This is a genomic window from Frankia sp. ACN1ag (assembly GCF_001414035.1).
GTDB lineage: Bacteria > Actinomycetota > Actinomycetes > Frankiales > Frankiaceae > Frankia > Frankia torreyi.
The window spans coordinates 1-115,343 of record NZ_LJPA01000001.1 but is presented as its reverse complement, the minus strand read 5'-3'; the positions used below and the strand labels follow the sequence as shown (position 1 = coordinate 115,343).

Annotated in this window: 93 protein-coding genes, 1 tRNA gene and 28 pseudogenes (1 of these 122 running past the window's edge); 60 read left to right on the top strand and 62 right to left on the bottom strand. The window is 73.2% G+C overall.

Translation table 11 applies throughout. The features are described 5' to 3' along the window. The 17 genes and pseudogenes from UK82_RS34700 to UK82_RS00435 all read left to right on the top strand — a co-directional run. Positions 1-66: pseudogene (locus tag UK82_RS34700) on the top strand (nitrogenase component 1); its annotated part reaches 484 nt to the left of the window's first position; the annotation flags it as partial. A gap of 1 nt (position 67) precedes the next feature. Continuing rightward, positions 68-977 (top strand): nitrogenase component 1 (locus tag UK82_RS34695; protein ID WP_304438024.1); only part of this gene is annotated, 910 nt, incomplete at its 5' end. 269 nt (positions 978-1,246) lie between these two features. After that, positions 1,247-2,809, top strand: coding sequence for a nitrogenase molybdenum-iron protein subunit beta (nifK, locus tag UK82_RS00500; protein WP_044885611.1), 1,563 nt, complete (start codon positions 1,247-1,249; stop codon positions 2,807-2,809). Between the two features lie 211 nt (positions 2,810-3,020). After that, positions 3,021-4,391: a nitrogenase iron-molybdenum cofactor biosynthesis protein NifE gene (gene nifE / locus UK82_RS00495; RefSeq protein WP_044885610.1), complete on the top strand. Its 1,371-nt coding sequence runs from the start codon at positions 3,021-3,023 to the stop codon at positions 4,389-4,391. After that, positions 4,391-6,070: a nitrogenase component 1 gene (locus UK82_RS00490; RefSeq protein ID WP_055405994.1), complete on the top strand. Its 1,680-nt coding sequence runs from the start codon at positions 4,391-4,393 to the stop codon at positions 6,068-6,070. The genes nifE and UK82_RS00490 overlap by 1 nt, the downstream gene beginning before the upstream one ends. Then, entirely contained in the window at positions 6,064-6,495 is a 432-nt protein-coding gene (gene nifX / locus UK82_RS00485; RefSeq protein WP_044885608.1) for a nitrogen fixation protein NifX, read from the top strand. The genes UK82_RS00490 and nifX overlap by 7 nt, the downstream gene beginning before the upstream one ends. Continuing rightward, positions 6,492-6,935 (top strand): NifX-associated nitrogen fixation protein, encoded by a 444-nt coding sequence (locus UK82_RS00480; RefSeq protein WP_044885607.1) that lies wholly within the window; start codon positions 6,492-6,494, stop codon positions 6,933-6,935. Before nifX ends, UK82_RS00480 begins: the two co-directional genes overlap by 4 nt. Next, entirely contained in the window at positions 6,925-7,173 is a 249-nt protein-coding gene (locus tag UK82_RS00475) for a CCE_0567 family metalloprotein (protein WP_044885606.1), read from the top strand. Before UK82_RS00480 ends, UK82_RS00475 begins: the two co-directional genes overlap by 11 nt. Continuing rightward, positions 7,170-7,568 carry a nitrogenase-stabilizing/protective protein NifW gene (nifW, locus tag UK82_RS00470; protein WP_044885605.1) on the top strand — a complete coding sequence of 133 codons (399 nt, stop codon included), beginning with the start codon at positions 7,170-7,172 and terminating at the stop codon, positions 7,566-7,568. Before UK82_RS00475 ends, nifW begins: the two co-directional genes overlap by 4 nt. Then, on the top strand, positions 7,565-8,143 hold the full coding sequence (locus UK82_RS00465) for a nitrogen fixation protein NifZ (protein ID WP_044885604.1): 579 nt from the start codon (positions 7,565-7,567) through the stop codon (positions 8,141-8,143). Before nifW ends, UK82_RS00465 begins: the two co-directional genes overlap by 4 nt. Further along, positions 8,140-9,672, top strand: coding sequence for a nitrogenase cofactor biosynthesis protein NifB (gene nifB / locus UK82_RS00460; protein WP_044885603.1), 1,533 nt, complete (start codon positions 8,140-8,142; stop codon positions 9,670-9,672). Before UK82_RS00465 ends, nifB begins: the two co-directional genes overlap by 4 nt. Continuing rightward, complete coding sequence (locus tag UK82_RS00455) at positions 9,669-10,289, top strand: iron-sulfur cluster assembly accessory protein (RefSeq protein WP_055405993.1); 621 nt, start codon at positions 9,669-9,671, stop codon at positions 10,287-10,289. The genes nifB and UK82_RS00455 overlap by 4 nt, the downstream gene beginning before the upstream one ends. A 260-nt stretch (positions 10,290-10,549) precedes the next feature. Then, positions 10,550-11,383 (top strand): HesA/MoeB/ThiF family protein, encoded by an 834-nt coding sequence (locus UK82_RS00450; RefSeq protein WP_044885601.1) that lies wholly within the window; start codon positions 10,550-10,552, stop codon positions 11,381-11,383. Next, a complete protein-coding gene (locus tag UK82_RS00445) occupies positions 11,380-12,807 on the top strand; it encodes a cysteine desulfurase family protein (RefSeq protein ID WP_055406065.1) in 1,428 nt (475 codons plus the stop codon). The genes UK82_RS00450 and UK82_RS00445 overlap by 4 nt, the downstream gene beginning before the upstream one ends. Before the next feature lie 84 nt (positions 12,808-12,891). Beyond that, complete coding sequence (locus UK82_RS00440) at positions 12,892-14,943, top strand: 2-oxoacid:acceptor oxidoreductase subunit alpha (RefSeq protein WP_044885600.1); 2,052 nt, start codon at positions 12,892-12,894, stop codon at positions 14,941-14,943. Further along, positions 14,940-15,289 (top strand): annotated as a pseudogene (locus UK82_RS34690) (thiamine pyrophosphate-dependent enzyme); the annotation flags it as partial. The gene UK82_RS00440 and the pseudogene UK82_RS34690, both read left to right, overlap by 4 nt. Position 15,290: 1 nt before the next feature. After that, the coding region (locus tag UK82_RS00435) for a thiamine pyrophosphate-dependent enzyme (protein ID WP_236705308.1) at positions 15,291-16,022 on the top strand (732 nt) is incomplete at its 5' end. 628 nt (positions 16,023-16,650) lie between these two features. On the opposite strand, the gene fdxA is transcribed toward UK82_RS00435, so the two are convergent. After that, a complete protein-coding gene (gene fdxA, locus UK82_RS00430; protein WP_044886035.1) occupies positions 16,651-16,986 on the bottom strand; it encodes a ferredoxin in 336 nt (111 codons plus the stop codon). A 452-nt stretch (positions 16,987-17,438) separates the two neighbouring features. Further along, positions 17,439-18,296 (bottom strand): SDR family oxidoreductase, encoded by an 858-nt coding sequence (locus UK82_RS00425; protein ID WP_044886036.1) that lies wholly within the window; start codon positions 18,294-18,296, stop codon positions 17,439-17,441. An 89-nt stretch (positions 18,297-18,385) separates the two neighbouring features. Between UK82_RS00425 and UK82_RS00420 the strand changes: the two genes are divergently transcribed. Next, entirely contained in the window at positions 18,386-18,814 is a 429-nt protein-coding gene (locus UK82_RS00420; protein WP_082121988.1) for a helix-turn-helix domain-containing protein, read from the top strand. On the opposite strand, the gene UK82_RS00415 is transcribed toward UK82_RS00420, so the two are convergent. After that, entirely contained in the window at positions 18,771-19,487 is a 717-nt protein-coding gene (locus tag UK82_RS00415) for a group III truncated hemoglobin (protein WP_236705307.1), read from the bottom strand. The two genes, UK82_RS00420 and UK82_RS00415, sit on opposite strands and share 44 nt — an antisense overlap. A 428-nt stretch (positions 19,488-19,915) precedes the next feature. Between UK82_RS00415 and UK82_RS00410 the strand changes: the two genes are divergently transcribed. Beyond that, entirely contained in the window at positions 19,916-20,362 is a 447-nt protein-coding gene (locus UK82_RS00410; protein WP_044886037.1) for a response regulator, read from the top strand. A gap of 88 nt (positions 20,363-20,450) precedes the next feature. Here UK82_RS00410 and UK82_RS42150 read toward each other — a convergent pair. The 4 genes and pseudogenes from UK82_RS42150 to UK82_RS00395 form a co-directional block, all read right to left on the bottom strand. Further along, positions 20,451-20,724: pseudogene (locus tag UK82_RS42150) on the bottom strand (SAM-dependent methyltransferase); the annotation flags it as partial. Between the two features lies 1 nt (position 20,725). Then, positions 20,726-21,155, bottom strand: a 430-nt coding sequence (locus tag UK82_RS34685; RefSeq protein ID WP_396230424.1) for a class I SAM-dependent DNA methyltransferase, incomplete at its 3' end; no start/stop codon positions are given. A gap of 103 nt (positions 21,156-21,258) precedes the next feature. After that, the gene (locus tag UK82_RS00400; RefSeq protein ID WP_009741546.1) at positions 21,259-21,462 is read right to left on the bottom strand and encodes a cold-shock protein; all 204 of its coding nucleotides are present in this window, start codon (positions 21,460-21,462) and stop codon (positions 21,259-21,261) included. Positions 21,463-21,663: 201 nt separating this feature from the next. After that, positions 21,664-22,677: a LysR family transcriptional regulator gene (locus tag UK82_RS00395; RefSeq protein ID WP_044886039.1), complete on the bottom strand. Its 1,014-nt coding sequence runs from the start codon at positions 22,675-22,677 to the stop codon at positions 21,664-21,666. Between the two features lie 237 nt (positions 22,678-22,914). Here UK82_RS00395 and UK82_RS00390 point away from each other — a divergent pair, with 237 nt between their 5' ends. The 4 genes from UK82_RS00390 (at position 22,915) to UK82_RS00375 (ending at position 27,008) form a co-directional block, all read left to right on the top strand. Then, entirely contained in the window at positions 22,915-23,670 is a 756-nt protein-coding gene (locus UK82_RS00390; RefSeq protein ID WP_055867719.1) for a CTP synthase, read from the top strand. Between the two features lie 196 nt (positions 23,671-23,866). Then, a partial coding sequence (locus UK82_RS00385; protein ID WP_255354219.1) for an SRPBCC family protein occupies positions 23,867-24,564 on the top strand: 698 nt, incomplete at its 5' end. Between the two features lie 276 nt (positions 24,565-24,840). After that, the gene (add, locus tag UK82_RS00380; protein ID WP_044886042.1) at positions 24,841-25,851 is read left to right on the top strand and encodes an adenosine deaminase; all 1,011 of its coding nucleotides are present in this window, start codon (positions 24,841-24,843) and stop codon (positions 25,849-25,851) included. A gap of 23 nt (positions 25,852-25,874) precedes the next feature. After that, complete coding sequence (locus UK82_RS00375; protein ID WP_044886043.1) at positions 25,875-27,008, top strand: glycerate kinase; 1,134 nt, start codon at positions 25,875-25,877, stop codon at positions 27,006-27,008. Between the two features lie 52 nt (positions 27,009-27,060). Here the strand turns inward: UK82_RS00375 and UK82_RS00370 are convergent, their stop codons facing one another. Beyond that, complete coding sequence (locus UK82_RS00370; RefSeq protein WP_044886044.1) at positions 27,061-27,861, bottom strand: N-acetylmuramoyl-L-alanine amidase; 801 nt, start codon at positions 27,859-27,861, stop codon at positions 27,061-27,063. Between the two features lie 386 nt (positions 27,862-28,247). Between UK82_RS00370 and UK82_RS00365 the strand changes: the two genes are divergently transcribed. Beyond that, positions 28,248-29,285, top strand: coding sequence for a GNAT family N-acetyltransferase (locus UK82_RS00365; protein WP_236705306.1), 1,038 nt, complete (start codon positions 28,248-28,250; stop codon positions 29,283-29,285). A 120-nt stretch (positions 29,286-29,405) separates the two neighbouring features. Next, the gene (locus tag UK82_RS00360) at positions 29,406-30,029 is read left to right on the top strand and encodes a hypothetical protein (RefSeq protein ID WP_044886045.1); all 624 of its coding nucleotides are present in this window, start codon (positions 29,406-29,408) and stop codon (positions 30,027-30,029) included. Positions 30,030-30,100: 71 nt separating this feature from the next. Here UK82_RS00360 and UK82_RS34680 read toward each other — a convergent pair. The 6 genes and pseudogenes from UK82_RS34680 to UK82_RS00345 all read right to left on the bottom strand — a co-directional run. After that, a pseudogene (locus UK82_RS34680) lies at positions 30,101-30,401 on the bottom strand (adenosylhomocysteinase); the annotation flags it as partial. A gap of 1 nt (position 30,402) precedes the next feature. Then, positions 30,403-30,643, bottom strand: a pseudogene (locus UK82_RS34675) (adenosylhomocysteinase); the annotation flags it as partial. Between the two features lies 1 nt (position 30,644). Continuing rightward, positions 30,645-31,071, bottom strand: a pseudogene (locus UK82_RS34670) (adenosylhomocysteinase); the annotation flags it as partial. A gap of 1 nt (position 31,072) precedes the next feature. Continuing rightward, positions 31,073-31,537: adenosylhomocysteinase (locus tag UK82_RS34665; RefSeq protein WP_236705305.1), on the bottom strand; the 465-nt coding region annotated here is incomplete at its 3' end. Between the two features lie 220 nt (positions 31,538-31,757). Beyond that, positions 31,758-34,517 (bottom strand): annotated as a pseudogene (locus UK82_RS00350) (RND family transporter); the annotation flags it as partial. A 381-nt stretch (positions 34,518-34,898) separates the two neighbouring features. Further along, positions 34,899-35,105, bottom strand: coding sequence for a DUF1918 domain-containing protein (locus UK82_RS00345; protein WP_044886099.1), 207 nt, complete (start codon positions 35,103-35,105; stop codon positions 34,899-34,901). A 695-nt stretch (positions 35,106-35,800) separates the two neighbouring features. On the opposite strand from UK82_RS00345, the pseudogene UK82_RS34660 reads away from it, so the two are divergent. Together UK82_RS34660 and UK82_RS00340 are read left to right on the top strand one after the other, a co-directional pair. Further along, positions 35,801-35,989: pseudogene (locus UK82_RS34660) on the top strand (inositol phosphorylceramide synthase); the annotation flags it as partial. 1 nt (position 35,990) lies between these two features. Next, positions 35,991-36,874: phosphatase PAP2 family protein (locus UK82_RS00340; protein WP_236705303.1), on the top strand; the 884-nt coding region annotated here is incomplete at its 5' end. A gap of 20 nt (positions 36,875-36,894) precedes the next feature. Here the strand turns inward: UK82_RS00340 and UK82_RS00335 are convergent. Both UK82_RS00335 and UK82_RS41290 read right to left on the bottom strand, forming a co-directional pair. Further along, positions 36,895-38,053: pseudogene (locus UK82_RS00335) on the bottom strand (acetyl-CoA C-acetyltransferase); the annotation flags it as partial. Position 38,054: 1 nt separating this feature from the next. Then, positions 38,055-38,115, bottom strand: a 61-nt coding sequence (locus tag UK82_RS41290; RefSeq protein ID WP_255354227.1) for a hypothetical protein, incomplete at its 3' end; no start/stop codon positions are given. A 213-nt stretch (positions 38,116-38,328) separates the two neighbouring features. Here UK82_RS41290 and UK82_RS00330 point away from each other — a divergent pair. After that, positions 38,329-40,149, top strand: coding sequence for a C2 family cysteine protease (locus tag UK82_RS00330; protein ID WP_236705301.1), 1,821 nt, complete (start codon positions 38,329-38,331; stop codon positions 40,147-40,149). Between the two features lie 7 nt (positions 40,150-40,156). On the opposite strand, the gene UK82_RS00325 is transcribed toward UK82_RS00330, so the two are convergent. Further along, entirely contained in the window at positions 40,157-41,014 is an 858-nt protein-coding gene (locus UK82_RS00325) for a universal stress protein (protein ID WP_044886051.1), read from the bottom strand. Between the two features lie 1,742 nt (positions 41,015-42,756). Here UK82_RS00325 and UK82_RS00320 point away from each other — a divergent pair. Together UK82_RS00320 and UK82_RS00315 are read left to right on the top strand one after the other, a co-directional pair. Beyond that, positions 42,757-44,169 (top strand): hypothetical protein, encoded by a 1,413-nt coding sequence (locus UK82_RS00320; RefSeq protein ID WP_236705300.1) that lies wholly within the window; start codon positions 42,757-42,759, stop codon positions 44,167-44,169. A gap of 78 nt (positions 44,170-44,247) precedes the next feature. Next, the gene (locus UK82_RS00315) at positions 44,248-45,984 is read left to right on the top strand and encodes an FAD-dependent oxidoreductase (RefSeq protein ID WP_044886053.1); all 1,737 of its coding nucleotides are present in this window, start codon (positions 44,248-44,250) and stop codon (positions 45,982-45,984) included. A gap of 144 nt (positions 45,985-46,128) precedes the next feature. Here UK82_RS00315 and UK82_RS00310 read toward each other — a convergent pair whose 3' ends face one another. Then, positions 46,129-46,902, bottom strand: a complete 774-nt coding sequence (locus UK82_RS00310; RefSeq protein ID WP_044886054.1) for a hypothetical protein — start codon at positions 46,900-46,902, stop codon at positions 46,129-46,131. 280 nt (positions 46,903-47,182) lie between these two features. On the opposite strand from UK82_RS00310, the gene UK82_RS00305 reads away from it, so the two are divergent. Both UK82_RS00305 and UK82_RS00300 read left to right on the top strand, forming a co-directional pair. Beyond that, positions 47,183-47,710 (top strand): peptidylprolyl isomerase, encoded by a 528-nt coding sequence (locus tag UK82_RS00305; RefSeq protein ID WP_044886055.1) that lies wholly within the window; start codon positions 47,183-47,185, stop codon positions 47,708-47,710. 123 nt (positions 47,711-47,833) lie between these two features. Further along, positions 47,834-48,901 (top strand): rhomboid family intramembrane serine protease, encoded by a 1,068-nt coding sequence (locus UK82_RS00300; protein WP_236705299.1) that lies wholly within the window; start codon positions 47,834-47,836, stop codon positions 48,899-48,901. Positions 48,902-48,935: 34 nt separating this feature from the next. Here UK82_RS00300 and UK82_RS00295 read toward each other — a convergent pair whose 3' ends face one another. Continuing rightward, the gene (locus tag UK82_RS00295; protein WP_236705298.1) at positions 48,936-49,523 is read right to left on the bottom strand and encodes a PH domain-containing protein; all 588 of its coding nucleotides are present in this window, start codon (positions 49,521-49,523) and stop codon (positions 48,936-48,938) included. Between the two features lie 109 nt (positions 49,524-49,632). Between UK82_RS00295 and UK82_RS00290 the strand changes: the two genes are divergently transcribed. Together UK82_RS00290 and UK82_RS00285 are read left to right on the top strand one after the other, a co-directional pair. Further along, positions 49,633-51,537 (top strand): glycoside hydrolase family 15 protein, encoded by a 1,905-nt coding sequence (locus UK82_RS00290; protein WP_055405985.1) that lies wholly within the window; start codon positions 49,633-49,635, stop codon positions 51,535-51,537. Positions 51,538-51,604: 67 nt separating this feature from the next. Beyond that, positions 51,605-51,973 carry a hypothetical protein gene (locus UK82_RS00285; RefSeq protein WP_044886059.1) on the top strand — a complete coding sequence of 123 codons (369 nt, stop codon included), beginning with the start codon at positions 51,605-51,607 and terminating at the stop codon, positions 51,971-51,973. Between the two features lie 13 nt (positions 51,974-51,986). On the opposite strand, the gene UK82_RS00280 is transcribed toward UK82_RS00285, so the two are convergent. Together UK82_RS00280 and UK82_RS00275 are read right to left on the bottom strand one after the other, a co-directional pair. Continuing rightward, the gene (locus UK82_RS00280; protein WP_055405984.1) at positions 51,987-52,379 is read right to left on the bottom strand and encodes a RidA family protein; all 393 of its coding nucleotides are present in this window, start codon (positions 52,377-52,379) and stop codon (positions 51,987-51,989) included. A gap of 142 nt (positions 52,380-52,521) precedes the next feature. Then, the gene (locus UK82_RS00275) at positions 52,522-52,782 is read right to left on the bottom strand and encodes a cell division protein CrgA (protein WP_044886061.1); all 261 of its coding nucleotides are present in this window, start codon (positions 52,780-52,782) and stop codon (positions 52,522-52,524) included. Between the two features lie 435 nt (positions 52,783-53,217). Here UK82_RS00275 and UK82_RS00270 point away from each other — a divergent pair, with 435 nt between their 5' ends. Beyond that, positions 53,218-54,108 (top strand): DUF881 domain-containing protein, encoded by an 891-nt coding sequence (locus tag UK82_RS00270; RefSeq protein WP_236705297.1) that lies wholly within the window; start codon positions 53,218-53,220, stop codon positions 54,106-54,108. Between the two features lie 98 nt (positions 54,109-54,206). Here the strand turns inward: UK82_RS00270 and UK82_RS00265 are convergent, their stop codons facing one another. From UK82_RS00265 to UK82_RS00225, 13 genes and pseudogenes are all read right to left on the bottom strand, one after another. Continuing rightward, a complete protein-coding gene (locus UK82_RS00265; protein ID WP_370657200.1) occupies positions 54,207-55,646 on the bottom strand; it encodes a DUF222 domain-containing protein in 1,440 nt (479 codons plus the stop codon). 428 nt (positions 55,647-56,074) lie between these two features. Further along, positions 56,075-56,725 (bottom strand): aminodeoxychorismate/anthranilate synthase component II, encoded by a 651-nt coding sequence (locus tag UK82_RS00260; RefSeq protein ID WP_044886101.1) that lies wholly within the window; start codon positions 56,723-56,725, stop codon positions 56,075-56,077. Positions 56,726-56,771: 46 nt separating this feature from the next. Further along, positions 56,772-58,865: a Stk1 family PASTA domain-containing Ser/Thr kinase gene (gene pknB, locus UK82_RS00255; protein ID WP_052681182.1), complete on the bottom strand. Its 2,094-nt coding sequence runs from the start codon at positions 58,863-58,865 to the stop codon at positions 56,772-56,774. A gap of 158 nt (positions 58,866-59,023) precedes the next feature. Next, a partial coding sequence (locus UK82_RS00250; RefSeq protein WP_236705296.1) for a serine/threonine-protein kinase occupies positions 59,024-60,517 on the bottom strand: 1,494 nt, incomplete at its 3' end. Then, a pseudogene (locus tag UK82_RS34655) lies at positions 60,514-60,649 on the bottom strand (hypothetical protein); the annotation flags it as partial. The gene UK82_RS00250 and the pseudogene UK82_RS34655, both read right to left, overlap by 4 nt. A gap of 1 nt (position 60,650) precedes the next feature. Further along, a pseudogene (locus UK82_RS34650) lies at positions 60,651-61,417 on the bottom strand (penicillin-binding transpeptidase domain-containing protein); the annotation flags it as partial. Position 61,418: 1 nt separating this feature from the next. Beyond that, a pseudogene (locus tag UK82_RS41285) lies at positions 61,419-61,959 on the bottom strand (penicillin-binding protein 2); the annotation flags it as partial. Then, positions 61,956-62,382 (bottom strand): annotated as a pseudogene (locus tag UK82_RS34640) (FtsW/RodA/SpoVE family cell cycle protein); the annotation flags it as partial. The pseudogenes UK82_RS41285 and UK82_RS34640, both read right to left, overlap by 4 nt. Before the next feature lies 1 nt (position 62,383). After that, a pseudogene (locus UK82_RS34635) lies at positions 62,384-63,419 on the bottom strand (FtsW/RodA/SpoVE family cell cycle protein); the annotation flags it as partial. Between the two features lie 46 nt (positions 63,420-63,465). Further along, a pseudogene (locus UK82_RS00235) lies at positions 63,466-64,427 on the bottom strand (PP2C family protein-serine/threonine phosphatase); the annotation flags it as partial. Between the two features lies 1 nt (position 64,428). Beyond that, positions 64,429-64,893, bottom strand: a 465-nt coding sequence (locus UK82_RS34630) for a protein phosphatase 2C domain-containing protein (protein WP_236705295.1), incomplete at its 3' end; no start/stop codon positions are given. Next, complete coding sequence (locus tag UK82_RS00230; protein ID WP_011607786.1) at positions 64,890-65,387, bottom strand: FHA domain-containing protein; 498 nt, start codon at positions 65,385-65,387, stop codon at positions 64,890-64,892. The genes UK82_RS00230 and UK82_RS34630, both read right to left, overlap by 4 nt. A 6-nt stretch (positions 65,388-65,393) precedes the next feature. After that, entirely contained in the window at positions 65,394-66,716 is a 1,323-nt protein-coding gene (locus UK82_RS00225) for a DUF3662 and FHA domain-containing protein (RefSeq protein WP_055405979.1), read from the bottom strand. A gap of 160 nt (positions 66,717-66,876) precedes the next feature. Here UK82_RS00225 and UK82_RS00220 point away from each other — a divergent pair. Then, positions 66,877-66,959 (top strand) — tRNA-Leu (locus UK82_RS00220). Positions 66,960-67,281: 322 nt separating this feature from the next. Here UK82_RS00220 and UK82_RS00215 read toward each other — a convergent pair. Next, positions 67,282-68,121, bottom strand: a complete 840-nt coding sequence (locus tag UK82_RS00215) for an HNH endonuclease family protein (protein WP_044886068.1) — start codon at positions 68,119-68,121, stop codon at positions 67,282-67,284. Between the two features lie 289 nt (positions 68,122-68,410). Here UK82_RS00215 and UK82_RS00210 point away from each other — a divergent pair, with 289 nt between their 5' ends. Beyond that, a complete protein-coding gene (locus tag UK82_RS00210; protein ID WP_082121982.1) occupies positions 68,411-69,046 on the top strand; it encodes a TetR/AcrR family transcriptional regulator in 636 nt (211 codons plus the stop codon). A gap of 16 nt (positions 69,047-69,062) precedes the next feature. On the opposite strand, the gene UK82_RS00205 is transcribed toward UK82_RS00210, so the two are convergent. After that, the gene (locus UK82_RS00205) at positions 69,063-71,207 is read right to left on the bottom strand and encodes a protein kinase domain-containing protein (RefSeq protein ID WP_236705294.1); all 2,145 of its coding nucleotides are present in this window, start codon (positions 71,205-71,207) and stop codon (positions 69,063-69,065) included. Positions 71,208-71,556: 349 nt separating this feature from the next. On the opposite strand from UK82_RS00205, the gene UK82_RS33925 reads away from it, so the two are divergent. After that, positions 71,557-71,730 (top strand): hypothetical protein, encoded by a 174-nt coding sequence (locus tag UK82_RS33925; RefSeq protein ID WP_173402717.1) that lies wholly within the window; start codon positions 71,557-71,559, stop codon positions 71,728-71,730. A gap of 21 nt (positions 71,731-71,751) precedes the next feature. On the opposite strand, the gene UK82_RS00200 is transcribed toward UK82_RS33925, so the two are convergent. Beyond that, positions 71,752-72,147: a cold-shock protein gene (locus tag UK82_RS00200; protein WP_044886070.1), complete on the bottom strand. Its 396-nt coding sequence runs from the start codon at positions 72,145-72,147 to the stop codon at positions 71,752-71,754. A gap of 237 nt (positions 72,148-72,384) precedes the next feature. Between UK82_RS00200 and UK82_RS00195 the strand changes: the two genes are divergently transcribed. Both UK82_RS00195 and UK82_RS00190 read left to right on the top strand, forming a co-directional pair. Beyond that, positions 72,385-72,612 (top strand): hypothetical protein, encoded by a 228-nt coding sequence (locus UK82_RS00195; protein WP_044886071.1) that lies wholly within the window; start codon positions 72,385-72,387, stop codon positions 72,610-72,612. A 114-nt stretch (positions 72,613-72,726) separates the two neighbouring features. Continuing rightward, positions 72,727-73,038, top strand: coding sequence for a hypothetical protein (locus tag UK82_RS00190; protein WP_044886104.1), 312 nt, complete (start codon positions 72,727-72,729; stop codon positions 73,036-73,038). A 15-nt stretch (positions 73,039-73,053) separates the two neighbouring features. Here UK82_RS00190 and UK82_RS00185 read toward each other — a convergent pair whose 3' ends face one another. Further along, a complete protein-coding gene (locus UK82_RS00185; RefSeq protein ID WP_044886072.1) occupies positions 73,054-73,686 on the bottom strand; it encodes an HAD family hydrolase in 633 nt (210 codons plus the stop codon). 151 nt (positions 73,687-73,837) lie between these two features. Between UK82_RS00185 and purS the strand changes: the two genes are divergently transcribed. Then, positions 73,838-74,122, top strand: coding sequence for a phosphoribosylformylglycinamidine synthase subunit PurS (gene purS / locus UK82_RS00180; protein WP_044886105.1), 285 nt, complete (start codon positions 73,838-73,840; stop codon positions 74,120-74,122). A gap of 66 nt (positions 74,123-74,188) precedes the next feature. Here the strand turns inward: purS and UK82_RS00175 are convergent, their stop codons facing one another. From UK82_RS00175 to UK82_RS34620, 8 genes and pseudogenes are all read right to left on the bottom strand, one after another. Next, entirely contained in the window at positions 74,189-74,539 is a 351-nt protein-coding gene (locus UK82_RS00175; RefSeq protein WP_044886073.1) for a rhodanese-like domain-containing protein, read from the bottom strand. Between the two features lie 16 nt (positions 74,540-74,555). After that, positions 74,556-75,029: pseudogene (locus tag UK82_RS00170) on the bottom strand (zinc finger domain-containing protein); the annotation flags it as partial. 36 nt (positions 75,030-75,065) lie between these two features. Beyond that, positions 75,066-75,794 (bottom strand): annotated as a pseudogene (locus tag UK82_RS00165) (MqnA/MqnD/SBP family protein); the annotation flags it as partial. 1 nt (position 75,795) lies between these two features. Continuing rightward, a pseudogene (locus UK82_RS34625) lies at positions 75,796-75,914 on the bottom strand (MqnA/MqnD/SBP family protein); the annotation flags it as partial. A 100-nt stretch (positions 75,915-76,014) separates the two neighbouring features. Beyond that, positions 76,015-77,040 carry a futalosine hydrolase gene (mqnB, locus tag UK82_RS00160; RefSeq protein WP_236705292.1) on the bottom strand — a complete coding sequence of 342 codons (1,026 nt, stop codon included), beginning with the start codon at positions 77,038-77,040 and terminating at the stop codon, positions 76,015-76,017. Positions 77,041-77,320: 280 nt separating this feature from the next. Further along, positions 77,321-77,770 (bottom strand): hypothetical protein, encoded by a 450-nt coding sequence (locus UK82_RS00155; RefSeq protein WP_044886075.1) that lies wholly within the window; start codon positions 77,768-77,770, stop codon positions 77,321-77,323. Between the two features lie 155 nt (positions 77,771-77,925). Further along, positions 77,926-79,087, bottom strand: a pseudogene (locus UK82_RS00150) (MFS transporter); the annotation flags it as partial. Between the two features lies 1 nt (position 79,088). Next, positions 79,089-79,596: pseudogene (locus UK82_RS34620) on the bottom strand (MFS transporter); the annotation flags it as partial. Positions 79,597-79,825: 229 nt separating this feature from the next. On the opposite strand from UK82_RS34620, the gene UK82_RS00145 reads away from it, so the two are divergent. Further along, positions 79,826-80,842 carry a DUF3027 domain-containing protein gene (locus UK82_RS00145; protein WP_236705291.1) on the top strand — a complete coding sequence of 339 codons (1,017 nt, stop codon included), beginning with the start codon at positions 79,826-79,828 and terminating at the stop codon, positions 80,840-80,842. A gap of 45 nt (positions 80,843-80,887) precedes the next feature. On the opposite strand, the gene purL is transcribed toward UK82_RS00145, so the two are convergent. The 3 genes and pseudogenes from purL to UK82_RS34610 all read right to left on the bottom strand — a co-directional run. Continuing rightward, a complete protein-coding gene (gene purL, locus UK82_RS00140; RefSeq protein WP_044886078.1) occupies positions 80,888-83,200 on the bottom strand; it encodes a phosphoribosylformylglycinamidine synthase subunit PurL in 2,313 nt (770 codons plus the stop codon). A gap of 106 nt (positions 83,201-83,306) precedes the next feature. Next, positions 83,307-83,857, bottom strand: a pseudogene (locus UK82_RS34615) (ABC transporter substrate-binding protein); the annotation flags it as partial. A 1-nt stretch (position 83,858) separates the two neighbouring features. Further along, positions 83,859-84,290 (bottom strand): glycine betaine ABC transporter substrate-binding protein (locus tag UK82_RS34610; RefSeq protein ID WP_304438022.1); only part of this gene is annotated, 432 nt, incomplete at its 3' end. Between the two features lie 457 nt (positions 84,291-84,747). On the opposite strand from UK82_RS34610, the gene UK82_RS41280 reads away from it, so the two are divergent. From UK82_RS41280 to UK82_RS00115, 5 genes and pseudogenes are all read left to right on the top strand, one after another. Continuing rightward, positions 84,748-84,876 carry a hypothetical protein gene (locus UK82_RS41280; protein WP_255354218.1) on the top strand — a complete coding sequence of 43 codons (129 nt, stop codon included), beginning with the start codon at positions 84,748-84,750 and terminating at the stop codon, positions 84,874-84,876. A gap of 85 nt (positions 84,877-84,961) precedes the next feature. Then, a complete protein-coding gene (locus UK82_RS00130) occupies positions 84,962-86,032 on the top strand; it encodes a DUF4037 domain-containing protein (protein WP_055405974.1) in 1,071 nt (356 codons plus the stop codon). Between the two features lie 193 nt (positions 86,033-86,225). Beyond that, a pseudogene (locus UK82_RS42145) lies at positions 86,226-86,324 on the top strand (type II toxin-antitoxin system prevent-host-death family antitoxin); the annotation flags it as partial. 63 nt (positions 86,325-86,387) lie between these two features. After that, a complete protein-coding gene (locus tag UK82_RS00120; RefSeq protein ID WP_044886081.1) occupies positions 86,388-86,618 on the top strand; it encodes a FitA-like ribbon-helix-helix domain-containing protein in 231 nt (76 codons plus the stop codon). 14 nt (positions 86,619-86,632) lie between these two features. After that, positions 86,633-87,022 carry a type II toxin-antitoxin system VapC family toxin gene (locus UK82_RS00115; RefSeq protein ID WP_044886108.1) on the top strand — a complete coding sequence of 130 codons (390 nt, stop codon included), beginning with the start codon at positions 86,633-86,635 and terminating at the stop codon, positions 87,020-87,022. A 63-nt stretch (positions 87,023-87,085) separates the two neighbouring features. Here the strand turns inward: UK82_RS00115 and UK82_RS00110 are convergent, their stop codons facing one another. After that, positions 87,086-87,784 (bottom strand): ABC transporter permease, encoded by a 699-nt coding sequence (locus UK82_RS00110; RefSeq protein ID WP_055405973.1) that lies wholly within the window; start codon positions 87,782-87,784, stop codon positions 87,086-87,088. Then, a complete protein-coding gene (locus tag UK82_RS00105) occupies positions 87,781-88,557 on the bottom strand; it encodes an ABC transporter permease (RefSeq protein ID WP_063897412.1) in 777 nt (258 codons plus the stop codon). The genes UK82_RS00110 and UK82_RS00105 overlap by 4 nt, the downstream gene beginning before the upstream one ends. 87 nt (positions 88,558-88,644) lie before the next feature. Here UK82_RS00105 and UK82_RS00100 point away from each other — a divergent pair, with 87 nt between their 5' ends. Further along, positions 88,645-89,760: an ATP-binding cassette domain-containing protein gene (locus UK82_RS00100; RefSeq protein WP_083507000.1), complete on the top strand. Its 1,116-nt coding sequence runs from the start codon at positions 88,645-88,647 to the stop codon at positions 89,758-89,760. A gap of 12 nt (positions 89,761-89,772) precedes the next feature. Here UK82_RS00100 and purQ read toward each other — a convergent pair whose 3' ends face one another. From purQ to UK82_RS00085, 4 genes and pseudogenes are all read right to left on the bottom strand, one after another. After that, complete coding sequence (gene purQ, locus UK82_RS00095; RefSeq protein WP_044886083.1) at positions 89,773-90,495, bottom strand: phosphoribosylformylglycinamidine synthase subunit PurQ; 723 nt, start codon at positions 90,493-90,495, stop codon at positions 89,773-89,775. A gap of 119 nt (positions 90,496-90,614) precedes the next feature. Continuing rightward, positions 90,615-90,914 (bottom strand): annotated as a pseudogene (locus UK82_RS34605) (ATP-binding protein); the annotation flags it as partial. A gap of 1 nt (position 90,915) precedes the next feature. Continuing rightward, positions 90,916-91,157, bottom strand: a 242-nt coding sequence (locus UK82_RS34600; protein WP_236705347.1) for an ATP-binding protein, incomplete at its 3' end; no start/stop codon positions are given. 82 nt (positions 91,158-91,239) lie between these two features. After that, complete coding sequence (locus tag UK82_RS00085; RefSeq protein ID WP_044886085.1) at positions 91,240-92,199, bottom strand: NAD(P)/FAD-dependent oxidoreductase; 960 nt, start codon at positions 92,197-92,199, stop codon at positions 91,240-91,242. 395 nt (positions 92,200-92,594) lie between these two features. Between UK82_RS00085 and UK82_RS00080 the strand changes: the two genes are divergently transcribed. Both UK82_RS00080 and UK82_RS00075 read left to right on the top strand, forming a co-directional pair. Further along, positions 92,595-93,770, top strand: a complete 1,176-nt coding sequence (locus UK82_RS00080; protein ID WP_044886086.1) for a DUF5926 family protein — start codon at positions 92,595-92,597, stop codon at positions 93,768-93,770. Positions 93,771-93,802: 32 nt separating this feature from the next. Continuing rightward, positions 93,803-95,032: a geranylgeranyl reductase family protein gene (locus UK82_RS00075; protein WP_052681184.1), complete on the top strand. Its 1,230-nt coding sequence runs from the start codon at positions 93,803-93,805 to the stop codon at positions 95,030-95,032. 16 nt (positions 95,033-95,048) lie between these two features. Here UK82_RS00075 and UK82_RS34595 read toward each other — a convergent pair whose 3' ends face one another. Further along, entirely contained in the window at positions 95,049-95,270 is a 222-nt protein-coding gene (locus UK82_RS34595) for a hypothetical protein (protein WP_236705346.1), read from the bottom strand. A 390-nt stretch (positions 95,271-95,660) separates the two neighbouring features. Continuing rightward, a partial coding sequence (locus UK82_RS00070) for an AAA family ATPase (protein ID WP_236705290.1) occupies positions 95,661-98,078 on the bottom strand: 2,418 nt, incomplete at its 3' end. A 221-nt stretch (positions 98,079-98,299) separates the two neighbouring features. On the opposite strand from UK82_RS00070, the pseudogene UK82_RS42140 reads away from it, so the two are divergent. Then, positions 98,300-99,079: pseudogene (locus UK82_RS42140) on the top strand (phosphatase PAP2 family protein); the annotation flags it as partial. Positions 99,080-99,168: 89 nt separating this feature from the next. On the opposite strand, the gene UK82_RS00065 reads toward UK82_RS42140, so the two are convergent. The 3 genes and pseudogenes from UK82_RS00065 to UK82_RS00060 form a co-directional block, all read right to left on the bottom strand. Beyond that, positions 99,169-100,122 carry a phosphotransferase family protein gene (locus UK82_RS00065; protein ID WP_044886087.1) on the bottom strand — a complete coding sequence of 318 codons (954 nt, stop codon included), beginning with the start codon at positions 100,120-100,122 and terminating at the stop codon, positions 99,169-99,171. A 102-nt stretch (positions 100,123-100,224) separates the two neighbouring features. Next, positions 100,225-100,434: pseudogene (locus tag UK82_RS34585) on the bottom strand (hypothetical protein); the annotation flags it as partial. 1 nt (position 100,435) lies between these two features. Continuing rightward, on the bottom strand, positions 100,436-101,793 hold a 1,358-nt coding region (locus UK82_RS00060), incomplete at its 3' end, for a hypothetical protein (protein WP_236705289.1). A gap of 787 nt (positions 101,794-102,580) precedes the next feature. Between UK82_RS00060 and UK82_RS00055 the strand changes: the two genes are divergently transcribed. The 9 genes and pseudogenes from UK82_RS00055 to UK82_RS34570 all read left to right on the top strand — a co-directional run. Next, positions 102,581-103,471 carry a GNAT family N-acetyltransferase gene (locus UK82_RS00055; RefSeq protein ID WP_044886113.1) on the top strand — a complete coding sequence of 297 codons (891 nt, stop codon included), beginning with the start codon at positions 102,581-102,583 and terminating at the stop codon, positions 103,469-103,471. Further along, positions 103,468-104,541 carry a dihydropteroate synthase gene (folP, locus tag UK82_RS00050; protein WP_044886089.1) on the top strand — a complete coding sequence of 358 codons (1,074 nt, stop codon included), beginning with the start codon at positions 103,468-103,470 and terminating at the stop codon, positions 104,539-104,541. Before UK82_RS00055 ends, folP begins: the two co-directional genes overlap by 4 nt. Beyond that, positions 104,502-104,666 (top strand): annotated as a pseudogene (locus tag UK82_RS34580) (dihydroneopterin aldolase); the annotation flags it as partial. The gene folP and the pseudogene UK82_RS34580, both read left to right, overlap by 40 nt. A 1-nt stretch (position 104,667) precedes the next feature. Continuing rightward, a partial coding sequence (gene folB / locus UK82_RS00045) for a dihydroneopterin aldolase (RefSeq protein ID WP_236705288.1) occupies positions 104,668-104,972 on the top strand: 305 nt, incomplete at its 5' end. Positions 104,973-104,976: 4 nt separating this feature from the next. Continuing rightward, entirely contained in the window at positions 104,977-105,516 is a 540-nt protein-coding gene (gene folK / locus UK82_RS00040; protein ID WP_044886090.1) for a 2-amino-4-hydroxy-6-hydroxymethyldihydropteridine diphosphokinase, read from the top strand. Then, positions 105,513-105,950 carry a DUF3180 domain-containing protein gene (locus UK82_RS00035; RefSeq protein WP_044886091.1) on the top strand — a complete coding sequence of 146 codons (438 nt, stop codon included), beginning with the start codon at positions 105,513-105,515 and terminating at the stop codon, positions 105,948-105,950. Before folK ends, UK82_RS00035 begins: the two co-directional genes overlap by 4 nt. Positions 105,951-108,797: 2,847 nt before the next feature. Then, positions 108,798-111,359 carry a helicase-associated domain-containing protein gene (locus tag UK82_RS00020; RefSeq protein WP_055405970.1) on the top strand — a complete coding sequence of 854 codons (2,562 nt, stop codon included), beginning with the start codon at positions 108,798-108,800 and terminating at the stop codon, positions 111,357-111,359. Between the two features lie 143 nt (positions 111,360-111,502). Then, positions 111,503-112,145, top strand: a pseudogene (locus UK82_RS34575) (helicase-associated domain-containing protein); the annotation flags it as partial. A gap of 1 nt (position 112,146) precedes the next feature. Next, a pseudogene (locus UK82_RS34570) lies at positions 112,147-113,143 on the top strand (DEAD/DEAH box helicase); the annotation flags it as partial. Between the two features lie 262 nt (positions 113,144-113,405). On the opposite strand, the gene UK82_RS00010 reads toward UK82_RS34570, so the two are convergent. Both UK82_RS00010 and UK82_RS00005 read right to left on the bottom strand, forming a co-directional pair. Next, on the bottom strand, positions 113,406-114,005 hold the full coding sequence (locus UK82_RS00010) for a Uma2 family endonuclease (RefSeq protein WP_044886095.1): 600 nt from the start codon (positions 114,003-114,005) through the stop codon (positions 113,406-113,408). A gap of 906 nt (positions 114,006-114,911) precedes the next feature. Next, a partial coding sequence (locus UK82_RS00005) for a TCP-1/cpn60 chaperonin family protein (RefSeq protein WP_304438021.1) occupies positions 114,912-115,343 on the bottom strand: 432 nt, incomplete at its 5' end.

Here is a 115,343-nt window from a genome sequence, read left to right as displayed (position 1 = left end):
GTGACGACATCGAGGCCGTGGCCAAGAAGTCCTCCAAGAAGCTCGACATCCCGGTCATCCCGGTCCNCTGCGAGGGCTTCCGTGGCGTCAGTCAGTCGCTGGGTCACCACATCGCGAACGACGCTGTTCGCGACCACGTGCTTGGCACCGGTGGCGACTCCTTCGAGCAGACCGACTACGACGTCGCGCTGATCGGTGACTACAACATCGGCGGTGACGCCTGGGCCTCCCGGCGCATCCTCGAGGAGATGGGCCTGCGGGTCATCGCCCAGTGGTCCGGCGACGGCACGATCAACGAGATGGCCTCGACGCACCTGTCGAAGCTCAACCTGATCCACTGCTACCGCTCGATGAACTACATCTGCACCACCATGGAGGAGCGCTTCGGCACCCCGTGGACCGAGTTCAACTTCTTCGGCCCCACGAAGATCATCTCCTCCATGCGCAAGATCGCCGAGTTCTTCGACGATGAGATCAAGGCGAAGACCGAGGCGGCGATCGCCCGGTACCAGGTGCGCTTCGACGAGATCACCAAGGCGTTCCGGCCGCGGCTCGAGGGCAAGCGCGTCATGCTCGCCGTCGGTGGCCTGCGCCCCCGGCACACCATCGGCGCGTACGAGGACCTCGGCATGGAGGTCGTCGGCACCGGCTACGAGTTCGCCCACAAGGACGACTACACCCGGACCTACAGCATGCTCAAGGAAGGCACCGTCCTCTACGACGACCCGACCGCGTTCGAGCTCGAGGAGTTCGCCAAGTTCCTCAAGCCGGACCTGATGGGTGCGGGCGTCAAGGAGAAGTACGTCTTCCACAAGATGGGCATCCCCTTCCGGCAGATGCACTCCTGGGACTACTCCGGGCCCTACCACGGCGTCGACGGCTTCGCGGTCTTCGCCCGGGACATGGACATCGCCATCAACAGCCCGGCCTGGGACCTCCTCGAGGCCCCCTGGTCGAAGGCCGGCGAGGTCGCCTGATCCACCGCCCTCCGGGCACCCGGGCGCGAGGCGCCCAGCAGTAGACGGCCACTTGCCGTAGACGGCCACTCGCAGTAGACGGCCACTCGCAGTAGACGGCCACTCGCAGTAGACGGCCACTTGCAGTAGCTGACCAGTAGTTCATCCAGGCCTGGCCGAACGCAGCCGCCAGCGACCCCGTGACCGGAGAAACGGTCGCTGGCGGCTGCCGCGGCAGGCCTCAAGCCCCACCTGGGGACAAGCCCCACAGGGGAGAGGAGGGACGTCCGGTGACGACGACCCCCGAGCACACCAGCGCGGTCCCGCTGCGGGTCCTTGACCACAACGACATCTTCCGCGACGAGGTCTACCAGAAGCAGTTCGAGGGCAAGCGCGAGTTCGAGAACGCGGCCCCGAAGGAAGAGGTCCAGCGGGTCCTCGACTGGACCCGCGGGTGGGAGTACCGGGAGAAGAACTTCGCCCGGGAGGCCCTGACCGTCAACCCGGCCAAGGCCTGCCAGCCGCTCGGCGCGGTGCTCGCCGCGCTCGGGTTCGAGGGCACCATGCCGCTGGTGCACGGGTCGCAGGGCTGCGTGGCGTACTTCCGCAGCCACTTCGCCCGGCACTTCAAGGAGCCGGTGCCCGCCGCCTCCACCTCGATGACCGAGGACGCCGCCGTGTTCGGCGGGATCAACAACCTCGTCGAGGCGATGGAGAACATCACCGCCCTCTACAAGCCGAAGCACATCGCGGTCAGCACCACGTGCATGGCCGAGGTCATCGGTGAGGACCTGTTCGCCTACATCGGCGCGGCGCGCGAGCAGGAAGCGATCACCCAGGACTTCCCGGTGTCGTACGCCCACACCCCGTCCTTCGTGGGCTCGCACATCACCGGCTACGACGTGATGCTCAAGGGCATCCTCGAGATGCTGGCGAAGTCGCCCGACGCGGACGCGTCGAAGGTGGCGAAGTCCGACAAGGTCCGGCTGAACGTCATCCCCGGGTTCGACACGTACATCGGCAACCACCGTGAGTACAAGCGCATCCTCGAGCTGATGGGCGTCGACCCGCTGATCCTGGGCGACCACTCCAGCTCGCTGGACTCCCCGGCGGACGGCGAGTACGACCTCTACCCGGGCGGCACCCCGCTCGCGGAGGGGGCGCTGGCGAAGTTCAGCCGCGCGAGCCTGGTGCTGCAGGAATCCACGCTGCGCAGGACGGCCGAGTACATCGAGAAGGACTGGAAGCAGGAGACGGTCCTGCTCGAGACCCCGCTCGGGGTCAAGGGCACGGACGCCTTCCTGACCGCGGTCGCCAAGGTCGCGGAGGTCGAGGTCCCGGCGGAGCTGACCGCCGAGCGTGGCCGCCTGGTCGACGCGATCACCGACTCGCACGCCTACGTGCACGGCAAGCGGGTGGCCATCGCCGGCGACCCCGACCTCGTCATCGCGCTGACCCGCTTCGTGCTCGAGCTCGGGATGATCCCGGTGCACATCGTGAGCACGAACGCCGACACCACCTTCAAGGCCCGCATGGAGAAGGTGCTCTCCGCCAGCAAGTTCGGTGAAGAGGCGACCGTGTGGCCGGAGAAGGACCTCTGGCACCTGCGGTCGCTGGTCTTCACCGAGCCGGTCGACCTGCTCATCGGCAGCATGCAGCTCAAGTACATCTCCCGCGAGGCGAACGTGCCGCTGGTCCGGGTCGGATTCCCGATCTTCGACCGGCACCACCTGCACCGGTTCCCGATCATCGGGTACACGGGTGGTCTGCACCTGCTCACCCAGCTCGTCAACACGATCCTCGACGAGATGGACCGCAACGCCCCCGACCACAGCTTCGACGCCGTTCGCTGATCGGCGCCGCGCTGTAGCCGGTCCGGCCCCCAGCCGGGTCCGAACGTGGTCGGCCGGCCGCGCCCACCGCGCTCCCTGCGGCCGGTCGACCACCTCTCGCGGGTCGACCGATGGCGACATCTTCCCCGCGCCGGGTCGATCGGCTCCCTCCCGGGCCGATCGACCCCCTGTCCAGCCTCTCCCGAGGACCGCCCCCTCCCGAGGATGGCCCATGGCTGCTACTGAACGTGCCGCATTGTTCACCGAGACGGCCTGCGACCACAACAACGCCAAGAGCGCCAAGGCTCGCAAGGCGGGCTGCCCCAAGCCCAAGCCGGGTGGTACCTCCGGCGGCTGCACCTTCGACGGGGCGATGATCACCCTCGTCCCGATCACCGACAGCGCCCACCTCGTGCACGGCCCGATCTCCTGCGCCGGCAACTCCTGGGACGGCCGGGGCAGCCTGTCGTCCGGGCCGACGCTGTTCCGCCACGGTTTCACCACCGACATGTCCGAGAACGACGTGGTGCTCGGGGGCGAGCAGCGCCTGTTCGACTCGATCTGTGAGGTCGTCGAGCGGTACGCGCCGCCCGCGGTCTTCGTCTACTCGACCTGCGTCACCGCGATGATCGGCGACGATCTCGGCGCGGTCTGCGCGGCCGCCGCGGAGCAGACCGGGGTGCCGGTGATCCCGGTCGAGGCCCCGGGCTTCGTCGGGAACAAGAACCTCGGCAACAAGATCGCCGGTCAGACCCTGCTGGACCACGTGATCGGCACCGTCGAGCCGGGTGACGTCACCGACCTCGACGTCAACCTCATCGGCGAGTACAACATCGCCGGCGAGCTGTGGGACGTCGTGCCGCTGCTGACCCGGCTGGGGATCCGGGTCCGGTCCTGCATCAGCGGGGACGCCCGCTACCGCGACATCGCCGCCGCCCACCGGGCGAAGGCGACCATGGTCGTCTGCTCCCGGGCGCTGCTGGGCCTCGCCCGCGGCCTGGAGGAGCGCTACGGCATCCCGTGGTTCGAGGGCAGCTTCTACGGCGTCAGCGCGATGGGCGACACCTTGCGGGGCTTCGCCCGTCTGCTCGATGACGACGAGCTCTCCCGCCGCACGGAGGAACTCATCGCCGTCGAGGAGGCGGCCGTCGAGGCCGCGATCGCGCCGTACCGCGCCCGACTGACCGGCCGCAAGGCCGTGCTCTACACCGGCGGCGTCAAGAGCTGGTCGATCGTCTCCGCGTTGCAGGACCTCGGCATCGAGGTCGTCGGCAGCGGCATCACCAAAAGCTCCGACGGCGACGTCGACAAGATCCGCGAGCTGCTCGGCGACGCCAAGATGATCTCCGAGGGGAGCCCGCGGGAACTGCTGCGGGTGGCCGAGGAGACCGGCGCCGACATCCTCGTCGCCGGCGGCCGCAACCAGTACACCGCGCTCAAGGGCCGGTTGCCGTTCCTCGACATCAACCAGGAGCGGCACATCCCCTACGCGGGCTACACCGGCATGGTCGAGTTCGCCCGCCGCCTGGACATGGCGATCGCGAGCCCGGTCTGGGAGCAGGTCCGCCGGCCCGCCCCCTGGGACCTGGTCGGGGCCCACTGATGGCCGAGATCATCACCGGGGAGCGGCGCGCCGCGATCGACCCGCTCAAGTTCAGCCAGCCGCTCGGTGCCGCACTCGTCTTCCTCGGCCTCGCCGACTCGCTGCCGATCATGCATGGGTCGCAGGGCTGCGCGTCGTTCGCCAAGGCCCTGTTGACGCGGCACTTCAACGAGCCGATCCCGCTGCAGACCACGGCGATCAGCGAGGTGACCGCGGTCATGGGCAGCGGGGAGGCCATGGTGGCCACCCTCGACGCCATCCGCAAGAAGCAGCGTCCGGCGATCATCGGCCTGCTCACCACGGGCGTCACCGAGGTCTCCGGGGAGGACATCGGCGGCCAGTTGCGCACCTACCTGGCCACCTGGGCCGACGCCGACGCCGACACCGCGCCGCTGATCATCGGGGTGTCCACCCCGGACTTCCTCGGCGGGCTGTCCGACGGCTGGTCGGCCGCGCTGGAGGCGCTGATCCGGGCGGTGGTGCCCGCGCCGATGACGGCCGAGGCCGGCTCGGACGCGCCGACCGCGCTCATCGCGGCCTCCGCCCCGCCGGCCGCCACCCTCCCCGCCGCCCCGCCGGCCGCCGCCTCGTCGGCCGCTGCCTCGTCGGCCGCCACCATGCTGGCCGGCGCCGCCCGCGCGATCCCCGCCGCGGCGCCGGTCACCACCACCGTCCCGGCCTCGCCCCTGTCCCGGCGGGCCGGTACGACCGACGAGGACGTCGCCGACCGGAATCTGGTCGCCGTCCTCGCCGGTCCCGCCCTCACCGCGGCCGACCTCGACGAGGTCGCCGGGCTGGTCCGGGCGTTCGGGCTCGACCCCGTGCTGGTGCCGGACCTGTCGGCCTCGGTCGACGGCCACCTCGCCCCGGCCTGGCAGCCGACGACGACCGGCGGCGCGGGCCTCGCCGAGCTGCGCTCGCTGCGCCGCGCCGGTGCCGTGCTTGTCGCGGGCGCCACCGCCGCCCCCGCGGGCGAGCTGCTCGCCGCCCGCACCGGCGCCCGACTGCTGCACCACCGGCACCTGTCCGGCCTGACCGAGACGGACGCCCTGGTCGCGGAGCTGATGGCGCACACCGGCCGGACGGCCCCGGAGCAGGTCCGCCGGGCCCGCGCGCGCCTTGCCGACGGCCTGCTCGACGCGCACTTCGTTCTCGGCGGCGTCCGGGTGGCGATCGCCGGCGAGCCCGAGACCCTGCTGGCCGCCGGTTCGCTGCTGCGCGACGTTGGCGCCGAGATCGTGACCGCGGTGTCGCCGACTCCGGCGCCGGCCCTGGCCGACGCGCCGTGGGCCGAGGTCGTCATCGGCGACCTGACCGAATTCGCCGAACGGGCGCAGGCGGCCGGTGCCGAGCTCGTCCTCGGTTCCAGCCACGCCCGGGGAATCGCGGAGCGGATCGGCGCCGCTTTCCTGCCGATCGGATTTCCGATCTTCGACCGGCTTGGGACGGCGTTGGCCGGCACCGCCGGCTACGCCGGCAGCCTGCGGCTGCTGCTCGACGCGGCGAACCGGGTCCTCGACCACGGGCACGCACACGCCCGGCCGGGTCGGCCGCCGCTGCCCGCCTCGCCGGGATCCGCCGCGGCCGGCCACCGGGCCGCCACCGAGATTCCCCAGCAGGGGCGCGCGACGGCAGAACCCGACGAACTCGACAACCTGTTCCAGGAGTCCCCGTGTTGAAGATCGCCTTCGCGACCGGCGACGGCACCGCCGTGGACCAGCACTTCGGCTGGTGCCGACGGTTCGACGTGTACGAGGTCGGCCCCGAGGGGTCACACCTGTTCGAGACCCGGCTGCTCGAGGCGGCGTCGGACGACGAGCAGGACAAGATCGAATCCAGGCTCGCCGCGGTCACGGACTGCGTGATCCTCAACATCGCCGACATCGGCGGGACCGCCGCGGCGAAGGTTGTCAAGGCCAAGATCCACCCGGTGAAGGTGGCCAAGGGCACCAGCGTGGAGGACCTGCTCACCCGCTACGTCGCGACGCTGGCCGGGACCCCGCCGCCCTGGCTGCGCAAGGTCCTCAAGGCCCGCGAGCCGCAGCCGGCCGCGCAGAGCTGGACCCGCAGCGTCGCCGCGGTGCTGAAGGGAGACGCGGCATGAGCGAGGCGAAGGACTTCCTGCGTGACCTGCTCGATCAGGTCCGGGCCGGCGACTCCTACGGCCAGCTCGATCGGTTCTCCGACTCCCAGCTGCTCGCCCCGTTCGTGGTGACCAAGGAGCAGCGCCGCACGATCGCGACCAACTGCGACCTCGATATCGCCACCGCGGCCCGGCTGCGGTCGTTCTACCAGGCCGTCGCCGCCGCCACCGAGAAGGCGACCGGCGCGTTCACCACGACGATTCTCGACCTCAACAGCGAGGGCTTCGGCCGGGTGATCATTTTTGCGGGTCGACTCGTCGTGCTCGACAACGCGCTGCGCGACGTGCAGCGGTTCGGCTTCAACTCGTCCGAGGAGCTCGCCGCCCGTGGCGAGGCCCTGGTGCTCGGCGCGAGCAAGCTGATCGAGCGCTGGAGCGAGGTCGCCCGCGATGACTCCTGAGCCGCCAGCCCCGGACACCGCGAGCCGCGACGCCGAGAACCTCGACGCCGCCGCCGCCCAGCAGCGGCTGCGCAAGCTCCACAGCAAGGCCACCCGACTCAAGCTTGATCTTCACGACCTCGCCGAGGACCTCCCGATCGGCTGGGAGGGCCTGCTCGACGTCGCCCGCCGGACCTATGACGCCTATGCCGAGATCGCCCTGTTGGAGGGCCTGGCCGAGAAGGAGACGTCGCGATGAGCGCGACCACCGACGCCGGCCAACTGGCCGAGTTCAACCGCTGCTCCACCGCGGAGCAGTACTTCGACCTGCTGGAGGTCGACTACGACCCGCGGGTCGTGGCGGTCAACCGGCTGCACATCCTCAAGCACTTCGCCGGCGAACTGGCCAAGCTGCAGGACGCCGGCGCCGACACGGAGAACCCGCGGCATCTCCTGCGTGACTACCGCGACGCGCTCGTCCGCTCCTACGAGGCGTTCACCAACGCCGGCGCGCTGGACCACCGCCTGTTCAAGGTGCTGAAGGATCGCGCGCCGCAGGCGGCGGACTTCGTGCCGACATCCGAGATCACTGTGCAGCGGCCGGGCTCGACCCAGCCATCGGAAACGTCCGAGCGGACGGAGGAGGCCCGATGACCACCAACACCTACGACGTCGGCGACGTCGTCATGGCCGCCAAGGCGCTGCGCAACGACGGCACCTACCCGGACCCGGCGATCTCCATCGGCGAGATCCTGGTCGAGGCCGGCACCCGCGGTCAGGTCATCAACGTCGGCCTGTACCTGCAGGAGCACATCGTCTACGCGATCGCGTTCGAAAACGGCCGCATCGTCGGCGCGCTGGAGCGCGAGCTTGAGGCCGCCGAGGACGCCGAGGACGCGACGCAGGCGGAGCCCGCGGCCACGCCCACCGCCGCCGCGGCGGCGGAGGGCTCGGCCCCGGCCGCCGTCCTGGTGGCCGAGAAGGTGCCGGCCGAGCCCGCGGCGCACGGTGCCGGCGGGCACGCGGCGAAGACCTGCAAGCACGGGTCCGCGAACTGCAAGTCCGCCGCAGCGGACGCCGAGCCCGCGGTACCGAGCACGCCCGCCGAGCCCGCCAAGGCCGCCACCCCGGCCAAGCCCGCCACCCCGGCCAAGCCCGCGCCGCCGGCCAAGCCCGCGGGCAAGACCGTCGGCGCCGGCACGCCCGGCGCGAAGGACGGTCGACGGTGACGGGGGAGCCGGCGTTCGCCGCCGCCCCCGCCGGCGGGCTCCCCCGGCGCAGTGCGCAGGCGCCCGCCTCCGCCGGCGGCTGCAAGACCACGACGAGCTGCGGCACCAGCGCTCCCGTGCAGGACCCGGAGATCGCCGAGAAGATCGCCAACCACCCGTGCTACAGCGCCGAGGCGCACCAGTACTACGCCCGCATGCACGTCGCGGTCGCGCCCGGCTGCAACATCCAGTGCAACTTCTGCAACCGGAAGTTCGACTGCGCCAACGAGAGCCGGCCGGGCGTCACGAGCACCCTGCTGACTCCCGAGGACGCGCTCGCCAAGGTCAAGCTGGTCGCCAGCGAGATCAAGCAGATGAGCGTGCTGGGGATCGCCGGGCCCGGTGACCCGCTGGCGAACCCGAAGCCGACGTTCCGCACGATGGAGCTGGTGGCCCGGGACTGCCCGGACATCAAGCTGTGCCTGTCGACCAACGGCCTGCGCCTGCCGGAGTTCGTCGACCGGATCGCCGACCTCAACGTCGACCACGTGACGATCACGATCAACATGATCGACCCTGAGGTCGGCGAGCGGATCTACCCGTGGGTCGCCTGGCGGGGCAAGCGGTACACCGGCCGGGAGGCCTCGAAGATCCTCTCCGAGCAGCAGCTCGCGGGGCTCGCGGCGCTGACCGAGCGGAAGATCCTCTGCAAGGTCAACTCGGTGATGATCCCCGGGATCAACGACGAGCATCTCGTCGAGGTCTCCCGGACCGTCAAGGGGCTCGGGGCCTTCCTGCACAACGTGATGCCGCTGGTCTCGGCGCCCGAACACGGCACCGTCTTCGGCCTGACCGGCCAGCGCGGCCCGACCCCGCAGGAGCTCAAGGCCCTGCAGGACCGGTGCGAGCAGGACGACGGCGCCGAGATGAACATGATGCGCCACTGCCGGCAGTGCCGCGCCGACGCGGTCGGCCTGCTCGGCGAGGACCGCGGCGACGAGTTCCTGCCCGAGACGTTCCAGGGCCGCGAGATCGTCTACGACCTCGCCGGCCGCCAGCAGGCGCACGAGGAGATCGAGCGCTGGCGCACCGAGGTCGCCGCGACCCGGCAGACCCTCAACATCGCCACCGGCGCGCGCACCCCCGACGTGCCGGCGGCCGAGCCCGTGCGGCCGGCCGAGGTCGTCCTCGTCGCGGTCGCCACCAAGGGCAGCGGCGTCGTCAACCAGCACTTCGGCCACGCCGGCGAGTTCTGGATCTACGAGGCCGGCCCCGGCTGGGCCCGTCTCGTGCAGACCCGCGACGTCGACCGCTACTGCAACGGCCCGTCGGACTGCGACGAGGACGCCTCCAAGCTCGACCGCACCATCGAGATGTTGTCCGACTGCGCCGCTGTGCTGTGCAGCAAGATCGGCCTCGGGCCGCGCGAGGCGCTCGAGGAGGCCGGCATCGAACCGGTCGAGATCTATGACCTGATCGACAAGGCGGTGGCCGAAATCGGCGCCCGCCTCGTCACGGACCGCGCCCCAGCGGAGGTAGGCACCCCATGACCGCGACCGCCACCGTCATCGAACTGACCGACAAGGCCGTGGCGCAGGTGCGTCACCTGCTCGGCTCGACCCCGGGCACCGAGGGCTTCGCCCTGCGCATCGGCGTCGACCCGGGCGGCTGCTCCGGCTACACCTACAAGCTGGCGCTCGTGCCCGGCGCCGAGACCGGCGACGTCGTGCTGCCGCAGGACGGCTTCGACGTCGTCGTGCACACGACGAGCGTCGACCTGCTGCGCGGGATGCGGGTCGACTACACCGAGACGCTGACCTCCTCCGGCTTCACCTTCGCCAACCCGAACGCGAAGAGCTCCTGCGGCTGTGGGTCGTCGTTCGGCTCGTCCGACGATCCCGAGCGCACCGCGGCCGACGCGAAGCTGCGCGAACAGGTCGAGGAGATCATGGAGGAGATCCGCCCGATGCTGCGCGGGGACGGCGGGGACGCCGAGGTCGTCGCCGTCCTCGCCGGGGGCGGTCAGCCCGGCTCCGCCGAGGTGCACCTGCGCCTGACCGGCGCCTGCGGCGGCTGCTCCAGCGCGAACGCGACGCTGACCGGCGTGATCGAGGCCCGACTCAGGCAGCAGCTGCCGGAGATCGGCCGGGTCGCGCTGGTCGCCTGACCGCCCCGCCCGGACGGGGGTGACGGCATCGGATGGCCGCGGGTCCGCGGACCTGCCGGCCATCCGGAGCCGCCCCCCCCGGCGGACACCCCGCCCGACCGGGCCGCCCTGGCCCTGATCCCGCCCCTGGCTCTGGCCCTGACCACGGCCCTGACCCCGCCGATGGTCCTGTTCCACCTCTGACCCTGTTCCGCCCCTGGCCCTGACCCGCCTGACCAGTGCGCCTTTCCACCCGTCCTGCCGAATCCGCGGAGAGCTCGATGGTCACTGCTCGGTCTCACTCTCACCCGCGCCTGCGGTCGATGTGCCCCGGCCCGCCCGCGCGGATCCTGCCCGTCCAGGCGGCCCCGCCCGCGGCCGAGACGTCCCGGCGCTTCGACCGGCAGTTGACCATCCCCGGCTTCGGGGTGGCGGCCCAGCGGCGGTTGAGTCGGGCGACGGTGCTGGTGGCCGGCGTCGGCGGCGTCGGCGGGGCGGCCGCGACCTACCTGGCCGCCGCGGGGGTCGGACGCCTCATCCTGATCCACCCGGGCGACCTGGAGGAGCCCGACCTGAACCGGCAGACGCTCATGCGGCCGGAGCGGGTCGGCGAGCCTCGGGTCTTCTGCGCGGCGGACACCCTGCGCGCCCACCACCCGGGCGTCGAGATCGTGGCGGTGGACCGCGACCTCGCGGACCCGGCCGTGCCCGGCCTGATCGCCGAGGCGGACGTCGTCGTCGACGCCCGGCACAACTTCCCCGAGCGGTATCTGATCAACCGGCTGTGCGTGCGGGCGGAGGTGCCGCTGGTCGTCGCCGCGATGAACGCCACCGAGGCGTACCTGATGGTGGTCCGGCCGGGGGAGCCGTGCCTGCGCTGCGTGTTCGGCGAGGGCGACCCGGCCTGGGAACCGCTCGGCTTCCCGGTGCTCGGCGCCGTCGCGGGCACGGTGGGCTGCCTGGCCGCGACGGAGGCGCTCAAGGTCGCCGGCGGATTCGCCGAGCCGGCGGTCGGCCGCCTCGTCCATCTCGACCTGTGGGACGTCGACCTGCGCACCCCGCGGACCCGGCGCGACCCGGCCTGCCCGGACTGCGGCCCGGGGGGCACGCCGTGATCTACCTCGACCACAACGCGACGACGCCGGTCGACCCCGAGGTCCTCAACGCCATGCTGCCGCTGCTGCGGGAGCATTTCGCCAACCCGGCGAGCCCGCACTCGGCCGGTCAGGCCGTCGCCCGGCTCGTCGAACGGGCCCGTCGCGACGTCGCCATCCTGGCCGGCGCGCGCCCGCGCGACGTGGTGTTCACCAGCGGTGCGACCGAGGCGGCCAACCTGGCGATCGCCGGGGTGCTCGCCACGGCGCCGGCGAACCGGCGGCGCGTCCTGGTCGGGGCCACCGAGCACCCGGCCGTCCTCGCCGCGGCGCACGCCGCCGCCGACCTGCACGGGGGCAGCGTGCAGACCGTCCGGGTGCATCCGAGCGGCGCCATCGACCTGGCCCATCTGCGCGCGCTGCTGCACCCCGTGCCGCCGCCCACTGCCGGGCCGCCGCCCACTGCCGGGCCGGCCGCGGATCCCGAGGGCTCAGGGGGCTCCCGGGGCCGCGGCGAGGCCGGCGAGGCCGACGAGGTCGCGCTGGTCGCGGTCATGGCGGCCAACAACGAGACGGGGACGCTCAACGATCCCCGACCGGTCGCCGCCCTCGCCCACGAGGCCGGAGCCCTGTTCCTGTGCGACGTCACCCAGGCGTTCGGCCGCATCCCGGTCTCGGTGACAGAGACGGGGATCGACTTCGCCACCGCGTCCGCGCACAAGATCTACGGTCCCAAGGGCACCGGCGCGCTGATCGCCGGCCGGTCGGCGCGGGCACGCCTCGTGCCGCTGATCCACGGCGGCGGGCAGGAACGCGGCCTGCGCGCGGGCACCCTCAACACTCCCGGCATTGTCGGCTTCGGCGCCGCGGCCCGCATCGCCGCGGCGATGATGGACGACGAGGCCACCCGGCACCGGGCCCAGACGGAGTTGCTGTTCGACCTGCTCGTCGGCTGGCTCGGCCTGAGTGCCCTGGAGGTCAACGGGCCGGTCGAGGACGGCACCGGCCGGCCTGGCCCGATCCGGCTGCCGAACACGCTGAACCTGCGCTTCGTCGACGCCGATGCCGACGCCGTCCAGTCCTGCCTGCCGGACGTGGCGGTGTCCGCGGGCTCCGCCTGCCACGGCGGCGGGAACGAACCGTCCCCGGTGCTGCTGGCGATGGGCCGCTCGGCGACCGCCGCGCGGGAGAGCCTGCGGTTCAGCGTGGGCCGGTTCACCACCGTCGACCAGATCCACGCCGCCGCCGCGACGGTGGCCCGCGCCGTGCTGCGCGTGCAGTCCCTGCGGGCGGTCGGGTCCGGCGAGGTCCCCCAGCCCGCCGAGCCCGCCGGGTCCGAGCGGCCGGGTGCGAGCGGCCGGCCCCCCGCCGGCTGGTCCGACCCGGTCACCCCGCCCCCGGGGCGGACCCCGGAACTACCCGTTCCCCGATCTGCCCTGCCCTGAATGACCGGCCCGCGCTGCCAGTCTCGCCACGTCGTGGTCCTGGCACTCCCGGCGCGGGATCGCGACGTTGAGATGAGGTCCCTCATGCCCACCGAGCAGTTGTCCGAACGGCCCGAAGGGGCCAGACGGCTGGAGAACGTGGTGATCCGCTTCGCCGGCGACTCCGGCGACGGGATGCAGCTCACCGGTGACCGGTTCGGCGCCCAGGCGGCCGCGATCGGTAACGACGTGGCGACGCTGCCGAACTACCCGGCGGAGATCCGCGCCCCAGCGGGCACCGTGGCCGGCGTGTCGAGCTACCAGCTCCACATCGCCGACCACGACATCCGGACCCCCGGTGACCAGCCTGACGTCCTCGTCGCCATGAACCCCGCGGCGCTCAAGGCCAACGTCGCCGAGCTGCGCCCCGGCGGCGTCATCATCCTGGACACCGACGCGTTCACGGTGCTGGGCCTCGAAAAGGCCGGCTACGACGTCGACCCGCTGACCGACGGCTCGCTGGACGCCTTCCAGGTGCACGCCGTCAACCTGACCGGGTTCGCCGCGGCCGCCGTCGCCGATCACAACCTCAAGCGCAAGGACGCCGCGCGGACGAAGAATATGTTCGCCCTCGGCCTGGTGTCCTGGATGTTCAGCCAGCCGATCGAGGACACGATCGCCTACCTGCACAAGCGCTTCGCCTCGAAGCCCGATGTGCAGGCCGCGAACGTCTCCGCGCTGCGCGCCGGCTGGATCTACGGCGAGTCGACCGAGGCCTTCGCGAACGTCTACGAGGTGAAGCCGGCCCCGCTCCCGGCTGGCACCTACCGGCACATGAAGGGCAACAAGGCCGTCGCGTACGGCCTGGTGGCTGCGGCGCATCAGGCCGCGATGCCGCTGTTCCTCGGCGCCTACCCGATCACCCCGGCGTCGGAGATCCTGCACGAGCTGTCCGCGCTGGCCTCGTTCGACGTGCGGTCCTTCCAGGCCGAGGACGAGATCGCGGCCATCGGCGCGGCGATCGGCGCGTCCTTCGCCGGCATGCTCGGCGTGACCGTCACCTCCGGGCCCGGGATGGCGCTCAAGGCCGAGGCGCTCGGCCTCGCGGTGATCATGGAGCTCCCGCTCGTCATCGTCAACGTGCAGCGCGGTGGGCCGTCCACCGGCCTGCCGACCAAGACCGAGCAGTCCGACCTGCTGCAGGCGCTCTACGGCCGGCACGGCGAGGCGCCGATGCCGGTGATCGCCGTGCGCTCGGCGGCGGACGGCTTCGACGCCGCGATGGAAGCCGCGCGGATCGCGCTGGCCTACCGCACGCCGGTCATCCTGCTCTCCGACGCCTACATCGCCAACGGCAGCGAGCCCTGGCGGGTCCCCGAGGTCGAGGAGCTGCCGTTCATCGGGATCGACCTGGCGACCGAGCCGAACGCGGTCGACGCGGAGGGCAACCCGGTCTTCCTGCCCTACGCGCGTGACCCGATCACCCTCGCCCGGCCGCTGGCGATCCCGGGCACCCCGGGGCTGACCCACCGGATCGGCGGCCTGGAGAAGGCCGACCTCACCGGCGCGGTGTCCTACGACCCGGACAACCACGACCTCATGATCCGGACTCGGCAGTCGAAGATCGACAACATCGACGTGCCGCCGCTGGAGGTCGACGACCCGAGCGGTCCGCCCGGATCCGGTGCGGACGTGCTCGTGATCGGCTGGGGTTCCACGTGGGGCCCGATCGGGGAGGCCTGCCGGGAGGTGCGGGCGCAGGGCATGAAGGTCGCCCAGGCGCACCTGCGCCACATCGCGCCGCTGCCGGCGAACGTCGCCTCGGTGCTCTCCGAGTACCACACCGTGCTCGTGCCCGAGATGAACCTCGGGCAGCTCGCCGGCCACCTGCGCCGCGAAACCCTGATCGACACCGTCGGTTACAACCAGACCCGCGGGATGCCGTTCCGGACGGCGGAGCTCGCCTCCGTCATCACCCGGGTCATCCAGGGAATCGACGCCGACTCCGACACCGCGCCGGACGCGGCCACGAAGCCGGTCGGCGACGTCGGCGCGCGCCTCGCGGCCCGGTCGGAGGCGGCGTCGACGAAGTCCGCGGCCCACACCGGCACCCCCACTGGTACCCAGCACGACGCAACCCGGGAGGCGGGACGATGAGCACGGTCAACGGAAAGGCCGAGGAGCCGGCCGGCGCGAGCGGCCGGCGGGCGCCCACGGTGGCGGACTTCACCACCGGCCAGGAGGTCCGTTGGTGCCCCGGCTGCGGGGACCACGCGATCCTGTCGACGATGCGCGGGCTGCTGCCGGCCCTCGGCGTCCCGCCCGAGAACACCGTGGTGGTGTCGGGCATCGGCTGCTCCTCGCGGCTGCCGTACTACCTCGACACCTACGGCATCCACTCCATCCACGGTCGGGCGCCGTCGTTCGCAACCGGCATCTCGATCAACCGCCCGGACCTGTCGGTCTGGGTCGTCACCGGTGACGGCGACGCGCTGGCCATCGGNGGCAACCACCTGATCCACGCGCTGCGGCGCAACGTGAACCTCAAGATCCTGTTGCTCAACAACGAGATCTACGGCCTCACCAAGGGGCAGGCCTCGCCGACGTCCAAGGTCGGCACGATCGGCCCGTCGAGCCCGTTCGGCTCGCTCGACAACCCGTTCAACCCGGTCGCGCTCGCGCTCGGCGCCGGGGCGACGTTCGTGGCCCGCACGCTCGACTCCGACCGTCGCCACCTCACGGCGACGCTGACCGCCGCCGCGGCGCACAAGGGCGCGGCGCTGGTGGAGATCCGCCAGGGCTGCCCGACGTTCAGCGCGATTCCCCGCCAGGGCGGCCGGGGCGCCGCCCAGGCGGCCCCCGCGGAGCCGGACAACCCGGGTGCGCCCGAGCACGGCCCGATCCGGCTCTCGCCCGGCCTGCCGATCGTCTTCGGCACCAACGAGCAGTGGGGCGTGATCCGCGACCCGAGCACCGGTGAGCTGGGCATCGGTCACGGCGGCGACTCCCGCGTCGTCGTCCACGACCCGGGCACCCAGAACTCGACCTACGCCTACGCGTTGGCCCGCCTGGCGGAGACGTCGCTCGCCGAGCCGCCGATCGGGGTGTACCGGTCGGTCTCCCAGCCGAGCTTCGACCAGCTCTACCAGGAGCGGCTGGCGACGGCTCGCCCCGGCGGCCGTGGTGATCTGCGGACGCTGCTCAAGGGCACCGACTCCTGGACGCACGCCGGCTAGCACCCAGATCGCCGGCCGGGGAGCTGCGCCCCCGGTCGGGGCGGACGGGCGGCCGGGCGGACCGCCCGTCCCGCGATGTGAGGGGACCAGGCCGACTCCGGTCGGCCTGGTCCCCTCGTGTGCGTGCCCGCCCTCTGGTGTGCGCTGGCTCCAGGTGTGCCCTAGCCTTTGGTGTGGCCTAGCCTTTGGTGTGGCCTAGCCTTTGGTGTGGCCCAGTCTTTGGTGTGGCCCAGTCTTTGGTGTGGCCCAGCCTTTTGTGTGCCCTCGGCGGTCTCCAGCCCGGTGCGTGCGGGGCCCGATGGTGGCACGACCGGATCGACCGTCCCAGAACGCCGCGCGGGAATACCGCGTCGGCCGACCCCGCATGGGGGAACCGGTCTGGGCGGGCAGCCGCGGGAAAGGCTGGAGTGGGAAAGGCTGGAGTGGGAAATCGGCGCCGTTCACGGCATTGTCTGCCGGCGGCGTCTCATGAAAATACCGCCGGTCGGCCGCTTCGCTGCGGCCGACCGGCGGCATGATGTGACGTTGAAAGGCCGGTGCCCGGACGGGGGTGGTCCTGAGCACCGGCCGTGGCCGGCGGTCCCGCTGACGCCGTGGCCGCGTCAGCCTTCGCCGGCGGCTTGTGCCGTCAGCGTCCGTACCCCGCGACGAAGGGGGTGTCGACCCTGATCGGGCCGATCCTTCCCGCGCCGCCCGGATCGCCGACGGGTGCATCCCGCCCAGGCAGGATGGTGGTGAAGAAGCGGGCCTCGTCCACCACGAACTCGGCTTCCGCCTGCGGTACCAGCCTGACACTCATGATCGCATCGACCGGACAGGCCGACTCGCACGCTCCGCAGTCGATGCACTCGTTCGGATTGATGTACAGCTTCCGCGCGCCCTCGTAGATGCAGTCGACAGGACATTCGCCCAGGCAGGCGGTATCCTTCACATCAATGCAGGCGGACGTGACGACAAACGTCATGAGTGCCTTCTTTGCCGGTCGCCGGGACGGGTCGAGTGTTGAAGGCGGGCCAGGCCTGCGGTGACCCGCGGATCGATGGTGGGCTCCGTCGTCGACCACGGAATCCGTACCACCGGAACCGGCCCGATTCTACGGTTCGGCCTTACTTGCGGCTTCCAGGAAAGCGTAACAGGAGGCCGGGCCGATTGGCGAGGACGGCTGTAAAGGGAGAGTAAACAAGTCGACTCGTACTCGGCGGTCGTCGATAGGAAGATCCCAGGACCCGGGAAAAACTTAAGGATAGGTTTTTCCTGGCCGCCTGGCCGCCTGGCCGCCTGGCCGCCTGGCCGCCTGGCCGCCTGGCCGCCTGGCCGCCTGGCCGGGCTCCCTGCCTATCCAGAGGGTTCCGCGCCCGATTCATCCCTCTGGACAAGCAGTCGGACCCCCGGCAGCGCCGGCGGGTCGCGGCGGAGTCAGACCTTGGCGGCGCGCACGGAGTCGGCCAGGCTGGTGGTCGGCCGGCCCAGCAGCCGCTGCAGGTCATCCGCGTCGACGTCGAGCGCACCGCCGCGGATCGACCCGTCGATGCCGGCGAACAGGGCCGCCGTCGCCTCGTCGAGCCCGACCTGGCCCAGCGTGGCGGCGAGCTCCTCCACCGTGACGTCGCGGTAGGTGACGGTGATGCCGGTGACCTCGGTGACCGTCGCGGCCAGCTCGGCGAGGGTGAACGGCGTGCCGCCGAACTCGTAGATCGCGTTCTCGTGCCCCGAGCTCGTCAGGACCTTCGCGATGCCCGCGGCGAAGTCGGCCCGGGAGGCGCCCCTGATCCGGCCGTCGCCCGCGGCACCCAGGATGAATCCCTGGCCCAGGTACTGGCCGAGCTGGGCGGTGTAGTTCTCGTGGTACCAGTTGATGCGCAGCACCGTGAACGGCACGCCCGCGGCCGCGAGCACCTCCTCGGTGGCCTTGTGCTCGGCGGCCAGGGACAGATCGGTGACGTCGGCCCGCGGCGCGCTGGTGTAGACGATCCACCCGACGCCGGCCGCCTTCGCCGCCTCGATCACGGCGGTGTGCTGGGCGACGCGCTGACCGAGCTCGCTGCCCGAGACGAGCAGCAGGGTGTCGACCCCCGCCAGGGCGGCAGGCAGGCTCGCCGGGTCCGAGTAGTCGCCCGCCCGGACCTGTACACCCCGTTCGGCGAGATCGGCGGCGCGGGCGGGCGTCCGTACGACCGCGACGATCGTGGACGGCTCGATCCCGGACTCGAGGAGCTCCTCGACGACGAGCCGGCCGAGGTGTCCCGTCGCGCCGGTGACGGCGATGGTGGTCATGGCTGTTCTCCCTGTCGGTTGCGGTTTCCTTTGGTAAGTACTAACTATCAGACAGCGCTAGTCCTCAGGCGGATCGTAGGCTTGTGACCATGTCTTCCGAGCGTGATATGGCGGTGGGCGAGCCGTGTCCCGGGGAGATCGGGCCCAGCGACGAGCTCATCAGCGACGTCTTCGCCCGGGGATGCAGCTCGCGGGCGGCGCTGGAGGACGTGGGGTCCAAATGGGGGATGCTCGCCATGCTCGCGCTGGGCGAGGGTAGCTACCGGTTCAATGCGCTGCGTCGCCGCGTCGAGGGCGTCAGCGAGAAGATGCTCTCCAGGACGCTGCAGGTCCTGGAGCGCGACGGACTGGTGATCCGCGAGGTGGTCAGCACGATCCCGGCGCGGGTCGAGTACTCGCTGACCCCACTGGGCGGCCGGGTCGCGGGGCAGTTGCGCGCCCTCGCGGACCTGTTCGAGGCGTCGGCGGTCGAGATCAGCCGGGCTCGGACGGCCTACGACGACGACCGGAGGCCGTGACGGAGGCCGTGACGGCGGGGGAGCCGGCGGTGGCGGCCGTCCCGGACGCAGTCGGGACGTCGGCGAGGCGGCGGCCCATCGAATCGGCGATCCGGCTGGCCTGGAGCTTGGCGCGGTCCGCGTGGGGACCGCTGTGCAGATCGTCGACGGTGGCCGTCCACAGCTCCAGCCAGCGGGCGAACAGCTCCGGCGTGAGCGGGACGCGGGCGTGCAGCTCGGCGTGCACCCCGAAGGCGTTGCGCCGGTAGGTGCCGGCCCGGAAGATCACCGCCTGCCAGAAGTCGCAGATCACCGGCAGGTGCGCGGGCAGGTCGAGCCGCGCGACATCGACGAAGACGGGGCCGAGCTGCGGATCGGCGAACGCCCGCCGGTAGAACTCCGTCACCAGCACCGCGATGTCCGCCCGCCCGCCGATGTCCGCCCGACTGGCGATGTCCGCCCGACTGGCGGTGTCCGCCCGACTGGTGGTGTTCTGCTGGTTGGTGCCGTTCTGCTGGTCGGCTCCGGCGGGGTCGCCCAGCGCGGAGCCGGCCGTGGCGTCCGTGCTGACCTCCAGGGGCTGCGAGCCGTCCGCGGGACCAACTGGTGCTCGGCGGGGTTCCGCGCCGGGCCGGGCGTCGGCTTCGTCTGCGGGTTCTGGTCGGGGCCGCTCGGGAACGAGTCGTGCCCGCATACCGAGGCTACGTCTCGTCGGGCGGCAGAGCCGCTACCCTCCACCGGGAGTGCCGGAGCCATGCCCCGACCGGGGTGGTCGGTCATGATATTCATCACATCGCCGGTGGCGACCGCCTTCGATGGGCGCACAGCGACGGGGTTGTCGCTGACATGGTGGGCGACAGGTCATCTCAATGGGCGTACCGTCAGACAACCCGCAATTCGGAGCCCGTGTTCGGGCTTCCGGTCGACGGCTCTCCTTCGGTTGCTCTCGACGAGGTTGCCGACCGACGCCCCATCCCGCGGTGCGCGCATCGACCGCGGCTGTCGCTCCTGCCCGTGACCCGCCCGCCCGACGGCAGCCCGATCCCTCGGGACCGCCGTACGCCCCCGCCTTCACCGCCGGCTGACCGCGTCGCGGGTCGGCCACACATCCTGAGGTGCAAGATGACGACGAGTCTGCCCGTCAACTCGTTCGACGTGCTGCTGGTCGAGGACGACCCGGGGGACGTCCTCATGACCCGCGAGGCGTTCGCCGACGATCGGATCAACGGCCGGTTGCACGTCGTGAACGATGGCATCGAGGCTATGGCCTTCCTGCGGCGCGAGGCGCCGTTCACCGACGTCCCCACCGCGGACCTGGTCCTGCTCGACCTCAACCTGCCCCGCCGCAACGGCATCGAGGTGCTGGCGGAGATCAAGGCCGATGCGGAACTGCGCCGCATCCCCGTCGTGGTGCTCACGACGTCGGACGCGGCCGAGGACATCCTGCGCAGCTACAACCTGTACGCCAACGCTTACGTCACGAAGTCGGTCGACTTCGATCGGTTCGTCGACGACGTGCGCTTCATCGACGACTTCTTCATCACGGTCGTCCGCCTGCCTCGCCGCTGAGCGCTGAGCCCCGGCGCCACCCCAGGTCCCGGCACTACTCCAGGCCCCGGCACTACCCCAGGTCCCGGCACTACTCCAGGTCCCGGCACTACTCCGGGTCCCGGTGCCACACCAGGGCGAGGGCGAACGGGTGCCCGCGGAAACGTCCCCACTTGGGCTTGGCGGCGAGCCAGGAGTCGTCGACGACGTTCTCCCGCATCTCCGCCAGCGCCCAGCCCGTGCCCAGACCCGCCTCGATCTGGTCGCTGACCAGGTGGACATGGGTGATGATCGCCCGCTGCGCGCCGCTGCCATCGGCGTAGTGGGTCGGCATGCCGGAGGTCATGATGAAGTGCGGGTGGAAGGCGACGAGGACGAACAGGNCGCCGGGCCGGGCCAGTCGGGCCGCCTCGGCGTAGAGCGGGACAAGCCCGGGCAGGTGCTCATCCATCAGGCAGGCCACGATGAGGTCGTAGCTGGCCGAGGGCAGGCCGGTCGCGGTCGCGTCCGCCTCGATCAGCCGGTCGTGCGCGCCTCGCTGCGCGGCGAGCGCCAGCATTCCCGGCGTCAGGTCCACGCCGTCGACGGCCGCGACCCCGCGGGCGCGCAGCCAGGCGCCGGTGCGGCCGGTGCCGCAGCCCAGGTCCGCCGCCCGCGCGGCCTGTGCCCACGCCGGCTGGCGAAGTCGGTCCAGCAGCGCGAGGTCCATGAAGTCCTCGACCGTCCGCTCATAGCTGGCTGACCACTGTTCGTAGCCGGTCCGGACGTCCACGGTCGGGTATCCGCGCAGGTCGAACTGCGAGAAGGAGGACATCGGCGAAGTATCACCGGATGAGACCCGGCCCACAACGCAGTTTCGGCGCGTGGCTCCTGGGGTGGAGCCACGCGCCGAACGCAAAGCTGGGGGTGGTGCGACCTTAGGCGGGAGTCACGTTGTCCGCCTGCGGTCCCTTCTGGCCCTGCACGATCTCGAACTGGACGCTCTGGCCCTCATCCAGGGACTTGTAGCCGTCCGCCACGATCGAGGAGTAGTGGACGAACACGTCCGGGCCGCCACCGTCGACGGAGATGAATCCGAAGCCCTTCTCCGCGTTGAACCACTTGACGGTACCCTGCGCCACGATACTTTCTCCTTGCCGCGCTCCCGGTAGGCGTCCTTCGCGTACCGGCCTCGCACCAGACCCCGATCGGTTCCGTGGTCCGGTCGTGCCGTTCTCCCGCGTAGGTCACGCACCGAGAAACAAGCAACACCTCCAGCCTACCCCCCGCTCGGCTCGGCGCGCTGGACCAGCGCCGGACTTGCTGCGGTCCGAGCCCGGCCGTCACCCGTCGAGCGCCCGGGACAGCGCCAGAACCGCAGGTCCGGGTTGCCCGGTCCAGAGCTGCTCAGTGCGGAACTCCGGGGCGGGCCCGAGCAGCGGCACGCCGATCGGGTCCGCCCGGACGGTACCCGAGCCGTCGTCACCGCCGTGCGTGTCGCAGTCGTCCGTGTCGGGGGCGTCCGTGTCGGGGACGTGCGTGTCGGGGACGTCGCCGCCGGCCGGACCGGGCAGCCGGCCGGGGGAGAGCAGGCGGCCGGGGGAGAGCAGGCGGTGGGGAAGCATCCCGAGGCCGTGGCCGGCGGCGACCAGCGCCAGCAGGCCCGCGACGTCCGCGCCGTCATAGCGCAGGTGTGCCCGGAACCGCAGCTCCCCGGTCACGACCCGAAGATCGGCCACCGCGTTCGCCACCTCGGGTGCGTCGATCCACCGGGCGTCGACGAGGTCGGCCAACCGCAGCCCGGTGCGCCGGGCGAACGGGTGCCTGCGGGGGAGGACCACGGCGGCCGGATCCGCGGCGATCCCGACCGCCCGAACGGGCCCCACATCGGGTAGCCGCAACGGGTCGCCGGAGGTGGCCAGCCCGACGGCGAGGCCGAGATCGAACTCGCCCCGGGCCACGCCGTTCGCCACCGTCGCGGTGCCGGCGACGACAATGCGGACGTCCAGCCGGGGCCGGCTGGCCAGGACGTCGGCGAGGACCGGTGCGAGCCGGTCGGCGGCCAGCGCATGGGTGGCGACCGTCAGCCGTTCGCTTGGCGCGCCGGCGGTGCGCATGACGTCGGTGCGCGCGGCGGCCAGGCGCAGCAGCAGGGGGCCGGCATGCTCCAGCAGGCGGGCGCCGGCCTCCGTGACGCCGACGGGCCGGCGGTGCAGCAGCGCGACGCCGAGGTCGGCCTCCAGCGCCGCGATCTGCTGCGAGACGGCGGACTGCGTGTAGCCCAGCTCGCGGGCGGCGGCCGAGAACGACCCCGCCGTGGCGACGCCGACGAACGTGCGGAGCTGTTGAGGATCCACGGCATCAGTCTTGCTTATGCCCGATACACCGATAATCGTTGGACCTGAACTTGGGGGCACACCGACGATCGACGCATGACCTCCAGCGCCGCCGTGACGCCGTCCGCCCCCGTCGCATCGGCCGTACCCGTCGCGCCCTCAGTACCCGTCGCGCCCTCAGTACCCGTCGCGCCCTCAGCACCCGTGACGCCCTCAGCACCCGTGACGCCCTCAGCACCCGTGACGCCCTCAGCACCCGTGACGCCCTCAGCACCTCACGCGCGCGTAGCGCTGGTCGGCGACCGCAGCGCCGAGATCGCTGCGCATGGCCGCATCCCCGACCTGCTCGACGCGCTGCGCCGGCGAGACGGCCTGCCGGTGGACGCCTACTGGATCCCGACCGACGAGGTGATGGCCGCGGGGCCGCTCGACGGATTCGACGGTATCTGGCTCGTGCCCGGCAGCCCGTATGCCAGCGAGGCGGGCGCGCTCGCGGCGGTCCGCACGGCCCGGGAGCGGGGCATTCCCTTCCTCGGGACCTGCGGCGGCCTCCAGCACGTCGTGCTGGAGTTCGCCCGCTCGGTGTGCGGCTTCGCCGACGCCGCGCACGCCGAGGTCGACCCCGACGCGCCCCACCCGCTGATCGTGCCGATCGCCTGCGCCCTGAACGGTCACGAGGGCGCCGTCCGGATCACCCGCGACTCCCTCGCCGAACGGGTCATCGGCGCTGACCGCACGGTCGAGCGGTACTACTGCTCATACGGGATCAACCCGGACCACGTCGGCCTGCTGCTCGCCCACGGCCTGCGGTTCAGCGGGGTGGACGAGTCCGGCGACGTCCGCGTTCTCGAGCTGCCCGGCCATCCCTTCTTCCTGGCGACGCTGTTCCAGCCCGAGCTCGGCTCGGATGCCAGCCGCCCGCACCCGGTCATCCGCGGCTTCGCGGAGGCCGCGGTCGCGATGGCCGCGGCCCGGCGAGCGTCGACGCGGGCCGCGCTTCGATCGCTCGGCTGAGCCGGCGGCGCCGCCTCACCGGCCCAGCGTGCTCATGTCCCGCGCAGTCGCGGTGCTCCGTCCCCACTGTCCTGCGCGCAGGTGTGTTAGGGGCTGGCGGCTGGGGATGAGCGTTGCATCCGACACCGAAGTCAGCCGGGAGGAAACATGGCGAGCACGGTACAGGAATCGATCGAGGTCCACNTCCCGATTCGCNCCGCCTACAACCAGTGGACGCAGTTCGAGTCCTTCCCGAACTTCATGGACGGTGTCGAGTCCATCGCGCAGCTCGACAACACCCACACCCACTGGAAGGTGAAGGTCGGCGGGCAGGAGCGAGAGTTCGACGCCACGATCACCGAGCAGCTACCCGACGAGCGGGTGGCGTGGAAGAGCACCGAGGGCGCCTCGCACGCCGGCGTGGTGACCTTCCACCGGCTCGCGGACGACGAGACCCGGGTGACGGTCCAGATGGACTGGCAGCCCGAGGGGTTCGCAGAGAAGGCGGGCGCCGCCATCGGGGCGGACGACCGGCGGGTCAAGGCCGACCTCAAGCGGTTCAAGTCGTTCATCGAGCACAACCAGAGCGAGACCGGCGGCTGGCGCGGCGAGGTGCCCCGGCCCGACGCCGCCGGGCCCGCCGGCAACGCGGGTGACCCCCGTGTGGGCCGGACGCCGGGTGACACGTCCTTCGGCGCTCCGGGCACCCCCGGCTCGGCCGGTTCGTCGGGCTTCCCCGGCTCGGGCGGTTCGACGGGCGCTCCCGGCTCGGGTGGTGCTCCCGGCTCGGGTGGTGCTTCGGGCGCTCCCGGCACCGGTGGCGCGCCGTACACCCCCGGTTCGGGCGGCGCGGCCGGTGGCCCGGCCTCCGGCGCCCAGAACCGGACCCCGGGGAGCCCCGCCGGCGGCTGGTAAGCGCGGCTGAACGGAGCACGACGAGCGGCGCGGCCGGTCCGACATCGGGCCGGCCGCGCCGCTTCCCTTCCTCCCCTCTGCACGTCGCCCGGCGCCGTCCGCAGGCCGGGAGGTGACAGGGAGGTAACAAGCCTCCACCAACCGGACACGGTCCCGCGGGGCCGGCATAGGTTTCGATCCACCGACCCCGCCGGCATGTGATAGTCCGGACGCCGGGGACGGCGTCAAACCGTGCCGCGAGGGCGTGAAGCCGTGCCGCGAGGAGGAAGAACGTCGATGCGGGACCTCCGCTGCCTGCCCAAGGGGCATCTGCACCTGCACTTCGAGCTGGGAATGCGGCCGTCGACGCTCGCCGATCTGGCCGCCGCCGCGGGCATTCCGACCCCCCGGACCGGGGGATTCACGGAGTTCGGCGGCTTCAGCGACGTGATCGGCGGGATCCTGCCGGTCTTCCGCCGCCCGGCGGACTTCGAGCGACTCGTCGACGAGATGGTCAGCGACGCGGCCGACGAGGGCGTCGTGTACCTCGAGCCCAGCTTCTGGCCGTATGCCCACCTGGGTGTCTTCGGCAGCGCCGAGGCCGCCTGGGAGACCGTGCTGGCCCGATCGGAGGAGGCGGGCGCGCGGAACGGGGTGACGGTCCGCTGGATGGCCGCGGTGGACCGCGTCTACGACTCCCCCGAACAGGCGGTGGAGGTGGCCCGCACCGCACTGCGCCACGCCGACCGGGGCGTCGTCGGTCTCGGGCTGCACAACGACGAGAACGGCTGGCCACCGGAGCCGTTCGTGGCGGCGTTCCGGGTAGCCCGGGAGGGCGGGCTGCTGTCGACCCCGCACGCCGGCGAGCTCGACGGTCCGGAGTCGGTGCGCGGCGCCGTCGAGGCCCTCGGCGCCGACCGCCTGCAGCACGGCATCCGGGCGATCGAGGACCCGGCACTCGTCGACGACCTGCTCGACCGGGGCACGTGCCTGGACGTCTGTCCCACCTCCAACCTGCTGCTGTCGGTCGTGCCGTCCATGGCCGAGCACCCGCTGCCGGCGCTGCTGCGCGCCGGGGTGCGCTGCTCCATCAACGCCGACGACCCGCTGCTGTTCGGGCCCACCTGCCTGGAGGAATACGAGCTGTGCCGCCGCGAGCTCGGCCTGTCCGACGAGGAGCTGGCGGCCTGCGCGCGTAGCTCGGTGCTCGCCGGCGCGGCCCCGGAGCCGGTGCGGGCGGCGGCCCTGGCCGCCATCGATGCCTGGCTCGCGACACCGGCTCCGCTGACCACTCCGGCCGCCGGCTGAGCCGGGCAGACGAGGACGGCGCGGTGCGCCCGGTGGTCGGAACCGGATCGGCGGCGGGTGACCGGCCGCGGCGGGTGGTCATCGCCCCCGACTCGTTCAAGGGTTCGGCGACCGCGACGGAGGTCGCCGCGGCGCTCGGGGACGGCTGGCGCTCGCGCCGGCCGCGCGACGAGATCGTGACGCTGCCGATCGCCGACGGCGGCGAGGGCACCCTCGACGTCTTCGCCGCCGCCGTGCCCGACTCGGTGCGCCACCCGGTGCGCGTGACCGGCCCGGACGGGCGCCCGCACGACGCCGAATGGCTGGCGCTGCCGGGCGACGTGGCCGTGGTCGAACTCGCGCGGGCGAGTGGCCTGCCGCTCATGCTGGCTCCGGACCCGCTGCGGGCGCAGACCATCGGCCTCGGTGAGGCGCTGCGGGCCGCCCTGGCCGGCGGGGCCCAACGAATCCTGGTCGCGCTGGGCGGTTCGGCCTCCACCGACGGCGGTACCGGTGCCCTCGCCGCCCTGGGGGCTCGCTTCCTCGACGCGCGTGGGGCGGTGCTGCCACCGGGTGGGGGTGCCCTGACGGGGTTGGCCCGGGTGGAGCTGGCAGGCCTGCGGCCCCCGCCGTCCGGGGGGGTGCGCTGTCTGGTCGACGTGGACGCCCCCCTGCTGGGCCCCGCGGGCGCGGCAGAGGTGTTCGGGCCGCAGAAGGGGGCGGGCCCCACCGACGTCGACCTGCTCGCGGCCGGGCTGCGGCGGCTGGCCGAGGTGCTCGGCGGTGAACCGACGGCCCCGGGGGCGGGCGCGGCCGGCGGCACCGCCTACGGCCTCGCCGCGGCCTGGGGCGCCGACCTGGTGCCGGGTGTCCAGACAATCACCGAGGCGGCCGGGCTGCCGGCCGCCCTCGCCGGGGCCGGGTGGGTGGTGACCGGCGAGGGCCGGTTCGACCGGACGTCCCTGGCAGGCAAGGTGGTGGGCGGGGTGCTGGCCCTGGCCCGGGCGGCGGGTGTGCCGGTGCTCCTGGCCGCGGGCCAGGTGGATGCCCCCCGTCCGGAGGGGGCCATCGCCGAGGTCGCCCTGGCCCGGTTGGCGGGCGGTGCGCAGGCGGCGATGGCCGAGCCGTTGCGCTGGCTGCGCGCGGCCGGCGCGGAGCTCGCCAGCCGGGCTGGCTGACGTCGCAACGGGGATGCGCCGGGCGGGCCGGGCGAGACGGCGTCAGACGGCGTCAGACGGCACGGTTCATCCCGGTGAGGACGTAGCCGATCTTGCGCCAGGTGTTCGCTCCGCAGATGCCGTCATCGGGGATGCGGCCGAACCACGGGGAGGCGTAGCGCTGCAGTGAGGCCACCCGCGCGGTGGTGCGTGGCCCGTACTCGCCATCCGGATTGATCCGGTTGGGATCGCCGGTCGGCGCCTCGTGGCCGAAGATGATGTTCAGCGCGTTCTGGAGCTCCACGACGTCCGCGCCGCGGGCGCCCTCGCGCAGCGTCGGCCGGCCGGCGTACCGGTCGCGGGGGTCGGACGACACACCGCGACCGTTACCGAGCGCGAGCGCGAGGATGTCGCTGCGGCGTGCCGCTCGGCGGTCGCCGGGGCAGGTGTGCCCGCCCCATGCCTGCCCGCCCATCCGGTGGGTGCCGAGGCCATATCCGTTCGGCGAGTCGGCGATCTCCCCTTTCCAGCCGAACTCCCGCATCCCCCAGCCAAACAGCTCGGCCAGTCTGGTGATTTGTGCCGGTGTGTAGTCCTCGGTGTCGTAACCTTCGCATTCGCAGGAGATCCAGTACGGATTCCCGGCCGCCTGCGCCCAGGCCCGCTGATCGAACGGAACATACTGCTCGAAGTCGCCGTTCCTGGACAGCCAGAGATGGGAGCTGACCTGGCTGGCGGCGTTGTCGAACCAGCCGAACAGCGAGCCGGTGCCGACCTGGACGTGCGCGATGAGTCCGCGGGTCGGCTGGATCATCGTGCCGGACGTGTTCCGCACCGGCCGCAGTCGGGCGGGGGGGTAGAGGGTCGGCGCCATCGTCAGCGGCCCTCCCGTGCGCACACGTCGTCACGACAGGTCCCCGTCTGGAAAATCACGATTCCGGGCCGCTTCCTCTTCGTGCGGTTGATAGTCGGTGTCGACCAAGGATGGCCGGTCCCGACCGGTACAGTCCTGCTTTCTACTCGGAGCGCCGAGATGGTCGCGATGCCGGGTCTGGTGTTGTCGGTCCGTGTCGGGCAGGATGCCCGGACGTACCGCCCCCGGAAACCTCCGCGCCCACGCACCGGCGGCATCCGGCGCCGGATCGCCTCGTTCGGGGGCTCGGGTCCGGACTCATCTGCCGGCCGTCGGCCGGCCCGGCGCCTAGACTGCCGGCCTATGTCCGGATCCGGCCTGTGTCTCCCCCGATCGGACCAGTGGCGGTGAGCGGGCGCTCCGGCGACGCCGCCGTCACCGTGGTCGCGGGGACGCCCCCGCGCACCGCGCTCGACCTGCGGTACGAGGTCTTCGTCCGAGAGCAGGGCGTGCCGCCGGAGCTGGAGTACGACGGCCTCGACGCCACCGCGGACCACGCCGTCGTGCTCGATGGCGACGGTCGGGCGGTGGCCACGGCTCGCCTGCTCGATCCGGGGCCCCGCGAGCCGGACGCGGAGCCGGCGGGGGTCATCGGGCGGGTCGCCGTCTCCGCCGCCTGGCGCGGCCGGGGCCTGGGTCGGCTGGTCACCGCGGCCCTGGAGGGACGGGCAGGGGAGCGCGGACTGCCGGCCGTGGAGCTGCACGCCCAGACGAGGGTGGCGGACTTCTACACCCGCCAGGGGTACCGGTCGATCGGCGAACCCGACGTCGAGGCGGGCATCGAACACGTGTGGATGCGCCGCGAGCTGCTTCCCGGCCTGCGGCGGGCGCGGGACTCCGACGCCGCCGCCCTCCAGGACCTGATCGCGACCGCCTGGGCGGAGTACCCGGGCTGCGTCCTCGACGTGGACGCCGAGGAGCCATGGCTGCGGGCCCCCGGGTCGGCCCATGCGGCCGGCGCGGGGGAGCCCGCTCGGGCCCTGTGGGTGGTCCAGGCGGACCCCGCCGATCCGATCGGGGCGGCGGGACCGGCCGGCGGGCTGCTGGCCAGCGTGGCGGTGTGGGCCCGACCGATGGCGAATCTTGCGGCGGCGGCCGAGCTGAAGACGCTGTACGTGTCGGCCCTCGTCCGCCGCCGAGGACTCGGTTCGGCCCTGGTGCGCCGCGCCGAACGGGAGGCCCGGCGGTGGGAGGCGCGGCAGATGCGGCTGTGGACGGACACGAGGTTCACCGACGCTCACCGGTTGTACCGGCGGCTGGGCTATCGGGCGACCGGGCACAGCCGCGACCTGCACGACCTCTCGGCGACGACCGAAATCGAGTTCCATCGCCCGCTGCCGGGGGCGAACGAAATCCCAACGTCCCGCCAACTCTCGCTATCCTGACGGGCGCGTGCTGTTTTATTTACGGGAATCCCGGACCAAATGGTGGAACGGGTGTTCCGATCCCGCGCAGACGGCTCGTCCGACGGTCGTTCGCGGCCGGGGTCGACAAGGAGGCATTCAATGCCGTATGCCGCAGCCTCGCGACGGCGGGCCGGGCAGCCGATGCCCGCCCCCGCGGGGGGCCCTCCCGCTCCCGGCGACGACCACCCACCGGCCCGGCCCACCGCGCGCCGGCGGGGCCGATGCCTGCGCGGATCCCGGCCGGCCCGAACGACCCTCGCGGCGGCCGGCGCCACGATCGCCCTGACCGGGCTGTTCGCCGTGGCCGACGCCGGGGCCGCCCGCGCCGGCGGCGTGGTCTGGGCGAGCTGCCCGTCCGGCCAGGTCAGCGAGGTCAGCGTGCCCGCGTCGGACGGGGCGCCGGCGACCGGCGCGACCTGGCTCGAGGCCGGCTACTACGCCCACATCGCGACGTTCTGGCGGCCGGCGACGGCGCTGCTGTGCCGGACCGAGGCTGGCCGCGGGGTCGACGCGGGCGAGCCCACGTTCCGCTTCGAGCATCAGGGCTGCCCGGGCGGCGAGGCGACCTTCGGTGTGCCGCGCCCCGCCGCCGCCGGCGGCGGCAGCGGCGCCGACGGGCCGCCGGTGACCTGGGGGACCTACCTGCCGGACGGCTGGTACGACCTGGGCGACACCAGCGACCCGGCGTGGACGTCGGTCTGCTGGTCGTCCTTCCAGCGCTGACGGCCGCATCCCGGCGGGGGCCCTGATCTTCTCCCGGTGGAGAGGGCCCCCGGCAGGGATGGCCGCCGGTACTAGTAGCGGTAGTGGTCGGCCTTGTACGGACCCTCGACGGGCACGCCGATGTAGTCCGCCTGCTGCTTGGTCAGCTCGGTGAGCTTCACGCCGAGCGCGTCGAGGTGGAGCCGGGCGACCTTCTCGTCGAGGTGCTTGGGCAGCACGTAGACGCCGACCGGGTAGCTCTCGGTCTTGGTGAACAGCTCGATCTGCGCGATCACCTGGTTGGTGAAGCTGTTCGACATCACGAAGCTCGGGTGACCGGTCGCGCAGCCGAGGTTCATCAGCCGGCCCTCGGCGAGCACGATGATCGAGTGGNCGTCCGGGAACACCCACTCGTCGACCTGCGGCTTGATGTTGATCTTTTCGATGCCGACGGTCTTCGTCAGGCCGGCCATGTCGATCTCGTTGTCGAAGTGTCCGATGTTCGACACGATCGCCTGGTGCTTCATCGCGGCCATGTGCTCGGCGGTGATGATGTTGAAGTTGCCGGTGGTGGAGACGAAGATGTCGGCGATCCCGACGACGTCCTCGAGCACGGTCACCTGGAAGCCGTCCATNGCGGCCTGCAGCGCGCAGATCGGGTCGATCTCGGTGACGATGACCCGGGCGCCCTGGCCGCGCAGCGCGTCCGCGCAGCCCTTGCCGACGTCGCCGTAGCCGCAGACCACGGCGACCTTCCCGCCGATGAGCACGTCGGTCGCGCGGTTGAGGCCGTCGATGACCGAGTGCCGACAGCCGTACTTGTTGTCGAACTTCGACTTCGTCACCGAGTCGTTGACGTTGATCGCCGGGAAGGCGAGCGTGCCGGCCTTGGCCATCTCGTAGAGACGGTGCACGCCGGTGGTGGTCTCCTCGGTGACGCCCTTGATGTTCTGCGCCGTCTCGGTCCAGCGACCGGGCTTCTCGGCAATGGTGCGGCGCAGCGTCTCCAGGACGATCGCGTACTCCTCGCTGTCCGAGGGGTCGGTCGCCGGGACCGCGCCGGNCGTCTCGAACTGCGCGCCCTTGTGGACGAGCAGGGTCGCGTCGCCGCCGTCGTCGAGGATCATGTTCGGCGCGCCGCCGTCCGGCCAGGCCAGTGCCTGGTCGGTGCACCACCAGTACTCCTCGAGGGTCTCGCCCTTCCAGGCGAAGACCGGCACGCCCTGCGGGTCGTCCTTGGTGCCGTTCGGCCCGACGACGATCGCGGCGGCCGCGTGGTCCTGGGTGGAGAAGATGTTGCAGGAGACCCAGCGGACGTCGGCGCCGAGCGCCACCAGGGTCTCGATGAGGACCGCGGTCTGGATCGTCATGTGCAGGGAGCCCATGATGCGGGCGCCCCGCAACGGCTGGCTGGCCGCGTACTCCGCCCGGGTGGCCATCAGGCCGGGCATCTCGTGCTCGGCAAGACGGATCTCCTTGCGGCCGAACTCGGCCAACGCGAGATCCGCGACCTTGAAGTCGAAACTCATGCCTTCTCCTTCGACGCTCGGGCGGCTGCCGAGCCTGGGTGGCGGGTGCGGAGTCCCGGGAACCACCCGCCAGCGGCGGCGGTGGCCGTGATGCGCCGGCCCGGGAACACGTTTCCTGAGCGTGCCACATGCGGGCAGAGGAACGAAGACCCGGGCCAGCCGGGCGGCGCGGCCGTCCAGTCACGCCCTCACGGCGGGGTAGCCCGGCCCGGGTTTCGCCTCACCCTCGCCGTGATGCCCGCTGAGCTGGTCGGACACCCGGTGCCGGCGCGGCCCTTGGCGCGCCCGGCCCCGAGCCCCCGGCGCCGGCCGCGTCCCCGCCGCCGCGCGGTGTGCCGGACGATCGGGCCTCGCGGGTCTGTCCTGTAGCCGCCTGTCCGCTTATGAGTCTTTTGTCCGACAGCCCAGGCTCCAAGACCGCAACCGCGACCGCGCCACCGCCGCCGCGGCGGTGCACCCAACCCCGCTCGTCGGCCCAGACCAGCAGCGGAGGCAGGACGACCAGTGCGGACAGCAGGGCGACGGCCACGTTCAGGGCGACGAGCAGGCCGAAGTCCCGCAGCAGCGGCAGCGAGCTGAACGCCAGCACGGCGACGCCGATCACGGCGGCCAACGCGGAGACGAGGAAGGCCCGCCCGGTACGGGCCGCAGCCGCCTCGACCGCCTCGAGCGGCCCCAGGCCCCGGCGGCGTTCCTCCAGGTGGCGTAGCACGAGCAGGGTCGTGAACTCCGTGCACAACGCGATGATCAGCGGGCCGCTGACCGCCGTGAGCGGGCTCAGGTCGACCCCGATCAGCATGGCGATGATCGAGCTGAGTCCCACCGCGATCAGCACCGGCACCACTGACAGCACCGCCCGCACGAGGCTCCGGTTGTACAGCACGAGCAGGACGAACACCGCGGCCAGGGCGTAGTACGTCAGCTCGACCCGGTTCCTGGCGAAGTTGTCCAGCAGACCGGTGCCGACGACGGCGAGCCCTGACGGGGTGGCGCTGATGCCGGCCGCTGGGCGGACATGGTCGCGGATGTCGTCGACGACGCCGGCCTGGCGCTCCAGCGACCCCGAACCGGTCCGGAAGACGAGGTTCAGCGCGTGATGCTCGCGGTTGACCATGGCGCGCTGGACGTCGGGCGGCGCCACCTGGTAGGCGAGCCGGATGTCCGCGCCGGTCGGCATCACGACGGTCGTGTTCGGCACCTCCATCATGAAGCTGATCGTCGTGACCAGGCTGGAGGCGTCCAGCAGGTCGTCGGGGTGGGCCGCGAGCTGTGCGTTGGCGAATCTGCCGACGAAGCCCGCCGTCGCGTCGTCGAACACGTCGCCCGACTGGACGAAGATGCCGAGCTCGCTGGCCGAGCCGGTGCTCGCCCGCAGCGTGTTGATGTTCTTGATCACCTGGCTCTGCTGGTCGACCCACTTCTCGGGGTCCGTCTGGATCGTCAGCCGGCCATCCGCGAAGATCCCGCCGATGAAGATCGCCACGGCGGCCACGACGAGCGGGATCGCGGTGATCCGCGGCAGGGCGCCCAGCCGGATGACGGTGCGGCCGAGCGGGCCGTGGGTGTAGTCCTTCGGCGGCGTGGGGCGGCGCCGTTCCCGCATGGTCAGCGACGCGGTGAGCAGCAGCACCGTCGCGACGACGATGACCGGCAGCCCGAGCGCGAGCAGCGTGCCGAAGTCCCGGATCATCGGTACCTGGCTGAACTCCAGGGCCAGGAAGGCAAGCACGGCGGCGACGGTGGCCAGCGCGAGCGCGGGCAGCAGCCCGGCCAGGGCCGCCATCACGGGGTTGCCGGCCCGGTCGAGCTGGGCTTCCTCCTCGACCCGGCTGTGGAACTGCACGGCGAAGTCGATGCCGACGCCGAGCAGGACGGGCAGGCCGGCGATGGTCACGACGGACAGCGGCACGCCGATGTACCCCGCGAGACCGAAGGCCCAGATGAGCCCGACCCCGACGACGCCGAGCGGCAGCAGCCGCCAGCGCACCGCGAACGCGACGACCAGCAGCCCCGCCATCAGGGCCAGCGAGATGGCGCCCAGGGTGAGGAAGCCGCCGCGGAGGTAGTTGTTGATGTCCCGGAGCAGCACGGCGGCGCCGGTGGTCATCGCCGTCGCGTGGTCGAACCGCAGGCCGGAGGTGGCCCGCTCGACGATCCGCGCACCCTCACCCTCGGCGTCCAGCGAGGCATTGCCCTCCAACCGGGTGACCATCTGGGCGGTCGACGGGGTCGGGAAGAACGGCCGCAGCGACTTGCGGATCGCGCCGGTGTTGTCGTGGAGCAGGAAATCCACCCAGGCCGGGTTGTCGACCGTGCGCTGCGCCTCGGGGATCGCCTGCATCCGCTTCAGCGTGGCCAGCGAGTCGGCGAGGCGGCGCTGCGCGGAGCCCGGATCCGGGTCGCGGCTCTGGGCGCCCAGCAGGATCTTGGCGGCCGGGCTGTCGAGGACGTTGCCGTTCTTGCTGCGCACCAGGTTGTCGGTGAACTCCAGCGCGGTCAGCGGGGTGATCGTCGACTGGACGCGCGGGTCCGCGTCGAGTTCGGCCTGCAGGTCCCGGAACTGCTTGATGTTGTGCGGGGTGAACAGGTCGTCGGCGTCGGCGCCGCGCTCGATCGTGAACAGGGTGAGCATCGCCTGCCCGCCAAACAACGACTGGTAGTCGACGTTGTCCCGGGCCACCTGCGAATCGCTGTTGAGGTAGTTGTCCTGGCCGGTGGTGAACTCCAGCCGGTTCAGTCCGTACCCGAGGACGAGCGTGACGAGCAGGGTAACGACGGCGACGACACCGGAACGCCGGCCGTTGCGTGCGACGAGTGCCCGCCAGCGCCCGCCCGGGCCATCCGGCGGGTCGGCGGGCCCGCGCGCCCGTGGACCGGTCGGCCTTCGCGAGGAAGGGCCGCCGGGATCCGCGTCGGACGAGCTCGTGCGGTCGGTCGGGTCAGGAGGGCTCGTCGGATCATCGGCTGGCATGGTGCTTGGNGGCATCGGGCACGCTCCGGAGTCTTCGTTGGCCTCCGGATCAACGCAAAGTGACCGGTCGGTCCGAGGGCTACACCCCTCGGTGTATAGCGCAGATCACATCCGAGTGGTGTAGCTCGGGCATTGATCTTTTGTGCACATTCTGAATGAAACCGAGGGGGCACATTGCGTAATCGGCGGCGGAGGTCTCGACGCCTCATAGACGCAAGGCAATCCCGGTGACCCTCGTTCGGCCTGAAGGTGGCCGTAGGAATGGGCGGGCCGGGGGGCGACCCCGCACCTCCCCCGTGCGTCGCCCGATGGTGCCAGTGCACGGCGGCCGCGTGGCGTGATCGTCGGCGGTCGGCCGGCGCGGGCCGGGCCGACCGCCGACGCCGGTGGTCAGACTCGGGCGGTCTCTCGGGCGACGTGGAGCTCGACGAGCGAGTCGCAGCTCGGGAAGAACAGCCCCTCGTGCCCGTCGTCCCATCGAACGACGTACGGCGGACCGCCGTCGGCGCCGCGTATCTCGATCACGACGCCGTGCCGTTCCGGACTGCCCACGGTGCGGCCGTGGACGACGAACCTGTCTCCGACGGATGCGGACATCATGGCGGTCAACCTCCCTGCCGTTGTGGTGACCGATGGCATGCACCTGCGCTATCTGCGTAACACAGCCGCGGGGGCCCGGCCGGCCCGAAGTCCGAAAGGTCGCCGAAGTCGCGGGCGAGCCCGGCCGGTCCCCACCAATCCCCGCCGGTCCCGCGGTCGAGTCAGGCGCAGCCGCGCGGCGCGCGTCACGGGCACCGCTGGAGGCCTGGGGTCCCCAATCCGGCCACCCCCGCCGCCGTCGCCGGATCGTTCGTCCTATGCCGGCCGATGTCCGGAAGCAGGGCGGTCACGCAGGCTACGTCCTACCCGCGGTGAAATCGTAGGTCGTGGGTTCCCCGTCGTTAATCTGCGGGTAAGGCTGCCGTGGGAGGCGATCACTCGTCCGCCGCCGGTCTCACGGTCGGAACCGCTATGCGACCCAGCGTGAGACGTCGAGAAGAGTTCCGGGGACTGAGCCCTATCTCACATCTTTTTCCCGGCCCTCCTTACCGATCGGTCGGTAGGAACGATGGATGGGTTAACGGGAAGTGTCGTGATGGGGAGGCGGAGATGGTTCGGAGCTGCTCATGGTGAGCACGACGGGCCAGACCCTGATGGGCGGGCCGGTCCGGCCGGNCACGCTGGCCCGAGGCTCCGGTCGGGGTGACCGACCTGGTCGGGCGGCTGGGGCGCTGCGCAGCAGCGCCTTCATCGTGGGTCAGGTCGTTCTGCTGGGCTCGTTGTACTGGCTCTACGGGCTCGGCCGGCACTTCGCCGACGGCCGGGAGCTCGTGGCCCTGCACCACGCGAAGCGCGTCTGGCACATCGAGCGCCTGTTCGACCTGCCGAACGAGTCATCCATTCAGTCCCTCGCGCTCCACTCCAGCCACCTGCTGGAGTTCNCGAACCGCTTCTACATTGCGGTGCACTTCCCCGCGGCGATCATCTTTCTGCTTTGGGTGCTGATCTTTCAGCGGCCGGCCTGGCGCCGGGTGCGGACGGTCATCATGGCGTCGACCGGCGTCGCGTTGCTGATTCACATCGCCTACCCGCTGGCGCCCCCCCGATTCCTGCCGCGGCTGGTGCCCGGAGTGAATCTCGTCGACACCGGGGCGGTGTTCGGGCCGTCGCCCTACGGGCCGCACGACACCGTCGCCAACCAGTACGCGGCGATGCCGAGCCTGCACATCGGGTGGTCCATCCTGGAGGCGTGGGGGGTGATCACCATCCTGCGCGTCCGAGCCCGGTGGCTCGCCGTCCTGCATCCGATCATCACGACCGTCGTCGTGGTCATCACGGCGAACCACTACTGGCTCGACGGCATCATCGGCGGCGGCCTGGTCGTCGCCGCGGTCCAGCTCACTCGGCCGGAGGTCCAGGCCCGGCTGCGGCTGTGGGCCATCGCCTTCCGCCTGCCGGTCCGGGCCCTGCCCGCCGCCGCGATGGCCTGCGCACCGGGGACGGGCGCACCGGTGGCGTTGGCGGGCGGACCGCCACCCGGGGCGATCATCCAGGATCGTCCAGGGGCCGCCGGTCGGCCCGCGTCCGCGGTGCCGCAGGCCAGGAAGGGCCCCTCGGCCGACGTCGACGCCGGCGCGACCGTCGCCCGCGCTCCCGACCCGTCCGACGGGGTTGCGCCACGGGCCGCCCCGCCGCAGCGGGCCGCGGCCGAGGACGCCGACGATGCCGGCGGAGATGCCGGCGGAGATGCCGGCGGAGATGCCGGCGGAGATGCCGGCGGAGACACCGAAGGAGTGGCCGCGCCTGAAGGAGCGGCCGGCACCTGAGGAGTGCGGGACAGCAGGAGTCAGGACAGCCGTTCCAGGACGAGCGCCATGCCCTGACCCCCGCCGATGCACATCGTCTCCAGCCCGATGGTCGCGTCGGTGGTGCGCAGCCCGTTGATCAGGGTGGTCAGTATCCTCGCGCCGGTCATGCCGAACGGGTGCCCCAGCGCGATCGCGCCGCCGTGCACGTTCAGCTTCGACAGGTCGACGCCGAGTTCGCGGTAGGTCGGGATGACCTGTGCGGCGAACGCCTCGTTGAGTTCGACGAGGTCCACGTCGTCGATCGTCATCCCGGCCCGGGCGAGCGCCTGCCGGGACGCCTCGACCGGCGCCAGCCCCATGATCTCGGGCGACAGCGCGCTCACCCCGGTGGAGACGATCCGGGCCAGCGGGGTGACGCCCAGTTCACGGGCCCGGGTGCCGCTCATCACGACGACCGCCGCCGCGCCGTCGTTGAGCGGACAGGCGTTGCCCGCGGTCACCGTGCCATCGGGCCGGAAGACCGGCGGCAGGGCGGCGAGCGCCTCGATGGTCGTGCCCGGCCGGGGGCCGTCGTCGGCGTCGACGACCGTGCCGTCGGGGAGCCGGACCGGGGTGAGCTCCCGCTTGTAGAAACCGGCGGCGATGGCCTGCTCGGCGAGGTTCTGTGACCGGCAGGCGTACTCGTCCTGCTCCGCGCGGCCCACGCCGGTGAGCCGGGCGACGTTCTCCGCCGTCTGGCCCATCGCCATGTAGACGTCCGGTAGCTCGCCGTTGCGGCGGGGGTCCGTCCACGCCGGGGAGCCGGCGCCGGCCCGCGCCGCGGTGCGCGCCTGGGCGCCGGCGTAGCTGGGATTCTGGGTGTCGGGCAGGCTGTCGCTGTTGCCCTTGACGAAGCCGCTGACGACCTCGACCCCGGCGGCGACGAACACGTCCCCCTCCCCGGCGCGGACGGCGTGCATCGCCATCCGGATCGCCTGCAGAGACGACGCGCAGTACCGGGAGACGGTCGTGCCCGGCACGCCGTCGAGGCCGAGGCTGACCGCGACGACCCGGCCGATGTTGTGCCCCTGCTCCCCGCCGGGCAGCCCGCAGCCGACGATCAGATCATCGATCTCGTGGGGGTCGAGCATCGGCACCTGGTCGAGCGCGGCAAGGATGATCGTCGCGGCGAGGTCGTCGGCCCGAAGCTTCCGCAGCNTGCCCTTGAAGGCCCGCCCGATCGGCGAGCGGGCGGCGGCAACAACGACGGCCTCGGTCACGGACGCCCTCCCGGAAGCTCGGCGCTGCGGTCACGTGATCGCATGGCACTCGCGGCTAAATGATCAAACTTTAGCGCGGCGCGGTGCCCTCGGTCGCGGCCTCGCGGCCGGCGCGGCGATGCCGGATCGGTCGGGTTACCCTTTGATCATCGGGATGGACCGAGCCGGACGGACGGGCGGATGCGCGAGGGACCTGCTCCGACGGGCGGCGCCGTGGCGTCGGCCGGTACCGTCGACGACCTGTGCCGGCACGCCGCCGCGCTGCGCCGGGCCGCCACCGGGGTGGCTGCGGTGCTGGCCGGGGTCCGGACCACGGGTGGCGCTGGCTCGCCCCTGCGCGCCCGGCTCGACGGCCGCGTCCTGGTCTGGCAGGCGGCTCTCGATGCGGATGCCGAGGCGCTGCGGGCCCGCGCCGCGCTGCTCGACCGGCTCGCGGCCGGCTGGGCGCTGCCCACCCCAGGCCCCTGGCCCGCTGCGGCCATCTCACCCGGACCGACCTCGTCGCGGGTGCCGATTGTGCCGGCTGGGCCGACCGTGCCGATCGGGCCGACCGTGCCGATCGGGCCGACCGTGCCGATCGGGCCGGCCGAGGTGGCGGTCGGGGGAATCGGCGGCGCGGCGGTTCGCTTCGATCCGGTCCTGCTGGGCGCCCTCGCCGCGCGCCTGCGCGCCGCCGCGGACCGGGCGGCGGCGCTCGGCCGCGTGGTGGCCGTCGCCGTCGGCGAGGCCGACCGCACCCTGACACGGATGGGCGCCGCCGGGCCGGGCGGACCGGCCGGGCGCGGGCTGCGGCTCGTGGCCGTCGAGGCCCCCGCCGCCGCAGCCGACATCGAGCTGCGGATGGCCCGCTTCGCCGCCGCGCCGATCACCCTGCGCCGCGTCGGGCCGGGCGATCCATCCGAGCGGCCGGGCCGGACGCCCGGCGGCCGGCCCGCGTCGCCGACGGCCCTGGCAGTGGCGGCGGGACTGCTGGCCCTGTTCGATTCCGGGTCCAGGTCCATCCCGGACACTCCCGGCGTCGAGCGGCTGCGGGCGATCCGGGCGCGGCTGGCGGACCTGCCGGGTCCGATCCGCGCGGGAGTGATCGGGTTGCTGCGAGGCGGGCCGTTGACCGTCCTCGCCGCGATGGCCGCGCGGCTGGCCGGCACGCCGAAGCCGGGAGCGGTGCTCGCCGCAGCCGAACTCGCGGGCCTCGCCGACGATCTGCTCGCCGGGGCGCCGCCCGACCTGCTCGGTGAGCTGGTGCGGGCCCTGCCATGGCTCGAACCCGCCGCGCCGCCGCCCGCCGGCGGCGAGCGGTCGGGACCGGTCGTCGGTGTGGACCGCTCCGGAGACGCCATCGTGCGCGACGGCGCCGAACCCGGTGACGTCGGGCAGGGCGCCGTCGCCGACTGCTACCTCGCCGCGGCGCTGATCGGCCTCGCGCGGCAGGACCCCGCCCTGCTCGCCGAACGGCTGCGGCGCAACCCCAACGGCACCGTCACGGTCACCCTCCACCCGGGTTCGGGCGCACCGGTCGGCGTGACGGTGACCGCGACGCTGCCCGCGAGCCGAGTGTCCGCACCCGCTCCCCCCGGCGGCGGGGGCGGGCGTGGTGAGGCGGTCCAGGAGATCGCGATGGACGGCGACAACGCCGCGGGTCAGCCCGAGCTCTGGCCGGCGCTCTACGAGAAGGCGTACGCCCGCCTGCACGGCGGGTACCCCGCGATCGGGTTCGGCAGCGCCTCGGTCGCCCTGGGGACCCTCACCGGACGGTCGGTGAGCCGGCGAGCCGCCCGCGAGACGAGTGTCGCGGATCTCGTGGCCCTGCTCGGCCGAGGCGAGGTTGTCGTGCTCGCGACCCGGAGCCGGACCCGGCCCGGCGGCCTCGTCGCCGCCCACGCGTACCCGGCGCTGGCGGTGGATGCCGCGCGGGGACGCGTGCTGCTGCGCAATCCCTGGGATCCCGCGCCGGGCACGGACAACGTGCGGTGGTATGCCTGGTCGCAGGTCGTGGCGGACGTGCACACGGTCGTGCACGGGCCCACCCGGTGACGGCCGGCTACCGTCTGCGGATGATCGCGACGGGGGTCGGGCAGTGGATCATGCACTGATGGCTGACCGAACCCAGCAGCAGCTCGGCGAATCCGCCATGGCCGCGGGCACCGACGACGACGAGGTCGCATTCCCGGCCGGCGGCGAGCAGCGCCTGGGTTGGCGAGTCCGGCACCACCCGGCGTCGTAGCTCCAGCCCGGCGGGCAGGGCGTCGCGCACCGTGGCGACTGCCTCGTCGAGCGCGGCCTGGGCCTGTTCCTCCAGCGCCTGAGTGATCTCCCCGGGTGCCTCGGCGAAGGGCAGCGGGATGGCCGCGAGCCAGGCGTGCACGGCGATCAGCGCAACCCCGCGCCGGTAGGCCTCCTGGGCGGCCCAGGCCAGGGCGGCGAGCGAGTTCGGGGAGCCGTCCACGCCCACGGCCACCGCTCGCGCCGGTCGGCCGCAGGTCTGGGCCGGGTCGCCGCCGCGGGCGATCACCACCGGTGCCGGCGAGTGCACGGCCACCGAGGCGCTGACCGAGCCGACCCGCAGCCGGTGCAGCACGCCCCGCCCGCGGGCCCCGACCACGATCATGCGGGCGTCGTGCCCCACGGTGAGCAGTGCCTCCGCCCCGGGCTGATCGACGACCTCCTCGGCGACGTGCACCGCGGAGCCGGCCGGGACCGTGGCGGCGACGGTCTCGTGCAGCACGTGGGCCGCCCGCTCGGCCAGGCCGTCGCTCTCCTCCGGCCGGGGTGGGCCGCCGTGTCCGATCCCGACGACGGCCCGCAGCCCGCAGCCGTGCCGCTCGGCCTCGTCGAGTGCCCAGCACAACGCCACGTGGGAGCCCGGTGAGCCATCGACCCCGACCACGATGTCGGCCATCCGCCGCCTCCTTCGCCGCCCGAGTGGCGCCGCGTCCGCGGAAGCACGGTCGAAATACCCCACCCGCCGGTGGGGAACCCTCGGCGAGCGGGCCTGACCGGCGGCCCGCGACGCAAGGCGGACTGCTCCGGCCCGATCCCCGGCCCGACCCCCGGCCAGAGCTACCGGGGCCCGTGGCGTGGTGTCTCCATAGCCTGACAGATGGGTTCGATGTTCCTGGCTTCGGTTTCCCGACCGTCCGGAGGGTCCAAGCCGGAAGCGGCCGGACGGCGGCCCACTGTAGTGGTCCCACCGTGGGTTGTGGCCGTGCGTGCGCTACCCGTGACTTTTCGGTCCCACCTGCCGGCGGGAAAGTCGGCAGATCATGAGGTGTGGTTGGGCAAGCGTGGCAGCGCCTGATCCACAACCGCCTCGGTTGGCCGCGATCCGGCAATGATCTATAGCACCCGGAGATCCTTTCAATCCGGTCGCGCGGGAATCACGGCGCCGCCGGGCGGCATTCGTCACCGGGCGCGACGAGATGTTGCCGGCCGTGCCCTGTCCCGCATTCCCGGCATTGATGTGCCGGCCGGCCCCGGCCGATGCCGTCGGTCGGTGGTTGTCGCGCCGGGCCCCGGTCGGGGGCGGGCACTGGACGCGTGAGGAAAGGACGCCGGAATCGTCCCGGCAAGGTCGCGCAAAGATATGACGTCTTGCTCGAAAGAATGTCGGCCTGCCGCTCACTGATTCGCCGGCGGGTGGGGCTTTATCGGCCCTGCCGGCCGCCAACGGGACGGCTGGTTCGCCACGGCCTCGGCGGTTGCGGGGATGCGTCGCTCAGGTGTCTGGCATTCCCGCCGCCGGCACTGCCACCGCCTCGCCGCCGCCGCTGCGTCCTCGGGGCGCCTGGGGCCGCGGCCGGCCCGTCCGGCTCGTGGCGGCGTCGGGAGCGCGGCCGGAGGGCCGCTGGTGAATGGCCATCCCCGGCAGGCCGGGGATGGCCGATGAGAGGGCTGATTCGACGTCGGGCGCCGCGCCCGGCCAGATCCGGTCGTCTGCGCGCGCGACGCGCGGTGGTCCGGGGGGCGGCCCGGGACGGGCGGCCGGCGCGAGGTGCCGCCGGGCGGATCCCGGGCGGCGGGGCGAACCGGAGTCGGGCGTGTCGCGGGGCCTGGGTGTGGCACCGAAGGCCTCGTGCCCACGGTCACCCCTGCTCTCTCGTCGGAAAGCCGGGGCGCGGCCGAAAGAAACCGATCAAATCGATGACCGGTTGTCATCGGCGGCTTGATTTGCCGAATTTTTCGGCTGCTCGAACTCGCCATTTGGATGCCCCAGTGTGGCCCTTTCGTGGCCGCGTCGCCATCTTTTTGCTTGGAAGCAGTCGGGCGATGTTTGATGTTTCTGTCACACCACGACTACCCAACGGCGGTGATGGAGTCATGTCCTCTTCATGTGACCGTGGTGGCCCTCCACGGGAGCCGCTTGACCCGGTGCGGAGTACGGTGCCTGAACAGACGTCGACCCGCTCTCGTCCCACCGAGCCCGTTCCGGTGGGGCTGATCCCCGGACAGCCGGCCGTGACCACATCGGGTCCGGGCAGTCCGCCAGCATCGAGTGACCCAGCCGAGGGAAGGAGGCTTGTGCCGCCGGACACGATCCAGCTCACCATCCCCGGTGCTCTGGTTTCGGTTCAGGCGGTGCAGGAGCCGGGAACTCTGATCGCGGACCGCAGCGGATGGCAACGGGCCGTGTTACGCGCATCCATGCCCTCCGCGGCGAAACTCGTCGCGTGCACCCTGGCGTGCCACATCGCCGAGGCGCCGGAGTTCCTCCCCGCCGGTGCGGCCGTGAGCGGCCCCGGGCTGATCACCCTGCGGGAGGAGACCGGCTACAGCCGGACCCACGTCCAGCGGCAGGTTTCCCTGCTGCGCCGGCAGGGTTGGCTGACCACCGTGGCGCGGCCGGCCGCCGGCCGGACAACCCGGTTCGCCCTGAGCATCCCCGACTCGATGGTCCGGGCCGGTCTCGTCCGCCTGGTCGAGCCGCCCGTCGAGTCGACCGACGAGACGCGCGCCGAGGCCGCCAGCACCCAGGAATCCTCGCGCGAGTCGGGCCGCCGCCGCGGGCGCCGTAGCCGTGCCGGCTCCCACCCGAAGGGCGCCGCGCGGCGCCGCACCCGCGAGCGCGAGATGGCAACCGTGGGCAGCGAGGCGCAGGACCGGGCCGGCGGCTTCGTCGTCGACCTCGTGCCCTCGCGCGATCGTGGCCCCGTCGTTCCCGAGGCCGCCCAGCGTCCCGAGCCCCATCAGCGTCCCGAGCCCCATCAGCGTCCCGAGGACTGGCACCGCGAGGACCATCCGTACCAGCCGACGGACGCGCCCACCGCGCCCACCGCCACCGCCGTGACCGACCTGATCTCCGCCGAGCCCGCCGCTGCGGAGCCTACGGATCAGGCCACGGCGCACCAGGCGCCCGCCGCGCGGCCCCTGGTGGACGAAGCGACCGCGGACGAAATTCGGCGAGAGGCCGCGCACGAAGAGGCCGCGCACGAAGAGGCCGCGCACGTGCACGAAGAGGCCGCGGACGAGGAGGTGGCGGACGAGGCCACGTCGGGCGAGGCCCCGGCGCCCACGGTTCCGCTGCCCCCGCCGCCGCCCGCGCCGATGACTCTCGCCGCGACCCAGGTGATCAACGTGCTGGCGAACGCGATGCGCCGCCCGACCTCCGACTTCCTGGAGATCTTCGGCAAGCTGCAGATCATCTTCGACGAGGACAACTGGGATCCGGTCACGCTGGCCCTGCACCTTGTCCACATCATCCAGACCGGGGTGCTGGTCGGGGACGGCGACGAGATCGACAATCTGTCCTGGCGCCTTGACCGGCTGCCGCGGGCCTCGACCGACTGTGAGTGCCGCTCCTGCCGGGAGCGCCGGGCCGACCAGTTGAAGTCGCCGTCAGCCCCGTCCCCCAAGGGTCGGTTCAACCGCACGGGTGGGGCGGGTCGCGGCGTCGGCCGGCCGGCCGCGGCCGAGCCGAAACGCTCCGCGGCCGCGAAGACCGAGGCACCGCCGGTGGAGATCCCGCGGCCTCCCCTCGAGGCGATCGAGCGAGCCGCCCAGGCGGCGCGGGAGGCCCGGCTGCGGGAAAGGCAGCAGGCGGCGGACGGCGCGGCCTGACCGGATTCGGCGCGGTGTTGCGCGGGCCGGTCGGTGGGTCATCATGGGAGGCCGGCGTCGACGGCGGCAGGTGACAGCATGGCGGAACGCGGATCCGGCGATGGTCTCGACGCGGATGTGATCGTGGTCGGCAGCGGCTTCGGCGGCAGCGTCAGCGCGTTGCGCCTCGCGGAGAAGGGCTACCGGGTCCTCGTCATCGAGGCGGGTCGCCGGTTCAGCCCGCGGACGCTGCCGCGTAACAACTGGCACATCCGCCGGTTCCTGTGGCTGCCGCGGCTGGGGTGCCACGGCATCCAGAAGATCACCTGGCTGGGTCGGGTCATCGTGCTGTCCGGGACGGCGGTCGGCGGCGGATCGGTCGTCTACGCGAACACCCTGTACCGGCCGCTCGACGCCTTCTACACCGACCCGCAGTGGCGCGGCATCACGGACTGGCGCGCCGAGCTGGCCCCGTTCTTCGAGCAGGCCGAGCGGATGCTCGGGGTGACCGCGAACCCGACGACGACCTACGCCGACGAGGTGTTCCACGCGGTCGCGGACGAGATGGGCGTCGGTCCGAGCTTCGCGCCGGCACGGGTCGGGGTCTTCTTCGGCCGCGGCGGCCGGCAGGAGCCGGGAGTCCGGGTACCCGACCCCTACTTCGGCGGGGTCGGGCCCGGCCGCACGGGCTGCATCGAATGCGGCGAGTGCATGACCGGCTGCCGCCGCGGCGCGAAGAACACGCTGGACCGCAACTACCTGTTCCTCGCCGAGCGGGCCGGCGCGCGGGTCCTGCCCGACACCACGGTCACGGCCATCCGCCCGCGGTCCGACGGCGGGTACGAGGTCGACACGGTCCGGACGCCGGGGGTGCCCCGGCGCGGGCGGCGGACGCTGACCGCGGGGCAGGTCGTGCTCGCCGCCGGCACCCTGGGGACCCAGCGTCTGCTGCTCTCGGCGCGTGAGCGCGGCGACCTGCCCGCCCTGTCGCCCCGGCTCGGCGAGCTCACCCGGACGAACTCCGAGTCGATCCTCGGCGCGACGCGGTTCCGCCCGGACCGCCGGGTCGCCCGCGGAGTGGCGATCACGTCGTCGTTCTACCCGGACGCGCAGACCCACGTCGAACCGGTCCGCTACGGCCGGGGCAGCAACCTGATGGCCCTGATCAGCGCGGCGATGACGGATGGCGGGGGTCGGGTGCCGCGCTGGCTGAAGTACCTGCGGGAGCTGCTGGTCCGCCCGCACCACGCGGTGGCCATGGGGCTGCCCTGGCGCTGGTCCGAGCGGACCATGATCGCTTTGGTGATGCAGTCGCGCGACAACTCGCTGACCGTGTCCCTGCGGCGCGGCCCGTTCGGCCTACGTTGGCTGACGAGCCGGCAGGGCCACGGAGATCCGAACCCGTCGTGGATCCCGGCGGGCAACGACGCCGTCCGCCGGATCGCGGCCCGGATCGGCGGCTACCCCGGCGGCTCCGTCGGCGAGATCGCCGATATCCCGATGACCGCGCACATCCTCGGCGGCGCGCCGATCGGCGCGGACCCGTCCAGCGGGGTGATCGATCCCTACCAGCGGGTCTTCGGGCACGAGGGCCTGCACGTGGTCGACGGCGCGGCGATCTCGGCGAATCTCGGGGCGAACCCGTCGCTGACGATCACCGCGCAGGCCGAACGGGCCATGTCATTCTGGCCGAACAAGGGGGAAGCGGACCCCCGTCCGACGCTGGGCCAGCCCTACCGGCGGGTCGATCCCCGCCCGCCGGCCCGCCCGGCCGTGCCGGTGAACGCCCCGGGCGCGTACCGCATCGGCGATCCGGTCGCCGCGCCGCGCCGTTGACCGGTCGCCGGCTCGCCCGCGCCCGCCCCGGGCGGCCGGCCGGACGGACACACGGCCGGGCCGGTGACCAGGGGCGGACGCCGGCGGCGGAACCGGCGCGTGGCGGACTCGAACCCCGCCGGCCGGATGCCGCCGCCGCGTGCCTCAGCGGGGCCGGCTGGGCTCGCCGAACGTCGTGTCCACGCCCGGCATCTCCTCGAGGCTGTTCGTCGAGCTCGCCAGGCGGTCGTCGAAGGGGGCGCGGCCGCTCGCCCGATCGGTGGCCGCGACCGAGCCGGTCGTGCCGCCGATCGGCGCCGGCTCCGCGGTGACCGTCGGGTTGTCCTGCTGGGCCAGGTAACGGCGCACCGCGACGGCGCCCGCCGCACCGGCTCCGGCCAGGACGAGCGTCAGCAGGCCGCGGCGGCGCCGGCGGTGCACCCGGGCGAGCTTGCCCTCGGCCTTGGCCAGCCGCTTCTCCAGGATTTCCTGGGCCTTGTCGGCCTGGACGCGGGCCTTCGCCTCGTTGGCCACGGCCTTGCGTGAACGCTGCCGCTCCGAGCGCAGCTCGGCGGCGGCGCGGGCCCGCTCGGCGGACAGCTCGGCCTGGGAGCGGGCCTTCTCGATCCGCCGGCCGGCCCGCCCGGAGACGGCGACGGCCTTCCCCGCGGCCTTGCCGGCAGCCTTGCTCGCGACGCGCGGGACGGCCGTCCCGCCGCGGGTCGCGGAGCCGGAGACGTCGGAGATTCGGTGGGCCACGGTCACCCCGGCCTCCCGGGTGGCCGACGCGGCGGTGCCGGCTGTCTCCCCGGCGATGCTCGCCGCGCGGTGGGCGACCGTACCGGCCCGGTCGGCGGCGTGCTTCGCCGCGTCGGAGAGCCCGCTGACCGGCGCGGTTTCGGTGACGTGCGAAATACGGTCCTTGATGGTGGTGCTCATGGCGTCCTTCCCTGGAGCCGAGATCGTGGCGGGGGGTCGCGGGCGGTCAAGATCTGTGCAGTGTGCCGTACCCCGTTGGCGGCCCTCTCCAACGCGCCGGCCCCCCGCAGGCGTGTCACGCCGACCTGCGTGACATGCCTGGGCTGTGCAGAGGCCCGTCACGCGGTGCATGCCGATGCGGGCGGTGCGGAACGTCGGCTGCGCCCGGCGCATACGATCGGGTCCGGCTCGGGCGCCGTCTGACCGGACATCGACCCAGACCTGAAGAGAAGAGAGGCTCATGGCCGAGGAGCTGTACGCGACGCTGCGGACGACTCAGGGGGATATCGAGATCCGTCTGTTCCCCGATCACGCTCCCAAGACCGTCCGCAACTTCGTCGGGCTGGCGACCGGGACGCAGGACTGGACGGACCCGGCGAGCGGCGCCAAGAAGACCGGAACCCCGCTGTACAGCGGCACGATCTTCCACCGGGTCATCCCGAACTTCATGATCCAGGGCGGGGACCCGCTGGGCTCCGGCCGCGGGGGCCCGGGCTACCAGTTCGCCGACGAGTTCCACCCCGACCTGACGTTCAGCAAGCCCTACCTGCTCGCGATGGCGAACGCCGGGCCAGGCACGAACGGCTCGCAGTTCTTCGTCACCGTCGCGCCCACCGACTGGCTCAACCGCAAGCACACGATCTTCGGTGAGGTCACCCGGGGCACCGACGTCGTCGACGCGATCGCCAAGGCGCCGACCGCCGCGCAGGACCGCCCGAAGTCCGACATCGTGATCCAGGAGATCGTCATCGACCGTCGGCCGGCCTGACCGGTCCGGCCGGGCCCGACTCCGGGGGAGTACGACCATGAGAACACCGGACGTGCCGCCGGCCGGCCGGTCGTGCGCGGGGGCGCGGCGGGTGCGATCCAGCCGCACTCATGGGGTCGGGCGATGACCCAGCCGCCGCCGGAGCCGGGCGGACCCGCGGGCGACGCGGGCTCCGGCCCGGCCGGGGCGGGCTGGCGGCCCGCCATCGGCCCGCCGGCCGGCCACCCGGGCTGGATCCCGCCACCCGGCGCGCCCGCACCGGGTCCCTCGCCCGCACCGGGTCCCTCGCCCGCACCGGGTCCCTCGCCCGCACCGGGTCCCTCGCCCGCGCAAGGTCCGCAGGGGTCGTCGATTCCGCACTGCTACCGCCATCCGGATCGGGAGACCTACGTCTCCTGCCAGCGCTGCGGCCGGCCGATCTGCCCCGACTGCATGCGGCCGGCGGCGGTCGGGTTCCACTGCCCGGAGGAGGGACGTCCGGAGGGCGGGCGGATCGCCCCGCGCGAGCGCGAGCCGCGTACGACCCTCGGCGGCCGGGCGCAGCTCGCCCGGCAGGGGCTGGTCACCCAGATCCTCATCGGGCTGTGCGTGGTCGCGTACATCCTTCAGGGGGCGCCGGGGCTCGCCGGCGGCGACACCAGCAACCGGTTCACCGACGACTTCGCGATGATCGGCTTCCGGATCGCGGCGGACGACCAGTACTACCGGTTGCTCACCGCGGCCTTCCTGCACGCGGGCGTGCTGCACATCCTGTTCAACATGTACGCGCTGTACCTGCTGGGCTTCCAGCTCGAGGCGATCCTCGGCCGGGTCCGCTACCTGGGCCTGTTCGTGGCCGGCGCGGTCGGCGGGAACACACTGAGTTACCTGCTCGGCGGACTGTCCACGGCCTCGGTCGGCGCGTCCACCGCGATCTTCGCCTTCTTCGCGGCCTACTACGTCATCGCCCGTCGGCTGCGGGTCGATTCGCGGCAGATCCTCATCGTGCTCGGGATCAACCTGCTGATCACCTTCTCGTTCAGCAGTATCGACAAGTGGGGCCACCTCGGCGGGCTCGCGGCCGGTGTGATCGTCGGCCTGATCTACGCCTACGTACCCCCGCGGCGGGCGTGGGTGCAGGCGGGCGGCGTCGTCGGGATGATCGCGCTGCTGTTTGTCGCGGCGGCCGTCAAGTCCTCGACGCTGATCTAGCCCGCCTCGGCCAGCCCGCCTCGGCCGTGGCTGGTCAGCCCAGCCGGAGTCGGATCTCCTCGACGTGCTCGGCGACCGGGCCGGGATCGGTGCCGAGCTGGCGGCGGGTGAGCAGGATCGGGCCGTCGATCGTCTCCACCTCGAGGGTGCGCAGGTGCACCGCGCGCCGATTGTGGGTGAGGGTACCGGCGCGCACCCGGAGCACCGCCGCCCAGGGCAGGTGCCGGCGGCGCAGGCCATCGACGAGGTCGAGCCCGGCGGGGGAGACCCGCAGGGTCGGCCGGGCGAGCAGGTCGCGCAGCGTCAGCACCCACAGGCCGGCGGCGAGTACCCCGACGAGCAGCCGGCCGGCGGCGTCGAGCGAGCCGACCCGCTGCGCCAGCGGACCGACGGCGGCCACCAGCGCCGCCGCCGTGCCGGCGAGGGCGTAGAGCCCGACCCGCCACAGCGGCGGCGACCATGCGGCGGACGTCGGCGGATGGTCGGCGCCGGGCGGTTCCCCGGACCCGGTGGGTTGCGTGGTCACGCCACCACGCAACCACATCCCGCCCAGGCGGCCGCGGTCGGCGCGGGCGATGGAGATCGGCGCCGAGTTGCCAGGTGGCCGAGGTGCTTGCACCATGCTGAGTAGCGGCTACTATTCGCTATCTCATCAACACTCATTGTATTGACCTCGGTGAGGTGGCGATGGCGTGAGAGATGCCGTGGCAGATCGTGATCAGGGGGTACGGGTGGCACATTCGCCGGTGCGACGCAGCGGGGGCAGTCCGTTCCCGCCGATCGCCGAGTACGGATTCCTGTCCGACTGCGAGACGACGTGCCTGGTGGCCCCCAGCGGGAACGTCGAGTGGATGTGCGTGCCGCGGCCGGACGCGCCCAGCGTCTTCGGCTCGGTGCTGGACCGCTCGGCGGGTGGCTTCCGGTTCGGCCCCGACCGCACGCAGATCCCGGCCGGGCGCCGCTACCTGCCCGGGACGAACATTCTGGAGACGACCTGGCAGACGCCGAACGGCTGGCTCATCGTCACCGACTGCCTGGTCGTCGGCCGCTGGCATCGCACCCACAAGCGTTCCAACACCCACCGGCGGACCCCCAGCGACTGGGACGCCGACCACGTGCTGCTGCGCCTCGCCCGCTGCGAGCACGGCTCGGTCGACCTCAGCCTCGTCTGCGAGCCGAACTTCGACTACGGCCGCCAGGCGGAGTCCTGGGAGTACGAGGAGGACGACTACTCCTCCGGGGTGATCTCCAACAGCGGAAGCAACATCACCCTGCGGCTGCGCACCGACCTCCGGCTGGGCTTCGATGGTCGGCGCGCCCTGGCCCGCACCTCCCTGCGGGAGGGCGACACGGCGTTCGTCGCCCTGACCTGGCGCCCTGAGGAGCCGCTGCTGCCGGATACCTACCAGCAGGCCTGTGGCGCGGTGGACCGCACGACCGAGTTCTGGCGGCAGTGGCTCTCGCGCGGGATGTTCCCCGACCATCCCTGGCGGCGTCACCTGCAGCGCAGCGCCCTGGCCCTGAAGGGGCTGACCTACGCGCCGACCGGCGCACTGCTGGCCGCAGCCACCACCTCGCTGCCGGAGACGCCACGCGGCGAGCGGAACTGGGACTACCGGTACAGCTGGCTGCGGGACTCCACCTTCGCGCTGTGGGGCCTGTACACCCTGGGCCTGGACTACGAGGCCAACGACTTCTTCTCGTTCATCGCCGACGTCGCGGAGCACGAGGAGGACATCCAGGTGATGTACCGGGTCGGCGGTGAACCGAGGATCGACGAGGAGATCCTCGGTCACCTTTCCGGCTACGAGGGGGCCTCGCCGGTCCGGGTCGGCAACGCCGCCGCGCTGCAACGCCAGCACGACGTGTGGGGTGTCGTGCTGGACTCGGTCTACCTGCACACCAAGTCACGCGACTATCTCTCCGAGCGGTTGTGGCCAGTGCTGGTGCGTCTCGTCGAGGCCGCCGCGGCGCACTGGCAGGAGCCCGACCGCGGGATGTGGGAGGTTCGCGGGGCGCCGCAGCACTTCACCGTGTCGAAGATGATGTGCTGGGTGGCGCTGGACCGCGGCCGCCGGCTTGCGCAGATGCGCGGCGACGCGAAGACAGCCGTGCGGTGGAAGGCGATTGCCGAGGAGATCCACGCGGAGGTCTGTGACTCCGGCGTCGACCACCGCGGCGTGTTCACCCAGTACTACGGGTCGAAGGCGCTGGACGCCTCGCTGCTGCTGATCCCGCTGCTGGGATTCCTGCCCGCGTCGGACGAACGCGTGAAGGCGACCGTGCTCGCGATCGCCGACGAGCTGACCGAGGACGGCCTGGTGCTGCGCTACCGCACCGGGGAGACCGACGACGGCGTCGCCGGGGAGGAGGGCGCCTTCCTGATCTGTTCGTTCTGGCTGGTGTCGGCACTGGTCGAGATCGGCGAGCTGGCCCGGGCCCGCCAGCTCTGCGAGCGGCTGCTGAGCCTGGCCAGCCCGCTGGACCTCTACGCGGAGGAGATCGATCCGAACAGCGGCCGCCACCTCGGGAACTTCCCGCAGGCGTTCACCCACCTCGCGTTGATCAACGCCGTGATGTACGTGATCCGGGCCGAGGACGCCGAGGCGTACGCCCGCCCGTCCCCATCCACCTGAGTCTCGGCCACCTGAGCCTCGGCCGTATTCGCGGCGTCGATGGTGGTTGTGGCACTAACGTGGGGGCGTGGCAAGCCTGGAAGTCAAGGACAAGCGGGTCGAGGTCGTCATGAGCGGGTTGGAGCGGCTCGGCGCGCTACGCGGCGATGTCTCTGTGTCCCTCGACGAAATCCTCGACGTCCGCCCGGCACCGGAACCGTTCACCGAGCTCTGCGGCTGGCGGCTGCCGGGAACCGGAATCCCGCGCGTGATCGCCCTCGGCACGTGGCGCTCCCGGGACGGCAAGGCCTTCGCCGCCGTCTACCGGGGGCGGCCGGCGGTCGTCGTCGAGGTCCGGCCGGGCGGGGAGTTCCGTCGGCTGATCATCGGTGCCGACGACGCCGACGACGCCGAGGGCACCGTGTCCCGGCTGCGTGCCGCGGTCCTCGCCCGCTGACACAACCGAAGCCCTACCCAATCCCGATTGTCGCCTCGGCTTCCACCTCGACGACCCAACGCTGGTCGAGCAGGCCGGCGACCACGACCATGGTGGCGGCCGGACGGATCGCCGCGAACAGCTCCCGGTGGACCGCGCCCACCGCCGCGGCGTGCTGCGCGCCGGTGAGGAACATGCGGGTGCGGGTGACGTCGTGCAGGCTCGCCCCGGCCTGCGTCAGCGCGGCGCCGATGAGCTCGAAGCAGCGCCGGGCCTGCGCCTGCGCGTCCGCGGCCACCGTTCCGTCCGGCCAGACGGGGCCCGTACCACTGACGAACACCCGGTCACCGACCCGGACAGCCCGGGAGAACCCGATGGTTGCCTCGAAGGGGGATGTTCCGGCGATGAGTTGACGATCGGTACGCATGCGGTCGCTTTTCGTCAGTGACGTGCGGGGGTGGATATCCACACTTGTGGACAACGGTTGTGGATAAATGACACCGCTGGAAGTCCGGCCGAGCGAGTCCGGGGCACCGGCCGGAACGACCGCCGGCTCGACAGATATCCGGCTAGCGCCACTGGGTCGACACGGCGAGACCGATGACGACAAAGCCGAACCCAATGAGGATGTTCCAGCCGCCCAACCCCTCCATTCCCAGCACGCCGCCGTTGGAGAAGTAGTACACGAGCAGGTAGGCGATCCCGATGAGGAAGAAGGCCAGGATGAGCCCGCCGAACCAGGGCGGTGACGGCGGCCTGCTGCGGCGGGTCTGGTTGGCGTTGACGCTCGGCGTCGGCTTCTTCGGCTTGCGACGTCGTGACTCGGGCACTGCGGGACTCCTCGGCTGGCCGTGCGTGGACGAGCGGCGACCGCCGCCGCCCTCCCGGTTCGGCGGGTGGCGGTCCCGCGCTGGGCAACAGGTTAGACGGCGGGCAGCAGGTAAACGGCGGGCAGCAGGTTAGACGGCGGGCAACAGGTTAGACGGCGGGACTGTGGACACACCGGCTGCGTACCGACGTGCGGGATTCTCTCCCGGCGACCGGAGCCCGGCGATCGCCGCGACGTGGCATCGCGGGTGTCGCCGGCCGCGTAGCCTGCGGCAAGAGGCGATACCACCGACGCGGCGGACGGATCGCCTGGCCGGGCCACTGGTGGCGTGTCCGTGCGCCGCCGACCGACGATCCGCCGACATGCGGACGCGCCGCCCGCCCGGCGCGTCGGAGAGGCCGACGCCATGGTGGGTTGGGCGTGCAGCGGGCGTCGAATGGCGAGCGTGAGCCGGGTGTTCCGCGCAGGTCGGGCGGTCGGGGTCGGGCGAATGGTCGGCGGGCGGGCGGAGCGCCGGCGAGCTCGGCGGCTGACGGCGATCGGGCTGGTGTGCTGCCTCGGCCTGCTGGCCGGGACAGCCGCCGCCAGCGCCGGACCCTTCGCCGATCCGGACGGCCTGCGTGACTCCCCGGCCGCGGTCGCCTTGGGGCCCGGCGGCATCGCCGAGGTCGTGGGGAACGAGTCGGAGCGGGTCGCCGCGCGGCGCGACGCGGTGGCCGAGGAATCCCGTCGGCCCGTGGCAGCCGTCGCGACCGACTCGACCGCGACCGACTCGACCGCGACCGACTCGACGATGGAGCCGGGCAGGTCGCTGCGAGCCGGCGAGGGGCCGGCCGCGGGACTGGCGGAGGCCGCCGGGCTGGCGCCGGTGCACGGGCCGGCGCTGACCGTGCAGCTCGACGACGCGCCGCGCGAGAACCGCCGCGGTCCGTATCCGGCGGGGATCCCTGCTCCGGGGCCGGACGACCTGGTCGTGCACCAGCAGGACGTGCAGGCGGTCGTGAACGCGCTCTGGGCCGGCGGTGCCGAGGCGATGACGATTATGGATCGGCGGGTCACCGCCCTGACGGCCGTCCGGTGCGTGGGCAACACGCTGCTGTTGCATGGGGAGGTCTTCTCACCGCCGTTCCGGATCACCGCGATCGGCGGCGCCGCCGCCCTGCACGCGGCGCTTCGTGACAGCCCGCAGATCGCGATCTACCAGCAGTACGTCGCCGCCTACCGGCTGGGCTACCGCGTCGACGAGGTCGCGGACGTCAGGATGCCCGCCTACGACGGGTCGTTGACCCTCGCCCGCCCGGGCAACTCGGCGGGCCGGGCGGACTGAGCCGGTTCGACGTGCCGGTTCGACGTGCCGGTTCGACGTGCCGGTTCGACGTGCCGGTTCGACGTGCCGGTTCGACGTGCCGGTTATCAGAGTGTGGGTTATCGGACCGTGCGGCTGAGGATGGCGTGGAGGGAGTCGTCGTAGCTGAGTCGGCCGCCGTCGCGGGTGTGGATGGCGGCGGGGTCGATGTGGCGGGTGGCGCGGGCGAGGATGCCGGCGGGGTCGGGTCCGGCCAGGACGGGTGGGGCGGGTGTGAGGGTGCGGCCGTCGGAGGGGTGTGCGGTGACGGTGCCGTCGTCGGTCCGGCGGAGGCTGATGTTGTCCTCGTGGATGGCGCGGTGATGCGCGGAGCAGAGTAGGAGCAGCCGGTCGATGTCGGTGTCACCCCCGCGGATCCACCACGACAGGTGGTGAATCTGCAACCAGCGGGTGTGTCCGCAGCCGGGGTACTGGCAGCGGCCCTGGTCACGGGCGTAGACGGCGTCGCGCAGCCGCGGGCCGGGCTGGCGCTGCCGGCGGCCGAGGTGCAGGGGGTTGCCCTCGGGGTCGGTGAGCAGCGCGCGGATCAGCCCGTCGCAGCCGAGGCGTTCCACGACCTGCGGCGGCAACCCGATCCCGCCGTCGATCTGCGCCCAGGCCCCGATCCCGATCCGCGGCACCCCCAGCAGCCCCGCGACGCCCTCCGCCGTCGCGTCGCCCGAGCCTCCGTCGCCGACCGCAGCGCTGTCCTGCGGGCCCACAGCCGGGGAGGCGTCGGCGGTCGGAGTGTCGCCGGTGGGGCGGGTGGTCAGGTGCACGGTGAGGGTGTGACCAGGGGTCGTCAGACCGGGAGCGGACCGGTCGAGGAAACCGTCGGCCAATGCGATCAGCGCGTCGGCGTCGCGTTGGCGATCCCGCGCGGTCACCACACTCTCCCCATCAGCGGGCAGCTCGCCCGACCCGGCATCACCCGACCCTGCGTCGTCCGACCCTGCGTCGCCGGTCGTGGCCTCGGTGGAGCCGAGGGGGGTGGTGTCGTCGAGACTGGCCCGGGCCGCGTCCAGGGCGGCGATCAGCTGGGCGCCCTCGTCTGCGGACAGGACCGCCTGCAGGCAGAGCATGCCGTCGTCGTCGAACCGCCACGACAACCGCCGCGAGGCCCGCCGCACCTTCTGATCCCCTCGGGCCTGCCGGTAGGACCGCACCAGCCGTTCCACCTGCCCCGCGGTGCAGAACCGGGCATGCGACAACCACACCTGCTCCGTCGACGCGTCCGCGACCCGGGTCACCGCCCGCACCTTCGAATACGACAACGTCCCCGCCGCGAACGCCGCCCGAATCGCCGGCAGACCCTCCAACGCACGCGCGGTCGCCACGTACTCCCGGGCCGTGCGCAGACCAAGACCACACCGCCACGCCAACCAGTGCGCGCACGATCCCATCCCGATCCCCGACCAGCCCTCACGCCGATCGAACGCGGCCAACGCCACCAACCAGCCACACGTCGCCGCCGCGATCCGCCCCGCCCATCGGCACACCACCTCCTCCACCTCCCCCAACGAAGCAGTCTCCACATCCACCCCCACCAGGGCAGACACGGCAGACGAAGCAGACGCAGCGGGGGGCAGAGGGAACGCGGGAACCGCACTCATCATGATCACCGGGCCAGGGGTGTCGTCGGTCATCGGACCCGAGCATCGTCCCACCCACCACCGACAGGAACCCAACCAAGATCAACTGGGGTGGGGCCGCCCACCCCGCAACCACGGACCCAAAACCTCGGCGTGAAACCAAAGCCGACAGACGAGCTGACACAAGCCGACAGACGAGCCGGCACACCGAAAGACGGTCACGGTGTTCGGCGGAACCCGAACCGGCCCGGCGCCGATGCCGGACCCCGGCCCGGACCCGGACCCGGACCGGGACCGGGACCCGACAGCGAGGTTCCGCGGAACCCACACCCGCACACGGCGACCTACCGGCCGGCTCAGGCGAAGGCGGCAGCCCGCAGCGTCTCCACCTCGGCGGACAGCTCGGGTGCCAGCCGGCGTGCGGCGCCACCGTCGCCGCACTGATCGAGCCAGCGGGCGAGGATCAGGTGGCCGCCCTGGGTCAGCACCGACTCGGGGTGGAACTGCACGCCCTCGAGCGGCAGCTCGCGGTGGCGCAGCGACATCACCACGCCGCTGTCGGTCCGGCCGGTCACCTCGATCTCGGCCGGCAGGGTGCTCTCCTCCACGGCGAGCGAGTGGTAGCGGGTCGCGATGAACGGCGACGGCAGGTCCGCGAGGACGCCGACGCGGTCGTGGTGGACCTGGGAGGTCTTGCCGTGCAGCAGCTCCGGCGCGCGGTCGACCGTCGCCCCGAACGCGACGCCGATCGCCTGGTGCCCCAGGCACACCCCGAGCAGGGGGGTGCCGCGCCGGGCGCACTCGCGCACCATCGGGATGCTCACTCCGGCCGCCTCGGGCGTGCCCGGCCCCGGGGACAGCAGCACGCCGTCGACGCCGAGGTCGCCGAGTTCCGCCGGCGTGATCTCGTCGTTGCGGCGCACCACGCACTCGGTGTCGAGCTGGCCGAGGTACTGGACGAGGTTGAAGACGAACGAGTCGTAGTTGTCGACCACCAGGATCCGCATCAGCACGCCACCTCCGGCGAGTTCGGGGCGAGTTCGATCATCGAGCTCACCCGTTCCCGTTCTGCGCCGCGCCGCCACCCGGGCCGGCGCCGGTGCCTGCGGCGCCCCCGCCGCGGTTGGCCGCCCCGCCGTTGCCGGCGGACAGGCCGAGCAGGCCTGTGCGGCTCGGGGTCGGGTTCGGCTGGGTCTGGGTGGCCGCCGGGCTCGGGCTGGTGGTGTCCGGCTGCTCGGTCGGCTGCTGGTCGGTCGGCGGGGTCTGGGTGGGGCTCGGCGGCGGGGTGGTCTGGATCTGCGCGGCGACCGAGAGCTGGACCGTCGATCCCCGCGGGACGTTCCCTCCGGAGGGCTGCTGGTCGACCACGGTGCCGGGGGCCACGTTGTTGTTCGCCACCGACTGCTGGGTCGCCTGCAGGCCGTAGCGGCCGAGCTCGGCGACGGCGTTCTCGTAGGAGCGGTTGCGCACGTCGGGCACGTTGACGTTGGAGCTGACCACGTTCAGGGTGACGGTGGCGCCGGGCCTGACGGCGGAGCCCACCTGCGGGTCGGTGCTGTCGACAGTGCCGGGCTTGTGGCTGGTCGCGTTCGCGTAGGGCACCGAGCTCGGCACCAGGCCGAGCCCGCGCAGCTCCGCCTCCGCGGTCGCCTGCGACTTGCCGACGAGGTCGGCCGGGATTGTGACGTCGCCGGCGGCCTTGCCGATCGACAGCGTGATCACGCCGTTGATGTCGACCTGCTTGCCCTCGGCCGGGTCGACCTTGGTGACCCGGCCGGCCATGTCCGGCGCATCGACTGAGGTGATCTCCACGCGCCCGGTGAAACCGGCGCTCTGGAGCCGGGCCTTGGCCTGCTGCTCGTTCTGGCCGGTGAGGCCGCTCGGTACGGTGAACGACTTGGCCGCCTGGTTGCCGTCGCCGCCGCCGAGGAAGGTGGTCGCGAGCAGGACCACCGCAACGAACACGACGACGATGCTCAGGCCGGCGAGGACGTACTTCAACGTCTGGGACCGCTGCTGGTCCGGCACCGCCCGGCGATCGATGGCGCCGGTGACGTCGTACCGGTCGAACGGACCGGTGCCGAACCGGCCGTCGTCGTAGGAATCGTCGCGGTAGGAGGTCGCCTCGTCGCCGTAGCGGTCGTCGGGGTAGCGGTCCCGGGTCGGGTAGCCCGCCCGGTCGCCCCGGCCGAGCAGCGCGGTGCCGGCGGTGGCGGCGGGGCCGAGGGTGGTGGCGGCACCGCTGGCGCCACCGCCTCCCATCATGGCCTGCACCCGGCGTCCCGCCAACGCCCGTTCCAGATCGTCGCGCATCTCACCCGCGGTGAGGTAGCGGTCGTCCGGGTCCTTCTCCATCGCCTTCAGCACGATCGCGTCGGCCTCGGGGGAGATGTCGCGGTCGTGTGCGGACGGCGGGTCCGGATCCTCCCGGACGTGCTGGTAGGCGACCGCCACCGGGTTGTCCCCGCGGAACGGCGGGGAGCCGGTGAGCAGCTCGTAGAGCAGCACCCCGGTGGTGTAGACGTCGCTGCGGGCGTCGACGCGGGCGCCGCGGGCCTGCTCCGGGGACAGGTACTGGGCGGTGCCGATCACGGCCGCCGTCGCCGTCATCGTCGAGGACGTCGCGGTGGTGGCGCGGGCGATGCCGAAGTCCATCACCTTGACCGAACCGTCCGGGCTGAGCATCACGTTCGCCGGCTTGATGTCCCGGTGGATGATCCCCATCCGGTGGCTGTAGTCCAGCGCGGCGCAGACGTCGGAGGTGATCTCCATGGCGCGGCGCTCGGTGAACCGGCCCTCGGCCTGCAGCGCGTCGCGCAGAGTCCGGCCCTCGATGAACTCCATGACGATGTACGGGATGTGGTTGCCGTTGATGACGTCCTCGCCGGTGTCGTACACCGAGACGATCGCCGGATGGTTCAGGGCGGCCGAGGACTGCGCCTCGCGCCGGAACCGGGCGAGGAAGGTGGGGTCGCGGGCGAGGTCCGAACGCAGCGTCTTGATCGCGACCTCGCGCCCGAGTCGGATGTCGCGGCCGCGGAAGACCTCGGCCATCCCGCCGTAGCCGATGCCTGCGCCCAGCTCGTAGCGGCCACCGATGAGCTGCGGCGCCGCGTCGGGCGTGTACATCTCCGTCGCGTCGGTCACCAATACTCCCCTGCCGTCGCCCCTCCCGCGTCGGAGAGCGCCGACCCGGCGTTGCCGCTGACGATTTCATCACCGAATGCGTGCGCGTACACCACACCTGGTGGTGCGGCCGCCGAGTTCGATTCGGAGCCCTTGCTGGAGAACAGCTTGTTGGTCANGAAGGCGGTGATGGCGACCGTCAGGACCAAAAGAATGATCAGGACCGGTAGTGGCATCGGCCGCCGGGCCGCCGGACCGGATCGGCGCCGGGCCGCCCGCCCTGGCCGGGCCGCGTCCGGCTCGCCGGGGCCTGCCGGGCCGCCCGGTGGGCGGGACCACGACGGGGGACCCGGTCGGTAGAGCGTGCCCGGGTCGCGGCTGTCGCCGCGGTCGCCCGCCCGATAGCCCTGCTCCCCGTAGCCCTGCTCCCCGTAGGCGGTCTCGGCACCGTAGGCGGTCTGCTCGCCGCGATAGCCGGGGTATCCCGTGTCGGGACCGAACGACGGGCTGTGCATCGCCGTCGCGGGCAGCTCGGCGGCGCCGTGCGGGGGGCCGGCCGGACCGCCGGGCACGGCCTGGGTGTGGTCCGACCCGGCGCCGGTCCGGCCCGGCCCGCTGGTCCGCCCCATGGTCGGCGGTGGGGGAGTGACCCAGGAGGGCGGCCGGTTGCGGGAGGTGGGCCGGCGGCCGGCGGGCCCCGAGGGGGGCAGGCCCGGGCCTGGGCCGGGGTGGCGCGCGGTCGCGTCCGGCGTGTCGCCCGGACCCGGCCAGCGACCGGTGTCCGGGCTCCACAGGCTGCGCCGGATGCCCGCGGCGGAACGGGCGAACGCGCCCGCGGAACTGGGCCGGCGCGCCGGGTCCTTGGCCATGGCCGACTCGACCAGGGCTCGCACCTGGTAGGGGATGTCGGCGGGTAGCGGGGGCGGGGTGTCCTGCTGGTGGGCCATGACCACGACGATCGGGTTGCGGTCGTCGAAGGGCCGCCGGCCGGCGAGGCACTCGTACGCGACGACGCCGAGGGAGTAGACGTCGCTGGCCGGCGTCACCGGTCGCCCCGACGCCTGCTCGGGTGAGACGTAGTACGCCGTGCCCATCATGATGCCGGTGGCGGTCAGCGGGGCGGCGTCCACCGCGCGGGCGATGCCGAAGTCGGTGACCTTGACCGCGCCGTCCGGGCGCAGCAGCAGGTTGCCGGGCTTGACGTCGCGGTGGACGACGCCGAGGGCGTGGGCGGCCTGCAGCGCGTCGGCGGCCTGGCCGAGGATGTCCAGCATCCGTTCGGGCGACAGCCGCTTCTCCCGGTGCAGCGCGGCCGACAGCGGCTCGCCCTCCACCAGCTCCATCACCAGGTAGGCGGTGGGGTAGTCGTCCGCGGTGGCGACCTCGCCATAGTCGTAGACCGAGGCGACCCCGGGGTGCGACAGCCGGGCGGCGTGGCGGGCCTCGCCGCGGAAGCGCACCAGGAACGACTCGTCGCTGGCGTACTCCGGGCGCAGCAGTTTCACCGCGACGGGGCGGCCGAGGGTCTGGTCGAGGCCCCGCCAGACCTCGCCCATGCCGCCCGCGGCGATCCGGCCGTCGAGCCGGTAGCGGTTGTCCAGGACGGTGTTCGGCGAGGCGGCGCCCGCGAACGGCTGCGACGGTGAGGTGGGGTTACCCGGCGAGTTGTTCATGGTGTGTCCAATGCGGCCTGCATGACCTGTTTCGCGACGGGGGCGGCAATGGCACCACCGGTGCCGACCTCACCCCCGCCGTCCTCGACGATGACGGCGACCGCCACCTTCGGCGCGTCTGACGGGGCGAACNCGACGAACCAGGCGTGCGGCAGCTCGCCCGTGCCGTGTTCCGCGGTTCCGGTCTTCCCTGCGACGGAGACGCCGTCGATGCGCGCCTTGCGGCCCGTTCCCGACGTCACCACGCTCTCCATCATGGTCGTGAGTTCGGCGGCGACGTCGCTGCTCACCGGCTTGCCGAGTTCCTTGGGATCGGTCCGGCTGATCGTCTTCTTGTCCGGGCCGCGCAGCTCGGAGACGAGGTAGGGCTTCATCTCGGTGCCACCGTTGGCGATCGCCGCGACCACCTCCGCCATCTGTAGGGGCGTGACCCGGACGTTGTACTGGCCGATCGCCGACTGCGCCGTCTGCGCGCCGTCGAGCTTGGTCGGGAACACGCTGCGGGCCTGCTGCAACGGGAAGTCGGGGAAGGTCGAGTTCAGGCCGAACGCCTCGGCCTGCTGGCGCAGCGTCTCGGCGCCGAGATTGATGCCGAGCTGCGCGAAGGCGGTGTTACAGGAGATTGTCAGCGCGTGGGTGAGGGTATCGGTCTCACCGTCGCCGCACCGCTCGCCGCCGAAGTTCGGCAGCCGCACCGTGCTCAGCGGCAACGCGAGCTCGTCGGGCGCCGGCACGCGGTCGTCCGGGTGGCGGCCGTGCGACAGCGCCGCCGCGGCGGTGATGAGCTTGAACGTCGAACCCGGTGGATAGGTCTGCTGCGTCGCCCGGTTCAGCAGCGGCTGGGCCGGGTCGCCGGAGAGCACCCCGTAGGCGCCCGTCGCCGTCTTCTCGGTGTGGCTGNCCAGCGGGCTCGGGTCGTAGGACGGGCTGGTCACCATCGCCAGGATGGCGCCGGTGGACGGGTCCAACGCGACCACGGCGCCCTTACGGTTGCCCAGCGCCTGCGCGGCGGCCTGCTGGACCGCGGGCAGGATCGTGGTGACCACGGAGCCGCCGCGGCGCTGCTTGTTGGTGAAAAGCCCGGTCACCCGGCTGGCCAGCAGCCGGTCGTCGTCGCCGGAGAGGAACACGTCCTGGGAGCGCTCCAGCCCGGCGGCGGTGAACAGCGTGTAGTAGCCCGTGATGTCGGAGTAGAGCGTCCCGGCCGGGTACTGCCGCTGGAACTTGTACTGGTCGTTCGACGGAGTCGACCGGGCGATCTCCACGTCTCCCGCCAGGATCGTCCCGCGTTCGCGTTCGAGCCGTTCGGTGATCTGGCGGCCGTTGGTCGGTTGGGTCTTGAGGTCACTGGCCTCGCCGACCTGCAGCCAGTTGGCGTTCACCAGCAGCGCGGCGAACAGGACCAGACAGGCGACGGCGACCTTGCGCACCGGGCGGTTCATGTCGTCTTCACCACCTGGGTGGGGCTGTCGGCGACCGCGCCCGGATCGAACAGCGGGGCGTCCGACGCCGGCTCGGGCGCACGGCGTGCGCTGTCGCTGACCCGCAACAGCAACGCGATGATCGCGGCGTTGGCCACGATGGACGACCCACCATAGGAGACGAACGGCAGGGTGAGCCCGGTCAGTGGGATGAGTCGCATCACCCCGCCGACCTGCACGAACACCTGGAGCGCCAGGGTGAACGACAGCCCGGTCGCCAGCAGCTTGCCGAAGGGGTCCTTCGCCCCGAGGGCGGCGCGCATGCCACGCAGCACGATCAGCGCGTACATCGTCAGGATGGCCATCACCCCGGTGAGTCCCAGCTCCTCGCCGAGGCTGGCCATGATGAAGTCGGTGTTGGCGAACGGCACCTTCTGCGGATGGNCCTCGCCGAGGCCGGTGCCGGTCATCCCGCCGGCCGCAAAGCCGTACAGACCCTGCACGAGCTGGTAGGAGGTGCTCGACGGGTTGTCGCCGTCGAAGGCGTGCAACCAGCCGTCGACGCGGACCTGGACGTGGCTGAACATGCTGTGCGCGAGCACGGCACCGATCATGAACAGCACGAACCCGATCAGGAACCACGACGCCCGCTCGGTGGCCACGTAGAGCACGACCATGAACATGCCGAAGAACAGCAGTGAGGAGCCGAGGTCGTTCTGCACGACCAGGATGCCGAGGCTCGCCAGCCACGCCATCAGGACCGGTCCGAGGTCGCGGGCGCGCGGCAGCTTCACCCCGAGCACGGACCGCGACGCCAGGGACAGCACGTCCCGCTTGTTCTCCAGGTAGCCGGCGAAGAAGATCAGAATGATGATCTTCGAGACCTCGCTGGGCTGGAACGAGAACGGCCCGACCCGCAACCAGAGCCGGGCGCCGTTGATGGAGGTGCCGATGCCCGGCACGATGGGCAGCAGCAGGCCGACGATGCCGACCAGTCCGGCCGTGTAGGCATAGCGGGCAAGGTTGCGATGGTCGCGCACCAGCGCCAGCACCAGGACGAAGACGATGACCGCCAGCAGCGTCCAGACGAGCTGCACCTGCGCGGCGCTGGGCGGGATGTGGGTGCCGGCCTGCTTGGCCGCCTGGCTCTTGGCCAGGTCCAGTCGATAGATCATGACCAGGCCGAGGCCGTTGAGGGCGACGACGACCGGCAGTAGCACCGGATCGGCGGCCGGCGCGAACCGGCGGACCGCGAGGTGCGCCAGCGCCCACAGGCAGAAGAAGCCCAGGCCGATCGAGAAGATGCCGAGCGAGAGCTCGCCGATGTCGGCGAAGGTCAGTGCGGCCAGCGCGCTGGTCGCCAGCACCCCGGCGAAGACCAGCAGGACGAGCTCACGGCGGCGGTACGGCGGCAGGTCGGTGCCCTGTGGCAGCGGCAGGCCGGCGAACGTCGCGGTGAGGTCCGCCGACCTCGGCCTGCGNAGCGGAGGAAGGGGTATCGGCGGGCGGGTCATCGCTGGCCTGAGGTCACGGTGACGTGGTGGGTACGGGCGTGCTCGGGCAGCCTGGAACGGCGACGCCGACGGGGATCGCGGTTTGGCACGCCGCAGGCACCAGACCGGCGGGGTCCAGCGACGGGGACTTGGGACGGTTGGTCGGGGACGGACTGGGCGCCGCGGTGACCGCCGGCCGCGTCGGGCTCGGCGTGTGCAGCCGGGCGATGATCTGCTTCCCCTCGTCCCGGCTGTTGGCCGGGATGCCGCGGCGCACATCGTCCTGATCGGCCGGGGTGAACTCGGACAGCAGCGGGCCGTGCGAGACCTTCGACGAGAGATGGACGCCGGCGATGCTGCCCTTCACCCCCTGGAACAGGGCCACCCGCCCGTTCTCGTCGACGCCGACGTAGTACTGGCCGCGCACGTAGGTCCACCCCGCCGCGGCCCCCGCGACGACGAGGACGAACACGACGGTGGAGACGAACAGGATCCGCCGACCCGAGCGGCGTCGGGCGTCCCCCTCCCCGTCCGCATCGTCGCTCTCGCCGTCGCCGCGGTCGCTGGCCTGCTCCTGGCGGTCTCGGCGGTGGAAACCCGACCGGCCGATCCGGGCCGCCTTGGCCGCCGCGGATTCGGCGTCCGGGTAGCGCGGGTCGGGCCCGCTGCGCGCGGACGCGGCCCCGGGCACCACCCGCTTCTCCGCCGCGGCACCGGCGACCAGCGGGTAGGGCCGGCTCTCTCCACGGTCCTCGGAGATGTCGGCGACGACGACCGTGATGTTGTCCGGACCGCCGCCCTTGAGCGCCAGATCGACGAGCTGGTCCACCGCGTCCTGCGGGGTGGGCAGCAGCAGCGTCTCCAGGATCGTCTCCTCGCTGACCACCCCCGACAGGCCGTCGGTGCACAGCAGGTAGCGATCCCCGTCCCGAGCCTGGCGCACCGACAGATCGGGCTCGACCTCGCGGCCGTCCAGCGCACGCATCAGCAGGGAGCNCTGGGGGTGCGTGTTCGCCTGCTCGGGGGTGATCCGGCCCTGGTCGACGAGGTCCTGTACCAGCGTGTGATCGTGGGTGACCTGGCTGAGGATGCCCTCGCGCAGCAGGTAGGCCCGCGAGTCCCCGACATGCAGCACCCCGAGCATGTCTCCGGAGGAGAGCACCGCGGTCACCGTGGTGCCCATGCCGTCCAGGGCGCTGTTCTCCAGCGACATCTCGCGCAACTGACGGTTGGCGTCGCGGACGGCCTCGTTCAGCTCTGTCACGAGGTCGTCGCTGTCGATGTCGTCGTCGAGGTCGGCCAGCCGGGAGATCACCATGGAGCTGGCGACCTCGCCCGCGGCGTGCCCGCCCATGCCGTCGGCCACCGCCAGCAGGCGCTGCCCGGCGTAGGCGGAGTCTTCGTTTCCTTCCCGTACGTGCCCGACATCCGAGCGAACGGCGAAGTGAAGCCTGAGGCTCACCGGTGGAGCTCCAGGACCGTCTTCCCGATCCTGACCGGCGCGCCGAGAGGTACCGGCATGGGACTGGTCACCTTCGAACGGTTGAGGAATGTGCCATTGGTCGAGCCGAGGTCCTCGACGAACCACTGTCCGTCGTGGGGCACGAGTCTCGCATGCCGACCTGATGCGAAGTCATCCTCGAGGACCAGAGTCGAGTCCTGTGCCCGTCCGATGGTGACAGGTGACGATCCTAGGGGAATCGTTGTGCCTGCCAAGTGCCCCTTGGTTACCACGAGTTTGCTCGGAGACTGTGGCTTGCGTGCTGGTTGAGGTGGAGTCCGGGGGGGTGTCGGCCGTGCCATCGGGGGTGGCTCGCGCCGCTGCTGGCGCTTCGTCGGGCCGAACATGTCCAGCCGGACGGCGCGCACGGCGACCAGGACGAATCCCCACAGCAGGGCAAGAAAGCCGATCTTGACGATCAGCAGGACGAGTTCGCTGGGCTCGGTCGGATCCATCGGCCGCTACCAGCCCCGATCCGACCGCGACCGCCCGCGCCCACCGTCGCCGCCCGCCGGGGGGTCGAGCTGGCCCGGCAGGTACGTCTGCGCGTCGTACACGTCGTCCAGCGGTTCGAGGCCGCTGTCGGGCCCCGCCGCGCCGCGGGCGGGTCGGGCCGGCTCGCGGTAGCGGTCGGTGGCGTCCTCCCCGTAAGGGTCCGGCCGGCGGGGACCGTCGTCGCGGCGGTCCCGCGGATCGCGGCGATACGGGTCGCGCCCGCCGCGCTCCGGCACCGCGCGCTCCGGCCCGGCGTCGCGGCCCGGGTCCCGGGGGCCGGGTTCGCGGCGGGCCGGACGAGCCTGGTCACGGGCCCGGCCGACATCCGAGCCCGGGCCGTGGCCGCGGTAGCCGGGGTCGCTGCCTGCCCGGGCGGGGCGCTCCCGGTAGGGATCCGTCGGGTAGGGCTGGCCGCCGCGCGGGGTCGAGCCACGCCGGTACGGGTCGTCCGGCGGGGGCGTGGAGCGCCGGTCCGGCGGGGCCGTCGTCCGATGCCCGACCCGCTCCGGCGGAGGGGTGGCCCGGGAGGGCGACCGGCCCGCGGCGCTGCCCCGGCCGTCCTCACGGTGGAAGACGATGGTCGCGGTGCCGAGCTCGATCCGATCCCCGCTGACGAGCTTGACCTGGGTGGCCGCGCGGCCGTTGACGAGGCTGCCGTTCGTCGAGCCGGCGTCGACGTAAAGGAACTGCCCGTCCGGCAGCCGGCGGATCTCCCCGTGCCGCCGGGACACCCCGGTGTCGTTCAGCCGGATGTCGCACTCGACGCTGCGCCCGATGACGGTGGTCTCGGCGTCCAGCGGGTACTCCCGCTCCCCGCCGCCACCCGTCCCACCCGGGGCCTTCGTCGTGATCAGTAGATGGGGGGTGCCGGGCGCACTCGGGCGCGGACGGCCGCGGCGCCCGCTGACGACCCCCGGGTCCGCCGCCGCCACGCTGCTGCGGATCCGGAAGACGCCGACGTCGAGGTCGGCCGCCTCGGACATCCGGACGGAGACCGGGCCGACGAAGGTGTACCGCTGCTCGGCCGCATGCTCGCGGACCATCTCGGCCAGCTCGTCGCACAGCGCCCGGTCATATGGGGAGAGCCGGGCGAAGTCGCCGGTGGCGAGCTCCACCGCGAACTCGTTGGGCACCAGCACGCGGTTGGAACTGACCGCCCGCCGGTCGTCGGTCTCCCGGGCCAGCGCGCTGGCGATCTCCACGGGCTCGACCCCGCCCTTGAACACCTTGGCGAACGCACCCTCGACGAGGCCGCCCAGGCGCCGTTCGAAGCGTTGTAGCACGCCCATGCTCGACCTCCCTTCTCCCGGTCTGTGAGATCGTATGCCCCCGGGCGCGGACGCCCCACGGCTCGGCCGCTTGACAGGTCCACCGCGGTGGGCGACCCCCCGGCGCAGTGGACATCTCCGGCGTGATAGCGTGTCCCCTGGTTAAGAGATAGTCCCACTCGGGCGAGTGGCGGAATGGCAGACGCGCACGGTTCAGGTCCGTGTGTCCTAGCGGACGTGGGGGTTCAACTCCCCCCTCGCCCACGTCAGCCCCTACCGGAGCATGCTGCGCCGGTAGGGGCTTCCTTTATTTTGCCGGGGGGGCCGAGCCCCCCCGAGCCCCCCACGGTGGCCTGTCGGGTGGGTGGGTGAGGGGGGCGGGGTGGGGGGCGAACTTTGCCACCCCGAGGCGACCACCCCGTCCAGGCTGCCCCGGCACCGAGAAACTGGCCCAAAGCAGCCATTCCCAGTCGCACAGCAACCACTCACGCCCCTGGGACGCCCCTGCGGCCACACCACTGAGTGCACCCTCGGGGGGTGGGGTCAGGCGGGCGACTGTCGTGAAGTGGACGGCTGATCGTGGCGGTCAGTGCGCCGCGGTGGTGCCGAGCGCCGGCTGGGCGGAGCACTTCTGGAGCACCGCCCGCATCGCCTGGGCCTCCGCCGCCACCACCCACAGGTGATAGCGGGACTTCAGCCCCACCTGGCGGGCGATGTACGGGCACTGCTCGCCAGGGCTGGGCGGCAGCCATTCGGCCGCATCGTGGTCGCTCTTGCGCTGGTTCGTCGGGCCGTCCACCGCGAGCAGGTTCTCCGGGTCGTTCGCGAACTGCAGGCGCTGTGCATCGGTCCAGTTCAGTGCGCCGGTCCGCCAGGCGTCGGCCAGCGGCACGACATGGTCGATCTGCACGGCGGAGGCGTTGCGGGAGCGGTCGAAACGGATGATCCGGGTCGTGTACGGATCGGTGAGCTCGCCGGTCAGCACCGTGCAGCCGTCGGACCGCCGCACGGTGGTGCTGCGCAGGTCTCGGCGCAGGATGTCGTTGCGGGTGTCGCAGCCGTTGTGGTCGACGTCGGACCAGGGGGTGCCGAACTCGTCGCGCTGGTACTTCGGCGAGTTGTCCTCGGCGCGGACCGGCAGGGTGGCGAGCAGCGCGAGCGCCGAGCCCGCGGCGCCCCGGGAGGTCGCGCCTGCGGCGCCTGCCGCGCTCGCCGCGCCCGGATCCGCCGCGCCGGTCTGGTCGCCGCGGCTGTCGCAGGCGACCAGCGCGGTGGCCACCGCGAGCAGCAACACGAGCCCGCCGTACCTGATCCGCCCGGCCGATCCTGCCCGTCCAACCGATCCTGCCCGTCCAACCGATGCCGCCCGCCCGACCCGGCGGCGCGGGACCGCACCGACAGCGCTTGTCCGCACCTGACTCCCCACCTCGACGCCCCGCCCACCTCGACGCCCCGGGTCCGCGGGAAGAACGCCTCCGCCCGCTTGACGCCCGTCCGGGCAGAGAGTCACGTTAGCGGTCGATCGTGGTGTCCTGGTGGTTGGTACAACCCGGAAAGGGCAGTTCTTAGCGCGAAACATCGCAACGTAGCCAGTCAATCCCCTACAGTGTGCTGCCATGCTCAGACTGCTGGCGCAGGTCGCCGCCCCGATGCCGTCCCATCCCCGCGGGTAGCACGTGGTTGCCGTCCCGTCCGCGTCGCCGCGATCCTCGGCTGTGCCATCCCGGCCCTTACGCCGCGACGCCGAACTGAACCGTGCCCGCATCCTCACCGCCGCCCGGGAGCTGTTCGTCGAGCGCGGAAACGACGTCGGCGTCGAGGAGATCGCCCGCCGCGCCGGAGTCGGCATGGGCACCCTCTACCGACGTTTTCCGAACAAGGACGCGCTCATCGAGGCGATTCTGCGGTCGACCGTCGACGACATCCGCGAACTCGCCGTGGAGGTGGCCGCGACGGAACCACCGGCAAGCGCGCTGCATTGCTTCGTGGTACGGGTGCTGGCGGCCGACCCCTGCCATGGAGCCTTCCTGGCGCAGCGGCTGTGGAGCGGGCGCACCGCGGAGCGCATGATCGCCGAGGTCGTCCCGTCGGTGGCGGCGATGCTCGCCGCGGCCCAGCGGGCGGGCACGGTCCGCAGCGACGTGGTGCTGGCGGACCTGCTGGTCCTGATGCGGTCGCTACGGCTGGTCGTGGACCTCACCGAGCGAGTCGCGCCGGGGTCCTGGCGGCGCTCCCTGGAGATCATCCTGGCCGGCTTCAGGCCGGATTCCCGCAACGGCGAGCTGCCGGTGCCGGTGCCGGCCTACGCGGCGCTGGCGGGCGCCGGGGAGACGCCGCCGAGCGTCGACTGACGGCGGCCGGCCGCCGTCAGCGGACCGGGATGTGGGCCCCGGCGCTCTGCGAACTCTCGTGGAGCTCGAGTTCCTGCGGCTGCGCATCGCGGGGGACGTCGAAGACCAGGGTGCCGCGCTTGGTCTCGCCGGGGTTGATGGAGTCCCACAGGTTCTCGTCCAGCTTGAAGCGGGCGAGGAAGTTCGCCTCGTGACGGTCGCCGTGATCGTCCCAGAGCAGCTCGGTGGTGTTGTCCAACGCCGCGGAGGTGTCACCGGTGTTGCGCACCGTCACCCGGGCCAGGCAGAACCTGCCGTCCGCGCGCAGTGCGAGGATCCCGTCGCCTAGCCGGGTCTTCGAGCAGTCGACGCCCGCCACGACGAACTCCAGCCGGCCGTCCGTCGCCGGCAGGCCAAGCCCCGCGGTGGGACTCGGGGTGACCGACGCACCGCCCGCCACCGTCCCGGCGGAGCCAGGCGGCCGGCCAGAGTCAGTCCTGCCGCCGTTGCGGCTCGGCAGGCTGACCACGACCACGATGGCGATCAGCGCCGCCACGACGATTCCGATGATCAGTGCGAGCTGCCGGCGGTCCGGTCCGCGCCGGGGCCGGGACTGCGGATAGGGCGGATAGGGGGTGTCTGCGGCGCCGGGCATCGGCGTGGGACCCGGCACTCGTGCCGGCTCCGACATCCGTGCCGGCTCCGACATCCGTGCCGGCCCCGCGATCCGGGCCGGCCCCGCCATCCGTGCCGACTCCGAGGACCGGGGTGGTTCCGACATTCGCGGCGTTTCCGACATTCGCGGCGGGCCGGGCGTCCGGGTCGGCTCCGGCGTGCGGCTCGGCTCGGCCATCCGCGCCGGCTGCGGCCCGGGTCCCGGGGCCTGACCGGGTGCTCGCTGACCGCCAGGACCGGCCCACCGGGCCGCGGGCGTGCCCGGCGCCGACCCGCGCGGCCGCCCGCCCGGCTGGCGCCCGTCCGGCTGGCGCCCGTCCGGTGGAGCGCCTGGCGCGGCTCCCGGCCCGCGACCACCGGGGGGGCCGGCGGTCGCCGGGTAGGGGGCGCCCCGCGGCCGGCCGCCGTTCGGCGGGCCACCCATCGCCGGCGTCGGGCTGGGCCCGTGGGCGCCCGGGGCCCGGTCTGCGGCGGGCGCGCGGCCCGGTGGGCCGGCCACGTCGGGCCTCACCGCGGGGGCGCCGTCCCGGGGCGGGCGGCGGGCGGGGGCCGAGGTCACCGGGCCCACCCGCGTCGGCGCCGGGCGGGGCACCTCGCCGGTGCGGTTGAGCAGCTCCTCGACCTGGCCTATCGCCGGCCCGATGGCGGGGCCACCGCGGGCCGGCGGCTGCGCGACGAGCCGCAGCAGCAGCTCCCGGGCGCTCGGCCGGTCGTCGGGATGCTTCGCCAGGGCGGCGCTGACCAGCCCGACCAGCGGCTCCCGCAGGCCACGCAGATCCGGGGCGGAGCCCACGATGCGCATGCCGAGGTCGATATCCGAGCCGTCGCCGAAGGGGTGCCGGCCGGTGCCGGCGTAGGCGATGAGGATGCCCCACGCGAACACGTCCGCCTCGGGTCCGATCGGCTGGCCGTGCACCTGCTCGGGCGCCATCCAGCCGGCCGAGCCGAACCCCCACGCCGTCGGCTTGGCCTTCGCGCCCTCCAACGCCTGGGCGATGCCGAAGTCGATCACCCGGGGACCGGACAGCGAGAGCATGACGTTGCTCGGTTTGAGGTCACGGTGCACGAGCCCCGCGCTGTGGATGGCGGTCAGGGCGGTCGCCACCCCGACAGCCAGGCCGGTCAGGGTCGAGGAGGCCAGCGGACCGGACTCGACCTGCTCGTCCAGCCGGACGCCGTCGATGAACTCGGTGACCAGGTAGGGTGCCGGCGCGTTCGGATCGGCGTCGAGCACCTCGGCGGTACAGAAGGGGGCGACCCGCCGGGCGGCCTCCACCTCGGCCCGGAACCGGCGGCGGAACTCCTCGTCGGCCGCGAGGTCGGGCCGGATCACCTTGACGGCGACCCGCCGCCCGGTGGTGTTGCGGGCCAGGTAGACCGTGCCCATCCCGCCGACGCCCAGGCGGCTGATGAGGGCGTAGGGACCGATGGACCGCGGCTCGTGGGGGTTGAGCGGGTCGCCCGGATCGGTGCGGCGGGGGTTCGGGCCCCCGGCGTCGTCGACCACGGTCAGCACCCTACGGATGTGATCACGACCGCTGCCCACTGCTTGTCACGCGAATGCCTCTCAGCTCCCGATCCCACGCACGGCCCGGACCCGACCCGCTACCAGCTCGTTCCCGTCCGGCGGCACGCGGCGGTCGGGGTTCGCCGGTGTTTCTGGGTCGCGTCGTCTCCGTTCGCAGTCTGCCGCACCGCGGGCCGTCTTCGGCACGCGCGGGCTCCCGGGCGGTCGTTCGGGTCGGTTGGCCGACAATGTGTTGCGATTGTGGATGTTTGCGGACTCCGGGCGTTTGCGGATAGTGGATGTGGCGATAGTGGCCCGCGCCCGCGGCGGGATGAGGCATCGTGGGCGAATGGATACCGGTGGCCCGCCCGGCGTCGACGGACCGTGGCTGCTGTGCCCCTGGTGCGCGGGGCCGGTCCCGTTGACCCATCTCGTCGCCTCCGACGACGAACCCGGCGCCCAGGTGGCGGTGTGCACCGGTTGCGGCCGCCGGGTGAGCTTCCTGCCGCCGACGGAGCCGTGAGGACTGACGCCCCGCCGCCTCCTACGCCTCCAGCTCATTGGCGACGGCGTGCACGACCTTGGCCACCCGCTGCGCGATCCGGCGGTCCGGGTAGCGACCGCGGCGCAGATCGCGCTGGACGTCGTCCAACACCTTGATCATGTCTTCGACCATGCTGTGCAGCTCGTCGGGGCTGCGGCGGGCCGCCTGCGCGGCCGCCTTCGCCACCGACGGGGGCGCGGCCAGCAGCCGGACCGACAGCGCCTGGTCCCCGCGCCGCCCGGCCGCGACGCCGAACTCCACCCGATCGCCCGGCTTGAGCCGCTCCACCCCTGCCGGTAGCGCGGCCTTGTGGACGAAGACGTCGCCGCCGTCGTCACGGCTGAGAAAGCCGAAGCCCTTGTCAACGTCGAACCACTTGACTTTGCCGGTGGGCACGGGCGACCTCGTTCTGTGTAACGACAGGACAACGCGACGAAAGCTGAGGGAATCCCAGGCTATCCGCCGACCGCACCACGCGCGGGGTCTTCGGTCGCGATCGGCTGTCGGCCGGACCTCACCAGTGACGATCCCCTTCCCGGTGTTATCCGGGGTGCACCCCGGGCATGCCAGGTCCTGACCCTGGGCCGACCGTCCGAGCTGGACGGCCGGCCCCCGATGGCAGGAGGCGTTTCGATGGCGAATCCCGATCGCGAGGACTTCCGTACCCCGGAGGACTTCGAGGAGGCCGAGCGGAGCCGGGCTCGGGACGAGGCCGTGCTCGGCGCGGACGGCGGCCCGGACGATCCCGAGGCGAACCGCGCGGCCGAGGGTCTGGAGGTTTCCGACCAGGAAGCCGCGAACTACCGCGAGCACGTCGAGCGGGGCGCACACCAGCAGGGCGAGGGCGCGCCGGTCGTCTGAGCGCCGCCCGCGGGGTGCCCGCCCCGGAGCCGGGCACCCCGAGGAGCCCTCGCGGGTTCCCGTGGCCGCCGCCGTGGGCGGCTCCCGCCGGCGGCGCCCCGTAGGCTGGCGGCTGTGCCGCTGACGTCGCCACCGACCGAGCAGGTCGGACCCCGGGACGAGCCGGCGGCGGGCCGCGCGGACCGGCTCGTCGCGGCCGGGTGCGTGCTGTTCGGGATCGGCCTGCTCGCCACGGCGGTCGCGGTGATCCCGTTCTTCTTCGGGGTCAGGAACCTGCCGACGTGGCTGAACGCCGTGGCCGGCGGCGGGCTGACCATCGGGTTCGCCGTCGCGCTGGCCGGGGTGCTCGTCGCCGTCCGCTCCCGGATCCCCGAGGAGGCCGATCCGGACCTCTACCGGACCAACCCGCACCTCCCGATCGACTGAGCGGCTGAGCGGCGGTCAACGCCGCCGGGTGTCCTCGCCCAGCAGCCAGGGTGGGAACTCGCCGAGCCGGGCCAGGACGACGTCCGCACCGGCCGTGCGCAGCTCCTCCGCCGAGCAGGGGCCCGTGGCCACGCCCACCGCGAGCGCGCCGCCCTCCCGTGCGCCGATCATGTCGCCGACGTGATCCCCGACGAAGACGTCCACCCGATGGGTGAGCAGGGCGGCCCCCTTCGTCCGGGCGAACAGGGCGCCCTCGACCGCGTCGGCGGCGATGCCGATACGTTTCAGACTCGCCCGGGCGAGCGGGGTGCTCTTGGCGGTGACGACGACGACGCGACCGGCGAGCCGGCGTACCGCGTCCACCGCGGCGCGCGCGTCCGGCATCGGGACCGACGCGGGGACCGCGTGCACAGCGGACAGCTCCCGGTAGCGGGCGGCGATGGCGGACACGTCCGCGGCGGGGAACCAGTGGGCGAGCTCGCTCTCCAGCGGCGGTCCGAGCCGGGAGACGACCAGATCGGCGTCGACGGCCACGCCGGTCTCGTCGGACAGGGCGGCGAAGGTGGCCCGGATGCCGGCACGGGCGTCCAACAGGGTCAGGTCGAGGTCGAACCCGACAACCGGGGCTGAGGCATTCCAGGACGGCACCAACCGAGCTTAGGCCGGACCCGACGGGCCGGCCGGACGCTTCGCCTGGGTGGCCACCCCCGCGGCCGCGGCGGGTCGACTCTTCGGCACGGCCCCCAATCGGCCCGCAATCGCCGCCGACGGGGCCGCCGGGCCGGTAGTGTCCGCGGGTGTGACCAGGGTTGTGGTGGATGTGATGCTCAAGCCGGAGATCCTCGACCCGCAGGGCCAGGCGGTGCTGGGCGCGCTGCCTCGCCTCGGGGTGAGCGGAATCGTCGGCGTCCGCCAGGGCAAGCGTTTCGAGCTGGAGCTGGCGGACGGGGTGGCGCTGGACGGCGCGGTGCTGGCGCGGGTCGAACATCTCGCGTCGACGCTGCTGGCCAATCCGGTCATCGAGGACTACGTGGTGCGGGTCGAGGACGCGTCGGCCGAGCCCAGCCCGAGCACCGCGGGCTGAGCCGGCCGGCCCCGGCCGCCGCACCGGGCTTGGCGGGCCGCCGGGGCCGCCGGGGCCGGAGGACGGCTAGAGGACTCGGGGCGCGGCGCCGCTCTCGCTCACCATCGGCCGGCCGTGGGCCTGCCAGGCGAGCATGCCGTCGGTGAGGTTGCGAACCTGCCAGCCGCCCTGGGCGAGGTAGCCCGTGACGGCGGCGGAGCGTCCGCCGGAGCGGCACACGACGACCACGTCCTGCTCGCGGGGCACCTCGTCGAGCCGGGTGACGAGCTCACCCATGGGGATGTGCAGGGCGTCGGCGATGTGACCGGCGGACCACTCGTCGGGCTCCCGGACATCCACGAGCAGCGGGGCACCGTCCGCGGACAGGTCGGCAGGCAGGTCGGCGACGCTGACGGCCGGGATCTGATCAGAACTCACCCTGCCATCCTGCCACCTATTTCAGCAGTCGGGACAACCGGCGATCGGCGAGCGTCCGCCCGCCGGTCTGACAGGTCGGGCAGTACTGCAGGGCCCGGTCGGCAAACGAGACCTCCCGCACGGTGTCGCCGCAGCGGGGGCAGGGCGACCCGGCCCGTCCGTGCACCGCCAGGTTGGCCTTCTTCTCGGCCTTGAGCTCGCCGGCGGCGAGCCCGGCGGCGCTGTCGCGGGCGGCGGTGAGCACGCCGACGAGCGCGGCGTGCAGGCTCGCGGTCTGCGCCGCCGACAGCCCCGCGGCCGGCTTGAACGGCGACAGCCCCGCCGTCCACAGCGCCTCGTCGGAGTAGGCGTTGCCGACGCCGGCGAGGCGAGCCTGATCGGTGAGCACCCCCTTGAGCTGGGCCCGTCCGGCGGCGGCGAGGATCTTCTCGAGCGCGGCCACGGTGAAGGCCGCCCCGAGCGGGTCGACGCCGAGCCGGGCGATGCCGGGGCCCAGCGATGCCCCGGGGCCCAGCGATGCCGAGGCTCAGCGCAACGGCTGGCTGAGCCTCGGCACGAGGTCCGCGTCGGCGGCACGGGCGAGCAGCGTCTCGATGGCGGCGAACCCCTCGTCGCCGAGATCGAGGCTGAACTCGTTGACGTACAGCTTGATGTGCGCGTCGACGACGTCCGGCGCCATCTCCTGCGAATGGGCGAGGACGTAGTCGGCGCTCGCGGACGGGTCGGCGAAGCCGGCGGCGACGCTGGCGCGCACCGCGGCGGACAGCGCGACGCCGTCCAGCTCGCGGCGGGCGAGGATCGCGCCGAGCGGGATCGGCAGTGAGGTCTGCTCCTCCCACCAGTCGCCGAGGTCGGCGAGCGCCGTCAGCCCGTACGACGGGTAGGTGAACCGCGACTCGTGGATGACCAGCCCCGCGTCGTACCGGCCCTCCTGCACCGCCGGCATGATCTTCTCGAACGGCACCACGTCGATGCTCGCCACGCCACGATCGGCGGCCCACAGCCGGAACAGCAGGTAGGCGGTGGTGCGGGTGCCGGGGATGGCAACCCGGGCTCCGCGCAGGTCGGTGCGGCCGGCGGTGAGCACCAGCGGGCCGCAGCCGCGGCCCAGCGCCCCGCCGGAGGTCAGCAACTGGTAGTCGGCCAGCAACCACGGCAGGGCCCCGTAGGACACCTTGACCAGATCGTCACGCCGCTCGGCCGCGCGGGAGTTCAGCACGTCGATGTCGGCGAACGTCACCGTCACCGCGGGTGCNTCCGGCACCAGCCCGTGGGCCAGGGCGTGGAAGGCGAACGTGTCGTTGGGACACGGGGAGATGGCCAGGGACAGCGACTGGGTGTCTCGCGCCGCCGTGCCCGTCGGGCGCTCGCTCATCCGGTGTCCTCCCGCTCGTCGGTGTCCCGCCGCTCGCTCGTGTCCGCCGCCCCGTCCTGAAGGTCGCGTCGGTGTCCTGTAGGCGCGTTGTCCGGGCCGGTCAGCGCGCGCCGTTGCTGCCGTGCTGGGGACCGGAGCCCGCCGCGGCCGTCCCGCCGGCGGCGGGCAGCGCCTCGGCGGCGACCAGGCCCTCGGGGTGCGCGACCAGCGCCGCCGCGGCCGTGCGCAGACTGGCGAGCGCGGCCGGCAGGTTCCAGCCGGCGCGGTCCCGGCGGCCGACCGGGTTGCTCACAGCGCGGATCTCCGCGGCGGGGACGCCGAAGGATCTCGCGGCCAGGGCTACGGCGTAGCCCTCCATCGCCTCGGCCACCGGGTCCAGCCGCTCGGTGAGGGCGCTGGCCCGGCGTTCCGTGCCTGTCACGGTCGACACGCTGACCACGGTACCCGTGACGATCCGTCGACCGGTGGCGTCGAGCACGGTGTGCAGCCGCGACACCAGCTCCGGCTCGGGGCGCACGGTGGACGAGCCGAGTCCCAGGTCGTCCAGGGTGAGAAACGTCCCGCTGCCGGTCGGGCCGCGTCCGTCGGGGCCCCGACGGGTCGGTGCGCCGGCCGCGTGGAAGCCGAGGTTGCGGTCCATCTCGCTGATCCGGCCGGCCGGTGCCGACGGGGGCTCCTCGTCGAGACCGGACTCGGCGCCGAGGTCCGCGGCGACCATCCGCTCGGCGACGACGATGTCGCCGACCTCCGCCCAGCCGCGGAACCCGCCCGCGACGCCCATGGTCACCACGAGATCGAACGGCTGCCCGGCGGCGCTCGCGACCGCCAGGGCCGTCGCGGTGCCGGCGGCGGCGGCCGGACCGCCGGTGCCTGCGGCGAGGACAGTGATCGGGCCACGCCGGCGCCCGACGTAGGGGCCCAACGTCGACGTGGTGAGCAACTGGCGGTCCCAGTCCGGGGACACCAGGTTGCCCGGGCCGGCCGGCAACCTCGTCCGGCCACGCGACCAGCTACCCATCAGCCCTGCGCACACCGCGTCTGCCTCGGCTGTCACCGCGGTGACGATCAGGGTGCGGCTCACGACCAGGTCCGGATCATGATCTGGAATGTCCTCGTCTGCCGTCATGCGCTGTTGGTTGATCTACTCGAATGGCACCGGGCCGGACGGCGATGTAACGGCACGGGATTTTCGATGTGGTGCAAATCGGACTTGTTGCCGGACCTTAGCACCACGGTCGACGCTGCGTGGTCCTGATGGCGACCAGGGGCACGCTGCGCGCATGCCGAGGGGCCGAGCGGTGGCAACGGGGGTACCCGGACGGTACGTCCCCCGATCCGGCCCGGGCGGTCGCCGGTCGGGCCGCCGCGGGCGAGCGTCTCGGGCGGGCGGCGCGGCGGGATGCGGGTCAGGGCTTGATCGAGACCACGAACGGCCAGCTCCCCGATGCCGTGGTCGACTTCGGGTCGGTGGGCGCGGCGAAGACCACGAGGTTCACCGTCCCCTGCACGTTCGGGAGCAGGTAGCGGTAGTGGGTGTCGCTGATCGTCTCGGTGATCCGCTGGTTGTTGACCGAGAGGAAGTAGCCGCGATCGGCCACCGAGGTCGGGACGTCGATGTTGAGGCTGCCCCCGGGGCGGGCGTCCAGGTGGGGCGGGGAGACCGTCTGCTGGATGAGGGCACCGTCCCGCAGGTACTGCGCCGCGTTCGTCTTCACGAAGTCGCCGCCGGACTCCATCGTCACCAGCGGTGTCGGACGGTCGCAGCCGGCGACCCCGAGACCGACCGCGACGATGGCGGCGGTGATCGCGGCGAGCCGTGGGAACGGCCGGCGACGGGACCGCGTTGACGTACGCACGCTCGGAGGCTATCGCCGCCGCCGTCGCGGCGTCCCGAGCCGAGGCGTCCGCGAGTGGCGTGGGGCCGACGTCGTGAGCGGTGTCACGTCCCGCCGGCGGATTCGGCTGGGCCCTGCCGTTGGTCGGGTCGGTGTCGTTGGTCAGGCCGGCGAGGTCAGGCGCGCCGCCGACGCCCCAGGCCTCGGCGCTGCCGCGGCGCGTCCGGCCGGGTGGGGTCCTCCAGCGTGGGCGGGATGGGCGCCGGCGGCGCCTCCCGCCAGGGGTCGACGGGCGGCGCCGGTGTGGACACCGTTGCCGTCGGGCCTGGGTATGCCGTCGGCCCTGGGTATGCCGTCGGGTCCGGGTATTCCGGGTATGTCGTCGGCCCTGGGTATGCCGTCGGGTCCGGGAGTGGGGCCTGCGGCTGGGCGCCCGGGGGATACGCCGCGGCGCCGGCGGGGTACGCCGGCCCGGGCGGCCCCACGCGGGGCTGGCCGGCGGGAGTTGGGACGGCGCCGGCGGGTGCACCCGCCGGGACCGCGCCGCCCGGCGGCGGGAGATCGGCGCCCCGCAGCCGGTCGCGGGCCGCCAGGCGCGAGCGGCGCAGCGCGCCGGCCTGGACGAACAGCGTCGCGCAGACGACCGCGGCGGCCACCGCGAAGCCGACTGTCCCGGGCATCTCGATGAGCCCGAGGGCGCCACCGGCGACCCAGGTGAGCTGGAGCGCGGTCTCGGAGCGGGCGAACGCGGAGTTGCGTGTCGCCTCCGGGATGTCGCGCTGGACGACGGCGTCGAGCGCCAGCTTGCCCATCGAGCCGGCCATGGTGGCCAGCAGCGCCGCGACGAGCGAGGTGAACCTGGTGTAGGTGATGGCGGCGCCGAGACAACCGCCGGCCGCCAGGACCAGGGCGAGCATGAGGATGCCCTCCGGGCGTCGTCGGCCGAGTCGGCCGCCGATGAACACGCCGAGCCCGCTGCCGACGCCCGCGGCCACGGCCAGGCCGCCCAGCCACAGGTTGTTGCCGCCGTTGGTCCGCAGCAGGAAGGCGAGATAGAAGGTGAGAAAGCCGACGAGGCCGCGCAGGACCGCGGTGGCGCGCAGGGCCACCGGCAGCGCGCCGAGGAACGCCCGCAGCCGCGCCCCGAGCCCGCGCCGGCCGTCGGGCGCGACCGGGGCGCGCAGCGGCAGCTCGCCGGCCGCCGAGTCGACGTGCCTGGGGAGGTTGAAGGCCAGCAGGACGCCGGCCATGTAGACGATCGCGCAGAGCCGCAGCACCCACGGATAGCCGACGAACGGGATGTGCGCGATGCCCAGCCCGACCGGCGCCACGATGGCGNCGGCGACGATGTTGACCAGCGAGATCCGTGAGTTGACCTTGACGAGGGTGAGCTCGGCCGGGGCGACCCGGGGGATGACCGCGCTGCGCGCCACGCCGAAGCCGCGGGAGAGCACGAGCAGGCCGAGGGCGAGCGGATAGACGGCCAGCCCGTGCAGCGCCCCGGCAAGTTGCCAGGCCAGCAGGCCTCGGCCCAGGCAGATGGCGGCGAGCGCCGTGCGCCGGCCGTAGGCGACCCGGTCGAGCAGCGGCCCGATGACCGGTGCCAGCAGGGCGAATGGCACCATGGTGATGAGCAGGTAGAGGGCGACCTTCGATCGGGCCTCCCCCGAGGGCACCGAGAAGAACAGCGACCCGGCCAGTGCGACCGTGACCAGCGCGTCGCCCGCGGCGTTGACGAAGGACAGTTCGGTGAGGGCGGACAGTCCGGTCCGGTCGGCACCGTCCCCGCGCACGCTCGATCGCAGCCTTCGCAGGTTGTTCGAGACCGTGCTGCCCAGGTTCACCATGCCAAGTGTCCTCGTCCCTGGCCTGCGCTCCTACGACCACGTCGGGCGGTGCGAGTGTCCGTGGGTGAGAATACGTTGCGTGGATGCTCCCGAGGTCCGTTCCGCCACGACCGAGCCGCCGGATCCATCCGCTACCCTCGGTGCGGATTCGGTGCCGGACGCTGCGCAGACGGCCGGCGCGGAAATCATGGCGGGTGCAACGGCCCAGGGCAGCGCGGAGGTCCCAGACGTGACAACGGTGACAACGGCTCCGGCGACGGACCTTGACGCGCCGACCCCGCGGACTCGCCCCCGGGCGTCGTCCGCCACCACCGCGGCGCCGCCGCCCGACGTGAGCCTCGCCACCGAGGCGGTCGCCGACCCGGCGGTGCCGGCCGCGCGGCCCCGGGCGGTCCGCGCGTCGCGGGAGCCGGCGGTGGACGCGGTGTGCGCGGCCGCCGTGGACCTGGCCCGCGCGGCCGCGGTCGAGCAGGCGGGCGGCGAGGGCGAGGTCGGCGAGCACCTTGGCATCGAGGCCGAGGGCGACCGGATCGTCCTGCACCGCTTCGCCTGCACCTCGCCCGCCTACCCGGGCTGGGCCTGGACGGTCGTCGTCACCCGCGCCTCGCGGGTACGCAAGGTCACGGTCGACGACGTGGTGCTGATGCCGGGCGAGGGCGCGCTGCTCGCCCCGGCGTGGGTGCCGTGGTCGCAGCGGCTGCGGCCGGGCGATGTCGGGGTCGGCGACCTGCTGCCCACGGCGATCGACGATCCCCGGCTCGCGCTGCGCGTGGAGGACGTCGAGGAGCTCATCGACGTCGACGACTACTTCGAGCTCGGCCTGGGCCGGTCCCGGGTGCTGTCCGTCACCGGTCGGGAGGAGGCCGTCGAGCGCTGGTACGCCGGTGACGCCGGGCCGGACGCCTCGATCGCCAAGGTCGCCCCGGCCTCGTGCCTGACCTGCGGTTTCCACGTCCGCCTCGCGGGCGCGCTCGGCCGTATGTTCGGCGCCTGCGCCAACGAGCTGGCCCCCGACGACGGCCGGGTCACCGCCATCGATCACGGCTGCGGGGCGCACTCCGAGGCGCTGGTGGCGCCGTCTGCGCACCCGGAACCGATCGTCTTCGACGAGGACCCCTCCGACCTGGAGCCGACGGACGTCGAGCTGATCAGCGTCGCCGCCCACAGCCCCGGCTCGGTGGCGGATGCCGAGCCGGGGGAGCAGGCCGCGGACGCCGCCGGCCCCGAACCCTACGGCCACTCCTGACCGCAGGCCCGGTTCCGTTCCGGCCCTGGGCGGTGCGGCCGGACCCTAGGCGGTGCGGCCGAACAGGGCGGGCAGGGTGCCCTCGTGGGCGTCACGCAGCTCGTCGAGGCCGACGCGCAACACGTCCTGCACGTCGAGCGCGTCGCCGTCGACCACGCCGATACGCCGCCAGGGCAGGCCGCGGACCGTGCACATGTCCGTGAAGCGCAGCTCCTCCGAGCGCGGCACGGCGACGACGGCGCGCCCGGCCGACTCGCTGAACAGCTCGACGAACGGGTCGGCTCCGGCGCCCAGCACGATCCGCGCGCCGTGCCCGCCGCGCAGGCACGACTCGACGAGGGCCTGCGCGAGTCCCCCCTCGGACAGGTCGTGGGCGGCGGTGAGCATGCCGTCGCGGGAACCGGCGACGAGGACCTCCCCGAGCAGCTTCTCCCGGGCGAGGTCGACCGCCGGCGGCGCTCCGCCGAGGTGTCGGTGCGTCACCCAGGCCCACTCGGAGCCGCCGAACTCGTCGGCGGTCTCGCCGAGCAGGATCAGCGCGTCGCCCTCGTCGGTGAAGCCGATCGGGGTGCGCCGGGCGACGTCGTCGAACAGGCCCAGTACTCCGATCACCGGGGTCGGGTGGATCGGGGCGGAGCCCGTCTGGTTGTAGAACGACACGTTGCCGCCGGTGACCGGCAGGCCCAGTTGCCGGCAGCCCTCGGCGAGGCCCGCGCACGCCTGCGCGAACTGCCACATCACCTCGGGATCCTCCGGGGAGCCGAAGTTCAGGCAGTTCGTCACGGCGATCGGCACCGACCCGGCGGCGCTGACGTTGCGGCATGCCTCGGCGAGGGCGAGCTGCGCGCCGGTGAACGGGTCGAGCCGGGCGTAGCGCCCGTTGCCGTCGGTGGCCAGCGCGATGCCGAGCCCGGTCGACTCGGACAGCCGCAGCACGCCGGCGTCCTCCGGCTGGGCGAGAACCGTGGCGGCCTGCACGTACCGGTCGTACTGGTCGGTCACCCAGGCCCGGGAGCACAGGTTGGGGGAGGCGATCATCCGCAGCAGGGTCTCCCGGAGCTGCGCCGGCGTGGTCGGCCGGGCGAGCCGGGCCGCCGTCGGACCGTCCGCCCGGACCCGGTCGAGGTCGGCGGGGCGGCGCAGGGGGCGCTCGTAGACGGGGCCGTCGTCGGCGAGCGAGCCGGGTGGCACGTCGACGACGACCTCGCCGTGCCAGCGCACGATCAGCCGCCCGGTGTCGGTGACCGTGCCGATCCTGGTCGCCAGCACCCCCCAGCGTTCGGCGAGGGCGAGGACCTCGGGCAGCGCCTCGGGGGTGACGATCGCGAGCATCCGCTCCTGGGACTCGCTGGCCAGCACCTCGTGCGCCGCCATCGACGGCTCGCGCAGGGGCACCAGGTCCAGATCGACGTCCATGCCGCCGGGCTGGCCGGTGGCGAGCCCCGCCGCCGTCGTCTCCGTCAGCGCGCAGGTCAGCCCGGCGCCGCCGAGGTCCTGGATGCCGGTGACGAGCCCGCGGTCGAACAGCTCCAGGCAGGACTCGATCAGGATCTTCTCCGTGAACGGGTCGCCGACCTGCACGGACGGCCGCCGGGCCGGGCCGCCGCCCGCGTCGAAGGTCGCCGACGCCAGCACGGACACGCCGCCGATCCCGTCCCGGCCGGTCTTCGCTCCCAGCAGGACCACGGCGTTGCCGACCCCGGTGGCCGCCGAGGTCTGCACCCGGCCGACCGGCATCACCCCGACGCAGAGCGCGTTGACCAGCGGGTTGCCGGCGTAGGTCGGGTCGAACACGACCTCGCCGCCGATGTTGGGCAGGCCGAGGCAGTTGCCGTAGCCACCGATGCCGGCGACCACCCCGGGCAGCGTCCGTGCCGTGTCGGGCGCGTCGGCGTCGCCGAAGCGCAGGGGGTCGAGGACCGCGATCGGCCGGGCCCCCATGGTCAGGATGTCGCGGACGATGCCCCCGACGCCGGTCGCCGCCCCCTGGTAGGGCTCCACGAAGCTGGGATGGTTGTGTGACTCGATCTTGAAGGTGACGGCCAGGCCCTCGCCGACGTCGACGACGCCGGCGTTCTCCCCCATGCCGACGAGCAGCCGGTCGGTGGACGGGGTGTCCCGGAACTGCCGCAGATGCACCTTGGAGGACTTGTAGGAGCAGTGTTCGCTCCACATCACCGAGTACATCGCCAGCTCGGCGTCGCTGGGGCGGCGGCCGAGGGTCGCCACGATCCGTACGTACTCGTCGTCGGTGAGTCCCAGCTCGCGGTACGGCTGCTCGGCGGTGTCCGTGGCACCGGACGTCGCGCTGCCTGTGGTCTCGGAGGTGGCCGCCGGGGCGGTCGGGTTGCCGGTCACCCCCCCATCCTCGCGGATCGGGCCAGCTCGCGGCCCCCGTGCCCGGACACCGGCCCCGCGGGCCCGGCGTGGCATGGGCCACTGCCATGCCGAGCCCGCGTCGTGGCTAGCTGAGCAGACCCTTGCCCTTGAGGTACTCCTTGGCGACATCGGCGGGCTTCTCCCGCTGCGCGTCGACCTTCTTGTTCAGGTCGGCCAGGTCGGCGGTGGTGAGCACCGGTGCCAGCTTGTTCAGCGCCGCCGAGATCTGCGGCGTCAGCGACTTCGTGTTGACGATCGGCACGAGGTTGTCCGCGTTCTGGAGCTTCTTGTCGTCTGTGAGCACCACGAGGTCGTAGTCGGTGACGGTCGCGTCGGTGGTGAGGACCAGGCCGAGCTGGGCCGTGCCGTCCTTGACCGCGGCCTTCGTCTGCGGGGTGTCGACGCCGGTCTTGACGATCTGGCTGATCTTGATGCCGTAGGTCTTCTCCAGGCCGGGCTGGCAGAACGGCCGGGTCTCGCACTCGGGGCCTGCGGCGATCTTCACCGTCTGACCGCTGGCGCCCAGGTCGGACAGCGTCCTGAGGTTGTGCTGGGCGGCGAAGGACTTGCTGACGGCGAAGGCGTTCTGGTCGACCGCGTCGGCCGGGTCGAGCACCGTCAGGCCGAGGCCGGTGGNGAGCGGGCGCAGCGCGGCCAGCGACTTCTGCAGGTCCGGCGAGGAGACCGAGGCCGCGTCCGGGCCATGGACCTTGGAATTGAGCAGGTCGGCGTAGGTCGCGACGTACTGCGGCATCGCGTCGACCGTGCCCTTCTCCAGCGACGACTGCGCGAGCTCGGTCTGCTGCACCGAGGTCCGGTCGACCTTGTAGCCGGCCTTTTCCAGGACCGCCGCGTACATCTCCGCGAGGATCTTGCTTTCGGTGAACCCGGCGTCGGCGACCGTGAGCGAGCCCCCGGCCGAGGCCGACACGCTGGCCCCGGCGGCGCCGCTGCTGCTGCCACCGTCCGAGTCGGAGCCGCAGGCCGCGGCTGTCAGGGCGACGGCGAGCAGCACGGCCAGACCCGCGAACACGCGGCGTGGGCGCCCGGCGGGCCGGCGGACCGCCATGGCACGGTGATGCAGCCAGTCCCGCGGAGCGTCCCGGCGCCGCGGAGCGGTTGGTGCTGTTGCGTCAGTCACGTTCGAGGACCCCACCGTTCATCTTCGGCTCGTTCTCCCTGATCGTCGGGCGCGTGCCACGGCGGCCCCCGGCTGTCCCACACCATCGCACTCGGGTCCGACAACTTCCGGACGTCCGGGACACGCTCCTCCGCGCCAGGGCGGTCCCGCAACCGAAAAAGGCACAAGTAACAGCGCCAAGGTAGACAAACGGTCACGCAGCTGATTCGAGCCCTCCGGGCTCGCCCCGATTTTGATCATGCGTCCGGCATGCGCTCGCTGCCCTCGAGCCAGACTTACCTTGTCGCCGGTCATGCTAACTATCATGCTAACTAACGTGACCGTCGGTGATGGGAATGGATCGGACGAGTTTGTTGCCGATCGACTTCCGGCACTCCGGACGACGGTGGACGGACGCCTGCCTGCGGGTGCGTCGCACCCCACCGCCGATGCTCTCGACGCCCACGACGAGCTTGCCTGGATCTACGGCCGGCTACACAGGCCGGACCTGCCCGAACTGTTCCCGTGGGCCTGAGGCCGTAACCTCGGGGTTTTCACTTTCGGCACGCGCCCCCGGTTGGTATCAGCCGGCTCGCTACTCATCCCTTACGATCGGGGCCGTGTCCGGCCGCGAGCTTTCTCGACGGTTCTACGATCAGGTGGTCGGTCCGATGGTGGCGGGCGTGCCCCACGCGGCCGCGCTGCTCGGCGAGGGCTCCGAGGTGCTCGGCTTCGACGACGAGGTCTCCACCGATCACGATTTCGGTCCTCGCCTCCAGTTGTTCGTCGCTCCGGGCGTCGACACTGCTCCGATCGACGCCGCCCTGAAGAACCTGCCGGAGTATTTCGACGGTCTCCCCGTCGCGTATTCCGACACCGACCGCCACGATGCCCGGCCACATCATCAGGTCGAGGTGACCACCGTGTCGGCGTTCTTCGTCAGCCGTCTCGGAGCCGACCCCGCCGAGGGGATGGAGCTGACGGACTGGCTGCTGGCCCCCACCCAGATCCTCGCCAGCCTCGTCGACGGTGTCGTCCTGCATGACCCGTTCGGCCTGCTCACCGCCCGACGCCGGGCACTGAACTGGTATCCCGACGACATCTGGCGCTACGTCCTCGCTGCCGGCTGGCTCCGCGTCAGCCAGGAAGAGCCGTTCATCGGCCGGACGGGCGGGCGCGGCGACGATCTTGGTTCCCGGATACTCACCGCCAGGGTGGCCCGCGACCTCGTCCGGATCGGATTCCTCACCGAACGCCGCTGGGCCCCGTACAACAAGTGGCTGACGACCGCGTTCGCCCGCCTCGCTCTCGCCGACCAGGCCGGTCCACACCTACGCCGGGCGCTCGGCGCGACAGGATGGCGGGACCGCGAGGCGGCCCTGTGCGCCGCGGCCGGCCGCCTCGCCGCCGCCACGAACGGTCTCGGCCTGGCGGAACCCGTCGACCCGACGCCGCGCCGCTTCCACACCCGGGACATCCAGGTCCTCGCCGCCGAACGCCTCACCCGCGCCCTGACCGACGCGATCACCGACCCGCCGATACGAGCCCTCCTCGCCCGACTCGGACACCAACCCGACGGAACCGTCGGCCACCTTCCCGGCGCCATCGACCAGGCTTGCGACAACGTCGACATCCTCACCGCACTGGACCGCCGCCGCGACTACGCCTCGCTTCTCGGCCTCCAGCCATAGACGAGCTGGGCCGGGTCCGTGCGCGGCTGTGCCAGCGGGCATGCCCGGAGCCAGGCTGAGCCGCGAGACGGGATCCGCGCGGGGTGCGGGGGGCGCGGTTCCGCGGAACACCATGATCGCCAAGGCCAAGGCCAAGGCCAAGGCCAAGGTCAAGGTCAAGGCCAAGGCCAAGGCCAAGGTCAAGGCTGAGGTCGAGGTTCGGGCGCGGTATGCGGAAGTTCTCTCGGCAATGACGGATGACCGGGAGGAGATCATTATCACCCGTGCCGGCCACGAGCCGGTGGTGATCGTGGTACCACTACGGAGACCACCTCACTCGCAAGCAGACTGCTGGCATTGCAGGTAAAATGCAGGCATGGCCGCGATCACGATCCGCGACGTCTCGGATCCGACTCTTGAAGCGCTGAAGCTCAAGGCCGCGCAGACGGGCCGCAGCCTGCAGGCCTACCTGCTCGACCTGGTCACCAGGGATGCCCGTACGCCGAGCCTGGCGGACATGGCGGCTCGTCTCGACCGTGAAACGCACGTCGATCTCGCCACCTCGGACATCCTTGCCGCGATCGACGAGGGCCGGGAACGGGGGTGAGTGGTCCGGAGGCCGTGATCGACTGCTCGGCGCTGATCCGGACGCTGGCCGATCACGGCGCGACCGGGCAGGCGGTGCGTCGCCGGCTCGCCGGCCTCTCGTCGCTCGCCGCGCCCGGACTGCTCGACTACGAGGTGATCTCGGCATTGTTCGGGATGGTCCGCGGCCGGAAGCTTACCGATCGGGATGCGGAGAAGGCGATCGGCGATTACCAACTCCTGCCGCTGGTGCGGCACGAGACGCTGATCCTGTGGGCGCGCGTCCGCGACCTGCACCACAACCTCAGCGCCTACGACGCCCAGTACGTCGCCCTCGCCGAGACCCTGGGACTGCCATTGATCACCAGTGACGCGCGCATTGAACGCAGCGGTGCCGCCAGGTGTCCCGTCGAGGTTTTTGCGTGAATCGCGAAAGCGCCTACCGGAGCGTCTGAACGTTTCTGCGCGGAGGCGCCCTGTCAGCTCCAATCAGCGGGCTCTGGGGGCTCTGGGGGCTCTGGGGGCTCGGGGGGCTCGGGGGGTCGACACCGCGCGGGACAGGACGAGCAGCAGGCCGTCGACGAGGAGCGCGAGTGCGGCCACGAGGATCGCGCCGCCGACCACCTCGGGGCGGCGGTTGTTGGCCAGGCCATCGACGACGAACCGGCCGAGCCCGCCGCCGCCGATCAGCGCCGCGATGGTCGCCGTCGCCACCACCTGCACCGCGGCCAGTCGCAGGCCGAGCATGATCATCGGTAGGGCCAGCGGGAGCTCCACCCGGCGCAGGAGCTGGCCGCCGGACATGCCCATGCCCCGGGCGGCCTCCTTCGCCCCCGCGTCGACCTCCTGCATCCCCACGTAGCTGTTGGTGACCAGCGGGGCGATCGCGAAGAGGGTGAGCGCGACGACGGTGGTCGTGTCGCCGATGCCGAGCGGGCCGATCGCCAGGAGCACGAGGACGGCGAACGTCGGCACCGCCCGTCCGATGTTGGAGACGTTGATGGCCAGGGTGCCGCCCCGGCCGAGGTGCCCCAGACCGATCCCGACCGGCAGCGCGACCGCGCACGCGATGCCCACCGAGGCGCCGGTGAGCAGCAGGTGCTCGCCGAGGCGGTGGGCGATGCCCTCGTCGCCGCGCCAGCTCGCGCCGGTGGTGAGCCAGTCGAACGCGCTGCTCAGGGTGCTCATGCGGCGGTTCCTTGCGGAGGCAGTGGGCTCGCGGCCGGCGGGCTCGCGGCGGGAGAGCCGGCGGACGGCGGGCCGACCGCCCGGCCCGCGCGGGTCCGGCGGCCGCGACGCCAGGGTGTCAGCAGCCACTGCAGGGCGACGAGCAGCAGGTCGGCGACGATGGCGAGCGCCACGCACAGCACCGAGGCGGTCAGCACCTCCGACTTGAACGAGCTGGTCAGGCCGTCGTAGATGAGATCGCCCAGGCCACCGTGGCCGATCGTCGCGCCGACGGTGACCAGCGCGATCGTCGAGACCGTCGCGACCCGGATCGCGGCCATGATCGCGGGCAGCGCGAGCGGGATCTCCACGGTGACCAGCAGCCGCAACGGGCCGTAGCCCATGCCCCGGGCGGCATCGCGCACGTCCGCCGGCACGGAGTCGAGCCCGGCTAGCAGCCCGCGGAAGAGGATGACCAGCGTGTACGCCACCAGCCCGATCCGCACCGTGGTCGTGGACAGGCCGGTGACGGGCAGCAGCAGCGCGAAGAACGCCAGCGACGGCACCGTGTACAGGATGTTCGCCAGCCCGCTGATCCAGGCGACGGCGAACCGCCAGCGCCGGGCGAGCAGGACCAGCGGCACCGCGATCACCAGGCCGATCGCGACCGCGCTCAGCGTGAGGCTGACGTGCTCGCGCAGTGCCGCCTGCAGCTCGTCCGAGCGGGTCTCGACGTAATCTCCGCAGATCCAGGCGTTTCGTTCGAGACAGCTCCCGGACGCGACGATGGCCACCGAAGCACCGTAACCGGTACGGAGGACGCGACGCCCATGACCGTGGACCCGACGACCTCGGTGGAACCGGCGACCTCGGCGGACCCGATGATCTCGTTGCGCGGGGTGGGCAAGCGCTACCCGGACGGCACGGTCGCGGTCGCGGACCTGTCCTTCGACGTGCCGGCCGGCGAGCTGCTGTGCCTGGTGGGCCCGTCCGGCTGCGGCAAGACCACGACGATGAAGATGATCAACCGGCTGGTGGAGCCGACGTCCGGGCGCATCCTGGTGGCCGGCGAGGACGTGGCCCGCACCGACCCGGTTCGGCTGCGTCGACGCATCGGCTACGTCATCCAGCAGATCGGTCTGTTCCCGCACCTGACGGTGCGCGCGAACGTCGGCACCGTGCCGCGGCTGCTGGGCTGGGACCGCGCCCGCATCCGCGCCCGGGTGGACGCGATGCTCGACCTCGTCGGCCTTGACCCGGCGACGGTGGGGAAGCGCTACCCGCACGAGCTGTCCGGCGGGCAGCAGCAGCGGGTCGGCGTCGCGAGGGCGCTGGCCGCCGATCCGCCGGTGCTGCTCCTGGACGAGCCCTTCTCCGCGATCGACCCGATCGCGCGGGACCGGCTGCAGGCGGAGTTCCTGCGGTTGCAGCGGGAGATTCGCAAGACCGTGGTGTTCGTCACTCACGACCTGGACGAGGCGATCCGGCTCGGTGACCGGATCGCGGTGTTCCGCCAGGGCGGCCAGCTGGAGCAGATCGACCCACCGGCCCGCATCCTCGGCCGCCCGGCCACCGACTTCGTCGCCGGCTTCACCGGTTCCGACCGGGCGCTGCGGCGGCTGTCCGTGACCACGCTGCGCCGGGAGGATCTCGAAGCGCCCCGACCCGGCCAGGTCGAGGCCGCGGGCGCCGGGCCGGCTGGCGGTGCCGGGCCGGCTGGCGGTGCCGGGCAGCGGGTGAGCATCGAGGTGGGGGCGTCCTTGCGGGAGGCGCTGTCCGCGCTGCTCGCGCAGGACAGCGGCGTGCTCGACGTCCACGCCCACGGCGAGCTGGCAGGCGTGCTCACGCCGGCGGCCCTGCATGCGGCGCTGCGCCGGTCGGTGGCGCGGGACGACGAGCCCGACACCGAGTCCGACACCGAGCCCGAGGAGCCCGCTGGGCCGGCCGGGTCGGTGCGGTCGGCCGCGCCGGCCGCCCCCGGTTGCGGGCAGGTGTGACCGGCGGGCTGGTCAGGCGCGGGCGAGCAGGCCGGTCAGCACCGAGGTGAACATGCGCAGCCCGTCCAGGCCCGAGCCGGTCAGCTCGTCGACGGCGTGTTCCGGGTGGGGCATGAGGCCCATGACCGTGCGTTCGGCGTTGCAGACCCCGGCGATGTCGTCGGCCGAGCCGTTGGGGTTGCCGCCGACGTAGCGCAGGACGATCCGGTCCTGCGCGGCCAGCTCGGCGAGCACCCCGGGGCTCGCCACGAAGCGGCCGTCGCCATGCTTGACGGGGATGGTGATCTCCTCGCCGGCCTGGTAGTCGCGCGTCCACGCCGTGGCCGCGGTCTCGACCCGCAGCCGCTGGTCGCGGCAGACGAAGTGCAGCCCGGCGTTGCGGGTCAGCGCGCCCGGCAGCAGGCCGGCCTCGCACAGCACCTGGAAGCCGTTGCAGATGCCCAGCGTGGGCAGGCCGTCGGCGGCCGCGGCGACGAGGGCCGCGACCATCGGAGAGAACCGGGCGATCGCACCGGCACGCAGGTAGTCCCCGTAGGAGAAGCCGCCGGGCAGGATCACGGCATCGACCCCGGCGAGGTCGTCGTCGCCGTGCCAGAGGGCGACCGGCTCGGCGCCGGCGGCCCGCACGGCGAGGGCCGCGTCCCGGTCGTCGAGCGAACCCGGGAAGGTGACGACCCCGATCCTGGCCGTCGTCCTGGCCGTCGTCCTGGTCGTGTCGGTCCCCACCGCATCCATCCCGGCACCCACCCAGCTTCCGCTCGCCCGTCCGCTCCCGTCAGCGTAACCGCTCCCCTCGCGAAGGAAGGGCGGTCGATCGGCCTCGGAGTCCGGGTGTGGTCGTGGGCGGACCGGGGTCAGACGGGCTCGTCGGCGGCCTTCGGCGGGCGGGCGGTGCCCCACGGTCCGGTCGTCCTGCGCGCCCGGCTCAACTGCGCACCCGGGGCGCTCTCCTCCCAGACCAGCGCCTTCTCCAGGTGCACGCGGGTACCCCGATGCGGGCCCTCGACCCGGTGGAACTGGACACGGTCCATGAGCGCCCGCATCAGGAAGATCCCCCGCCCCTGCTCCGGGACGTTCTCCGGCGCCGTGCCGTCCGGGGTCGGGCGCGTCGCCCGCTCCGGATCGAACACGCTCTCGAAGGTGGCGTCCAGGCCNCCGCCGCGGTCGCTCACCTCGATGACGGCCACCTCGTTGTCGACGCCGACCGATACCTCGTACTCGTCCTCAGCCTGGGCATGAAGAAGAACATTCGCACATGCCTCCGTCAACGCAAGCTCAACATCGTCAATGCATTCCTGGGATACCCCGAGAACCTTCAGAGACTGTGTGCAGATTCGTCTGACCACGGGTATGGAGATCTCATCGCGGGGCAACGACAGGCTTAGTTTGATCTCCATGTCGGCAGGTGTACCCCCCTCGGGCAACGTCAATCGAGCCTGCTAGACGAACATTTTCGGAAGTGCGTCACACCGTTGCGGATCATCGGAGTCGCTCGGCGATCGCCCGGCCCAACCCGGTGCCCGAGAGCCAGGCATTCTCGATCTTCGGTCGGCCCCATCCATCGCCCGCAAGACCGATTCCATTGTCGGACAGGTGGAACGGTTGCTCGTGCGGGCGCTCCGGCCGGGCGAACGTCCACCGCTGCACATACACCCACCGGGGCTGCTCCGGGATGGCGAGCAGCCGCCGCAGCGACTCGATGAGCGCGGGTCCGGCCGCGGCCGGCTCGGTCAGGTGCGGTCGGGCGAACCGGGCCGTCGAGTGCGCCACCAGAACGGGCGCGTTGTCGCCGCGGCGGCGACCGTCGTCGGCGATCCACTCGATCGTGTCGTCGTCGTGGACGAAGGCGCCGTCCACCGGCGTCCAGCAGCGGTGCGACCAGCCCGCGAGCAGCGCCAGCGCGGGTGACCAGGACCGGTCGGCGACCAGCGCGCGCTCCTCGGTGAAGGCCTCGTCGAGGTGGCGCAGCGCCTGCGGGTCGGGCATGGCCAGCACCACCGCGTCCACCGGCTCACCGTCGACGATCGGGCCCGGGGTGATCCGGGCGATCGGGGCGGACTGCGCCACGCTGATTCCGGCGCGGGACGCGAGGTCCGCGACCAGCGACCGCAGCCCGCGAGGCGCGGCGTAGCGCAGCGGCCCCGGTTCGGCCGCGGTCAGCGTCGCGTTCGGCCCGCTGATCACCGACATCCGCCGGGTCCACGGGCGCGCTGTTCCCCGGGCCGTCCAGTCATCCACGACCTCGGCGAACTCGGGTGAGGTGACGGTGAAGTAGGAAGCGCCGGAGTCCACGATCCGCCCGTCAATCCACCGAGAGGCCATCCGGCCGCCGATCACCCGGCCCCGGTCCCGGACCTCCACCGTGATTCCCCGGGCTTGCAGCACACTGGCACAGGCGATTCCCGTAATTCCTCCGCCGGCGACGACGACCTTTGTCACCAACCCCCCCATTGTCTCGACATCGATGCCGGCCGGCTCGCGGGTAAACCCCCATTTCTCCGTCCTGGGCCGTCGCTTTCGTGGGATCGCGGGCCCGGCCGGGCGGCCGCAGGCGAGCCAAGCACAGTGATCATCTCCGCGCACCCGCCGGGATCGACCCGGCAGTCAGGCACCATCATCGTGCCTGTCATCTCCGACGCCCGGGTACGGCCGGTGCCGGCTTGACGGGACAACACCCAGGACAGGCGGGGGTTCTCCCGGAATGCGCGGGCGGGGTGCCGCCGCAGCGCCCGGCGTTCCCGTCCAGCGCCGCCCATGGCCTAGCCTTACCCCGAATCCAGCCGTACCCAGTCCATGTCCACGACCGTGCGTGACGGTCATGACCTTAGGAGCCCGTGATCGCACGTCGACCCGCACCCCAGCGTCCGGGCACCCGCCCCTCCCGCGTCGCGGCCGGTTCGACCGCCGCCCGCCGCCGTTCAGCCGAGCCGGGACCCGACGGCCCGATCGGCGCGATCGGCGTCGTCGGGCCGCGGGAGCCCTGCCCCTGCGGCTCCGGGCGTCGCTACAAGGCGTGCCATGGCGAGCGGAGCCGGCCGGCGCCGGTGCTGCGGCCCTTCCTCGGCCGCCGGGACGAGCCCGACCTGGTCGCGTTGCGGGAGCTGGTGCCGAGCGCGACCGCCCCGGTGATCCTCGCGGCCGACCATCTCGCCAAGCATCCCGAGCACGCCGACCGGCGCATCACGCTCTGCACGATGCTGCCGCAGGCGGCGCCGGCGCTGGTCCGGGAGGACGGGGAGATCCTCGTCGCCATGCAGACCGCGCTGCCCGGGCTGGACGCGTCCCGGGACATCGCCGGGGCGCTGCTCGCCGCCCTCGACGCCGAGCCGGGCAACGTGGTGGACGCACCGGCGGCCTCGTCGCCGCGCCTGGTCGAGCAGCGGCCGGACGGGCTGGCCGGGCTGCCCCGGCTCACCGACCTGCTCGACCCCGCCCCCCTGGAGATCACCGTCCACCCCGGCTTCGGGTGGTGGCTGCCGCCGTCGGACGACGACAGCGGGCCCAATCAGGAGGTGGCGGCGATGCTGGAGCGCGCCAACGCCACCGTGGTGCCCACGGTGCGGCTGTCCGCCGTGTCCGCCGCCTACTGGTGCCACCCAAGCGACCGGTGGCATCTGCGCTGGGCGCTGCCCCTGGCCGCGCCGGCCGGAGCCGCCACGGATCCGGCTGCCACGGATCCGACCGCGGCGGATCGGGCTGCCACGGACTCAGCCGACGTCGGCGACGCCGCCCGTTCGGAGGAGGCGTTGCTCGACGCCCTGGCCCGGCTGGCCGCGGCCGAGCGGCTCACCGTCGGTCCGGGAACCCGGTTCGTCGGCTTCTTCCGGGCTGACGGCCTCGTCATCCCGGTCTGGGATCTCGCCGCGGACACCGCGGCCGAGCGTTGCGAGGAGCCGGCTGCCGCGCTGGGGCTCGCCTACCGGGAGGCGCTCGCGGACCCGACCCCGCTCACCGCGCAGGAGCGCCGGGTCCGGGCCGGTCTCGTCGGCCGCAGCCTCACCCTGCGCTGACGCGGTCGGTGGTCCGACAGGAGGGGATTGCGGTGGGCACGAGCGAAAGGCCGGACGACACGTTCGACGTCATCGTCGTCGGGGCGGGCCCCGCCGGGGGCAGCGCGGCGCGGGCGGCGGCGGCCGCCGGGGCCCGCGTCTGCGTCCTCGAACGGTCCTCGATGCCGCGGTACAAGACCTGCGGCGGCGGACTGGTCGGCCTGTCGACCGATCACGTCGGCATCGACCTGGCCGGCCTGGTCCGTGCCACGGTCAGCTCGCTGACGATGACCCTGGACGGTCGGTACACGGTCAGCCGCGGCCAGCGGAACGCGCGGCCCTGGCTGTCCATGGTGATGCGGACCGACCTGGACGCCGCGCTGCTGGCCGCGGCCGAGGCGGCGGGCGCGATAGTGCGGACCGGCGTGCAGGTGCTGGGCCTGCGCGAGGAGGCCGAGCCGGTCGCCTGGCTGGCGGGCGCCGCGGTGCCCGTGGTCGACGATGGCTGGGTGAGCGTCCGGGTGCGCGGCGGCGCCGACCTGCGGGCCCGGGTCGTCATCGGGGCGGATGGCGCCTCGGGGCGCTGCGGCACCCACGTCGGAGTCCGGTGCGATCAGATCGACGTCGGCCTGGAGGGTGAGTTCGTCGTGGACGCCGCGCTCGCCGAGCGGTGGGCCGGTCGAATGCTGCTCGACTGGGGTCCGGTGCCCGGCTCCTACGGCTGGCTGTTCCCCAAGGGACGGGTGCTGACGGTGGGGGTGATCGGCGACCGGGCCAGGGGCGCCGCCCTGCGCGACTACTACGAGCGGTTCGTCGAGCGGCTCGGGCTCGCGGGCGCCCCGCGCCAGCACGATTCCGGGCATCTCACCCGGGTCCGGGCCGTCGACTCCCCGCTGCGCCGCGGCCGGGTCCTCGTCGCCGGAGACGCCGCCGGCCTGCTCGACCCGTGGACCCGGGAGGGCATCTCGTTCGCGCTGCGCTCGGGCCGGCTCGCCGGGGAGGCGGCGGCGGGGGCGGTCGGCGCCCCTGGCGCCACCGGGCCCGCCGGCTCGGCCGCCCTGGACGCCTACCCGGCCCGCGTCGAGGCGGTTCTGGGTCCGGAGATGGCGGCGGGCCGCGAGGTGCTCGGCGCGTTCACCCGGCGGCCGGGGGTGATGCACGCGCTCATGGCGGGCCCGGGCACCTTCGGACTGTTCACCCGGCTCATCGAGGGCCGCACGACGGTCGCCCGCCAGTTGCGGCGCCCCGGCGTTCGGACGGCGGTGGCGGCGCTGGGCCGCTGAGCCGGCCGCCGCCGGCTCAGCGGGGGCGGCTGCCGCGCTCCTCGCCGAAGCGTTCGGCCACGGCGCCCGCGATCTCCCGGTAGGCCGTCCGGGTCTCCCGCTTCAGGTCCGACAGCACGATCCGTCCGCCGTCGGCCAGGTGCGGGTCGAAGGGGACCCGCACCACCCGGCGGGTCCGCGCCTCGAAGTGACGGGCGAGGGTGTCCACGTCGACGCGTTCGCCCTGCGCCGGAAACATCGAGATCACCGCGACCGCCTCGCGGACGTGCTCCGAATACCCGTGCGCGTCCAGCCAGTCCAGCGTGGCGCTCGCGCTGGAGCCGCCGTCCGCGGTCGCGCTGCTCACGATCACCAGCGTGTCGGCGAGCTCCAGCACCCCATGCATGGCGCTGTGCAGGATGCCTGTTCCGCAGTCCGTGAGCAGGATCGAGTAGTGCCGCTGGAGCAGATCATCCACGGCCCGGTAGTNGTCGGCGCCGAAGGTGTCGGACAGCTCCGGATCGTTGGCCGAGGCCAGCACCTCCAGCCGCGAGTCGGCCTGGGACAGGTACTTGCGGACGTCCACGTACCGGTGCAGGCGTGGGGCGTCCTCCAGCAGCTCCCGCACGGTGTGTGCGGAGGTACGCGNCACCTTCGAGCCGAGCGTGCCGCGGTCGGGGTTGGCGTCGATCGCCACTACGCGGTCACCGCGCAGGCTGGCCAGGGTCGAACCGACCGCCACCGTGGTCGTGGTCTTGCCGACTCCCCCCTTGAGGGACAGCACCGCGATCCGATGGCAGTCCAGCAGCGGGGTGCGGATGCGGGCGATCTGCCGGCGGTCGCGGACCTCGTCGGGCGACGGTCCGGGATTCACCGCGCCGGCCGACACCTGGTAGACGAGCTTGCGCCAGCCGCGGGAGGCCGTCTGCGGCGGCGGGGGCAGCAGGGCGCTGGTCAGCAGCCCGGCGCGGCCACCCGCGTCGCGTGGCTCCGACTCCGCGGCGGCCGGCCGGCGTGTCTCGCCCGGCCCCGTCCCGGCGGGCGGGCGTTCCCCGGACGGAGACGGGCCGGACCCGTCCGTCCGGTGCCGCCGGGTCTGGTCGAGATGGGCGTCGCCGTCCGGATACGGGACGTACGGATCTGCGGAGACCGATGGACCGTCGTCCGGGTAGGGGTCGTAGTCCGCGCGCGATCCTCGGCCGGCTCGCGCCCCTCGGCTCGACCACGGGCCGCTGTCCTGGCGGGCGGCGGGGTCCTGGCGGTGCGCGAGGTCCGGACGGATCTCCGCATCCCGGTCGGGTCCGACGTCCTGGGAGGGGCGGCGGCGATCGCGCCGGGGGCCGCGGTCCGGCCGGGATTCCTGGCCCGGCCGGGTCCGGGGCTCCCGATCGGTCCGGGGCTCCTGGTTGATCCTGGGCTCGTGGTCGGTCCTGGGCTCGTGGTCGGTCCTGGGCTCGTGGTCGGTCCTGGGCTCGTGGTCGGTCCGGGCGCCGCGGTGGCGTCCGGACCCGGCGCCTCGCTGGGCGCGCTGCCGGTCGGCATCCGTCGGGCGGCGGGACCGGCCGGAGGAACCGTCGTCGGGATACGGGGCCGGTCCCGGCGGCGGTCCGAGCGACGCCCGTCCGGCACCGTAGGGCGCACCGTCGACGGGCGGCGGTCCGGGGAGAGCGCCGCCGCGGCCGAGCGCCTCCTGCCGGATGACGCGGTGGTGACTGTCCGCGCGCGGCGCGGGACGGGGCGCGTCGCGGTCGGGCGCGTCGGCCGGCCGGCTCTGGTAGGCCCGGCCCGGGTGGGGCGGCTGGGCGGGCGGCCGGTGCTGGCGCGTCTCGCCCGGATGCGGTGCCTCGGGCGCGGCAAATCGGCGTCGGGGGTCGGGCCCGGGACCGCGGCCGTCCCGTCCCGCCGAGGCCTCGGGGTCCACCGGAGCCGGCTGGTGGCGGGACGGTGGGACGGTGGGATCGCGAAGCCAGGACGGGACGCGCTCGGGCGGGGCGGGAAGCGGCGCCGGTCCGGTGAGCGGGCCGCCGAGGGCGATCGCCTCGGTCGCCGCGCTGCCGGGCGGCGGGGCCGGATACTCGGTCGAGGGGCGGTACTCGTCGAAGCGCTCGCCGCGGGCCGCGCCGGGGGCGGCGCCGGGCGGAGGGAAGTCCGCCGACCCGGCGGGACCGCCCAATCGCTGGTCGCCGCGGATCACCGGCGTGGCGTAGCGCGCCGTGGGCGGGGCCGCCGTGGGCGGGGGCGCCGTGGGCGGGGGCGCCGGGGCCGGTGGGAGCGGCGCGTCGGGCGGCTGTGCCTGGGGGCCGGGCGGGGGCGGGTCCGCCCGCCAGGCGCGGGTCTCGGCCGGCGGGGCCGGCGGGTACGACTGACCGAACGCCCTGCCCGGGGTCAGTGGGAACTGGTCGAGCAGCGGGTCGAACGTGCGCGTCTCGACCGGCAGCATCCGGCCGTTGCCGCTGGTCCAATCGGGCTGGGGGACCGGAGCGGGGGCCGGGCCGGGCTCGGCCTGGCGGATCGACGGCCAGGTGTCGGAGACGGCCGGCGGCGCCGCGTGACCGGCCTGTTCGGCGGGCCGAGCGCTCGCGTTGCCGCCGCGCGGGGCAGCGTCCACCGACCAGCCCTGGCCCGCGGTGGGACCGGGGCCGGCGATGCCCGCCGCGGGCCAATCGGAGCCCGCCGCGGGCCAATCGGAACGAGGTCGCCCCGCCGGAGCGGACCACTCGGAACCGCCCGCGGCGGCGCTGACCGCTCCCTCGCCGGGGGGCGGGGTCGCCGGCAGGGCCGCCGGCAGCCGGCCCTGCGGCCAGGACGGATGCCCGGGTCCCGGCAGCGCGCTTCCGCCGGCCGGCCCGCGGGTCGAGCCACGGCCGGGCGACTGCGCGCGCCGAGCTTCGTCGGCGGCCCAGCCGGTGTCGTCGGCGGCCCAGCCGGTGTCGCCGAGGGCCCAGCCGGTGTCGCCGGCGACCGGCCTGGCGTCGCCGTTGCGCCGCCCGGCATCCCCGCCGGCCCGCTCGGCGTCGGTCACACCGCCGACCTGGATGGCGCTGATCTCCCGTCCGTCGCCGTTCACGGGCGGACTTCCGGGGCGGCGAGGCCCTGGGCTGGATCTTCCGATCCGGGCTTTCCCTCCGCGATGTCCAAGGGTCTCCCCTCCGATCGGGCGAGCCGAGCCAGGTGGCCGGGGCTGTCTGACGCCCGTGCGGGGGGACGGTACGCCGGCTCGCGGCGAGCGGAGCCGACCGTCCGTTGCAGGACGCGGCCGGCCGGACGGGTCCGGCGGGTTGGACCAGAATGACATGCGATGGCACGGACCGCACAGGCCGGTGCGTCCCAAACGCCGGGACTCGCCCGTGTTGCTTGAGGAACGCCCAGCTCGCGCGGTTCGAGAGCCGGGCGCTGCACGGGATAAGCCGGACGAAGCTGGGCAGGGACACGACGATGCCATCGGGAACCCGCGGAATTCGCCGGGGCGCGCAGGCCGCCGCCCTGGCGTTTGTGGTACTCGCGATCATGGTCGACGCCGGCTGGTCGCCGGTGGTGGAGAACGATGCCGACGTCGCGGAGGCGCTCGGCCGGCTGGCGGCCACCACGGGTTGGCTGGTGACCGCGCTGCGCTGGGTGAGCGAGGTGTTCCACCCGACGGTGTTCCGGGTTCTCGCGGCCGTCGGCGCCGGCGCGCTGTGGTGGCGTTCCCGCCGCGGTGGTGTAGGTCGAGCCGATCCGGCGGGTACCCGCCGACTGGCGGTGTTCGCCCTGGTCACGGTCGGCGCCGGGGGCCTGCTGGCGACGGGGTTCAAGGACCTGATCGGGCGGGCCCGGCCGTCGTTCACCAATCCGGTGGCGCACGCCGCCGGGCTCAGCTTCCCCTCCGGGCATGCGCTGGGCGCGATGGTCGCCGCCGTCGTCTGCCTCGTCGCCGTCCGGGCCGTCACCGGTCGCCGGGCGCGATGGCCCTGGTGGGTCGGGTCGGGGGTGATCGTCGCGCTGACCGGCTTCTCCCGGCTCGGGCTGGGGGTGCACTTCGTGTCCGACGTCCTCGGCGGCTACCTGCTCGGTGTCGCGTGGGCGCTCGGGATGGCGGCCCTGCTGCGTCCGTGGCAGCCGGGTGATGTCGCCGCCGGGCGCGCGGGGCCGGCCGGCCCGGCTCGGGGGGAGCAGGATCATCGGTACGGCGACCAGCGGGCGTCGTGGTCCCGGTGCCGCAGGCTGTCGAGCCGGATCCGGAACTGGGCCGCGACGGTCGCGCTGCTGGCCAACACGGGCAGGACGCTGGTGACCAGCTTCAGCTCGCGCACGGCTCGCAGGACGGCGAATCCCTCCCAGGACGTGACATCGAAGCCGTATCCGTGGGCCAGGTCGCGGTGGGCCTGGGGGTCGTGGCCGAAGCGGGTCCGCCCGACCGCGACCGGCACGAGGTCCCATTCGGCCGGGCCGACGCTCGTGGCGTCGAAGTCGCACATCAGCACCCGACCGTCCGCCGCCCGGATCAGGTTGCCCAGGTGGGCGTCGCCGTGAACGACGACGGTCGGCAGCGCGTAGCGGACGGTGTCGAGCGCCGCGGCGACGCGTTCGGTCAGCCGTTCCAGGAACCGGCGGTCGGCGCCGGCCAACGTCTCCGCGTCCGATAATCGCCGCCGGACGTCGTCGAGGGGGTCCCAGCGGGGCAGCGGAGGACTGGGCGGGTCGAGGGCGTGCAGGGCGCGCAGCAAGGCGGCGAGGTCCCCGGTGCGCGGGGCCGGGCCGGCGGGCGGCGCGCCGGCGGGCGTCGCGTCGACCCAGACGGTCGCGACGAAGCCGCCGGCCTCGACCGGGGCGGGCACGCCGGGCAGGAGGCGAACGGCGGGGGCGCGCCGATCGGCCAGCCAGCCGGCGACCCGGACGACCTTCGCCACCCGGTGCGTCATCGCGGCGGAACCGGTGATGCGCATGATCGCCCCCGCGCGGGGTAATCGGTACACGGCGTTCACCGTGCGTTTGACCAGGACGGCGTCGGCGTCGTCGAGCCCGGCGCGGGCGGCGAGCTCGGCCACCGCGCGGCGGGTGGCCGCCGCCGTGAAACGGCCCCGACGCGGCGCTGCGGGGAGATCGTGCCGAGTGGGACTGTCGTCGGCCATCGCCGCGGTCCTCCCGATCGAGGGACACCGGGTCGGGGCGCCGGGTCGGGGCGCGGGCCGCGGGATCGGCACGCGGGCCCCGTCGTCGGCGGGTCGGTCGGGTCAGACGGTCAGGCCCGGCGCGGTGACCGCACCCGGTCCGGGACGCTGGCCGGCGGCGGAGCGCTGCCATTCCCGGACGAGCAGGGCGAGCTCCCGGACCTCACGCACCTCGCTGTGCGGACGGGTCGCGGACAGGAGCTGGTCGGCGCGGCCGGAAACGGAGGCGACCGTGCGTCCCCAGGAGATCTGGATGGCCTCGGTGGCCAGGTCNCAGACCCGTTCGAGCTCCAGGCGGCCCTGGCGGGCGAGGGCGAGGGCGAGGTCCAGCCGGATCACCGAACGGAAGCCGGGGGCGTTCATCGCGTCGAGCTTCGGCAGGGCGAGCTCGGCGTGCTCCTGTGCAGCCTGCGGCCGGCCGAGCAGGCACAGCGCGGTGGTGGCGTTGTAGGACACCTCGACCGGGTTGAAGTTCTCGAAGCTCGGACCCGGTCGGCCCCACTGGTCCGGGGGGATCAGATCCGCCAGGTCGTAGGCCTGGTCCAACGCCTGGGCGGCGCCGCGCACGTCGCCGAGGGCGGCCAGAGCACGGGCCACCTGGCAGGTGAGCCGGGCGCGCACGGGTCCGTCGCCGACGTGGGTCAGCCCGTCGCGGGCGAGGCGGAGGGCCTCGTCGGGACGGCCGGCGTAGAACTCGTTGACCGCGGCGACCTCCCGGGCGGAGCCGCGCAGTGCCCCCTCCCCGGCGAGCCCTCCGGCCTGGAAGCCGAGGGCGGTCAGCGACCGGGCGGTCTCGATGTCGCCGAGTTTGAAGGCCGCGTCGGCGCCGAGGACCGCGACCCGACCGGTGAGCAGGTCGCGGCGACGGGCGTCGCCGGCCGGCATCGAGCGGCGGCCGAGCCGCTCCAGCCCCCGGCGCAGGCGGGCGGTCTGGGCGAAGATGTGCGCCGGTGGGGTCGCCTCGTGGGCGTCGAGGAGGTCGGCGAGCATGTCGTCGGCCCGCTCCAGCGCGAGCTGGATCGGGCTGGCCGCGAGGACGTCGGAGACCTCCATGATCTGGCCCTCGGCGAGGATCGCGGTCATCATCGCCGCTCCGGCGTACCGGTGGAACTGCCGCCGGTCGGAGACGCCCGGGGTCGCGGGCCGCGCGGCCGGGAGCACGGCATCGGCGGGCGCGGGGCCGGCCGCGGTCGGCGCGAACGCGGTCGGCGCGAACGCGGGCGGGCCGCCGAACATCGTCAACGAGAGGGCGGCGGGGTGCGTCGAGGGTGCCGCGCACGACGGGTGCGGGCCGCCCGGCGACCACCCGGACCCGATCGGGCTCCCGGGACCGAGGGGATCCTGGCCGAACAGAGTCGAGGAACGGGCCAGGTCCGCGAGGTCGTCCGCGGCCCAGAGCCGCTGGGCGGACGGCGCGCTGATGGGGCCGAGGTCGCACCGGTCGACCGGCGGCTGCGCGGGCGGCTCCGGCGAATAGTCCTCAGGGTGATCGTCCGGCGGGGTGCGGGCCGGCGGGATGCTGATCGACTCGCTCGTCGCTCGCCGGACCGGGGGAGGGCCGGAGCGACCGGTCGGACCCGAGGATCCGTGGTCGGCTCCACGGCCCGGTGAAGATCCGCTCGACTGCGGCATGCCGCGCGTCCTTCCTTCCGAAAACGTCACGGTCAGCGACCGTGTCGACAAGGTAGCGAGGGGCGAGGTCCGCTGCGAGGGGCAACCCATCGGAAGCGCACAGTGAGACCACGCGACCTGGTGGGTTCCGTGACCGCCGGCTGCTCCGGCGGCGGTCCGGTCTGGTTCGGCGGTCGATGGCCGGCTGTTCCGGCGATCGCGCGGCGGCGACGCTGCCACCGGCCAATCACTCCGGTCGTGTTGACCCGGGTTCTACCGGTTCCTCGTTATCGATAGTAGAAGGACCGCTGCGCCGGAGGGTAACGATGAAGCAGCCGCAATGTGCCGGCCATTGTGGCTCTACGTGGTGTTTCTCCGAGGTTTCCACAACTGATCTTGTTGTGGCCGGCTGCTCTCGATCGCCTGGTGGGGCTGCGCCGACACTGGTTCCGGCGGCCGCGGGAGAAGGAAATCACGTCCTGACCGGACCGAACGGTGAAGGATTGTGCAGTTGCCGTCGGAATCCGCCGGCCTTGCGCGATGGTGCCGGATCGGCCGTCGGCGGCAACCGACCGTCGGTCTGCTCCAGAATGGGAACGATGCGGCAATAGTCTCGAAATTATGACATTCGGTCATGGTTGCCGCTGCTGGGTGGGGTACACGGGTGGCGCTCGTCCGACCGGTGTCGCCGTCCATCGACGCCGTCGGGTCGGTAGCCTCGGCATGATGGCGGATGCGGCCCAGCAGTACTCCCACTCCAGCAGGTCGCGCCGTGGGCGCGGATCTGCCCGGCCCACCGGGGTGCGCCGTGCTCGGTGACCACGTGGCGCCCGGTGCGCCGGACCAGCTGATCGGCCCGCGGGCCGACCTGCCGCCGGCCGAGGCGACCCTGGCCCGCGAGCTCGAGGCCGTGGCCCACCGGGCCTGGCCGCCGCAGCGGCAGATCGAGATCGGCGGGTGGACCCTGCGGGCCTCCGCCGGCTCGTCCCGCCGCGGGAACTCGGTCTGGGCCCACGGCGGCGTGCCCGACGTGCGGGCCGCGCTTGCCGCGGTCTGCGACTTCTACGCCACCGCCGGCCTGCCGCCCATGTTTCAGCGGACCCCCGTCACCCAGCCGGCGCAGCTCGGCGCTGTGCTCGACGCCGCCGGCTTCGACGACACCGGGCCTACCGACATGTGCGTGGCGCCGCTCGGGGCGCTGGCGCCGGTAGCGACGCCGGCGTCGACCTCCGTCGGAGTGACCACCGCCGACGTGCCGGGGGACGAATGGCTGCGGGTCGCCGGGCAGGTGCTCGCCACCTTCGACGCGCAGCGGGCCGGCACCCTCGCCGTGCTCTCGGCGCTGCGCCTGCCCACCGTCTATGTGACGCTGACCGTCGACGGTGCGCCGGTGGCGGTGGGCCGTGGCGTCGCCGACGACCGCTGGCTGGGCATCTACAGCATGGCGACGTTGCCGGCGGCCCGCGGCCGCGGCGCGGCGCGTCGCGTCGTCGCCGCGCTCGCGCAGTGGGCCGGGGCGCGCGGCGCCACGCACGCCTATCTCCAGGTTGAGGAGGTCAGCACCGTGGCCAGGGGGCTGTACGCCGATCTCGGCTTCCGGCCGGTCTACCGGTATTCCTACCGCCGGGCGCCGCTGTCGGCGGTCCGGGACCTGCCGGACGCCCGGGACGGCGGGCCGGCCGGGGCGGGTGCCGCGTGAGCGCGACCGTCGACGACCTCCTCGAGCCGGATGGCGTTACCAAGGTGATGGGCGTCGTCAACGTCACGCCCGACTCGTTCTCGGACGGTGGCACGTTCCTCGATCCGGTGGACGCGGTGCGGGCCGGGCTGCGGATGGTGGACGAGGGCGCCGATCTCATCGACGTCGGCGGCGAGTCGACCCGCCCGGGCGCGTCCCGGGTGGTCGCCTCGGAGGAGATGCGCCGGGTGCTGCCGGTCGTCGCCGAGCTCGCCGCGGCCGGGGTACGGGTCAGCGTCGACACCAGCCGGGTCTCGGTGGCGGCCGCCGCCGTCGACGCGGGGGCGGTGCTGGTCAACGACGTCTCCGGGGGCTGCGACCCGGACCTGCTCGCCCTGGTGGCCGACCGCGGCGTCCACTATGTGCTCATGCACGCCCGTGGTCCCAGCGTCGACATGTCCAGCCGGGCCGTCTACGGCGACGTGGTCTCGGAGGTCACCGCCGAGCTCGCCGCGCGGCTGGAGGTGGTCGTCGCCGCCGGGGTCGCGCCGGAGCGGGTGATCCTCGACCCCGGGATCGGCTTCGCCAAGACGGCGGCGCACAACTGGGCGCTGCTGAACAACATCGACGCGCTCGCCGCCCTCGGTCGGCCGCTGCTCGTGGGCACGTCGCGCAAGTCCTTCCTCGGTACGGTCCTGGCCGCCGGGGACGCGGGCGCGCGCCCGAGCGACGAGCGCGACGACGCCACGCAGGCGACCACCGCGCTGCTGGCCGCCGCCGGGGTGTGGGCCGTGCGCGTGCACGCGGTGCGGCCGGCGGCCGACGCGGTGCGCGTCGTGCGGGCATGGCGGCAGGGCGGCGCCGGGGATGCGGCGCCCACCGCGAGCCTGCCGGTGGTGCTGCCCGGCACCGCCGGCGGTTCGGTAGGGCACCGGCCGCGGCTGGGCGCGGCGCCGCGGACCGGGGCCGGCCCGGCCAGGGGCACGGGCAGGAGCGGCGGCAGCGTCGAGTCGGGGCCGGGTCGCCGGGACCGGCCCACGGCCCCGCCCGGCTGTGCGGGGGAGCGGGAGGTGCCGTGGTCAGCCCGGTGACGGACGGTCCGGGGCCCGGCGACGTGCCGCTGGACCGGATCACCCTGACCGGGCTGCGGGTCCGCGGCCACCACGGGGTGCTGCCGGCCGAGCGGGAACTCGGCCAGGAGTTCGTCATCGACGCCNTCGTCTGGCTGGACGTCACCGAGGCGGCGCGCCACGACGATGTCACCCGCACCGTCCACTACGGCGAGCTCGCCGAGACGCTCGCCGAGATCGTCGGCGGCCCCCCGGTGGATCTGATCGAGACCCTGGCCCAGCGTCTCGTCGCCGCCTGCCTACGCGCGGATCGGGTTGTGCGCGCCGAGGTGACCGTGCACAAGCCGGCCGCGCCGATCCCGATCCCCTTCGGTGACGTCGCCGTCACCGTGACCCGAGCCCGGCCCGCGGACCCGCCGCCCCCGGCCGGCCCCGCACCCGAGGGCCGGTGACGGGATGACCGAGGTCGCCCATGCGGTGCTGGCGCTTGGCTCCAACCTGGGTGACCGCTGGGCGCTGCTGCGGGCCGCCGTGCGCCAGCTCGACGAGGTCCTCGGCGTGACGGCGTGCTCGGCGGTGTACGAGACCGATCCCGTGGGCGGTCCCGAGCAGGACGATTACCTCAACGCGGTCGTGCTGACGGCGCCGGCGCCGCCGCGGGAGCTGCTGGCCGCCGTGCGCGCCGTCGAGGAGCGGGCGCGGCGAACGCGGACCGTGCGGTGGGGGCCGCGCACGCTCGACGTGGACGTCATCGCCCTCGGCGCGGTGCGAAGCGACGACCCGGAGATCATCATCCCCCACCCGCGGGCACACCTGCGGGCCTTCGTCTGCGTGCCCTGGCTGGACGTCGACCCGGAGGCGATCCTGCCGGGTCACGGCCGGGTCGCCGACCTGGTCGCCCGGATGGCGGGCGCCGGGGAGCTCGTCGGCCTGCGGCGGACCTCCGGCCGGCTGCGCGGCACCGATCCGGCCGGTGAGGGCGGTGCGTCGGCGTGAGACCCACCCGGCCGCGTGATCTCGTCCTGGCCGCGGTCGTGTTCGGGATCCTCGGCTATCTGCTGCTGTGGTGGGCGTACCGGTCGATTCCCACGCTGCCCCGCACGGCGTCGCTGTCGGTGGTCGTCATCGGGGTCATCGAGCTTCAGGTCGCCGTCCAGTCCCGGCGCCGGCTGGAGGGCCGGCCGGGCACCCGGCCGATCCTGCCGCTCACCGTCGCCCGCCTGGCGGCGCTGGCGAAGGCCAGCTCGGTCGTGGGGGCCGCGCTCGCGGGAGCCTGGGCGGGCGTGCTCGGGTACACCGCGCCGCGGACGGACGAGTTCCCGACCGCGGGCGGCGACGCGATCAGCGCGGGGCTCGGCCTGGCCGCCGCCGTCGTGCTTCTCGTCGGCGGGCTGGTCCTGGAACGGGTGTGCCGGGTCAAGAAGCCATAGGGCGCGCCGTTGGCCCGCAGCCTCGTCACCGGCCCGACTCCCGTCCTTCCGACCGCCGCGGTGCGACCGTGCCCGCCCGAACGAGCCGGTCGTCTCCCGGTGCTCGCGGTGGCGGATCGGGGCTGGTCATGACCGCCGAGCTGGTCGCCGGGCGGCTCGGCGCCGGAGCTACTCTGAGGTGAATCGCCGCATGTGACCCCGATCGATGCCAGGGTTGTCCGTGTTAAGACCACCTTGTGGTGATTGGCGGCGGATCTTCTGTGCCGGTCGGTCGAGGTCGCGGTGGCACGACGCGAAGGCGGGAAGGTGCGGGCGGTGGTCGTTGAGGGCCGGAGCCGCGATGGTTCGCGGGGCCACCCGTCCGACGCCGCCCGACGCGCCCCGCCCCCAGGGCCGGCGTCGGCTCCGTACGCAGACCCAGCCGGGCTGGATCAGCCCGGGGGCGGCCGGATCGTCGCGTTCGGCACCCTGTCGACCGGCCCCACCAGGCGCCCCGAGCCCCGGGCCGAGCGCATCGCGGCCGTGACCGGGTTCGACGCGGCGGACATGGTGACCGCCCGGCCCCCTGACGGCGGGCTGCCGACCCGGGCCGCCGACGCGCCCCCGGCCGGCCGCCCAGCGCCCGCCGGAGCGCCGGAGGGCCGGACTCGCCAGACGTTCCGAGCCGTGGCCTTCGGCAATCCCACGGCCGGCGGCGCCGAGGTGGTGCCGTTCGACCCCGCGGACGCACCTCCGCCGGGCCCGTGGCGCCCCGATCCCGCCAACCGCGTCCCCGGCGGTGATCCGCCGGTTGATCCGTCCGACCGGTTCGACCGATCCGACCCCGCCGGAATTCGGCGAGGGGCGGCGTATACGGAGTTCGGCCGCGAACCCGCGCCGCCTCCGACCGGCTTTCGGGATGACGCCCCGCCGGGCTGGCGCGGATTTCGCGGCACCGATCCGCCGGGCCGTCGCGACTTTCCCGCGGCCGATCCGCCGGGCGGCCGTCGATTTCCCGACCAGCGTCGGCAACCCGTGGTCGCTCCCGTCCCCGGGGCGCCAGACGCCCACCATCCAGATCCTCGCCACCGAGATCCTCGCCACCGAGATCCTCGCCACCGGGATCTCCGTCAGCCCGAGCCGCGCCCTACCGCTGCCGGCCCGACCGGCGACGGACCTGCCGCGCCCAGCCTGCTCGACCGGGTCAGCTTCACCGGCATACAGCGGGCGGTGTCAGTGGATGAACCGGGGCCGGCCAGCCCCCGCGGACGGAGTCCGGACGGCGGCTCGGCGCTGGACGAGGTCAGTTTCACCGGCTATCAGCCCGCCATCCGCGAGGGCTGGCAGCCGCGCGGGGCCGCCCGGGAGGGGGCGCGGCCGCCCGCGGGCGCCGAGCGTCCCCGGCCGGGCCGCCGTCCGCCGGATGGCGAGCGGGCCCGGTTCGCCGGGCACGCGCCGCAGGCCGGCGAGCCCGCCGCAGGCACGGCTGTGCGCCGTGCTGACCGGCCTCGCGCGCGCTTCGGCAGTCCGCCCGAGGAGGCGCGCTCGCCAACGGACCCGTACGACCGTGACGACCCGTACGACCGTGACGACCCGTACGACCGTCAGGGGTCACGCGAACGCGGCGGCGGCCGTGCCCGGACGGGCGGTCCGGCCAGCGGGCCTGGCGCTCGACCGGGCGGGCGGCGCCGGCGCGGTGATCGGCCCGGCCTGCTCCAGGCCGCGCTCGTGCTGGCGGCACTCGTCGTCGGGGTGTCGCTCGGTCGGACGCTGGCGTTGCCCGGGGACGCCGGGACGATCTCGAGGCTCGCGGACTGGGGNCGCGCAAACCACCTGTCGTTCCTCGTCGATCGGGTCGATGCGCTGCGCTGACGGCCTGGCCGGTGGCCCCGGTGGCCCCGGTGTAGCCCCGGTGGCCGCTTTGGTGGTCCGCGTGGGAATGCCGTCGCAGGCGGTGACTTAGTTACCGGTTTGTCAGATGGAGGGGCATTGTTGTTGATGTTGTCGAGCTTGTCACTCTATGGTCGCCCTTGCGTGTGATCAAATCAATGTTCGCGTAACCGGCGATCTAGGATTGCGAGTGGCCTTCCCCCTCTCGAGACGCGGGAAGCGGACCCGGCCGAAATTGATGCGTCCCAGTTTGCCGAATCCCCTTGCGTCCGGCGGTCCTCGGCGTGTCCAATCGGTATTGGTAGGTCTGTCGCATTCCGTCGACCTCGTCTCGTGAGCGCCCGCTACCGCCGGGCAGCCTGGTCGCCGATGTTCGACCGAACGCGTGCCCCGGCCTGCCAAGGCATCCAAGGAGGCCACGTGCGTCCGAGACTCGCAGTAGCCCCTGCGGTCCCGCTGGCTGGCGACGCCGGTCACGGGGTGCCGCAGCGGGACTGGACGGCGCCGGGTCTCGCGGGGACGGGCGCCACCATGGCCGACGTCTCCGACGGCCCCGGTCGCCCGGCCACCGAGGCCGAGGCCGCCGCGATCGCCGCAGCCGTCCTCGACAGCCCGCTGGTCGCCAGAGTGGCGGATCTTCGCATCACCGGCATCCGTACCTCGACCGGCGCGCCGGACTGGGCGTTCGCCGTCCTGCGCACACCGGGCGGCACCGACCCGGCGATCGCCGTGCTGCGCTGGGACACCTGCTGCGGCTGGGTGCTGGACCAGGTCGGCACGGCCCGGCTTGGTCTCGGGACGGCCGGCGGTGGCGGCCCGGCCATGCGGCGCGCGGACCTGCAGGTCGCCGGGGCGCCGCCGGTCCGCCGTGACGGTGGCGTCCGGCGGGGTTGCGACTCCGGGATTCGGACGGGTGACGCGGNGCGTTCGGGGTAGGTCGCGGCGCTGTGTCCGGCTGGCGCCGGGCCAGCTACCGTCATGATGGTGTCGATGCCGGCCGATCCCGCGCCAGACGAGTCCACGACGCTCGTGGGCTGGCTGCGCGCGCTGCCCGATGAGGCGATCATCCGGCTGTTTCTGCTGCGGCCCGATCTCGCGACGCCACCGCCGCCGGACTTCGACGTCCTGGCCGCCCGGCTGGAGATCCGGGTGAGTGTCGCGCGTGCCCTGGAGCGCCTCGATACCAACGCGTGCGAGGTGCTGGAGGCGCTGACCATCCTGCCCTCCCCGGTGCCGCTCGCCGAGCTCACCGCGTTCTGCGGGCACGCCGAGGTCGTCGGGGTGGTGCGCCGGCTGCGTGAACTGGGTCTGCTCTGGGGCGACGACGGTGCGCTACGGGTCGTCGGCATGGCCGTCGACCTCGTGGGAGCGCGGCCGCTCGGGCTCGGCCGGCCGGTGCGGGAGTGCCTGTCGGTCTACCGGCACACCCAGCTCGCCAGGGTCGCAGGCGCCCTCGGCCTGATCCCGGCCGCGACGGATCCGACGGAGTCCGGGGGCGGGTTCACCGTCCGAGCCGATCTCGTCGACGCCATCGCCGACCTGTTCGCCGATCCGGCTCGGGTCCGCGGCTGGCTCGACGGGTGTTCCGAGCGGGCCCACCAGCTCCTTCGCCGGCTGGCGGCCGGGCCCGCGCTCGGCACCACCGCCGAGGCGGGTCGGCTGCTCACCGTCGCCACGGCCCGCAGCCCGGTGGAGGAGCTGCTCGCCCGGGGTCTGCTGGTCGGGATCGACGATGACACCGTCGAGCTGCCACGGGAGGTCGGCCTCGCGGTGCGCGGTGACGAGCCGGCCGGCCGGCTGCATCCGCATCCGCCCGAGCTGACCGGCGCCGCTGTCGGTGCCTCGGCCGCCGACGCCGCCGCCGCGCTCGCCGCGGACACCGTCGTGCGCTGGATCACCATGCTGCTTGACGCGTGGGGCACGACGCCCGTGACGCCGCTGCGTACCGGCGGCCTGAGCGTGCGCGACCTGCGCGCGACCGCGAAGCTGCTCGACACCGACGAGCGGACCGCCGCCTTTGTCGTGGAGCTCGCGGCGGCCGCCGGACTCGTCGACGCCACCGCCGGCGTCGACGTCCAGTACGTGCCCACCGCTGCCTACGACCGCTGGGGCACCGACCTGGTGGCGGCGCGCTGGGCGGTGCTGGTCGAGGGCTGGCTGCGGTCACCGAGTGCCGCCTGGCTGGTCGGCGAGCGGGACGAGCGGGGTCGCCAGATCGCCGCGATGTCGCTGGAGGTCCGCCGCTCCTCCGTGCCGGACCTGCGGGCCCAGGTTCTGCGCGCGCTGGCGGCGGCGCCGGCCGGGGTGGCGCCGACCGGTGAGTCGCTGCGCGCCCTGCTGACCTGGCGGGCGCCGCGGCGGGCCGGCACGCTGCTGGCCGGGATGATCGACGGCACGGTCGCCGAGGCGGAGCTGCTCGGCCTGACCGGGCGGGGGGCACCCAGCACCGTCGGGCGACTGCTGGCCGCGCAGCTCGACGAGGAGAGCGCCGACCCGGCGCGGGTCGTCGGCCTGCCGAGCCGGCCGGCCGGCGGGGACGCCGCGCTGTGTGCCCGCCTCGCCGACGCCCTCACCCCGCTGCTGCCCGAACCGGTCGAGGAGCTGCTGCTGCAGGCGGACCTGACCGCGGTCGCCCCCGGCCCGCTGGTTCCCCGGGTGGCCGCGCAGCTCGCGCGGATGGCGGACGTCGAGTCGTCGGGGGCCGCGACGGTCTACCGCTTCTCCGAGGAGTCGCTGCGCCGGGGATTCGACTCGGGGCTGGTCGCTGAGGACATCCACGCCGCGCTCGATCGCCTGGGCCGCACCGGCGTTCCCCAGGGACTGACCTATCTGATCGACGACACCGCCCGCCGGCATGGCCGGCTGCGCGCCGGTCCGGCGTCGAGCTACCTGCGATGCGACGACACCGCGCTGCTCGCCGAGGTGGTCGCGAGCCGTCGCACGCAGGCGCTGGGGCTGCGCCGGATCGCGCCGACCATCGTCATCTCGTCGCTGCCGACCGGCGAGTTGCTGGCCGGCCTGCGGGCCGCGGGATACGCGCCGGTCGCGGAGGCCCCCGACGGCAGGGTGGTGCTCAGCCGGCCGGCCGCCCACCGGACTCCGGCCAGGCCGCGCCAGGCGCCGGTCGACGTCGCCGACGGGCGGCTCGCGCAGGCGCGCGACGTGCTGCGGCTGGTCCGCCGCGGCGACGACAGCGCGCAGGCCATGCGGGCGGCCGGTGGCGTCACCGGCGCCGAGATCGGACTCACCCGGTCCGCCCCGCTGATCCTGGTGATGTTGCAGGGTGCCGTCCGGGATCGGCGCCGGGTCCTGCTCGGGTATGTCGACCAGCAGGGCACGCCCAGTGACCGGATCGTGCGGCCGACCGCGGTGGACGGCGGCTGGCTGACCGCCTGGGACGAACTCAGTGCCGGCCCGCGCCGCTTCGCCCTGCACCGGGTGACCGGGGTCGCCGACATCGACGAGGTGTTCGGTGGCGGTGGCGCCGCGGCGCCGGCCGACTGGACGACGGCCGCGCCGGACGTGGCCGACCCGCCCTGAGCCGTGGGCCGCGGCGGGACGGGGTCGCCAACCTGTCGGTGGGCGCCTGTACCGTCGAAGTACGTCGCCAGCGTGGCGGCGTGCCCGCCGGGATCTGCCCGTGGTGGGCCTATGCCGTATGGCGGACCGGGAGGACGGTGAGGGTGGCGGACGGCCCGTTGATCGTTCAGTCGGACAAGACCTTGCTCCTGGAGGTCGACCATCCTGGCGCCCCCGCGGCCCGGGCGGCCATCGCTCCGTTCGCCGAGCTGGAGCGGTCCCCGGAGCACGTCCACACCTATCGGGTGACCCCGCTGGCCCTGTGGAACGCCCGCGCCGCCGGGCACGATGCCGAGCAGGTGGTGGACGCGCTCGTCCGCCACTCCCGCTACGCGGTCCCGCACGCGCTGCTCGTCGACGTCGCCGACACCATGGATCGCTACGGCCGGCTGCGGCTGGAGAACGATCCGGTCCACGGCCTGGTGCTGCGGGCGCTCGACCGGGCCGTGCTCGTCGAGGTCGCGCGGGCGAAGAAGGTCGCGCCGATGCTGGGCACGCGCATCGACGACGACACGATCGCCGTGCACCCGTCCGAGCGCGGCCGGCTCAAGCAGGCGCTGCTCAAGCTCGGCTGGCCCGCGGAGGACCTGGCCGGCTACGTCGACGGCGAGAAGCACCCGATCGAGCTCCGTCAGGACGGCTGGGAGCTGCGCGAGTACCAGAAGGGCGCGGTCGCGGGCTTCTGGGAGGGCGGCTCGGGGGTCGTCGTGCTGCCCTCGGGCGCGGGCAAGACCATCGTGGGCGCCGNGGCGATGGCCCAGGCCGGCGCGACCACACTGATCCTGGTCACGAACACGGTCGCCGGTCGGCAGTGGCGGCACGAGCTGCTGCGTCGCACCTCGCTGACCGAGGACGAGATCGGCGAGTACTCCGGCGAGCGCAAGGAGATCCGCCCGGTCACCATCGCGACTTACCAGGTGATGACGGCGCGCCGCAAGGGCGAGTACCTGCACCTGGACCTGTTCGGCGCCCGGGACTGGGGGCTGATCGTGTACGACGAGGTACACCTGTTGCCCGCGCCGGTCTTCCGGATGACCGCCGACATCCAGTCCCGCCGCCGGCTCGGTCTCACGGCGACCCTGGTCCGCGAGGACGGCCGGGAGGGCGATGTCTTCTCGCTCATCGGGCCGAAGCGGTACGACGCGCCGTGGCGCGAGATCGAGGCGCAGGGCTGGATCGCCCCGGCGCAGTGCACCGAGGTGCGGGTCACCCTGACCGACGACGAGCGGATGACCTACGCCGTCGCCGAGCCGGAGGAGCGCTACCGGATGTGCGCCACGGCCCACAGCAAGCGGGCGGTGGTGGAGCGTCTCGTCCGCCGGCACTCCGACGACCGGGTGTTGGTGATCGGCGCCTACCTGGATCAGCTCGACGAGCTCGGCGAGTTGTTGGGCGCCCCCGTCATCCAGGGCTCGACCCGCAACCGGGAGCGCGAACGGCTGTTCGAGGCGTTCCGCACGGGCGAGATCACCACGCTGGTCGTCTCCAAGGTCGCGAACGTGTCCATCGACCTGCCGGAGGCCGGGGTGGCGGTGCAGGTCTCAGGCACCTTCGGCTCCCGGCAGGAGGAGGCGCAGCGCCTCGGCCGGGTGCTGCGGCCCAAGGCGGACGGCCGAGCGGCGCACTTCTACACCGTGGTCGCCCGCGACACCCTCGACCAGGAGTACGCGGCTCACCGTCAGCGCTTCCTTGCCGAGCAGGGCTACGCGTACACGATCGTCGACGCCGACGACATCCCTGACCCGCGTGACGTCGCGGACCGCGGCGACCTCGCGGATCAGTACGATGTCGCGGATCCGCACAGTGCCGCGGACCCGCACAGTGTCGCGGATCCGTACAGTGCCGCGGATCCGGACGATCTGGCGGATCCGGACGATCTGGCGGATCCGGACGACATCGCCGACGGCGCCGGCGGGCGGGACTAACCAGCCGGGGCCTGCCCGTGCGCCCGCCTGCGCATGCCCCGCGGCGGCGCTGGCGGGGGCCCCGGGCCCACCGGGCCGCCGCTCACTCGGCGTCGGGCGGGTCGATCAGTTCGGCGGGCCGGACGGTCACCGGGAACGGTCGTGTTGCGTTGAACTCACCGTGCGGGCCGGTCGCGCTGGCGGTCACGTAGACGCCGCCGACCAGCTCGAACGCCTCCAGCGTCGCCGTATCCGGATCGATCAGCCAGCACGCCGGAACCCCGCGCTCCCGGTAGAGGTCGAGCTTCAGCGTGCGGTCGTAGCGGCGGGTGCTCGCATCCGCGACCTCGACGACCAGGTAGGGCGTCTCCCGCAGCCGGCGGCCCACCACCTCGGCGCTCGGGGCGACGACGACGTCCGGCACGAGCAGGGACCGTGCCGACAGCTCCACCCCGACGCCGGCGGGGAGCACGTGGGCGCCGGAGGTGGCTACCTGCGTCAGCAACCGGGTCAGCCGGCTGGTCACCCGGGCGCGCAGCGGCGTCGGCCACGGGCGCAGGAGACACAGCCCGTCGAGCAGCTCCAGCCGGGCATCGTCGTACCCGCCGGCATCCAGATCCTCGACCGTGACCGGAGGTGCGGGCACGGTCACGGACGGGCGGTGGGAGCGGGACTGTGCGGGTGCCTGGACCACGCTGCCTATGGTGCCCCGCCGCGGCGGTCCTGTCGAAAGCCCGGCTGCGTTAATTGTCCGTGTCGTGCAAATAGTCGACCTCTAACCGTCCCTGNCGTGAATTGTTGAAAAGAAGTGACATAAAACTCTTGTCGGCTCCAATACCCGGTGGTAACTTGATCGCCGTTGCTGGTGGCCGACGACCTTTCTTAGCGCAAGGTCGTCTTTGGGAGCACCTCCCGGCGTTCGCTCCGTCCCGAGTGGCGTCGCTCCCAGGCCGATGAGCCCGCCTCCGCGGAACCTCCCGTCCGCGGAGGCGGGCCTTTCCCCGTGAATCGCCTTCGGCGATTCACGGGGACCCCTGGCCCAGGGCGCCGTTCGGGGTTTCCGTCAGATCGCCTTCGGCGATCTTCCTGGGGCAGCTAAGCCCGACGAAACGCCGGAGATGTCGGCTTTGCCGCGCGAGCGTGGATGGTGAGGTCCGGGGCGCGCTTTGAAATGTGACGTACGACTCTGGTATCAATCACCCCAATAAAGGGGTATCGCGGCGTTGACGCGGCGTCGGATCGGGCGAAGGCCGGTGCGGTCCGCGCGATATTCCGGCCCCAGACCGCACCGACCGCAATGGTGGGCGTGGACGGCGACCGCGTCGAGCTGACGTAGGAGGTCCCGGATGAGGGGCGGTCCGGTCCGCGAAGGTACGGAAGGCTGGGCGCTGTGGGCCGGCGAGGATGGGCGGCGGCTGGCTGGCGCGACCGCGATCGGCAGCGGGCAACGGCGGGCGGCGGCGGGCAACGGGGAAAGGCGGCGGGCAACAGCGCGGGTAGCGGCGGGCGGCGGGGGTAACGACGAAGGCGGCCCCGTGTACCGGAGCCGCCTTCGTCGTGACGGTGGTGCTAACCAGCGCGTGCGCTGGGTGGTGCGGGGGGAGCTGGACTAGAAGTCCATCTCGCCGCCGCCGCCGGGGACGGCCGGGGCCGGGTTCTTCTCCGGCTTGTCGGCGATGACGGCCTCGGTGGTGAGGAACAGGCCGGCGATCGACGCGGCGTTCTGCAGCGCGGAGCGGGTGACCTTGGCGGGGTCGATGATGCCGGTGGCGATCAGGTCGACGTACTCGCCGGTGGCCGCGTTGAGGCCGTGGCCGGTCGGGAGGTTGCGGACCTTGTCGACCACGACGCCGCCCTCGAGACCGCTGTTGAAGGCGATCTGCTTGATGGGTGCCTCGAGCGCGAGCCGGACGATGTTCGCGCCGGTGGCCTCGTCGCCGGACAGGTCGAGCTTCTCGAAGGCGGTGATCGACGCCTGGAGCAGCGCGACGCCACCACCGGCGACGATGCCCTCCTCGACCGCGGCCTTCGCGTTCGACAC

Bases quoted from the DNA above. Each gene is read 5' to 3' on its own strand.
- nifE (WP_044885610.1), top strand. From the start codon at position 3,021: ATGGCTGCTACTGAACGTGCCGCATTGTTCACCGAGACGGCCTGCGAC.
- UK82_RS00490 (WP_055405994.1), top strand. From the start codon at position 4,391: ATGGCCGAGATCATCACCGGGGAGCGGCGCGCCGCGATCGACCCGCTC.
- UK82_RS00480 (WP_044885607.1), top strand. From the start codon at position 6,492: ATGAGCGAGGCGAAGGACTTCCTGCGTGACCTGCTCGATCAGGTCCGG.
- UK82_RS00475 (WP_044885606.1), top strand. From the start codon at position 6,925: ATGACTCCTGAGCCGCCAGCCCCGGACACCGCGAGCCGCGACGCCGAG.
- nifW (WP_044885605.1), top strand. From the start codon at position 7,170: ATGAGCGCGACCACCGACGCCGGCCAACTGGCCGAGTTCAACCGCTGC.
- UK82_RS00465 (WP_044885604.1), top strand. From the start codon at position 7,565: ATGACCACCAACACCTACGACGTCGGCGACGTCGTCATGGCCGCCAAG.
- UK82_RS00455 (WP_055405993.1), top strand. From the start codon at position 9,669: ATGACCGCGACCGCCACCGTCATCGAACTGACCGACAAGGCCGTGGCG.
- UK82_RS00450 (WP_044885601.1), top strand. From the start codon at position 10,550: ATGGTCACTGCTCGGTCTCACTCTCACCCGCGCCTGCGGTCGATGTGC.
- UK82_RS00440 (WP_044885600.1), top strand. From the start codon at position 12,892: ATGCCCACCGAGCAGTTGTCCGAACGGCCCGAAGGGGCCAGACGGCTG.
- fdxA (WP_044886035.1), bottom strand. From the start codon at position 16,986: ATGACGTTTGTCGTCACGTCCGCCTGCATTGATGTGAAGGATACCGCC.
- UK82_RS00425 (WP_044886036.1), bottom strand. From the start codon at position 18,296: ATGACCACCATCGCCGTCACCGGCGCGACGGGACACCTCGGCCGGCTC.
- UK82_RS00420 (WP_082121988.1), top strand. From the start codon at position 18,386: ATGTCTTCCGAGCGTGATATGGCGGTGGGCGAGCCGTGTCCCGGGGAG.
- UK82_RS00415 (WP_236705307.1), bottom strand. From the start codon at position 19,487: ATGCGGGCACGACTCGTTCCCGAGCGGCCCCGACCAGAACCCGCAGAC.
- UK82_RS00410 (WP_044886037.1), top strand. From the start codon at position 19,916: ATGACGACGAGTCTGCCCGTCAACTCGTTCGACGTGCTGCTGGTCGAG.
- add (WP_044886042.1), top strand. From the start codon at position 24,841: ATGCGGGACCTCCGCTGCCTGCCCAAGGGGCATCTGCACCTGCACTTC.
- UK82_RS00370 (WP_044886044.1), bottom strand. From the start codon at position 27,861: ATGGCGCCGACCCTCTACCCCCCCGCCCGACTGCGGCCGGTGCGGAAC.
- UK82_RS00360 (WP_044886045.1), top strand. From the start codon at position 29,406: ATGCCGTATGCCGCAGCCTCGCGACGGCGGGCCGGGCAGCCGATGCCC.
- UK82_RS00345 (WP_044886099.1), bottom strand. From the start codon at position 35,105: ATGTCCGCATCCGTCGGAGACAGGTTCGTCGTCCACGGCCGCACCGTG.
- UK82_RS00325 (WP_044886051.1), bottom strand. From the start codon at position 41,014: ATGGCCGACATCGTGGTCGGGGTCGATGGCTCACCGGGCTCCCACGTG.
- UK82_RS00320 (WP_236705300.1), top strand. From the start codon at position 42,757: ATGCCCTCCGCGGCGAAACTCGTCGCGTGCACCCTGGCGTGCCACATC.
- UK82_RS00315 (WP_044886053.1), top strand. From the start codon at position 44,248: ATGGCGGAACGCGGATCCGGCGATGGTCTCGACGCGGATGTGATCGTG.
- UK82_RS00310 (WP_044886054.1), bottom strand. From the start codon at position 46,902: ATGAGCACCACCATCAAGGACCGTATTTCGCACGTCACCGAAACCGCG.
- UK82_RS00305 (WP_044886055.1), top strand. From the start codon at position 47,183: ATGGCCGAGGAGCTGTACGCGACGCTGCGGACGACTCAGGGGGATATC.
- UK82_RS00300 (WP_236705299.1), top strand. From the start codon at position 47,834: ATGACCCAGCCGCCGCCGGAGCCGGGCGGACCCGCGGGCGACGCGGGC.
- UK82_RS00295 (WP_236705298.1), bottom strand. From the start codon at position 49,523: ATGGTGCAAGCACCTCGGCCACCTGGCAACTCGGCGCCGATCTCCATC.
- UK82_RS00280 (WP_055405984.1), bottom strand. From the start codon at position 52,379: ATGCGTACCGATCGTCAACTCATCGCCGGAACATCCCCCTTCGAGGCA.
- UK82_RS00270 (WP_236705297.1), top strand. From the start codon at position 53,218: ATGGCGAGCGTGAGCCGGGTGTTCCGCGCAGGTCGGGCGGTCGGGGTC.
- UK82_RS00260 (WP_044886101.1), bottom strand. From the start codon at position 56,725: ATGCGGATCCTGGTGGTCGACAACTACGACTCGTTCGTCTTCAACCTC.
- UK82_RS00230 (WP_011607786.1), bottom strand. From the start codon at position 65,387: ATGGATCCGACCGAGCCCAGCGAACTCGTCCTGCTGATCGTCAAGATC.
- UK82_RS00225 (WP_055405979.1), bottom strand. From the start codon at position 66,716: ATGGGCGTGCTACAACGCTTCGAACGGCGCCTGGGCGGCCTCGTCGAG.
- UK82_RS33925 (WP_173402717.1), top strand. From the start codon at position 71,557: ATGGATACCGGTGGCCCGCCCGGCGTCGACGGACCGTGGCTGCTGTGC.
- UK82_RS00195 (WP_044886071.1), top strand. From the start codon at position 72,385: ATGGCGAATCCCGATCGCGAGGACTTCCGTACCCCGGAGGACTTCGAG.
- mqnB (WP_236705292.1), bottom strand. From the start codon at position 77,040: ATGACGGCAGACGAGGACATTCCAGATCATGATCCGGACCTGGTCGTG.
- UK82_RS00120 (WP_044886081.1), top strand. From the start codon at position 86,388: ATGGCCGCGATCACGATCCGCGACGTCTCGGATCCGACTCTTGAAGCG.
- UK82_RS00110 (WP_055405973.1), bottom strand. From the start codon at position 87,784: ATGAGCACCCTGAGCAGCGCGTTCGACTGGCTCACCACCGGCGCGAGC.
- UK82_RS00100 (WP_083507000.1), top strand. From the start codon at position 88,645: ATGATCTCGTTGCGCGGGGTGGGCAAGCGCTACCCGGACGGCACGGTC.
- purQ (WP_044886083.1), bottom strand. From the start codon at position 90,495: ATGGATGCGGTGGGGACCGACACGACCAGGACGACGGCCAGGACGACG.
- UK82_RS34595 (WP_236705346.1), bottom strand. From the start codon at position 95,270: ATGTTTCCGGCGCAGGGCGAACGCGTCGACGTGGACACCCTCGCCCGT.
- UK82_RS00065 (WP_044886087.1), bottom strand. From the start codon at position 100,122: ATGGCCGACGACAGTCCCACTCGGCACGATCTCCCCGCAGCGCCGCGT.
- folK (WP_044886090.1), top strand. From the start codon at position 104,977: ATGACCGAGGTCGCCCATGCGGTGCTGGCGCTTGGCTCCAACCTGGGT.
- UK82_RS00020 (WP_055405970.1), top strand. From the start codon at position 108,798: ATGATGGTGTCGATGCCGGCCGATCCCGCGCCAGACGAGTCCACGACG.